This is a genomic window from Pseudomonas hygromyciniae (assembly GCF_016925675.1).
Lineage (GTDB): Bacteria > Pseudomonadota > Gammaproteobacteria > Pseudomonadales > Pseudomonadaceae > Aquipseudomonas > Aquipseudomonas hygromyciniae.
This window is the reverse complement of record NZ_CP070506.1, coordinates 5,842,439-5,954,528: the sequence shown is the minus strand read 5'-3', so window position 1 is coordinate 5,954,528 and position 112,090 is coordinate 5,842,439. Positions and strand designations below refer to the sequence as shown.

The window sequence follows — 112,090 nt, the reverse complement described above, 5'->3', positions numbered from 1 at the left end:
CATTTGTTCGATAAACGGCTACCTGACATTTTGGCGAGGTGCTTTTCTGTGGCGAGGGGGCTTGTCCCCCGTTGGGCTGCGAAGCAGCCCTAAACCCAGTCACCTCGGTCTGTCTGACAGTGGGCAGTGAGTTGCATTGGGGCTGCTTCGCAGCCCAACGGGGGTGTAGAACCGTAGACATCCTTTACATCTGAAACCGGGGACATCGTTTACACATTTGAAGCTTGGATGCGGCTCTTGCCGCGTCCAAGTCTGCCTAAGGGATAGTCACATAGGTACAGATCCCAAACATCCTCTTCAGCCTCTTTAAGCCCTATCCGTTCTCCAGATAAAGCCTCGCTGACAAATATCAGCTTGTTCTTCCACAAGATAGAGCCGTCCTGTCTGACACTTCGAACCTGCATGTCTGCCGGATATTCCACGGCGGGTAAGCATCCGGGGTAAGGCCGAGTAGATGGCACATACAACTCTCCCGGACGTTTCATGCCGAGCGCTTCGTGTGGTCGTATATAATTGAATTCATTCCTGAAATGCTCCAGCAACAGCTGTTGCTCAAGCAAGTCGCGTCCTAAAGGCAACTCGAATTTCAAGCTGCGGTGCATTCGCTCGTGGCGACCGTTCTGCGCGGGTCTTCCAGGCATGATTCGCTCGGGGTAGATGCCCAGACGGATCCACCAAACCGCCAATGTAGACATTCTTGCCAGACCAGGAGAGGCAAATGGAACACCGTTGTCAGAACGAATGACTTGCGGCATGCCGTATTCCTGAAAAAAGCCTCTCAAATGCCTGTTTTACAGGCTGTGTCATGATCTTGGGGTGGGCCCTGCACGCCAGAATCAGGCGCGATGCGTGGTCAGTCACGGTCAAAGGAAAGCACATCTGCCCGTTAAGCATCTTGAACTGCCCTTTGTAGTCAGCACACCACGTCTTGTTGGGCTCGTTGGCTTCTCGCATTGGGGCGTGGGAAGTGCCGTGTCGACGCTTGAAGCGCCGTTTGCTGACCAATCCAAGCCGATCAAGCCATTGCCCTGCCGTGCTGGGGGCAGGCCAGGTGATGGTTGGATCCTCGATTCGCAATAGCTCGAGAAGCTTCTTCGGCCCCCATTTATCGTGGGCTTCCTTCATGGCCACCACGCGGGCCAAGATCTCATCGTCGGTTTTGTTTGGACTGTTATGAGGTCGTCGGGAGAGCTCGGACAACGACTTCAAATCGCCGTCATGCCGGGCAATCCATTTATCGACGGTAGGCCGACTCACATTGAATCGGTGTGCCAACTGGGTTTTCGTGTAGTTGCCAGAAAGCCAGTCAGCGACCAGTTTGATTCGTTGGTTCATGGGGGACTCTTGGTTCCAGGGCATGATCAGATACCTCCTGACCATGCGTATTAACCTGTAAACCATGTCCCCGGTTAGAAATGTAAACGATGTCCCCGGTTTGTACCGGGACAAGCCCCCTCGCCACAACAAGTCATCACAACGAGCCTGTAGGCTAGAGGTCGAGTACCAGACGTTGGCTCTTGCAGCCCGAAACACACACCATCATCGACTTGTTCGCCGCACGCTCAGCCTTGGTCAGCACCCCATCGCGATGGTCGATCTCACCTTCCACCACCCGCGTTTCACAGGAACCACACACCCCTTCACGGCAGCTGTGGTCAATGTCGCAGCCGGCTTCAAGCAGCACATCCAGCAAACTCAAGCCCGGCTCAACCGACAAGGTCTTGCCGGATTTTTTCAGCTCCACGCTGTAGCGGTTCTGGGCATCTGCGCTGGGCGGCAGTTCGGCGGCGGTGAACCGCTCGATGTGCGCATGGGGATAACCCAGGCGCTCACAGGTACCTTCGAAGGCATCCAGCATCGGCGTTGGGCCGCAGCAGTAGAAGTGCGTATCCGCAGGCTGGCCGGCGAGGTAGGTGGCGAGGTCCGGTGGCACGCCTTTTTCGTCGTTGAAGTGGTACACCACCCGCGCATCCAGACCGTTCAAGGCTTCCACCAACGCCGCTTCCTGGCGCGAGCGCGCGCAGTAGATCAGCTCGGCGGATTTTCCCTGGGCCAGCAGTTGGCGGAACATGCAGTAGATCGGCGTAATGCCGATGCCACCGGCCACCAGCACGCTGTGGCTGGCGCTCAGGTCCAGTTCGAAGTTGTTGCGCGGTGCCGAGATCGACAGCGGCATGCCGACCCGCAGTTGACTGTGCACATATTCCGAGCCGCCGCGGCTGTTGCGGTCACGCAGGATGCCCACGGTGTAGCGTCCCCGATCGCTGGGGGAGTTGAGCAGCGAATAACTGCGCACCAAGCCGTTGGCCAGGTGCAGGTCGATGTGCGAGCCGGCCTCGAACGGCGGGAACACGGTATCGCCCAACGGCCGCAGTTCCACGCTGATGATGCCTTCGGCTTCATAGCGCAGGGTGTGCACGCGGGCGTTGAGCAGGGAGGGCTTAGACATCATTCACCTCTGTGACGGTACGCAGGTCGATATCGAGCCGGGCGCTGGCCTCGATCTCGACCCGTAGTTCAGGAAACACCAGCGCGCTGACGGCCACCAGGGTCGACGTGGGAAACACTGCCTGGCCGGCGAAAAAATCCCGCCGGGCGCGGCCCACCTGGTCCTTGTCGGCGATATCGGTGAGGTACACCGTCAGCCGGTAGATATTGCCGATATGCCCGCCGGCCGCGGTCACCAGCGCCTGGATCTTGCCCAGCACCACCAGGGTCTGGGCGTAGCAATCCAGGGTCGCCTCGCGGCTGGCGGGGTGCGCGGTCATCCCCGACATCACCACCTCGCGGCCGATCAGCAGCGCATTCGACCAACTGGCCCCGGCGGGCGCCACCACGACCGGATTCATGGCAGTTGCTTCGCTTCAATCAGTTCGAGCTGGGCCTTGGCCGCGTTCTTCAGGTAACGGCGCATGCGCACCACACCCAGGTCGTGCTGGTAGAGGTTTTCGCGCTGGTTGGCGTCCGGTTCCATGAACTCCAGCAGCACCCGATCCTGCTCCAGCACTGCCCAGTGCCGCGCTTCCAGGCGGTTCTTGTAGAGGAAGCGCCAGGTGTCGCGCTGCCAGCCGGTCAGCGGCCGGCAACGCCAGTGGAACACCGCTGACAACGCGCGGCTGCTCGGCGTATAGCTGCCGATAATGGTGAAGTTGCCGCCCGGGCCGCCGGTTTTCGGGTAGGGGATTTCCAGGCGCAGCCAGTGGCAGCCGTTGTCCATGAACTCGGTCCAGTCGAAGTTCACCCCGCGCTGGCCTTCCTTCTCGAAAAAGAACCCGTTGTCGGTATCGCGGGTGACGAACTTGGCGGTGGCTTCGCCTTCGCTCATCGAGTGCGACATCTTGTGCAGGTAGGTGCCGTGCATCGGGTCCATGACGTTGTCGATCACGTAGCGATAGTCACCTTTCCACTCGGTGTAGCAGACGAAGCTGCTCCACTCGGGCGAGGTCAACTGCTCGGGCAGCACCAACTCCGGCGGCGTCTCCAGGTGCGGGTCGGCGGCGTTGAACAAAAAGATCGCCCCCGCCGCTTCGCGGGTATGGAACATGCGGGTCGGGCGGCTGCCTTCAAGTTTGCAGCCGGGGCTGCCGGGCACCTTGGTCACGGTGCCGTCACAGCGCACTTCGATGCCGTGATACGGGCATTGCAGGCGATCACCCAGGATCGGGCCCTGGGACAGCGGCGCACCGCGATGGGGGCAATGGTCTTCCAGGGCATGCACGCGGCCATCGTTATCGCGCCACAGGGCGATCTTGTAGCCGAGGCGGCGCACCGACACCGGCTTTTCGCCGAGCAGGTCCGAGGGTAATACCGGGAACCAGAGGTCTTTAAGGCCATTGGCCAGATGGTTTTCAACAGGGTCGACGGTCAATTGCATAGTCATTTTTTATTCCTTCTGCCGGGTCATTCGCCCAGCCGGGCCATCAGGGTTTGATAGGCATCTGCCGTCCACTCGCCGCTGGTCAGCGGGCAGGGCGGGCCGGCCAGGTTGAGGTGGGCGAGCAGCGCTGGCAGTTCGGTCACGCCGTTGCCGAAAGCACGCTCGATGGAGTCGCCCAGCAGTTCTTCAAACTGGGTATTGGGCCGTTTGCGCGCCTGATGGGGCTCGAGGAATCGTTCGGTAGTGCTCATGTCATTGACCTCCGTTGCGTACCCGTTCGCGGATCGTTTCGCGTACCGGGATAAAGTCGTATGTCGGGAAAACTTCAGTGCTGAACACGCCCCACGCCGAGCGTTCCAGCTCCACGTTGAGGGCGGGCAGCAGGCTCGGCGGCAAGCGCAGGGTGACGATCTGGCCCAGGCCCATGGCCACGGTCCAGCTCACCAGCTCCACGCCTTGGGGCGGAAAACGCTCCCACCATTCCTGCTGCTTCATATGGCGCTGAATGTCTTCGAGGTTCTTCGATTGGTCGTGCTTGAGCAGCACCGTCACCAGCAAGGTTTCGTTCATGTTCAGGCCGCGCTTTGTGTGGGCACGGTCCAGGCGTCGTAGCCATAGACCCAGTCGGCATTACCGCCGTCCTTGAGCCATTGGTTGCCGCGCGAGCCGATCTGGATCTGGCTGGTACGTTCCAGGCGCGCCTGCTGGTACGCCTGCAATGCCTGCGCGACCTGGGCCGGGCTGTGGAGGTCTTGCAGGTAGCGACCGAGTACCACCGCATCCTCGATGGCCTGGCCGGCACCCTGGGCCATGAACGGCATCATCGGGTGACAGGCATCGCCCAGCAGGGTGATCGCGCCCTTGGACCAGAACGGCAGCGGGTCACGCTCATACAACGCGGTCTTGAGTACATCGCTGCACGCATCCAGCAGCGCGCGGGCGTCGGGATGGAATGCCTGATAGTGGCTGCGCAGCTCGTCGGCATCGCCAGCGCTGGTCCACGACTCTTCGTGCCAGCTGTCCTGGGCGGTGGTGGCGAAGATAAAAATGTCTTTACCTTGGTTGAGCGGGAACGTGACGATCTGGCTCTGCGGGTTGGGGCCCCACCACTTGGTGAACGCCTGGATATTCGGCACATGGGCCACCAACTCGGCCGGCACTACGGCGCGGTACGCCACCACCCCGGTAAAGCGCGGATGCTCTTCGCCGAACAGCGCGTTGCGCACCACCGAATGAATGCCATCGGCGCCGATCAGCACATCACAGCGGTGCTGACTGCCATCCTTGAAATGCAAGTAGATGCCGTCGTCAGTCTGCTCGACCCGTTCGGCGCGCTTGGCAAACTGCACCTGCTCCAGCGGGAACACCTCGGCCAGGGCCGCCAGCAGATCGGCGCGGTGGATGGTCAATTGCGGGGCGCCGTATTTCTGCTCGGCGGCGTCGGACATTTCCAGGCGCGACGTCTCTTCGCCGCTGTCCCACGTCCGGCTGATACGGTGGGTCGGCCGCGCAGCCGGGATGCGCACGGCGGCGCCTACGCCCAGGCCATCCAGCGCACGTACCGCGTTGGGGGTGAGGTTGATATCGGCACCGACCCGCAAAAAGGCTTTGGACTGTTCGAACACGGTGACCTGGTGACCGGCGCGATGCAGGGCGATGGCGGCGGTCAGGCCGCCGATACCGGCACCGGCGATAGCAATATTCAGGGAAGGCATGGGCGACTCCTGCTCAGGATTTGGGTTTGTCGGTGAGGAACTTGCCTTGCGGCGCCTCGACGTGTTGCTGGCGTCGGGTATTGCCGTCGATGCCACCGGCAATCGCCCATTCGGCGAACACCGTGGGCCCCGGCTCAAAGGTGCGCGGCTGCCATTCGCCGGTCAGTTGGTCTTCGTCGGCGTAGTACTCCACCAGCGCGCCGGCGGGGTTCTTGAAGTACCAGAAGAACGCCGAAGACACCGGGTGGCGCCCCGGGCCGATTTCGGTCGGCCAGCCGCTGCGCGACACATGCATGCCACCGCCAAACACCTCGTGTACGTCGCGCACGGTAAAGGCCACATGGTTCAGTCCGGCCCGTGGCGCCGGCAGTTGCAGCATGAACAGGTCGTGATGGCCGCCTTCTTCGGCGGTGCGCAAGAACGCCCCGCGATCCGGGTAGCGGTCCGAGGCCTGGAAGCCGAAACGCTCGTGGTAGAAGGCTTCGCAGGCGTTCACATCCTTGACGAAAAACACCACATGGCCGACTTCAATCGGCGTGGCGCGCTCGTAGATCGGCGCGGCCTTGTTGATCCGGCCCTTGGTCTGCCAGGTGTTGTGGCCGCTGCACTCGATCTGCAGCTCGCGCTTGCGCGTCACTTGCAGGCGGATCGCCAGGCCGTTGGGGTCGGTGCAGCCGATGCGCCCGTTACCTTCGATAAAATCCGGATCGTTGGCGATGCGTTCGGCGTACAGCGCAAGGTCCGCTGCGTCGGCCACGCCCCATACCACTTCGCGCACAGTGGAGCCGGCTTCGATGGCGGGCGGCAGGCCCGGTTTGTTCAGGTCGGCGAGTACTACGCGGCAGCCGTTGAGGGTCTCGAAGATCACCTCATCGGGTTGCGCGCTGACCTGGGTCAGGCCCCAGTCGCTGAAAAAACGCACGCAGGTGTCGAGGTCCTCGACGCCATAGGTGACTTCATCAATACCTAAAACGCTCATCACGCTACCTCATGTGGCACACCGGCCCAGGCCAGTGGCTGCTCGTTCATGCCCCAGTAGAGGCTCTTCTGTTCCATGTATTGCAGGATCCCCAAGCGGCCTTTTTCGCGGCCCAGGCCACTGTCGCGCCAACCGCCGAACGGCGTGGAGATCGAGAACTGCTTGTAGGTGTTGATCCATACCGTGCCGGCCTGCAAGCGCCGGCCCAGGGCCCAGGCGCGCTTGTAGTCACGGCTCCAGATGCCGGCGGCGAGGGCGTACAGGCTGTCGTTGGCCTGCTCCAGCAGTTGCTCTTCATCGTCGAACGGCATGGCCACCAGCACCGGGCCGAAGATTTCTTCCTGGCACACCTGTTGTTGGTTATGCAGGCCTTCGAGGATGGTTGGCGGGTAGAAGTAACCCTGGTCATACAGGCCACCGCTGGGGCGCTGCCCGCCCAGGCGCAGGCGCCCACCTTCGGCCAGGCCGAGGGCGACATAACGCTCTACCGATTCACGATGGCTGGCGCTGATCAGGGGGCCCATCTGCGTGTTTTCGTCGGCCGGGTCGCCCATGCGCAGGTTGGCGGCGGCGGCCACCAGGCGCTGCATAAAGGGTTCGTACAGGGGGCGCGCAACAAACAGCCGCGAGCCAGCGATACACGCCTCGCCCGAGGAGCTGAAAATGCCGTACAGCACACCGGCCACTGCGTGGTCGAGGTCGGCGTCATCCAGGACGATGGTTGGCGACTTGCCGCCCAACTCCAAAGACACCGGCATCATCTTGTCGGCGGCGATATGGGCGATGTGCTTGCCGGTGCGGGTGCCGCCGGTGAACGACACGCGCTTGACCAGTGGGTGGCGGGTCAGCGCATCACCGAGCAATGAACCTTTGCCCGGCAGCACGCTGATCAGGCCCTTGGGCAGGCCGGCCTCTTCACACAGGCGCGCCAGACGCAGGGCCAGTAGCGGGGTGATTTCTGCCGGCTTGATTACCACCGCATTGCCCGCCGCCAGGGCCGGGGCGACCTTTTGTGCCTCGCTGGCAATCGGCGAGTTCCATGGGGTGATCGCGGCGACCACGCCCATCGGCTCGTACACGCTCATGCTGACGAAATCACCGCGTGACGGGGTGATGGTTTCTTCCAGGGTTTCGCAGGCGGCGGCGAAGAACTGGAAGGTGCCGGCAGCACTCGCTACCAGCGCCCGGGTTTCATTGATCGGCTTGCCGTTGTCCTGGCGTTGCAACTGCGCCAGCTCTTCACTGTGCAGGCGGATCAACTCGGCGATGCGGTACAGCACGCCGGCCCGTTCGTGAGGTTTGCGCTGGGCCCAGCCGCTGTGCAGGAACGCCTGGTGCGCGCCCTGGATGGCGTCTTCCACATCCTGCAGATCGGCGGCATTGAGCCAGGCCACGGCTTCGCCGGTGGCCGGGTAGTGGCTGGCATAGCGCTCGCCACGGCCCTGGCGCCAGTGGCCGGCGATGCAGATCGGTAATGTCTGTTCGAGGGTCATCGACGGGCTCCTAAATTGAGATGGCATGGGCGTGGTTGCCCAAGGCGCGGACCACGCTGTACACGGTCAGCGCCGAGGTCTTGGGGTTGGCCAGCAGCGGCTTGCCGCGCAGGCTCAACTCGAAACGGCCAAAGGCGCCACGGGCTTCGAAGTGGTGGACGTTTTCGTCGCTGTGGGGGTCGGCGATCAACGTCACATGGGTGCGATCCAGGCCAAGCCCGGCCAGGGACAGGGTGGCGGCGACGTTGGCGTTTTTCGGGTACAGCCGCGCCGCTTCGCGGGCGCTGCCCTGGAAGATCACCGTGGCTTCGCTGATGGAATCCAGATCGCAGGCCTGCTCGCCGGGGGTGTTCTTCCAGGCGCGGGCCGGCTTGCGCCCGGTGTAGTTGACCGAATCCAGGCCGCCGACCTTGGCCGCCGACAACGCATCAATGCCGCCAATCGCGCCGGGCAGCAGTTCGATGCGGGTCTTGCCCCGTTCGGCGGCGGCCTCCAGGCGTTCCACCAGGCCCACTTCGGACAAGGCGCCGACCGAGACAATCAGGCAGGCAATGCCGCGCTCCAGGGCCGGCAGCACATGTTCCTCGATGGCCCGGTGGCCGGCGCACTCCACCAGCAAATCCGGGCGGGCGTCGGCGGGCAAGGCCGTGAGCACCTGCGGCGGCTGTTTGAAACTGGCCAGGCGCTGGCGCACCAGGGCTTCGGAGCCCCGGGACGCGATGACGTAATCCACGCACAGCTGCGGATCGTTCTCCAGCAGCTCCAGCACGCCGACGCCAATGGCGCCGCAGCCGATCATGGTGATATGCAACATGCGACGATCCTCAGGCGGTGGCCTTCTGGGCTTTGGTTTCGCTGTTGGGCGGGCCGGCGAACTGGGTGGCGAAGTTGCCCACGCTGAGCATGTCCACTTCCAGCAGGAACGGGCCGGGCTGGCTCAGGGCGCTGTCGACCACCTTGCCGAAGTCCTTGAGGTCGGTGACCAGGCCATGGCGCAGGCCCATGGATTCGGCGAGCTTGTTGTAGTCCGGGGTGTGCAGGTCGACATAGCAATGCCGGCTGCCGTAGACCGCGTCCTGAATATTGCGGATCACCCCGTAGCGCTGGTCGTTCATCAGCAGAATCACCAGGTTGGCGCGCTCCTGCACCAGGGTCGCCAGCTCACCGAGGTTGAGGATGAACCCGCCGTCGCCCGCCAAGGCAAACACCTTGCGCTCGGGCGCGGTTTCCGCCGCTGCCACGGCCGCACCGATGCCCATCGCCAGGCCCTGGCCGATACCGCCGCCGAGGGCGTGCACCCCGGCGCGCGGGTGGTACAGGTTGAGCAGGCGATTGCCCCAGATGCTGTTGGACAGGGTCACATCGCGCACCCAGGAGAAGTTACGCCCGGTGCTGGCCTGCAATTGCTCGACCATCGCCGAGTACGGCCCCAGGTCTGCTACCAGTTGGCTGCGCGATTGCTCGCGCACGGCCTTGAGTTCGCTGAGAAACTGCGGGTCGGTGTGCAGGCGGCCTTCCAGACGATCAGCCAAGCCGGCCAGGGCCAGGGCTGCATCGCCGCAGATAAACAGCTCGCTGGCATAGCTGCGGCCTTCGATGGCCGGGTTGGCGTCGATGCGCAACGTGTTCTGCGGCAGCTTGAGCGCGTACTTGAAGGTCTCATTGCTGCGCAGGCGCGACCCGGCGATCAGCAATGCGTCGCAGGTTTGCAGGAACTGCTCGACCCGCTTGTTTTGCGAAAAGGCCCCCAGGCAACGCTCGTCGTCTTCATTGACCACGCCACGGCCCTGGGTCGAAGTGATCACCCCTACACCCATCGCCAGCAGGCGCTTGACCTGCGGCCCGGCATGCCGTGCGCCGCCACCGAGCCAGAGCATCGGGCGCTTGGCGCTGGCCAGGCGTGCGGCCACCAGGTCGAGGGCTTCCGGCGGCGGCACGGCGACCGGGATCGGCAGCGGCGACAGGTCGGTGGGCATCGGGATAAAGGTCGACTGGATGTCGATCGGGATCTCGACGCTGACCGGGCCGGTGGGCGCGGTGAGGGCGGTCTGCACCGCGAGCTTCAGGGTGCTGATGGCGGTCTCGACGCTGCGCACGCGAAAGGCGGCCTTGGACACGGCCTTGAGCATGTTCAACTGGTCGCGGGCTTCGTGGATATAGGCCAGTTCCTGGTCCAGGTACGGCGTCTCGATCTGCCCGGTAATGTGCAGCAGCGGCGTGCCGGCGGTCTGTGCTTCAACCATGGCGCCAGCGGCATTGCCGGCGGCGGTGCCGGTGGACGTCAGGCACACGCCCAGGCCACCGGTGGTGCGGGCATAGGCATCGGCCATGTTGGCGGCGCCGGCTTCACCCCGGGCCATGACAAAGCGGATATTGCCGCGCACGGCAAAGGCATCGAGGATCGGCATGTTGTGGATCGAGATCACGCCAAACGCGGCCTTGACGTCGCATTGTTCGAGGAAGGCGGTGATGGCAGCGCCCACGGTGACAGTGTTTTCATTACGCATGGCGGGACAGGCCTCCGGATACATCGATATGGCTGCCTGTGGTGTAAGCCGACAGAGGCGAGGCCAGAAACAGGATCGCGCGGGCCGCTTCAAGCGGCAGGCCCAGGCGCCCCAGGGGAATATGTTTTTGTTGGGCCAGGCGGGCGGTCCATTGCGCCCAGTCGAGGTCGCGTTCTTCGCGGGCTTCGAAGCGGCGGCGCCATTGCCCGGATTCCACCAGGCCAATCAGGATGCCGTTGACGCGGATGCCCTGGGGGGCGAATTCGGTAGCCATCGAGCGCACCAGGTTCTTGATCCCGGCGCGGGCGGCCGAGGTGGCGACCATGTGCGGCTCCGGCTGGCTGGCCAGCAGCGAGTTGACGCAGACAATGGCGGCATCGGCCTGGCTTTGCAGTTGCGCCTTGAAGGCGCGCACCGGGTTGATCACCGAAAAAAACTTCAGGTGCAGCTCTTCGGTCCAGGCGCTGTCGGTGGTGTCGGCAAAGGTCGACACCCGGCCTTGCCCGGCGTTGTTGATCAGCACGCTGGCGTCGCCCAGCGTGGCCCGGCTGATGCTGGCAAAGGCGTTGACCGCTTCGCCATCGAGTACATCGCAAACCTGGGCCAGTAATCGTGCCCGGGGGAAGCGTTGGCGCAGGTCGGCTTCGGCACGGCCCAGGCGATCGGCGTCGCGCCCGCAGAAGGCCACGGCGGCGCCGGCCTCCAGCAGCAATTCGACGCACGCCAGGCCAATGCCCGAAGAACCACCGGTGACAATCGCGGTGCGGCCCTGCAATGGATAAAGGCTCATCTCAATCTCTCATCAAGGCAGTGACGCGGGGCTGGCCGCTGTGGGCGCCGCCGTTGTAGTTGAGCAGGCGCGACAACTCGTCGGCGCTGCGCCGGACCTGGGTCAACAGCTCTTCAAAATTCACATGACCGATTTGCGTGGTGGGGATGGTCACGCCAAGGGCCGCAACGATGTCGCCGCTCTGGTCGCGTACGGGCGCGGCGACTGTGGAAATCGCCGATTCAAAGAACCCTTCGCCGCTGACAAAGCCGCGCTGGCGGTCGGCCTGGAGCAAGTCGAACAGCTCCATCACGGTTTTGGGCGTGCAGTGAGAGTGCTGTTCCAGATGCTCCTCGGGGTACAGCTCGCGCAGTTCGGCCAGGGACAGGTCTTCGAGAAGGATGCGCCCCAGCACCGTGGCATGGGCCGGCAACCGGGTGCCGACGTTGACCGCGTTGGAGAACACCGAAGGCGGCGAGACCTTGGCCACGTACACGATGGAACGTCCGTCGCGCACTACCAGGTTGCTGGGGTAGTTCACCCGGTCGCACAACCGCGCCAACAGTGGCTGCCCCAGCTCGGTCAGCTCCAGCGACGCGAGGTACTCGAAGCCCAGGCGCAGCACCGACATGCCCAGGCGGTATTCGTTGCCGCTGCGGGTGACGAAGCCCATGGTTTCCAGGGTGGTCAGCAGGCGGAAGATGGTCGAGCGCGGCAGCGCCAGGCGCCGTGCCAGCTCTGGTGCCGTCAGGGTGCGGTTGCGCCGGCTGAACTCGCAGAGCAGCAGCAAGCCGCGCTCCAGGCCCGGCACGATGTATTTGTCCTGGGCATCCTTCAGCAGATCTGAGTCATTCATAAGGTTCTACCTGTCAGGGATTGTTTGAGGGCGTAGGCCAGGCGACCGGCAACCACCAGCGGTTGTTCGATGGGGCTGGCATGGCCTGCGTCGGCGATCAGGTTGAAGCTGGCACCCAGGGCCTTGGCCACGCCCAGGCAGGTGTCGGGGGTGGTGATGGCGTCGGCTTCGCCGCAGTGCACGTCGCAGGGCATCGCCGGTTGGCCGTGGCGCAGCAGGTCGTCGCCGCACAGCAATTCGATGGCCTGGCGATAACCCAGCGGGTTCAGGCGCGCCATGTTCCAGTGGACCCAGGCCAATGCTTCGGGCTGGGCACGGGGCGACAGCATGTGCGCGCTGCGTTGTGCGGCCAGCCCGGCGATGCCCAGGCGTTGCAGGTTGTCCAGGCGTTGCTGGCGTACTTGCTGGCGCTGGGCGCTACGTTCGGGCGCGCCATAGCCGCGGGCGGGGCTGATCAGCACCAGGCGGCTCACGCGTTTGGCCTGGGCACTGCGGGCCAATGCCAGGGCGGTCAGCGCGCCCAGGGAATGGCCGACCAGCACGCACTCATCCACCTGCAGCGCGTCGAGCATCTGCACCAGGCGCGCGGCGTATTGCTCGGCCTTGGGTACTTGCGACTCCAGGGGGCTGGAGTCGCCATAGCCGGGTGCGTCCCAGGCGATGACCCGCGCCTGGGCCGCCAGATGCTGTGCCACCTGCAGCCAGGACGCCGCGCCGGAACCGATGCCGTGCAGCAACACCACCGCAGGCCCCGTGCCGCATTCGCGCAGGGCCTGTTGGCCACCTGCTGAGGCGACCCGTTGCTGGGGGAAATCGCGCAGCAGTTGGGCTTGCAGATTGGCCGTCGGCGCGGCTTGAGTGAGTCCTGGCAACATGGGCTTACCCGCGCTTGATCGAGGCCAGAGGGTGCTCTGGCGGATAGGTCGGGGTGATCGGCTTTTTCGCGCCGAGCATCACGCACATCAGCGCGTCTTCGTCGCCGATGTTGATCTCTTCGCGGTACACGCCAGGCGGCACGGAAATCACGTCGCGGTCGGTGAGGATGGTTTCGAAGCGCTCGCCGTCCTTTTCCAGCACCACTTTGAGTTTGCCGCGCAGTACGAAGAACACTTCTTCGACGTCAATGTGCAGGTGCGGCGGGCCCTCGTGGCCGGCCGGGATGACCATGGTGGAAAAGGTGAAGTGCTCCGACGGGATGGTGTTCATGTCGGTGCTGATACCGGTACCGCCGGTGCCGATGTAGCGCATTTGCGCACGGCGGAACTTGGGGTCGTAGTCGGCCTGGAACTTCAGTGCATCCCAGTCGTACTTGCGCGTTTCGTAGCGGGCGATGCGCGTGTTCATCCAGCTTTCCAGGCTGGCGCCGGCAGGGCGGTCCCAGCTTTTGGGGGTGTCGTTTTGGGCAGATAGATCAGTCATGACAGTCTCCAGATCAAGGCATGACGAACCCGCCGTTGACCGGCAGGGTTTGTCCAGTGATAAAGCGGGCAAGGTCGGACAGCGCGAACAGCACGGCGCCGCTGACGTCTTCGGGCAATTGCGGGCGTTGCAGGGCCCGTTGGTCGTTGTACAAACGGTGGCGCGCTTCGGGCACGTAGGCGGTGGCCTCCACCAGCACCAGGCCGGGGGCGATGGCGTTGACGGTGATGTTGTCGCTGCCCAGCTCCCGCGCCAGGCTGCGGGTCATGGCGATGATTGCGCCTTTGCTGGCGACATACGCCAACAGGTTCGGCGCGCCCCACAGCGGGGTGTCCGAGGCCAGGTTGACGATGGCGCCCTGACCGCTGTCGCGCAGGGCTGGCAGGCAGGCGATGGTCATCAGCCAGGTGCCGCGCACGTTGACTTGCATCACCTGGTCCCAGGTGTCGATGCTCAGCTCCTCGCAGCTCTTGCCGCCGGAGTTAGTGATCGAGGCGTTGTTGACCAGGCCGTCGAGGCCGCCGAGCAGGCTGATCGTCGCGTCGACACAGGCCTGGATCGATGGGGGTTGCGCCAGGTCCACCGTCACGGCCTGTACGTCCAGGCCCAGCGCCCGTAATTCACAGGCGGCCTGCTGCACCCGTTCGTGCAGCACATCGGCGATCACCACCCGGGCGCCGGCCTGGCCGATGGCCTGGGCAAAGGCATAGCCCAGGCCACGGGCACCACCGGTGACCAGCACGCGGCGGCCTGCAAGCAAAAGGTCATGGCCGCTCATCATTGAGTGCTCAACATGGCTTTGGGCATGTAGTGCAGGACGCGTTTTTCCGCCCACACCACCGCGCCGTAGGCGATCACCCCAATCAGGGTCAACGCGACAATGGCGACGAACACCCCGGCGGTGTTGCCCTGGCCCTCGGCGTCCACCAGCAAGAAGCCCAGGCCCTGGTTGCCGCCCACCAATTCACCGACGGTGACGCCAATCACCGCCAGGGTCGAGGCGATACGCAGGCCGGAAAACAGCGCGGCCATGGCCGACGGGAACTCCACCAGGCGGAAGATCTGCCAGCGGCTGGCGTTCATGGTGCGCACCAGGTTGATCATGTCCGGGTCGACGGTGCGGATCGCCGAGAGCACGTTGATCATCACCGGGAAAAACACAATCAGGATCGCGATCAGGATCTTCGGGTAGATGGTGTAGCCCAGCCACATCACGAACAGCGGTGCGAAGGCGACTTTGGGGGCGATCTGCAACGCCAGGATGTACGGCGACAACATGGCTTCGGCCGCCGGCGACAGGCCCAGTGATACGCCGATCATCACCCCCAGCAGGGCGCCGAGGGCGAAGCCGACGACGATCTCCAGGGCGGTGATCAGGGTGTGTTGCAGCAGGCCGCCGGTCTGCCACATCACCAGGCTTTCCTGGGCCACGCGGCTGAGTTTGGGCATGACGAACTCGGGCATGCCGAGCAGGCCGGGGCCCCATTGCCACAGCACCAGGAACAGGATCAGCAGCGCGACGCTACCGAGCACGGAGTTGTTGTTTTTCATCGTGTGCGTACCTCAATGTCCCGGTGCTTCACTGTGCGGCGACCGGGCTGTCGACGAATTGGTTGGTGAACAGATCCTCAAGCGGGGTCGCCTGGGTGACGATGCCTTCGCTGACATAGAACTGGCGCACCTTGTCCAGATGCTCCGGATCGATGTGCCCGAGCACGGCCTGCTTGGCGTAGACGTGTTCGACGTAGAGCTTGAAGATCTTCTCCAGCGAGTCTTCCTTGCCGGCGTAGGCCGGTACCGCCTTGGCGAAGGTCACGGCGGCGGCGCGCGGGTCCTGGATGATGTCGCGCATGCCTTGCAGGGTGCCCTGGACCACGCCGCGCACAATCTGTGGCTGGTTCTTGATCGCGTCGTCCGAGGCGAGAATCGCCTGGGCCATGCTTTCGAAGATCTGGTCCTGGGGGATCAGCTTGATCTGCACCCCGGCTTCCTGGGCATTGATCACCCAGTCCGGCACGCCCGCCATGGCCTGGGCCTTGTTGGCGGAGAACAACTGCCAGACTCCGGCGGGGCCGGCGGCCTGGATGTCCACGTCGTTCTTGCCCAGCCCGGCTTTGCGCAGCGAGGCGAGCAGGGCGTAGTAAGTGGTGTCGGAGTACGACATCACCGTCATGGTCTTGCCCTTGAGGTCGCTGATGCTGTTGATGTTGTCCTTGGCGTTGGTGGCAATCATCGTCACCCCGCCGTCGCCCAGCACCGCCACGGCGCGCACCGGGATGCCATTGGCCCGCACCACAATCGGCGTGTCACCGATGGCCCCGCCGATCAGCGCGTTACCGGCGCCGATCTGTTTGGCCACGTCCACGCCACCTTTGGCGGCGATAAAGGTCAGGTCCAGGTTCTGGGCCGTGTAGTAGCCCTTTTCCTTGGCGATGATCCACGGTGCGAACGCAGGCGAGTTGGGCGGCGCCGGCAGCAGGTAAGTGACCTTGGTCGGCTGTGCCTGGGCGGCGCAGGCGATACCGAGGCCCAGGCTGAGGGCGCAAAGACGTTGAAACAGAGACTTGAGCATGGGGACTCCTGAATCGGTTGGGGGCCGCGAGGGCGGTGATCAGTGCAGTTCGGTGTCGGCGCCGACCTGGAGCAACTCCATCAGGCGGCCTACCAGCGGGCCGATTTCCGGCAGCTTGCGGCGCTCCAGGGGGTTGTCGCGAAACGGCAGGTCGATGCTGATTTCTTCGATGATCGTGCCGGGGCGGGCGCTCATGACCAGCAAGCGGTCGGACATGGCGATGCCTTCGATCAGGTCATGGGTGATGAACAGGGCGGTCTTCTTTTCGTCGAACAGCATCCGTGCCATGTCCTGTTGCAGGATCATCTTGGTCTGGGCATCGAGGGCCGAGAACGGCTCGTCGAGGAACAGCACCTGTGGGTCGATGGCCAGGGTGCGGGCCAGGGCGGCGCGCTGGCGCATGCCGCCGGAGAGCTGGAACGGGTAGTGATCGGCGTAACCGTTGAGGTGGCAGCGCTCGAGCAGATCCATGGCCACCTTCTGCCGGGTGGCGGCGGGCACGCCCTGGATCTCCAGGCCCAGCTCAACGTTGCGACGGATGCTGCGCCAAGGCATCAGCAAATCCTTTTGCAGCATGAACGCGACCTGCGGCACGGGCCCGGTGACTGGCTCGCCACCGACGAACACTTCACCTTCGCTGGGCCGGTATAGGCCCGAGCCCATATTCAAAATGGTGCTCTTGCCACAACCGGATGGGCCGATGATCGACACCACTTCACCCCGGCGAATCTTGAAGTTCACCTCGCGAATGGCGAAGGGCGCGTCCGCTTTACCCTTGGCCGGGAAACATTTACCGACATTGCGAAATTCAATTTCTGTCGGCTCCAGCTCTTCCTTGAGAGCGGGGTTATTCCATTGGGGCGTCACGGCGTACATCTCTTTCACAGCCATCAGGTAGGTTCTCTGGTCTGTTTTATAGGTGATACGCCGTTTAGTGCATGAACAATGCCAGGGGTTTATTTCCTACAGGTTTTTAGTAAATGTCCTTTGATATCAGGTGTTTGGATATAAATAGTTGAAGGCTTAATGTTTCATATATGAAACGTTGGTTCTTATATGGCACGAAATTGCACACTGCCCGGGCATGTTTTGGGAAGTTGCGAGAACTCGGTGCTTTTTCAGGTAACGCGGGGAAGTTACGAAGGGGCTTATTTGTTTTATATATAAAACGCAGTTGTGCGTTTCTATATAGGTATTTGTAGGAGCGAGCTTGCTCGCGAAGAACGTTAACGAAAACGCGGGCTTGCTGGATGAGCGCGGCGGTCTCGGGTTTTTCGTCGGAGCGCCGCCCGGAGTTCAAGCTCGCTCCTACAGGGGGCAGGCGTTAAAAAAAGGCAAAAAAAAGGGCCTGAAGAGCAAGTCTTCAAGCCCTCAAAAGGGTGAGAGGTGTCTAGTCCCTCAACCTGGTGAGCGGTGCTACATGCGTTCAGGCCTTCAAAGGCACCAGACGCGGGGCAATCATGTTTTCCGGGCGCAGGATGTCGTCGAGCATGGCGTCGTCGAGCAAGCCTTCTTCGCGCACCAGTTCCAGCACGCCGCGGCCGCTTTCAAGGGCGATACGTGCGATGCGGGTGGCGTTTTCATAGCCGATGTACGGGTTCAGCGCGGTGACCAGGCCGATGGAGTGCTCCACCAGTTCGCGGCAGCGTGCTTCGTTGGCGGTGATGCCGACGATGCAGTGTTCGCGCAGCATGTCCATGGCGCGTTGCAGCAGGCGGATCGAGTCGAAGATCTTGAAAGCGATCAACGGCTCCATCACGTTCAGCTGCAGTTGGCCGCCTTCGGCCGCCATGGTCAGGGCCAGGTCGTTACCGATGACCTGGAACGCTACCTGGTTCACGGCTTCCGGGATCACCGGGTTGACCTTGCCGGGCATGATCGAGCTGCCTGGCTGACGCGCAGGCAGGTTGATCTCGTTGATCCCGGTACGTGGGCCGCTGGACAGCAGGCGCAGGTCGTTGCAGATCTTCGACAGCTTCACCGCCGTACGCTTGAGCATGCCGGAGAACAGCACGAAAGCGCCCATGTCGGAGGTGGCTTCGATCAGGTCGGCCGCCGGTACCAGCGGCTGGCCGCTGATGGTGGCCAGGCGTTGTACAGCCAGGGCCTGGTAGCGCGGGTCGGCGTTGATGCCGGTACCGATGGCGGTGCCGCCCAGGTTGACTTCGGTCAGCAGCTCCGGAGCCAGGGTTTTCAGGCGTGCCAGGTCTTCACCCAGGGTGGTGGCGAAGGCGCGGAATTCCTGGCCGAGGGTCATCGGCACGGCGTCTTGCAGTTGGGTGCGGCCCATTTTCAGGACGTGGCCGAACTCGACACCTTTGGCGGCGAACGCCTGGATCAGGCTGTCGAGGCTGGCCAGCAGCGCGTCATGGCCCAACAGCAGACCCAGGCGGATCGCGGTCGGGTAGGCGTCGTTGGTCGACTGCGCCATGTTCACGTCGTTGTTGGGGTGCAGGTATTGGTATTCGCCCTTGTTGTGGCCCATGGCCTCCAACGCGATGTTGGCGATGACTTCGTTGGCATTCATGTTGGTTGAAGTGCCAGCGCCGCCTTGAATCATGTCCACCACGAACTCTTCGTGGAAGTCACCGCGGATCAGGCGGGCGCAGGCTTCGCTGATGGCGGCGTGCTTGGCTTCGCTGAGCTGGCCCAACTCGCGGTTGGCATCAGCGGCGGCTTGCTTGACCATTGCCAGACCGACCACCAATTTCGGGTAATGCGAAATCGGAACGCCGGAGAGACGGAAGTTATTCACGGCTCGCAGGGTCTGGATGCCGTAATACGCTTGGGCAGGTACTTCGAGTACGCCAAGCAGGTCTTTTTCTGTGCGGAATGATGCAGCGGAGGACATGACGGAAATCATCTCGATATGGACCCGGGCTAGGCCGGAACGCTGTGAATGCTAGGCTTGTGGAAGTTTTTGGGCCAATGCTATTAAGCACTGGCCTATGCACAAACGGCATAATGTAGGTGTGACCCGGTTATCATGGCGGGCGTGTGTGCCAAAATGGTGCGTGCCCTGGAGAATCAGATGAACCTTGAAAGCAAATGGCTGGAAGACTTTAGCGCCCTGGCGGCCACGCGCAGTTTTTCCCAGGCGGCGGAACGGCGTTTTGTCACCCAGCCGGCCTTCAGTCGACGTATCCGCAGCCTTGAAGCCGCTTTGGGGCTGACATTGGTCAACCGCTCGCGCACGCCCGTGGAGTTGACGGCGGCAGGGCAGTTGTTTCTGGTGACGGCGCGCACGGTGGTCGAGCAATTGGGTGAAGTGCTTCGCCATCTGCATCATTTGGAAGGTGGCCAGGGCGAAGTCATGCAGGTCGCGGCGGCGCACTCCCTGGCGTTGGGCTTTTTCCCACGCTGGATCGCACAATTGCGCAATGAGGGACTGAACATCGCCACGCGACTGGTGGCCACCAACGTCGGCGATGCCGTACACGCTTTGCGTGAGGGGGGCTGCGACCTGATGCTGGCGTTCTACGACCCGGATGCCGCGATGCAGATGGACCCGGACATTTTCCCGTCGCTGCACCTGGGCAACACCGAAATGCTTCCGGTGTGCGCCGCCGATGCCGATGGCAAACCCTTGTTCGACCTGGAGGGCGAGGGCAGCGTGCCGCTTCTGGCCTACAGCGCGGGGGCGTTCCTTGGGCGTTCGGTCAATCTGCTATTGCGCCAGCGTGCCCTGCGCTTCACCACGATTTACGAAACCGCGATGGCCGACAGCCTCAAAAGCATGGCCCTGGAAGGGTTGGGGATTGCCTGGGTGCCGCAGTTGAGTGTGCGCGCCGAATTGGCCAGGGGTGAACTGGTGGTGTGTGGCGGGGCGCAGTGGCATGTGCCACTGGAGATCCGGTTGTATCGCTGTGCGTTGGTGCGTAAGGCGAACGTGCGCTTGTTGTGGCGCAAGTTGGAAGGCGGCGCGGCGCAGTCCCCGGCGGCTGAGCGCGGTTAAATGTGGGAGCTGGCTTGCCTGCGATAGCGGTGTATCAGCTGACATTTCAGGCACTGACCCTCCGCCATCGCAGGCAAGCCAGCTCCCACAGTATTTTGTGGGGTTTTCGCTGACCTGGAAGTCAATAAAACCGCCTGGTTGAGGTGTAAGACAGATGGTCACCCAAGGGGCTGTTTATCTACGTTATTACGGTATACTGCGCGGCCTTCGGCCGGTCCAACCGGCCTTAATTCGTACAACAAGCCACGCCGGATTTCCCGCGTGGCTTGTTGTTTTTTGACGCGCCTGCGGGCGCCCAGAGAGAAGAGGCACGACGATGAGTGCATTGGTTGGCGTGATCATGGGCTCCAAGTCCGATTGGTCCACCCTTAGCCACACCGCCGATATGCTGGAAAAACTCGGCATTGCGTTTGAAGTGAAGGTGGTTTCGGCCCACCGCACGCCGGACTTGCTGTTCCAGTATGCCGATGAAGCAGAATCCCGTGGCATCGAGGTGATTATCGCCGGTGCCGGTGGCGCAGCCCACCTGCCGGGCATGTGTGCGGCCAAGACCCACTTGCCGGTACTCGGCGTGCCGGTGCAGTCGTCGATGCTCTCTGGCGTGGATTCGCTGCTGTCCATCGTGCAGATGCCTGCCGGGATTCCGGTGGCGACTCTGGCGATCGGCAAGGCTGGCGCGATCAACGCCGCGTTGCTGGCCGCCAGTATTCTGGGCGCCAAGCATCCACAGTTCCACGCGGCCCTGAAGAAATTCCGCGCCGAGCAGACTGACAGCGTCCTGGACAATCCAGACCCACGCATCGCCTGAGGTTGTTGATTGATGAAAATCGGTGTAATCGGTGGCGGCCAACTGGGTCGCATGCTGGCCTTGGCGGGTACTCCGCTGGGGATGAACTTCGCGTTTCTTGATCCGGCGCCGGACGCCTGTGCGGCGGCCCTGGGTGAACACCTGCGGGCTGACTACAGCGACCCGGACCACTTGCGCCAACTGGCCGATGAAGTCGACCTGGTGACCTTCGAGTTCGAAAGCGTGCCGGCTGAGACCGTGGCGTTCCTGTCGCAATTCGTGCCGGTGTACCCGAGCGCCGAAGCGCTGCGCATCGCCCGCGACCGCTGGTTCGAAAAGAGCATGTTCAAGGACCTGGGCATTCCGACCCCGGCGTTCGCCGATATCCAGTCCCAGGCAGACCTGGACGCCGCCGTCGCCAGCATCGGCCTGCCGGCAGTGCTGAAAACCCGCACCCTGGGTTATGACGGCAAGGGCCAGAAAGTGCTGCGTACCGAAGCCGATGTGGTCGGTACGTTCGCCGAGCTGGGCAGCGTCGCCTGCCTGTTGGAAGGCTTCGTGCCGTTCACCGGTGAAGTCTCGCTGGTGGCCGTACGTGCCCGTGATGGCGAAACCCGCTTCTATCCGTTGGTGCACAACACCCACGACAGCGGCATCCTCAAGCTGTCCGTGGCCAGCACCGATCACCCGTTGCAGGCCTTGGCCGAAGACTATTCCAGCCGAGTGCTCAAGCAACTGGATTATGTCGGCGTGATGGCATTCGAGTTCTTTGAAGTCGACGGTGGCCTCAAGGCCAACGAAATCGCCCCGCGCGTGCACAACTCCGGGCACTGGACCACCGAAGGCGCCGAGTGCAGCCAGTTCGAAAACCACCTGCGGGCGGTAGCGGGCTTGCCACTGGGTTCCACGGCCAAGGTCGGCGAGAGCGCGATGCTCAACTTCATTGGCGTGGTGCCGCCGGTGGAACAGGTCATTGCGATTGATGACTGCCATCTGCATCACTATGGCAAGGCCTTCAAGGCCGGGCGCAAAGTCGGTCACGCCAACTTGCGTTGCAAGGACCGCGCGACACTCGACGCGCAGATTGCCAAAGTGCAGGCGCTGATCGCAGCGCAATAACCCACGGGCTGGCGGGAACCATTGGTGACCGCCATCCTCTGATTGCAGGATGCCAAAGTCTGACTAGGCTTCAGCTAACTTTCATTCAGAGGGAAATGCCATGGGTATCATTGGGACCATCTTTATCGGTTTGATCGTCGGCCTGCTGGCGCGTTTCCTGAAACCAGGCGACGACAGCATGGGCTGGATCATGACCATCCTGCTGGGTATCGCCGGCTCCCTGGCGGCGACCTATGGCGGCCAGGCGCTGGGTATCTACCAGGCAGGCCAGGGCGCGGGTTTCATTGGCGCGTTGGTCGGTGCCATTGTGTTGCTGGTGATCTACGGTCTGCTGAAAAAGAAATGATTTAGCGACAAGCCCTCTGCGCTGCGCAGGCGCAGAGGGCTAGAATGCCGGCACTGTATTTATTTGCCGAGCCCCTTCATGCGCCGCCTCCTGTTGATTGTCCTTTTGCTGGGTTCAAGTCTGGCCCACGCCGCTGAGCTGCCGGAAACCGATTGGCTGGAACTGATGCCCAAGTCGGATCAGAAGGCCCTCGAACAAATGCCGGATATCGACCACAACTCCCCTGAAGCCCTGGGCACCTTTACCGAAAAAGGTGGCTTGAAGCAGAGCAAGGGCTTGCCGGCCGTGATGTATTCGACCAAGACCGTGGCCGCCATGAATGGCAAACACATCCGCCTGGGTGGCTACCCGGTGCCATTGGAAACCGACGCCAAGGGTCGCAGCACCCTGTTTTTCCTGGTGCCTTACCCGGGGGCCTGCATTCACGTGCCGCCGCCACCGCCAAACCAGTTGGTGTTGGTGCGTTATCCCAAGGGCTTGAAGCTCGATGATATCTACACACCGCTGTGGGTCACCGGCACGTTGAAGGTGGAGACGGTCAACAACGACCTGGCGGATGCGGCGTATGCGCTGGATGCGGGGGTGGTGCGGGTGGTGAAGGAGTCGGATCTGTAACCAGCGCCACAAAACCCCTTGTGGGAGCGGGCGTGCTCCCACATTTCGATTGGGTTACAGGGGCAGGCTGGTGATGCTCACGCCCATGGTGTGGCTCGCACCCGGTGCCAGCATCACCACATCGTCCAGCACATTGGCCGTCTCGATGCACAGCATGCCCTGCCAGCCGTCGTCGGCCATATCATCGAAAGCCTTGGCCCGCTCGGTCCATGGGTTCCAGATCACGGTCGATTTTGACCCCTCGCTGGTGAGCTGGATCTGACGCTGCCAGTCTTTATCGATAATGTTCAGCTGTGCAGGCGTATCGAGGTAGATACGGTCGGTCTCGGCGCGAAAGTGCAGCGGCCCAGCCTGTTGCCTGGTCACCCAGCCGTCGGCGGTATCGATATAGTCCAGCCCATCCAGGCCTTCGACCTGCACCTTGCGCACGTCGCTGACGGCGAAGTAGCTGTGCAGCGCCTGGCTGATGGTCACAGTGTCGGTGCCGCGGTTGTGGCTGGTCAGGTGGATATGCAACTGGTCGTCGAGCAGCAGGCTCATTTTCAGATCGACCTGATGCGGCCAGCCAGGGAAGCCGCCAGCCGGCGCAATGAGTGCCAGCTCAACCCGATTGTCTTCGACGCCGACCAGGGTCCAGTTAGCCGTTCGCGCAAAACCATGGGCGCCGGCCGGCTGATCGCTCTGGCGCATCGCCTTGACACTTTGTGGATTGCGCTCGAACACACCAAACCACGGCCAGCACACCGGCACGCCCGTACGGATGCCTTTGCCTTGCTTGAAGACCGCCTTGTCGTTGGGCCAGATCACCGGTTTTGCAGCGGCCGGCTGGTAACTGAAGACGTGCGCGCCCTGTTGGGCCACCAGCACTTCGGCGCCGTTGTGGCGGATGCGCCAGCAGTCCAGCTCATCCATTTTCACGGTTTCAAGGTGGGGCGTAGGCATACAAGGCTCTCTTAATGACAGGCAATGGGCAATGGACCGCCAAACCGCCGCGTGGTTTAACGCGCCCGCGACGGAACCGAGCGGGTGCGGCCGCTGCCATCAATGGCGACGAACACAAACACCGCCTCGGTGACTTTGCGCCATTCGCTGGACAGCGGGTCATCGCTCCACACTTCGACCATCATCTGGATCGAGCTGCGGCCGATTTCCAGGGCCTGGGTGTAGAAGGACAACTGCGCGCCCACCGCCACTGGAACCAGGAAAGCCATGCGATCGATCGCCACGGTAGCCACACGGCCGCCGGCGACCTTGCTGGCCATTGCCGTGCCGGCCAGGTCCATCTGCGCTACCAGCCAGCCGCCGAAAATATCGCCGAAACCGTTGGTTTCACGGGGGAGTGCGGTGATTTGCAGGGCGAGATCGCCTTGCGGGATAGGATCTTCTTGTTCGAGTTCGATCATGCCGGGGGTGCCTCTGACCCGTGACTCTTGGACTATGTAATCGGTGAATAGCCGTCTTGGAAAAACGATTCAGCCCCGAACATACTACGTTCGTCACGTTTTTCGAAAGGCGCCTTAAGGGAAACTCTGCGAAATCGGCTGGCCGGTGCCAACGACGTTTTCGCGCAACTTCCACTGATATGCCGGTGCAAGGCAGGCAGTATATCGGTCGATAGCCTGCACGACGACCACCGGGTCTGCATTTTGTACATCTATCTACATGGCTTTACATGCGTCAAAAAAATGGCCAAAACAGTCATGCAACTTGAGGGGTTTGACCATTGTTTCTTTTGAATCCTGCACCCCAGTATTTGCTGGAGTTTTCGGTCCCCGACAATAATTCGAAGAGGGAACAGGCGGGCCTCGCAAGGGGGTGACTTTGCGAGTCGGCGCCAACCGCACTGCAGGTGTTTGGACTGTGCTTTTCCGGGCAATTTGTTATCTTGCCGGACCTGCCAGGCGCAAACCCACGCTGTTGCGGATTCCTGATCTGACCTAATAAGAGAAGCCTTGCCATGACCACAGTGCCTTCAAGCATTGCGCCGCCCGCACGACCGCTGAACCGCAACGATTACAAGACCCTGTCGCTGTCCGCCCTGGGCGGCGCGTTGGAGTTCTACGACTTCATCATCTTCGTGTTCTTCGCCACTGTGGTCGGGAAGCTGTTCTTCCCTGCCGACATGCCCGAATGGCTGCGCCTGATGCAGACCTTCGGCATCTTTGCTGCCGGCTACCTGGCGCGTCCGCTGGGCGGGATCATCATGGCGCACTTCGGCGACCTGCTGGGGCGCAAGAAGATGTTCACCTTGAGCATCTTCATGATGGCCGTACCGACCCTGATCATGGGCCTGTTGCCGACGTACGCGCAGATTGGCCTGTGGGCACCGATCCTGTTGCTGCTGATGCGCGTGATTCAGGGCGCAGCGATTGGTGGCGAAGTGCCGGGGGCGTGGGTGTTTGTGTCCGAGCACGTACCACCACGGCATATCGGCTACGCCTGCGGCACCCTGACCAGCGGCCTGACCGCCGGGATCCTCCTGGGTTCGCTGGTGGCCACCGCGATCAACACGCTGTACACCCCGGAGCAGGTGTCGGATTACGCCTGGCGGATCCCGTTCCTGTTGGGCGGTGTGTTCGGCCTGTTTTCGGTGTACCTGCGCCGCTGGTTGCACGAAACCCCGATCTTCGCCGAGATGCAGCAGCGCAAGACCCTGGCCGCCGAGCTGCCATTGCGCGCGGTCCTGCGTGACCACCGTGGCGCCATCGTGCTGTCGATGCTGCTGACCTGGCTGCTGTCGGCGGGCATCGTTGTCGTGATCCTGATGACCCCGACCGTGCTGCAGACTATCTATCACTTCAGCCCGACGGTCTCGTTGCAGGCCAACAGCCTGGCGATCGTCACCCTGAGCCTGGGCTGCATCCTCTCCGGCGCACTGGCTGACCGTTTCGGCGCCGGGCGCGTACTGATCGCCGGTTGCGCGTTGCTGTTCGCGACCTCATGGACGCTGTATCACAGCCTGCTGGACCACCCGGACTGGCTGTTCCCGCTGTACACCCTCACCGGCCTGTTCGTCGGCGTGGTCGGCGTAGTGCCCTACGTGATGGTCAAGGCGTTCCCGCCGGTGGTGCGCTTCAGCGGCCTGTCGTTTTCCTACAACGTCGCCTACGCCGTGTTCGGTGGTCTGACGCCGCTGGTGGTATCCCTGCTGATGAAAGAAAGCCCCATGGGCCCGGCGTATTACGTGGCGGTGATCTGCACCATGGGGATGCTGGTGGGTGCATACCTGTGGAAACGCGGGCGCTGAACCTGGCAAGTCCCCTGTAGGAGCCGGCTTGCCGGCGATGGCGTCCAAGACCCCATTGCCGCCAGGCCGGTGCTTGCAACGATTACGGTGTGTTTCTGAATCAACGCAATTGCTCGCTTCGTCCCCGCATTTACTCAGCTTCCCTCCCGCATCTGCTTTTCCTGCCAATACTGGCCTTTCATCTAACTGTCATATTCCAGACATAGAGTGTTCACACGGCCTACCGATACTTGGCCCCGATCCAACTATCCCTATCTGCTAGGAGTAAGGCATGAAACTGAAGCGTTTGATGGCGGCAATGACTTTTGTCGCTGCTGGCGTAGCCACTGCCAACGCGGTCGCCGCTGTTGACCCTGCGATCAAGCCCTACACCAAGACCTCTGGTGTGTCGGGCAACCTGTCCAGTGTCGGCTCCGATACTCTGGCCAACCTGATGACTCTGTGGGCCGAGAACTACAAAAAAGAATACCCGAACGTCAACATCCAGATTCAAGCCGCCGGTTCTTCCACCGCGCCGCCTGCACTCACCGAAGGCACCGCTAACCTGGGCCCGATGAGCCGCAAAATGAAGGACAACGAACTGCAGGCTTTCGAGCAGAAGTACGGCTACAAGCCGACTGCTATCCCGGTGGCCGTGGACGCCCTGGCTGTATTCGTACACAAAGACAACCCGATCAAGCACCTGACCATGGCTCAAGTGGATGCCGTGTTCTCGTCGACGCGTCTTTGCGGTGCCAAGGCGGACGTCAAGACCTGGGGCGACCTGGGTGTGACCGGTGACCTGGCCAACAAGCCGGTGCAACTGTTCGGTCGTAACTCGGTATCCGGCACCTACGGCTACTTCAAGGAAGAAGCCCTGTGCAAAGGTGACTACAAGCCGAACGTCAACGAACAGCCAGGCTCGGCTTCGGTCGTGCAGTCCATCAGCTCTTCGCTCAACGGTATCGGTTACTCGGGCATCGGCTACAAGACTGCCAGCGTGAAAACCGTGGCCCTGGCCAAGAAAGAAGGCGGCGAGTTCGTCGAAGACACCGAAGAGAACGCCCTGAACGGCAAGTACCCGCTGTCGCGCTTCCTCTACGTGTACATCAACAAAGCCCCGAACAAGCCTCTGGCCCCGCTGGAAGCCGAGTTCGTGAAACTGGTTCTGTCCAAACAGGGCCAGGAAGTTGTAGTGAAAGACGGCTACATCCCACTGCCAGCTAAAGTGGTCGAAAAGACCCTGGCTGATCTGGGTCTGAAAGAAGGCAAATAAGCTACGGGGCCGGGCAAAACCGGCCTTTTCTGTAGGAGCGAGCTTGCTCGCGAAAGGCGTTAACGATAACGCGCCGTTCTGGATCAACGCGGTGCCTTGACGTTTTTCGCGAGCAAGCTCGCTCCTACAGAAATCCCTAATTTTTCGGTCCGCTGCTAGCGCTGCTACGCGGCGGATTTTTTGCGTCACTGCATTGTCATCTTTCTGTCATACAGGATCGCTAGGGTGTGCGCATGAATGATCTGGCCAATTCCACCATGACGACGACTTCTCCCCCCAAGCGCATTGACTTCAATACGCCTGAGCTGCAACGCAAGCGCCGCATCCGCGCGCTCAAGGATCGCCTGACCCGTTGGTACGTGCTGGTCGGCGGTCTTGCCGTCCTCGCCGCTATCACCCTGATTTTCTTCTTCCTGGCCTATGTGGTCGCGCCGCTGTTCCAGGGTGCCAGCCTGACCAAGGATGAGGCCCTGACTCCTGCCTGGATGCAGGATGCCGGCAAGCCGTTGCTGATCTCGATGGAAGAACAGAACCAGGTCGCCATGCGGGTTTCCGACAAGGGCCAGGCATTGTTCTTCAGTGTCGATACCGGGGCTGAACTCAAGCGTGTCGACCTGGCCCTGCCAGCCGGCGCCAGCGTGGTGTCCCTTGGTGAAGACCAGCCCGGCAGCCCGCTGGTGATCCTCGGCCTGTCCAATGGCCAGTCCCTGGTGTTCCGTCACTCCTATAAAGTGACCTACCCGGACGGCAAGAAGACCATTTCGCCCGAGATCGAATACCCCTACGGTGAAACGCCGATGGTGCTCGACGAGGCCGGTCGACCGCTGGAGCATGTGGCCCTGAATGCCACTGACAGCTCGCTGGTTGTTGCCGGTTCTGCCGGTTCGCACCTGAACGTGCTGTCGGTGAGCCGCGAAGAAAACATGATGACCGGCGAAGTCGTCAGCGAGCAGAAGCGTATCGAACTGCCGCAAATGACTGAGCCTGTGAAAGCGATCTTCGTCGATCCGCGCCAGCAATGGCTGTATGTGATCAACGGTCGCGCCCTGGCCGATGTGTTCAGCCTGCGGGACAACAGCCTCAACGGTCGCTACAAATTGTTGGAAGATGGCAACGCCGAAATCACCGCCAGCACCCAGCTGGTGGGCGGCATCTCGTTGATCGTCGGTAGCTCCAAGGGCGGCCTGGCCCAGTGGTTCATGGCCCGCGACCCGGATGGCGAGCAACGTTTCAAGCAGATCCGCACCTTCCAGATGGGCACCACGCCTATCGTTGAAATCACCGCCGAAGAGCGTCGCAAAGGCTTCGTCGCCCTGGATGCCTCCGGCAAGTTCGGGGTGTTCCACAGCACCGCGCACCGTACCTTGCTGGTCGACCCGGTGGTCGAAGGCCAGGGCATCTTCGGCATGTCGCCACGGGCCAACCGTGTGATCGTCGAAGCCGGCGGCAAGCTGCAGCCGCTGGGGCTCGACAACCCGCACCCGGAAGTGTCCTGGAGCGCGTTGTGGAGCAAGGTCTGGTACGAAAACTACGACGAGCCTAAATACGTCTGGCAATCGACCGCCGCCAACAGCGACTTCGAACCCAAGATGAGCCTGGCGCCACTGACTTTCGGTACGCTCAAGGCCGCGTTCTACGCCATGCTGCTGGCTGCCCCACTGGCCATCGCCGCGGCTATCTATACCGCTTACTTCATGGCCCCGAGCCTGCGCCGCAAGGTCAAGCCGGTGATCGAACTGATGGAAGCGATGCCCACGGTGATCCTCGGCTTCTTCGCCGGCCTGTTCCTGGCGCCGTATGTCGAAGGGCACTTGCCGGGGATTTTCAGCCTGCTGATGTTGTTGCCCATTGGCATCCTGCTGGCTGGTTTCATCTTCAGCCGCCTGCCTGAGTCGATCCGCCTGCGGGTTCCGGATGGTTGGGAAAGCGCGATCCTGATCCCGGTGATCCTGTTTGTGGGCTGGCTCTCGCTGTACATGAGCCCGTACCTGGAAACCTGGTTCTTCGGTGGCGACATGCGCATGTGGATTTCCCACGACCTTGGCATCACTTACGACCAGCGCAACGCCCTGGTGGTCGGCCTGGCCATGGGTTTTGCGGTGATCCCGAACATCTACTCCATCGCCGAAGACGCCGTGTTCAGCGTGCCGCGTGGCCTGACCCTGGGTTCCCTGGCCCTGGGCGCTACGCCATGGCAGACCATGACCCGCGTGGTATTGCTGACTGCCAGCCCGGGGATTTTCTCGGCGCTGATGATCGGCATGGGCCGTGCGGTGGGTGAAACCATGATCGTGTTGATGGCCACGGGCAACACCCCGGTCATGGAAATGAACCTGTTCGAAGGCCTGCGAACGCTCGCAGCCAACGTCGCTGTGGAAATGCCCGAGTCGGAAGTGGGCGGCAGTCACTACCGTGTGCTGTTCCTCTCGGCGCTGGTGCTGCTGCTGTTCACTTTCATCATGAACACCCTCGCCGAGCTGATCCGTCAGCGTCTGCGCAAGAAATACTCGTCGCTTTAAGAAAGGTAGAAGTCTGTGAAACAGAACTCCCTGAATGGATGGTTCAAGAGCGGCGCCCCAGGCGTCTGGATCAGCGGTGGTGCGGTGGCCATCGCGGTCATCATGACCATTGGTTTGCTGGCTGTGATTGCCGTGCGCGGCTTGGGTCACTTCTGGCCGGCTGACCTGATCCAGGCCAACTACAACGTGCCGGGCCAGGCCAACCACATCGTCATCGGCGAAGTGGTACAGAAAGAACAAGTGCCGCGCGAGCGCCTGAAAAGTGCCGGCCTGCCGGTGCCGGACGAAGGTCCGGAGTTCATGACTCGTGAGCTGATCAAGGTCGGCAACCGTGACTTGAACGGCAACGACTTCACGTGGATCGTTGGCGAGTGGCTGACCGACCAGACTACGCCTGTGGAGTTGATGGCCATCGAGCGTCGTGAGTGGGGCAACTTCTACGGCACCCTGGTCAACGTCAAGCAGGATGGCAAAGTCGTCGCCGAAGGCGAGGCTGCGTGGCCAGAGCTGCAGGCGCGGGTTGAGCGGGTGAACAAGCTGGCCGCCGACCTCAAGACCCTTGAAAAGAGCGATATTGGCGCGATCAACGCAGGTCTTGAACGTATCCGTCTGCACGGTCGCAAACTGGAGCTCAGCGGCAAGCTCGACGCCGCCGCCCAGGCCGACATGGATGCTGACCGCGCCGAGCTGAATGCGCGTTACCAGGCCATCGAGGCACGCCTGACGGACCTGCACGCCCAGTTCAACCGCGACAGCCTCACGGCCCGCGACGCCAACGGCAAAGAGCTTGAAATCAACATCGGCCACGTGGTGCACGCCTACCAGCCGAACGCCATGGGCACCCTGACCAAGATAGGGTTCTATTTCAGCAAGGTCTGGGAATTCCTCAGCGATGACCCACGGGAAGCCAACACCGAAGGCGGGATTTTCCCGGCGATCTTCGGCACCGTGATGATGACCCTGATCATGGCGATGATCGTGACCCCGTTCGGCGTACTGGCGGCGGTCTACCTGCGTGAATACGCCAAGCAGAACACCTTGACCCGCATCATCCGTATCGCGGTGAACAACCTGGCGGGTGTCCCGGCGATTGTCTACGGCGTGTTCGGCCTGGGTTTCTTCGTCTACGTGCTGGGTGGTTCGGTGGACCGGTTGTTCTTCCCCGAAGCCCTACCGGCACCGACCTTCGGTACGCCGGGCCTGTTGTGGGCCTCGCTGACCCTGGCGCTGCTGGCGGTGCCGGTGGTGATCGTGGCCACCGAAGAAGGCCTGGCACGCATCCCGCGTACTGTGCGCGAAGGCTCCCTGGCACTGGGCGCGACCAAGGCGGAAACGCTGTGGAAAATCGTCCTGCCCATGGCCAGCCCGGCGATGATGACCGGCATGATCCTCGCCGTGGCCCGTGCCGCCGGTGAAGTGGCGCCGCTGATGTTGGTGGGTGTGGTGAAGCTGGCGCCGTCGCTGCCGCTGGACGGCAACTACCCGTACCTGCACCTGGACCAGAAGATCATGCACTTGGGCTTCCATATCTACGACGTCGGCTTCCAGAGCCCCAACGTCGAGGCGGCACGTCCGCTGGTGTACGCCACCGCGTTCCTGCTGGTGCTGGTGATCGCCACGCTGAACCTGTCGGCGGTATGGATTCGTAACCACCTGCGCGAGAAGTACAAGGCGCTGGATAGCTAATTGAAATGAACGCGGACCCAGTGTGGGAGCGGGCTTGCTCGCGAATGCGGTGTCTCAGTAACAGATAGGTTGACTGACCTGACGCTTTCGCGAGCAAGCCCGCTCCCACAGGGAACCGAGTTGGAAACAGATTTGAGGTAAACCGCAAGGCCGACTATGAAGCCGCGGTTCAACGAAACGAATTGGTAGCACAGGGAGCATCCCATGCAACATGAAACCCATTCCCACGGCATCAACATGTCAGCCCTGGGTCGCGACAAGCAGAGCCTGAGCCTGGCCGAAGAAACCGTGGCCATCGAAGTCCCGGGCCTGAGCCTGTATTACGGTGAGAAGCAGGCACTGTTCGACGTCAGCATGAACATCCCCAAGCAGCGCGTGACCGCCTTTATCGGCCCGTCGGGCTGCGGCAAGTCCACGCTGCTGCGCACCTTCAACCGCATGAACGACCTGGTGGACGGTTGCCGTGTGGAAGGCGCGATCAACCTCTACGGCAGCAACATCTACCGCAAGGGCGAAGATGTGGCCGAGCTGCGTCGTCGGGTGGGCATGGTGTTCCAGAAGCCCAACCCTTTCCCCAAGACCATCTACGAAAACGTGGTCTACGGCCTGCGCATCCAGGGCATCAACAAAAAGCGCATCCTCGACGAAGCGGTCGAGTGGGCCCTTAAAGGCGCGGCGCTGTGGGACGAGGTCAAGGACCGCCTGCACGAATCGGCCCTCGGCCTGTCCGGCGGTCAGCAGCAGCGTCTGGTGATTGCCCGTACCATCGCCGTGGAGCCGGAAGTGCTGCTGCTCGACGAACCATGCTCGGCACTCGACCCGATCTCGACGCTGAAAGTCGAAGAGCTGATCTACGAGCTCAAGTCCAAGTTCACCATCGTCATCGTGACCCACAACATGCAACAGGCGGCGCGGGTTTCCGACTACACCGCGTTCATGTACATGGGCAAGCTGGTGGAATTCGGCGATACCGATACCCTGTTCACTAATCCGGCGAAGAAGCAGACCGAAGACTACATCACCGGTCGCTACGGCTAGGAAGCTGTGGTTCTGATTGCACTGACGCTGCGGTTCTCCGCACCTTACCGGACGCTCCAAGGACGCCAACATGATTAGCAAAGAAGGCCTTACCCACCACATCTCCGCGCAGTTCAACGCCGAGCTTGAGGAAGTGCGCAGCCACCTCCTGGCCATGGGCGGGCTGGTGGAGAAGCAAGTCAACGATGCGGTGACCGCGCTGATCGAGGCCGACTCGGGCCTTGCCCAGCAAGTGCGCGAGATCGACGACCAGATCAACCAGATGGAGCGCAACATCGACGAGGAATGCCTGCGCATCCTCGCCCGTCGCCAGCCGGCGGCGTCCGACCTGCGTTTGATCATCAGCATTTCCAAGTCGGTGATCGATTTGGAGCGTATCGGCGACGAAGCCACCAAAATCGCCCGTCGCGCCATCCAGTTGTGCGAAGAAGGCGAAGCGCCGCGCGGTTACGTCGAAGTGCGCCACATCGGCGACCAGGTGCGCAACATGGTCCGCGATGCGCTGGATGCCTTTGCCCGTTTCGACGCCGACCTGGCGTTGTCGGTGGCCCAGTACGACAAGATCATCGACCGCGAGTACAAGACCGCCCTGCGTGAACTGGCGACCTACATGATGGAAGACCCGCGCTCTATCTCGCGGGTGTTGAGCATCATCTGGGTGCTGCGCTCCCTGGAACGGATCGGCGACCACGCGCGCAATATCTCGGAATTGGTCATTTATCTGGTACGCGGCACCGACGTGCGGCACATGGGCCTCAAGCGCATGAAAGCCGAAGTTGAAGGCACGGCCGATCAAATCCCTAATGTTCCGGCAGAATCTGACGATAAGTAAGATTGCCCGAGAAATAAACGCCTGGCCTCTGGTCGGGCGTTTGCGTTTGTGGCGTATGAGTTTTGCGCTGCGGGCAGCCATAAAGTCCCGGCGTGACTGACGAGTTTTTGGCAAAATGCCATCAGTTAAGCGTTTTGCTTGCCGGGGTTTTGAGAGGATGAAGGGTCGATGAGTAAAGTCAGTGTATTGGTGGTGGATGACGCCTCGTTTATTCGCGACCTGGTGAAGAAGTGCCTGCGTAACTACTTCCCCGGTATCAAGATTGAAGATGCGGTAAACGGCAAAAAGGCCCAGGCCATCCTGATGCGCGAAACCTTCGACATGGTGTTGTGCGACTGGGAAATGCCGGAAATGTCGGGCCTGGAATTGTTGACCTGGTGCCGCGAGCAGCCGCAGCTCAAGTCCATGCCGTTTGTCATGGTCACTAGCCGTGGCGACAAGGAAAACGTGGTCCAGGCCATCCAGGCCGGCGTCTCCGGCTACGTCAGCAAGCCGTTCACCAACGAGCAGTTGCTGAACAAGGTCAAGCAGGCCCTGAACAAGATCGGGCGCCTCGATGCTTTGCTGGCCAGCGCACCGACCAAGATGAACTCGGCTTTTGGCAACGACTCCCTCAGCGCCCTGACCGGTGGCAAGCCCGAAGCGGTCAAGCCCGCTCCGGTGGCCGCGCCGAGCAAAGGCCTGCTCAACAGCCCGCCCGTGCAGGCTGCCGCCGCGCCGTCGGCGGCCAGCGGTCGTGGCCAGGGCCAGTTGCGCCTGTCCAGTGGTACCCAGCAATGCGTGATCAAGGGGCTGAGCATCAAGGAGGCGTTGCTGGTCGTGCGCCGTGGCGACGTCCTGCCCCAAGTGCTGGAAAGCGCGGTACTCGACCTTGAACAAGGCGAGAACGCCGAAACCGCCCGCCTCAATGGCTACCTGCATGCCATCGTCGCCTACGAGCCGCGTCCCGACAGCGACTGGTTGCAACTGACCTTCCGCTTTATCGACCAGGACGCGCAGAAACTCGACTACATCTCCCGGCTGATCGCCCGAGGCACAGCGCAGAAGCATTTTGTGCCGGGTGCCTGAACCAACCCCCTGACCCCTGTAGGAGCTGGCAAGCCGGCTCCTACAGGGGAGCCGGTCCACACAACATTGTCATGAACCCTTGCTAGCCTGCCGGTCAGTCATACCTGGCAGGTTTATCCGATGCTTGTGCGTTTTTTGCTGTTTTGTGGGCTGTGTGCAGTCGCGTCATCGACCCTGGCCATGACCCTCTATCGTTCCACCGATGCCCGTGGCGTGGTGTTCTTCAGTGACCAGAAGACCCCAGGCGCCCAGGCGTTTGTGTTCCAGGAGCGCCGTGCCGTGCCGGTCAAGCGCCAGGTGCTTGATCCCCAGCCGCTGCGTAATCTTCGGCCAGCGCAGTTGCAGCGCTACCCGTTGCCCTGGCGCGGCGGGCCCTTCCGCCTGACCCAAGGCCCTGGAGGGACGTTCAGTCACTCCGATGTGAAGAGCCGCTACGCCATGGACATCGCCATGCCCGAAGGCACGCCGATCATCGCAGCGCGGGGCGGGGTGGTAGTGAAGACAGAGAACAGCCAATCGGGGCGGGGCAGTGATCCCTCGGGCAACTTCGTGCGTGTATTGCACGATGACGGCACTCAGGGCGTGTATCTGCACCTCAAGCAAGGGTCGGTCAGCGTCAGGGATGGGCAGCGGGTGGCGGTGGGCAGCCCGCTGGCGCTGTCGGGCAATACCGGCAACAGCAGCGGGCCACACCTGCATTTTGTGGTGCAGCGCGATACGGGGGCGGGGTGGGTGTCGATCCCGTATGAGTTCACGCAGCCGGTACAGGCGTTGCCCAACTTTGCGTTGGGCACGCGGTAAGGCTTTTGTAGGAGCGAGCTTGCTCGCGAAAAACCTGAGGGCGCTGCCGGATGTCAGGATCCCAGCGTTATCGTTAACGCCCTTCGCGAGCAAGCTCGCTCCTACAGGGGGTGTGCCCTAGTCGAGCATCAGCACCTTGGCCAGCACGATTTTCGGGCCTTTCATCTTCTTGATGATGATCCGCAGGCCCTCCACCTCCAGCACTTCTTCCTCTTCCGGCACCCGGTTCAGGGTGTCGTAGATCAAGCCGGCGAGGGTTTCGGCCTCGATGTGGTCCAGGTCGATGCCCAGCAGGCGCTCAATCTTGAACAATGGTGTGTCACCACGTACCAGCAGCTTGCCCGGCTGGTAGGCGAGGATGCCGCGCTCGGCCTTGCGGTGTTCGTCCTGGATATCGCCCACCAGTACTTCCAGCACGTCTTCCATGGTCAGGTAGCCGATGATATTGCCGTCGGCTTCTTCAACCAGGGCAAAGTGGGCGCCGCCTTTGCGAAACTGCTCCAGCAACTGCGACAGCGGCATGTGCCGCGACACGCGCTCCAATGGGCGGGTCAGCTCGGCCAGGTTGAACGACTCGGGAATATGATCCAGGGCCGCCAGTTCCAGCAGTAGATCCTTGATGTGCAGCAGGCCGACAAACTCACCCCGCACGGGGTCGTACACCGGGTAGCGGCTGAATTTGTGGCGGCGGAACAGCGCGAGGATTTCCTTGAGCGGCGCGTTGAAGTCCAGGGTCACCAGGTCTTCCCGGGAGTTGGCCCAGTCCACCACTTCCAGTTCGCCCATTTCCACGGCCGAGGCCAACACGCGCATGCCTTGGTCGCTCGGGTCCTGGCCACGGCTGGAGTGCAGGATCAGCTTGAGCTCTTCGCGGCTGTAATGGTGCTCGTGATGGGGCCCGGGCTCGCCCTGGCCGGCGATGCGCAGGATCGCGTTGGCGCTGGCGTTGAGCAGGTAGATGGCCGGGTACATCGCCCAGTAGAACAGGTACAGCGGCACTGCGGTCCACAGCGACAGCAACTCGGGCTTGCGAATGGCCCAGGATTTGGGCGCCAGCTCACCGACCACGATGTGCAGGTACGAAATCACGAAGAAGGCGGCGAAGAACGACACGCCCTTGATGACTTCAGGCGACTCGACGCCCATGGCCCCCAGCAACGGCTCCAGGATGTGCGCAAAAGCCGGCTCGCCGACCCAGCCCAGGCCCAGGGAGGCGAGGGTGATACCCAGCTGGCAAGCCGACAGATAGGCGTCGAGCTGGCTGTGTACGGTGCGCAGAATCTGCCCGCGCCAGCCGTTGGTGTGGGCGATGGCCTCGACCCGAGTGGAGCGCAGTTTGACCATGGCAAATTCCGCCGCAACGAAGAAACCGTTGAGCAGTACCAGGATCAGTGCAAAAAGAATCATGCCGAAGTCGGCGAAGAGTGTCGCGAGGGTGATACCAGGGGAAGGGTCCATGATGGGGTTTTGCGGGTTCCGTGTATTCAAAAAAGGGTGATGGCTGTGCCTCAAGGGCGGGCACAAGTCACGCAATGTAGCGGCTGACGGGGCGCTTGCCTAGTGGCGCCTGCCGGGTGGGGCCGTGAATGCATGCTGCATGGGGCTTATGTAGGAGCGGGCTTGCCTGCGATAAAACCAAGCAGATAGGGCTGTTGTGGCGAGCGGGCTTGCCACAGGGGAGTTCGTCAGGTTCTGACAGTAGCTCCTACAGGGAATGGGGATAACGTCAGATTATTCCTCCGCCGCGATTGCCTGCGAGCGGCTGACCTGGGTCGGCGCAAAGTGGCAGGTAAAGGTGCTGCCATGGCCCAGTACGCTGCTGATTTCCAGGCGGGCCCGATGGCGCAACAGCACATGCTTGACGATCGCCAGGCCCAACCCAGTACCGCCGGTGTTGGAGTTGCGGCTGGAGTCGACGCGGTAGAAACGCTCGGTCAGGCGTGGCAAGTGCTTGCTGTCGATACCAATCCCCGAATCCTGCACGCTCAGGTGCGCACCCTGGTGATCGGCCCACCAACGGATGCGGATCGTGCCTTTGTCCTGGGTGTACTTCACTGCGTTGAACACCAGGTTGGAAAAAGCACTGCGCAACTCGCCCTCGCTGCCCTTGAGCAGCACCGACGGATCGGCTTCCAGGGTGATGTGCTGGCCGCGTTCGCCGGACAGCGCCTGGGCATCGTTCTTGATGGTCTGCAGCAGGCTCTGTACGGCCACGGGATGGTTGTCCGAGGGGTAGTCGGTGGCTTCCAGCTTGGCCAGCAGTAACAGGTCGTTGAGCAGGGTCTGCATGCGTGAGCCTTGTTGCTGCATTTGCTGCAAGGCACGGCTCCAGCGCGGGTTGACCTCTTCGACGTTGTCCAGCAGCGTCTCCAGGTAGCCGCAGATCACTGTCAGGGGCGTACGCAATTCGTGGGAGACGTTGGCGACGAAATCCTTGCGCATCTGCTCCAACTGATGGATGCGGGTGACGTCGCGCACCAGCATCAAATGCTCGTTGTTGCCGTAGCGCGTGAGGTACAACTGGATGCGCACCCGGTCGTTGGTGGGCGACGGGATTTCCAGGGCCTCTTCGAAATTGTCCTGCTCGAAGTACTCCTTGAAACGCGGATGGCGCACCAAGTTGGTCACCGGTTGGCCGCTGTCCTGGGGCGTCTTCAGGCCCAGCAGGGTTTCGGCGGCGCGGTTCCACCATTCCAGGTTGCCGTCGCTGTCGAGCATGATCACCGCGTCCTTGAGCGCGGCGGTCGACTCCTGGACGCGGTCGATCACTGCTTGCAGGCGGCCGCGTACCCGTTGGTCGCGGCGTTGCAGGTGGTAGATGCTGTCGAACACCTCGCCCCACAGGCCATAGCCGTCGGGTGGCGCTTCATCGGGCGTGTGCTGGCGCAGCCACTCGTGCAGGCGCAGCAATTGCTTGAGGGTCCAGCCCAGATAGAGGCCCAGGCCGATGGCCAGGCTCCAGCCGTAGTAGCCGCTGATCAGGCCGACCAACAGGCAGCCGGTGACCAGCAGGAGCATGTGGCGGATCAGGGTGCCATGCCAGTTTTGATTCACTTGAACATGCGTCCTTGTCGGCTGTTAAGTCTGGTTAGGGCTGGCTCAGCCTTTGGTGGAAAACCGATAACCGGTACCGCGCACGGTTTGTACCAGATTCTCGTAGGCATCGCCCAAGGCTTTGCGCAGGCGGCGGATATGCACGTCCACGGTGCGCTCCTCGACATACACGTTGCCGCCCCACACCTGGTCCAGCAGTTGGCCGCGGGTGTAGGCGCGTTCCTGGTGGGTCATGAAGAACTGCAACAGGCGGTATTCAGTCGGGCCCATCTCGGCCGGCTTGCCGTCGATGGTCACGCGGTGGCTGATGGGGTCCAGCAGCAGGCCGCCGACTTCAATCGGTGCCTCGCCATCGGTCGGCCCGGCGCGGCGCAGTACGGCCTTCAGACGTGCGACCAACTCCCGTGGGGAAAATGGCTTGGTGATGTAGTCATCGGCGCCCACTTCCAGGCCCTGGATCTTGTTGTCCTCTTCGCCCTTGGCGGTGAGCATGATGATCGGGATATCGCCGGTCAGCTCATCGCGCTTGAGACGCCGGGCCAACTCGATGCCGGAGGTGCCGGGCAGCATCCAGTCCAGCAGGATCAGGTCCGGTTTGCGGTCGACGATAATGGCGTGGGCCTGCTGGGAGTTCTCCGCCTCCAAGCAGTCATAGCCGGCCATTTCCAACGCAACGGCGATCATTTCGCGAATGGGCGCTTCGTCGTCAACGATCAGAATGCTCCTGCCAACCATGCTAAGTCCTCTTGTCATTTAACTGTCTTGCGCCGCATTAGATAACGGAATTATTGCAGTCGTGTGACAGTATTTTACTGGCCTGCGCAATCGGCCGAGTCCTGAACTACGCTTTGAGTCCGAATCCTGACAACCGCAAAAGGAAGGTTCTGATGAATCAACGTATTTTTTCCTGGAAAGCCCTGCTGGTCACGGCGGCGTTGACGCTGCCGACACTGGCTGTTGCGGCGGATCCAGCCATGACTAAAGACGGGATGTTGGTGGATCACAAGGGGATGGCGCTCTATACCTTCGCCAAGGATGCTGATGGCAAGTCTGCCTGCAATGACAAGTGCGCTACCAACTGGCCACCGTTGAAGGCCGAGTCCACCGATAAGCCAATGGGCAAGTGGACCGTCATCACCCGTGACGACAACACCAGCCAGTGGGCCTATGACGGCAAGCCGTTGTATACCTTCATTGCCGACAAGAAGGCCGGCGACGCGACCGGTGACGGCAAAATGGATGGCGCCTGGAAGATCGCCAAACCCTAAGCCATTACTGTGACATGCGGGCTCCTTGCGAGGGGCTGCTGTGGCAAGCGGGCTTGCCCCGCTCGCCACGGTTATCGGAAGGCGTAATCGGCCACAATCCCGAGAAAAATCGCCAACCCGGCCCAATGGTTGTGCAAAAACGCCTTGAAGCATTTCATCCGGTCGCGATCCCGGGTGTACCAGAACTCCCAGGCAAAACACCCTGCCGCCGCCACTAGCCCCAGATGGAACCAGCCACCCAGTTCGAAGCGCGAGCCCGCCAGCAGCAGGCAGAGCAGCGCCAACCCCTGCAGGGTGAGGATGATGATCCGGTCGGCATCGCCAAACAGGATCGCGGTGGATTTGACGCCGATTTTCAGATCGTCATCGCGGTCGGTCATCGCGTAATAGGTGTCGTAGGCCACCGTCCACAGCAGGTTGGCGATATACAGCAGCCACGCAATGGCCGGCAGGCTGCCGGTCTCGGCGGTAAACGCCATGGGCATGCCCCAGGAAAACGCTGCGCCCAGCACCACCTGCGGGTAATAGGTGTAGCGCTTCATGAAGGGATAACTGACAGCCAGCGCCAGGCCGCCCAGGGATAGCCAGATGGTGGCGGCGTTGGTCAGCAGCACCAGCAGGAAACTGATGGACATCAGCACCGCAAAGAACACCAAAGCTTCTTTGGAACTGATCTTGCCGCTCGCCAGCGGGCGCTGCGCGGTGCGCTTCACATGGCCGTCGACCTTGCGGTCAGCCCAGTCATTGATCACACAGCCCGCTGCCCGGGTCAGTGTCACGCCCAAGACAAAAATCACGATATTGCTCAACGACGGCGAGCCCTTGCCGGCGATCCACAGCGCCCACAGGGTGGGCCACAGCAGCAGATAGATGCCGATGGGCTTGTCCATCCGGGTCAATTGAACGAAGTCCCAGGCCCGTGGGTTCAGATGGTCCAGGGATTTGAGCAGGCGCTGATACATCAGCAATTCTCCACAGATTGGTGCACTGCTTGCCACAGGCTCGGCAGGAACACTTCCGCCACCAAGACACTTAACGCGCCGCGATCAAAGCGCGAGCGCCGCGCCCACAAGCCATTGGCCTGATCCGCCGTCGGCAGCCAGGCGCGTGGGTAGTGGCAGACCTCGATGGCCTGGCGGGTGAATGCCTGGTCACAAAACAGCAACTCACCCAGGGAACGACTGCCCAATTCATCCATATGCAAGCCGTCGCCCTGCAAGGCACTGCGCGCCGCCACGCTGCGGGCGAACACCCAGGCCTGGCCGTGACCGCGCAAATACACCTCGCGGACCCAGCCGATACTGGCGGCTGGCAGGTCGAGGGCGGCGCATTCGTCGTCTCGCAGGGGCTGCCAGCCTTCGAACAGTGGCGTAACACTGAAACCATCGTTGGACAGGTGCGTCAGGCGGCGGGTCAGCGAGCCCTCATCGAACAGCCAGTCGAGGGCAGGAGGTGCGGGCAGAGGGTGCAGAAGGCTCTGGTTCAACCATTGGCAAGCATCGGGAACGGCAATCGAATGCGGCACGGGGAGTCATTATTGGCAGTTAATGAGGCGCCGAGCTTACCATGGTCACCCGAATTTTTGCCGGGCTGCGCCGGGACATTGGGCCGAACGTGCTTGCATCTGGGCGCCCCGATCAGTACAAAACGCCCTGAGCCGGACGGCAATGCTGGATCTATCGACTGTCGGCCAGTAAGCCTGGACCCTGAGGAAGCAAGTAATGAAGAAGTGGCAATGTGTAGTTTGCGGCCTGATCTATGACGAGAAGGACGGTTGGCCGGATGATGGGATCGCCCCAGGCACCCTGTGGCAAGACGTCCCGGAAGACTGGCTGTGCCCGGACTGTGGCGTCGGCAAAATGGATTTCGAAATGATCGAAATCGGTTGATTCGCTGAATTTAAGAAACGTACTACAAGGAGAATGGAATGAGCGCACCTGTCGTGATCATCGGTACGGGCTTGGCCGGTTACAACCTGGCTCGGGAGTTTCGCAAGCTCGACAGCGAAACCCCGCTGTTGCTGATCACCGCAGATGACGGGCGCTCCTACTCCAAGCCCATGCTCTCCACCGGCTTTGGCAAAAACAAGGATGCCGATGGCCTGAGCATGGCGACCCCTGGCGCCATGGCCGAGCAACTCAAGGCTGAAGTGCGCACCCATACCCGTATCAGCGGCATCGATCCTGGTCATAAGCGCCTGTGGATTGGCGAGGAGGCGGTGGCCTACCGCGACCTGATCCTGGCCTGGGGCGCCCAGACGGTACAGGTACCGGTCGAGGGCGATGCCGCTGAACTGATTTTTCCGATCAACGACCTGGAAGACTACGCGCGCTTTCGCCACGCCGCCGCCGGCAAGCGCCGCGTGCTGCTATTGGGCGCTGGCCTGATCGGCTGTGAGTTTGCCAACGACCTGATCCTCGGCGGCTACACCATCGACCTGGTGGCGCCGTGCGAGCAAGTCATGCCGACCCTGCTGCACCCGGCAGCGGCTGCAGCGGTGCAGGCCGGGCTCGAAGGCCTCGGTGCGCGCTTCCACCTGGGGCCGGTGCTCAACCGCCTTCAGCGCACGGCTGACGGCCTGGAAGCCCACCTCTCCGATGGCACGGTAATCGAATGCGACCTGGTGGTCTCCGCCATTGGCTTGCGTCCACGGGTGGACCTGGCGGCTGCGGCCGGCCTGCAAATCAACCGTGGGATCATGGTCGACCGCCACCTCAAGACCTCCCACGCCAATATCTACGCCCTGGGCGACTGCGCCGAGGTCGATGGCCTGAACCTGCTGTACGTCATGCCCCTGATGAGCTGCGCCCGCGCCCTGGCCCAGACCCTGGCGGGCAACGCCACGGCCGTCAACTACGGGCCGATGCCGGTCACGGTGAAAACCCCGGCGTGCCCGCTGGTGGTCTCGCCACCGCCACGGGGCACTGAAGGCGTGTGGAGCGTCGAAGGGCAGGGCGGCGACATCAAAGCCTTGTGCCGCGACGCCAGCGGCCGTCTGCTGGGCTACGCGCTTACCGGCACGGCAGTCATGGAAAAACTGGCCCTGAATAAAGAACTTCCGCCACTGCTGGCGTAAATGCTGGTCGTTCTGTCGGAATAACCACCTTTTTCCCCCTAGAAAGGTCGCTGCGAGACTGGCGCAGGCACCAATGGCATGCCATCCTCACTCCCGTCTGCCGCAGAGTAGAGCCTGCGGCGCCTTGGCGCTGCTCCAGCAGAGAGCAGCACGGACATAACAACAAAAAACCGTCAAAGAGGCTTCACCTATGCGTAAACCAGAACTCGCAGCCGCCATTGCAGAAAAAGCAGACCTGACCAAAGAACAGGCCAACCGCGTCCTCAACGCCGTTCTTGAAGAAATTACTGGCGCATTGCACCGCAAAGACAGCGTCACCCTGGTTGGCTTCGGCACCTTCTTGCAACGCCACCGCGGCGCCCGCACCGGCAAAAACCCGCAAACCGGCGAGCCAGTGAAAATCAAGGCCAGCAACACCGTAGCGTTCAAACCGGGCAAGTCGCTCAAAGACAGCGTCAACCCGTAAGCGCAGCACCGTCTCGAAGGGAGGCGGGGAGGTATGAAAAATGGGCACGCCGACTGGGTCGGGTGCCCATTTTTGTTGGGGCGTGCTCTTGGGGGGTGAAGTGGGAGCATTGGCGCAACAGCGGGTTTTTGCAGCGGGCCAATGACCTGACTATGACGGGCCGACTGGGCGCCGGTACCTTGCCCTAACGTTTAAGCCAAGTTGTTGCTATAAGCGGTAAACGCCAGCCGATCTCCTGCTAACGCGGGAGATCGGTAGCGTTCCGCGCACAAATCGTTAAACTGCTGCGGCCACCCAATAATTACACTGAGGCCGTGTGCATGAAATTTCGTTTTCTCCTGTGGGTGCTGGGCCTGATGATGGCCAAAGCCAGCCGCAACAACCCCGCGTTCCAACAGCAGTTGGGTGACAAGGACCTGGCGTTCCAGTTGCAGACCCTCGACGGCAAGGTTGCCCGTCACTTCATCGTCAAACACCAGCGCATCACCAGCCGCTCGGGTGTCCACCCTGAGCCTGCGTTCGCCATTGCCTTTAAAGACGCCGCCTACGGCTTCGCCACGATGCAGGCGAAGAACAAGCAACTGGCGTTCATGACGGGGATTCAGGACAAGTCGATCCAGATCAAGGGCAACCCGGCGCTGGTGATGTGGTTCCAGGGGTTGACCAAGTATTTGAAGCCGAAGAAAAAGAAGTAGGGCTTCAGTCAGACCGAGGTGAGCTCTTCGCGAGCAAGCCCGCTCCCACATTTGACCGGGTTCCACCTTTGGAATGCAGTCGAATGTGGGAGCGGGCTTGCTCGCGATAGCGATACAACAGACGCCAGATTTACCCCTGGCTGAACTGCGACGCCAACTCCCGCAGCAACACCTCAGCATCCAGCACCCTGCTCACCACATCCTCCGCTTTGGTCCGGTCCAGGCCCAGGCGCTCCAGCAGCTCGTCTGGAATCTCGGCTTCAGGCCCGGAGCCAATCCCGCGCCCGCGCAGCAAGCGCACGGCCAGGCACACCAGGTTCGGGTATTCGGCGTACTGGCCGTCGTAGCTTGGGTCGTGCTGAAAGCGCAGGGCCGTGGACAGCTCTTGCGGCATATCCCAGTAACGCATCAGCCAGGCGCCGATCTGCTCGCGGCTGATCCCCAGCAAGTGCTGCTCGACATAGCTGTGGCACAGGTGCGGGTTGACCTCCAGGTGCCGGCAGATCAGCGAGAAGTGCGGCGGGAAGACGTGGGCCAGCAACAGATAGCCAAAGTTGTGCAGCAGGCCCGCCAGGTAGGTCAGGCCGGCTTCCGGGCGCTGGGCGCGGGGCATGGCGCGGGTCAGGCCTTCGATCACTGCCGCGGTGTAGATCGACTGGTGCCAGTAAGGCGTGGCCTGTTGCGGATGGTCCTTGGGCAGGCTCAGGGTCTTGCCCAGCGCCAGGCCCAGGGCCAGGTTGATCACCAGGTCGAAGCCCAGCACGCGCACAATGGCGTCCTCTACCGAGCGGATCTTGCCCGGCGAGGCGTAGTACGGCGATGCCGCCCAGCTCACTACTTGCGCGGCCAGGGCCGGGTCGGTTTCCACGACGCCAGTGATGTCATCGATGGTCGCGTTGGGATCGACCCGCAGCTTGATGATCTTCTGCGCGGTGTCGGCCAGCGGCGGGATCTCGATGGTGGCTTCCAGGCGTTGCTGGATGCGCCGGGCGGTAAACGCCTGCATCGCCTGGGAGATCTCGTCGCGGTCGTCGTTGGGGCGGTCGAAGTTGGGCCGGATGCTGCTCAAGGGCTCGCCGAATTTGGCCGCACTGGCTTTGTTCAGCATGCGCTTGAAGTCTTCGCTGGCGATTTCCAGCAGCACCGTGGCTTCGCCCGAGTGCACCAGTAAAGTCGGCTCGCGCAGCAGGCTTTCTTCGTACAGGCACGGTGAGCTGGTCAGCGGTGGCAGGCCAGGCAGCAGGCTCAGGCTGTGTTTGCCGAGCATACGCTCCAGGCGTTCCGGAGCCACGGCGGTGAGGTTGCGGCCGGTCAGTTCGGTCAGGCGATTGAGATCCAGCAGCTGGCTCTGGGGGAACAGCACCATCAGGGCGCCCACGGCGTCATCGAGCAGTACCGCTTGAACCTTGCGCGCTGGGTTCAGGCCTGGGTGTTCGGCGACTTCCTTGTAGCTGACGGCGAGTTTTGCGAGCAGGTCCCGAATGACCGTGGGTGCGGTCGGCGGGGCTGTGGCGTGGGCAAGTTCTGACATGGCCGGATCCAATTTCCTACATTTGCTTGGAGTATAACCAGCTTGGTCCGGCGCAGGGGTGTCTAACTGTGGTTTGTGATGGTGTTGGCGGTCCCGTTACTTTAGGAGCGCGCTTGCTCGCGAGGAACCTTAACGATTAAGCGGGGCACCGGCATATACGTGGCGCCTGTGAGTTCTTCGCGAGCAAGCTCGCTCCTACAGGGGCGCGGGGTCAGACCTGGCCATATTGTTGGCCGTGGCGCAGCCAGCGATCCAGCAGCGGGCTGACGTGGTGCGGCCAGCGCTCCAGCAGGGCCTGGGCGGCGTCGCGTACGGCGGGCAACAGGTCGGCGTCGCGCATCAGGTCGGCCACCTTGAATTGCAGCAGCCCGGTCTGGCGGGTGCCGAGCATCTCGCCGGGGCCGCGCAGTTCCAGGTCCTTTTCGGCGATCACGAAGCCGTCGTTGGTCTCGCGCATGATCCCCAGGCGCTGGCGGCCAATCTGCGACAGCGGCGGATGGTAGAGCAACACACAGTGGCTGGCGGCACTGCCCCGGCCGACACGGCCGCGTAGTTGGTGCAGTTGCGCCAGGCCCAGGCGCTCGGGGTTTTCGATGATCATCAGGCTGGCGTTGGGTACATCCACGCCGACTTCAATCACGGTAGTCGCCACCAGCAGTTGCAGGTTGCCGGCCTTGAACTCGGCCATCACCGCGGCTTTTTCCGCAGGCTTCATGCGCCCATGGATCAGCCCGACCTTGAGCTCGCCCAAGGCGCTAGTGAGGTCTTCGTAGGTGGTTTCGGCGGCCTGGCAGGTCAGCTCTTCGGACTCTTCGATCAGCGTGCAAACCCAATAGGCCTGGCGCCCTTCGGCGCAGGCACCGCGCACGCGCTCGATCACTTCGACGCGGCGGGTGTCGGTGACCAGCACCGTGTTGACGGGCGTTCGGCCCGGCGGCAGTTCGTCGAGGATCGAGGTGTCGAGGTCAGCGTAGGCACTCATGGCCAGCGTGCGCGGGATCGGCGTGGCGGTCATGATCAACTGGTGCGGGTTCATCCGCCCGCCCACGCCTTTTTCGCGCAGGGCCAGGCGTTGCTGCACGCCGAAACGGTGCTGCTCGTCGATGATCACCAGGGCCAGGTTCTTGAATTTAACCTCATCCTGGAACAGCGCGTGGGTGCCGACCACCATCGGCGCGCCGGCGGCGATCTGCTCCAGGGCGGCCGTGCGGTTCTTGCCCTTGAGCTTGCCCGCCAGCCACGCCACTTCCAGGCCCAGGGGTTCGAGCCAGCGTTTGAAGGTGATGAAGTGCTGCTCGGCGAGGATCTCGGTCGGCGCCATCAGCGCCACCTGGTAACCGGCCTCCAGGGCCTGCAGTGCGGCCAGGGCGGCGACCACGGTCTTGCCGGCGCCAACATCGCCCTGGATCAGGCGCAGCATGGGTTCTTTCTGGCTCAAGTCGTAGGCGATTTCATTGCCTACGCGCTGCTGCGCGCCGGTCGGCGCAAAACCGAGGTTGGCCAAGTACTGCGCGGGCAGGCGCGTGGCCTTGGGCATCGCCGGGGCACGTAGGGAGCGCATGCTTTCGCGCAGGCGTTGCTGGGACAGTTGGTGGGTCAGCAACTCTTCGAAGGCCAGGCGATGCTGGGCCCAGTGATGCCCCAGGGCCAGCTCATCCACATCGGCATCGGCCGGAGGATGATGCAGATAGCGAATCGCGTCAGCCAGGGGGGCCAATTGGTAGTCGCGGGCCAGCTCTTGCGGCAGCCAGTCGGGCAGGCTCTGCGGGCCGAGCAGGGTCAGGGTCTGCATGCACAACTGGCGCAGGCGCTGTTGCGTCAGGCCTTCGGTGAGTGGGTAGATGGGGGTGAGGGTGGTGTCTACCGGAGGCGGTTCGTCGCCGGTAATGGCACGGTATTCCGGATGGTAGATTTCCAGGCCCGACGCGCCCGGCCGGGCTTCGCCGTAGCAACGCACACGGGTACCACGCTTGAGGCCTTCCTTTTGCGCGTTACTGAAATGGTAGAAGCGCAGGCTCAGGCCGCCGGTGCCGTCCTGCAGGCGCACCACCAGGCTGCGGCGCTTGCCCATCACCACATCGGCACCGCTGACGGTGCCTTCGACCACGGCATCCTGCCCAGGGCGCAGATGGCCGATGGGCACTACGCGGGTGCGGTCCTGATAGCGCAGGGGCAGGTGAAACAGCACGTCCTGGAGGTTTTCCAGGCCAACCTTGGCCAGTTTCTCGGCCATGGCTTCACCGACACCCTTGAGTGCCGTCACCGACACCTGCGAAAGCTCAGTCATACGCTTGCTTAGCTCGCAGCAGGCGGCTTGGCCACCGAGCACAGGCGGATTGAGTCGGCGAGGATGTCGATCGCTTTGGGGCGCGGGAAGCTGGCGCGCCAGGCAATCGCCACGGTGCGGAACGGCACGGGCGGGGTGAGTGGACGCACTTCAATCACGCCGGCGGCGTAGTGATGGCTGTCCACGGCCGACAACGGCAGGATCGAAATACCCAGGCCGGACGCCACCATATGGCGAATGGTCTCCAGGGAGCTGGATTCGACGGTGGTGTGCTTGGCGCCATCGTTGCCCTTGGTCAGGGTCGGGCAGGCTTCCAGGACCTGGTCGCGGAAGCAATGACCCTCACCGAGCAGCAGCAGGCTCTTGTCGTTGAGCAGGCTGGCGTCGATCGTGTCTTTCTGGGTCCACGGGTGGGAGGCGGGCATCAGCACGTAGAACGGCTCGTCGTAGAGCGGCAATGTCAGCACGTCGGCTTCATTGAACGGCAGGGCGATGATGATCGCGTCCAACTCACCGTTACGCAGTTTGTCGCGCAGTACGTGGGTGAAGTTTTCTTCGATATACAGCGGCATCTGCGGCGCGACGCGGTGCAGTTGCGGAATCAGGTGCGGGAACAGGTACGGGCCGACGGTGTAGATCGCGCCGACTTTGAGCGGGGCAGTCAGCTGGTTCTTGCCGGCCTGGGCCAGTTCACGAATGCTCTGGGCCTGCTCCAGCACCTTTTGGGCCTGGGCCACAATGCCTTCGCCTACCGGGGTGAGGCGCACGGCGCTTTTGCTGCGCTCGAAAATCAGCACACCGAGTTCGTCTTCAAGCTTCTTCACGCCCACCGACAGCGTCGGCTGGCTGACATGGCAACGTTCGGCGGCATGGCCGAAGTGTTGCTCTTGGGCGAGGGTCACGATGTAGCGCAATTCTGTAAGAGTCATAGCGGGCGTCCATGAGGTTGCGGGCCAAGCATACCGGCTGCAATCGATAGGCGCACGTTATCAGAACTAGATGGGGGATTGAGCGGTTTGTGCGGGGGATTTTGCTTAACGCTGAAGCGGGTCCTGAATGTGGGAGGGGGCTTGTCGGATCGCCGCACCGCCGCGATCCGATAAGTCCGCTCCCACTGGGTCAGCGGCGGCGTTTCTCGATGTTGTAGACAAACGGCGCAACGATTTCGATGCTGCCGTTTTTCAACATGTCGGCCGGTGGCTTGGGCAGCGGCTGGGCGCGACGGATCATCTCCAGGGTAGCGCGGTCCAGATCGGCGTTGCCGGAGCGGCCCACCAGTTCATAGGACAGCACCTTACCTTCGGCATCCACCACGAACCGCAAGCGGTTCAAGCCTTCCTTGCCACGGGCCTGGGCGCCTGGCGGGTACTTCTTGTACTTCGCCAAATGACCGAGCAGCGTACTTTCCCACGTTGCCTTGGCCGCGATCTGCGCCGGCGAAGGGCCGGGTTGCGGCTGCGCCGACTTTTCCGAAGGCGCATTATTCGCCGGGCTTTCGCTTGGCGGATCCTCGGAAGGTTTCTCCTTGGGCGGCTCGATCTTCTTCTCAGGCTTGGGCGGCTGTGGCTTAGGCTTGGGTTTGACCGGCTTGGGCACGGAAATCGTCGGCTTGGGGGCCTCTGCCAGTTTCGGCAAGGGCAGCTCTTCCACCGGTGCTGGTGGTTGCGGAGGCGTCACCACCTTCGGCGGGGCCGGAGGCGGTGGTGCCGGCAGCGGCGCCAGGTCGATGACCATGGCCGCTGGTGGCAACTGCACCATATGTGGCGCCGACCACTGGTACGCGAGGATGATCGCGACGGCGTGGACGCCCAGCACGACGGCGAGGCTGGTGCCATAACGCGTCAGTTTGTGGCGCGTCGTGATCATTTTTTGGCTGCCGTCTCAAGTCCGACCAGACCGACCTTGAGGTAGCCGGCGGCCCGCAGGGCATCCATCACGCTCATCAGGTCGCCGTAGTCCACGCCCTTGTCGGCCTGGAAGAAGATCGTCGTGTCTTTCTTGCCCTGGGTGCGCGCATCGAGCACCGCGCCGAGGGTTTCGGATTTGACTTCTTCTTCGCCCAGGAACAGGCGCTGGTCAGCCTTGACGCTGAGGAACACCGGTTTCTCCGGCCGGGGCGCGGGTTTCGCGCTGGAGGCGGGGAGGTCGACCTTGATGTCCACCGTAGCCAAGGGTGCTGCCACCATGAAGATGATCAGCAGCACCAGCATCACGTCGATAAACGGCGTGACGTTGATTTCGTGGTTCTCGACGAGCTCGTCGTCACCTTGATTCAAATGCAGGCCCATGGCCGATTACCCCACTTTCACCATGTGCGGTTGCGAGCTGCGCTCGGTAGGCAAGTGATCGAGGTCACGGCTGACCAGCAGCAGGACTTCTGCCGAAGCATCCGACACCTGGGCCTTGTAGCCGGCGATCGAGCGGGCGAATACGTTGTAGATCACCACTGCAGGAATCGCGGCGACCAGGCCCAGCGCAGTTGCCAGCAGGGCTTCGGCGATGCCGGGGGCGACGACGGCGAGGTTGGTGGTCTGGGTCTTGGCGATGCCGATGAAGCTGTTCATGATGCCCCATACGGTACCGAACAGACCGACGAACGGCGCGGTAGAACCGATGGTTGCCAGCACGCCAGTGCCGTTGCTCATGTTACGACCGCAGGCCGCTACCAGGCGCTCGAGGCGGAAGCTCACGCGCTCCTTGATGCCTTCTTTTTCGCGGGTGTTGGCCGACAGGCGCATTTCTTCCAGCGCGTCGTGCACCAGCAGGTGCGCCAGGGTGCCCTTGATGGCCGCGCTTTCGCTGGCTTCTTTAAGGGTGGTGGCTTTTTTCAGGTTGGCGATTTCAGTGCGCAGGCGGCGTTTGGCGCCCAGCAGCTCGAAGCCTTTGGCGATCCAGATGGTCCAGGTGATGATCGAAGCGATGGCCAGGCCGATCATAACGATCTTCACGATGATGTCAGCGTTCTGGTACATGCCCCACGGCGACAGGTCGTGGGCCATGCCCAGAGTGTTGTCTTCTTCCAGGACCACGCCGGTTTCATCTTGCGGGGTCACACCCTCGGTGGCGACAGGGTCGGTGGCAGCAGGTGAGGCAGCCGGGGCACCTGGTACGGCGGCATTTTGCTCAGGTGCGGCGGCCGCAGCCGGGGCTGGTGCGGTAGCGGCAGGTGGGGTCGCCGGCGCAGTGGCATCGGCGAACGCGGCGGTCGGAGCCAGCAGGGCGCTGAACAGCACCGCAGCAATCGCACGCCAGGCGCGGGATGGACTGTGAGGCTTGGTTGGCGAAGCGGGGAGGTTATTGCGTGTCATGCTGGCCGGACCTAAGAGTTGAAAATAAGTAGTTGTCCTGCCAGACCGGAGGACGGCCGAGGACGAATGGGGGTTTATTATTGCAAGTAATTCTTGTTAACAGAAGTAATACAGTAACTTTATTTGTGCTTTTTCTGGCCGCTGGTCACCTGGGAGGGCTAATCTAGACCTTTGGGAACGGAGTTTTGTGATGTCTGCGCCTTCTGTGGTGATTGCCGGTTGTGGTGATGTAGGTAGTCGGCTGGCGAGTCAATTGCTGGCTGCGGGTTGGGAGGTGCATGGTCTGCGGCGTAATATCTCGCGCCTGCCGGAAGGGGTGATCGGGATTGCCGGCGACCTGTTCAAAAAGGATTGTCCTGACACCTGGCCGATCGGTGGTGTGGACTACCTGGTGTACTGCGCAGCCGCCACCGACCATGACGAGGCGGGCTATCGCAAGGCCTACGTCGAGGGTTTGCAGCATGTGCTGGAGTGGCTTGGCGACTATGGCCAGCAGCCCAAGCAGCTGTTGTTTGTGTCCAGCAGCAGCGTTTATGGGCAGCAAAATGGTGAATGGGTCGATGAGACCTCGCCCACTCAGGCCGTCGGCTATTCCGGGCAGGTGATGCTGGAAGCCGAGCAAGTGGCATTCAACAGTGGTATCCCGGCCACGGCCGTGCGTTTGACCGGTATCTACGGGCCTGGGCGTGAATGGTTGTTGAGCCAGGTGCGCCAGGGCTATCGCGTGGCGGTTGAGCCACCTTTATATGGCAACCGGATACATGTCGATGATGCGGCAGGGTTGTTGGCTTTTCTGCTGCGACATGTAGAGCAGGGCGGTTCGTTGGACAAGGTCTATATCGGCGTCGATGACGCGCCTGCGCCGCTGGCTGAAGTCGTGGGCTGGCTGCGTGAGTACCTTGGCGTGACCGAATGGGCCGAAGACGCCAGTGTGCGGCGCGCGGGCAGCAAGCAGTGCAGCAATACGCGGGCCAAGGCCCTGGGTTGGACGCCAATCTATCCCAGTTATCGCGAAGGCTACGCCGCTATTCTCAAAGGCTGAAACGCGGTCAAAAATGTGTGAGCGGGCTTGCTCGCTCACACATCTAGGTTACTGTTTTTCCAGCAACCACTGGCGCGGCCCGGGGGTAAACGAAGGCACTTCATCGGCCTGGGACGTATTGATCGCCTGGAAAATCTCCAGTTGCTTGTCATTGCGGCTGAAGATCCACGGGTTGCCCTGGCCGCTCTTTTGCAGCCAGATGCTGTCGTAGCCACCGCTCATAGAGGCGCAATCGCCGGCCAGGCACAGTGAGTATTGGTCCGCGCCGGGCAGGCCGGTGACTTGGCCGTTGGCCTGGAACTGTACGGTCTCGCCCAGGCCGCTGCCGCTGGTGATTTTCCAGCTACCGCCCATATAGGCCGAGTACAGCGCCCGTTCGAAGTTGGCGCCTAGGGGCGCGCCTTCGGGGGCAGGGTCTTTAGGGCGATCAAACAACTGCTCGGGCTCATTGTCGTTCGCCACTTGCAGCAACTGCTTGCCATCACGCTTGAGTTCGGTGGTTGAGCTGCCGTAGAAATCGACATTCCAGGTGCCGGCTTTTTCGCCTTCAAGCTTGCCTTCAGGGCGTTCAAAGCCGTTGAAGTAGCGTGCCTGGTTGGCCCGGGTATTGACCTCCCATTCGAGGTTCGGACCATAGGCCTGCAGAGCTTCACGCAAAGGGCCGCCCTTGGACGCCGCATCGATGGCGACCTGGTTGATCCAGGTGCCGCTCACATCCCGGGCGGCAGGATTGCTGGCGCAGCCGCCAAGGAACAGGGTGAGCAGCGTGGAGGCAACGAGCGCTTTGCGCATTACGAAATCCTTTTAAAACGAAGTCGGCGCAACCCCTGGGGTTGCGCCGAATGTATTACTCGATGACCAGAATCGCGTCCATCTCAACCTGCGAACCCTTGGGCAGGGCGGCAACGCCAATGGCGGCGCGGGCTGGGTAAGGTTGTTCGAAGTACTTGCCCATGATCTCGTTGACCTTGGCGAAGTGGCTCAGGTCGGTGAGGAAGATGTTCAATTTGACGATGTCCTTGAACGAACCGCCCGCTGCTTCGGCTACCGACTTGAGGTTCTCGAAGACTTGTACGGTCTGGGCTTCGAAGCCTTCAACCAGCTCCATGGTCTTTGGATCCAGTGGGATCTGGCCGGACATGTAGACGGTGTTGCCGGCCTTGATCGCCTGGGAGTAAGTACCGATGGCGGCAGGTGCCTTGTCGCTGGTGATAACAGTCTTGGTCATGAATGACTCCTTGTAATGTCCGGGCTATAGGGGGGCGTTATGCGCGCATGCGAGTGATGCGGATAACCCCGGTCAGGGCACGCAGTTTCTTGATCACGCGGGCCAGGTGCACACGGTCGTGCACGCTGACCACCAGTTGGACCACGCTGATGCGACCATCGCGTTCGTCCATGCTGATTTTTTCGATATTGCCGTCGGCGGCGTTGACACTGCTGGCCAGCAGGGCGATCAGCCCGCGCTGGTGCTCCAGCTCCACTCGCAGTTCGACGTTGAATTCGCCGGTCACATCCTTGGCCCATGACAGCTGGATGCATTTTTCCGGGTTGTGGCGGATTTCGCTGATATTGCGGCAGTTATCCAGGTGCACCACCATGCCTTTGCCGGCGGACAGGTGCCCGACAATCGGGTCGCCCGGGATCGGCGTGCAGCACTTGGCGTAGCTCAGTACCAGACCTTCGGTGCCGCGAATGGCCAGCGGGCCTTCGGGGCTTGGCAACTGCTCGCCTTCGCCCAGCAGGCGACGGGCGACGACGTAAGCCATGCGGTTGCCCAGGCCGATATCTTCGAGCAGGTCTTCGATGGTTTCCTGGCGGTACTCGTGGAGGATCGCCTGCACGCGCTCGGCGGGGATCTTTTCCAGGGAGCTGTCAAAGCCGTTGAGTACCTTGTTCAGCAGGCGTTCACCCAGGCTGATGGACTCGGACCGGCGTTGCAGCTTCAGCGCATGGCGGATGTGGGTACGCGCCTTGCCGGTGACTACGAAGTTGAGCCACGCCGGGTTCGGACGGGCCCCCGGTGCGCTGACGATCTCCACGGTGGAGCCGCTTTGCAGCGGCTCCGACAGCGGGGCCAGGCGACGATTGATCCGACAGGCGATGCAGCTGTTGCCGACGTCGGTGTGTACCGCGTAGGCAAAGTCGACCGCCGTGGAGCCCTTGGGCAGCTCCATGATTCGGCCTTTGGGCGTGAACACATAGACCTCGTCCGGGAACAGGTCTATCTTCACGCTTTCGATAAATTCCAGGGAGTTGCCGGCACGTTGCTGCATTTCCAGCACGCCCTTGACCCACTGGCGGGCGCGGGCATGGGTGCCTTTGGGCTGCTCGTCGCCGCTGGATTTGTACAGCCAATGGGCAGCGATGCCGTTGTTGGCCATCTCTTCCATTTCCCGGGTGCGGATCTGGATCTCGATCGGCACCCCATGCATACCGAACAGCGTGGTATGCAGCGACTGATAGCCGTTGGCCTTGGGAATGGCGATGTAGTCCTTGAAACGTCCCGGCAGGGGTTTGTACAAATTATGTACAGCGCCCAGTACGCGGTAACAGGTATCGACCTTGTCGACGATGATCCGGAACGCATACACGTCCATGATCTCGTTGAACGCCCGACGCTTGCCGCGCATCTTCTTGTAGATGCCGTAGATATGTTTCTGCCGCCCGCTGACTTCGCCTTCAATCTCGTCGATTGCCAGGCAATGACTCAGGGACTCTTCGATCTTGTTGACGATTTCCTTGCGATTGCCCCGGGCGCGCTTGACCGCCTGATAGATGCGCGCCGAGCGCATCGGGTGCATGGCCTTGAAGCCAAGGTCTTCGAATTCGATACGAATGGCATGCATGCCCAGCCGGTTGGCGATGGGCGCGTAGATTTCCAGGGTTTCCTTGGCGATGCGCCGGCGTTTTTCACCGGACAGCACTTCCAGCGTGCGCATGTTGTGCAGCCGGTCGGCCAGCTTGACCAGGATCACCCGGATATCCCGGGCCATGGCCATGGCCATTTTCTGGAAGTTCTCGGCCTGGGCCTCGGCCTTGGTCTCGAAGTTCATCTGGGTCAGCTTGCTGACCCCGTCGACCAGGTCGGCCACGGTTTCGCCAAATTGCGCACTGAGCGCTTCCTTGGCGATGCCGGTGTCTTCGATCACGTCATGCAGCATCGCGGCCATCAGGCTCTGATGGTCCATGTGCATGTCGGCAAGAATATTGGCCACCGCAAGAGGATGGGTGACATACGCCTCGCCGCTGCGGCGGCGTTGGCCGTCGTGGGCTTGTTCGGCGTAGAAATACGCTCGGCGGACCAGGTTGACCTGGTCGGTACCGAGGTAGGTCGATAAGCGATCGGCGAGGGCGTCTATACTCGGCAAAGTGTTAACTCCTGCCGAAGGCTGTGACCCCGCGCCGTGCTACGTCGACCAGGCATAGGCTTAGACGGCCTCGTTGGACTCGTCCTCGAACGCTGCAAACAGCGGTTCGTCTTCAACGATTTCAGCGCTGGCGATGTACTCATAGCTCATCACGCCGGCAGCGATTTCGCGCAGGGCCATTACGGTAGGCTTGTCATTTTCCCAATTGAGCAACGGCTCTTTGCCGCCAGTGGCCAATTGACGGGCACGCTTGGTAGAGAGCATGACCAGCTCAAAGCGGTTATCCACGTGTTCTAGGCAGTCTTCAACGGTTACGCGGGCCATGGTATTCCTCGGAGCGAATGCAAGATGCGCGCTGCCCGGTTGGGCGAGCGGACTCAACAGTTTAAAAAATCACCAGCGTTTAGGGAAGCGCTGATTTTCCGCAGGCCCCGGCAAACGCGCTACAAGTGCCAATGTAAGGCCCTCGCAGCGGTTTTGGGAAGAGCCATTCAACCGAGCAGTTCGGCCAACAATTTGCCAAAACGCTGCTGTTGGCGTTTTTGCTGGAGCTGATTGGCGCGGAAAATCGCCTTCAGGTCGTCCAGGGCGTGGGCAAAATCGTCGTTGATGATCAGGTAGTCGTAGTCCACATAGTGGCTCATTTCGCTGACAGCTTCGCGCATGCGCCCGGCGATGACCTCGTCGCTGTCCTGGCCGCGATTGTTCAGGCGCTGGTGCAAGGCCTCCAGGGACGGCGGCAGGATAAAGATCGAGCGTGCCTTGGGCATCAATTGGCGGACCTGTTCGGCGCCCTGCCAATCGATTTCCAGGATCAGGTCGTGGCCTTCGTCCAGGGTCTGCTGCAAGTGGCTCTGGGACGTGCCATAGAGGTTGCCAAACACTTCGGCGCGCTCCAGGAAATCACCGTGCTCGATCATCTTCACGAACTCGCTGCGTTCGACGAAGTGATAGTTCACACCGTTCACCTCACCCGGGCGCATGGCGCGGGTAGTGTGGGAGACCGATACGCGGATCTCCGGGTTAGTGTCGGTCAGGGCTTTGACCAGGCTGCTTTTGCCCGCGCCCGAGGGCGCAGAAATAATGTAAAGGGTGCCGGTGCTATGGGTCATGGGAGTTGCCTTACTCAATATTCTGTACTTGTTCGCGCATCTGCTCGATCAACACTTTGAGGTTGACCGCAGCCTGGGTGCTGCGCGGATCGAAGGCTTTGGAGCCCAGTGTATTGGCTTCGCGGTTGAGTTCCTGCATCAGGAAGTCCAGGCGCCGACCAGCGGCACCGGCCGACTTGAGCACGCGGCGCACTTCCAGGATATGGGTGCTCAGGCGATCGAGTTCTTCGGCGACGTCGCTTTTTTGTGCGAGCAGAACCATTTCCTGTTCCAGGCGTACCGGATCGAGGTCGGCCTTCATGTCGGTGAAGCGGTCGAGGACTTTCTGGCGCTGGGTGGCCAGCATTTGTGGCACCAGCTCGCGCAGGGTCACGACGTCGTCTTCGATGGCGGTCAGGCGCTCATTGATCAGCCGGGCCAGTTCGGCGCCTTCGCGCTCACGGCCGGCCTTGAGCTCCTTGAGGCCCTGGTTGAACAGGGCCAGGGCCTCGGCGTTCAGGGCCTGTGGGTCAGTGGCGTCGGCCACCAGTACGCCTGGCCAGGCCAGGACTTCCAGTGGGTTCAGTGCCGCCGGCTGCTTGATCAGGCTGGCAATCGTTTCAGCGGCAGCGACCAATTGTGCAGCGCGCTCGCGATCAACCTGCAGCGGCTTGCCGGTGGTTTCCTCGGTAAAGCGCAGGGTGCACTCCAGCTTGCCGCGGGAGATGCCGGCGCGCAGCGCTTCGCGCACTGCGCCTTCAAGGTCGCGAAAGGACTCGGGCAGGCGCAGGTGCGGCTCCAGGTAGCGGCTGTTGACCGAGCGCAATTCCCAGCTCAGCGTGCCTTGGGCGCCGGCTTTTTCGACGCGGGCGAAGGCGGTCATGCTATGCACCATGGAGGTACCTCGCGATACAGTCCCGCCAATGGGCGGGCTGGTGGGTAGATTGAAGCCGACTGGCTGCGAAGGCGCAGGATTGTAGCGCAACGGGGCAAGCGCCCCCAAATGCTGGCTGTGACAAGGGGTGCCAGGGCAGCCCTTTAGTAACCGAATTTATTAGCAGTGCCGCGAAGCGGCCTGCGGCTCTATAATGCTCGGCAGTTTTTCGTCCTTAGTACAGGTATCCCCTATGAAACGTCCAAGTGGTCGCGCTGCCGATCAGCTCCGCTCGATCCGCATCACCCGCAACTACACCAAACACGCCGAGGGATCTGTACTGGTCGAGTTTGGCGATACCAAGGTCATCTGCACCGTCAGCGTTGAAAACGGCGTGCCGCGTTTCCTCAAAGGCCAGGGCCAGGGTTGGTTGACCGCCGAATACGGCATGTTGCCGCGCGCCACCGGCGAACGTAACCAGCGTGAAGCCAGCCGTGGCAAGCAGGGCGGTCGCACTCTGGAAATCCAGCGCTTGATCGGCCGTTCCCTGCGCGCTGCGCTGGACATGTCCAAGCTGGGCGATGTGACCCTGTACGTCGACTGCGACGTGATCCAGGCCGACGGCGGCACCCGCACCGCGTCCATCACTGGCGCCATGGTGGCCCTGGTCGATGCGCTGAAAGTGATCAAGAAGCGCGGCGGCCTGAAAGGCGGCGACCCGCTCAAGCAGATGATTGCGGCCGTATCGGTGGGCATGTACCAGGGCGAGCCTGTGCTGGACCTGGACTACCTGGAAGACTCGGCGGCCGAGACCGACCTGAACGTGGTCATGACCAGCACCGGCGGGTTCATCGAAGTGCAGGGCACCGCCGAAGGCGCGCCGTTCCAGCCGGCAGACCTGAACGCCATGCTGGCCCTGGCCCAGAAAGGCATGAGCGAAATCTTCGAACTGCAGAACGCCGCACTGGCTGACTGAAACCGGCCTCAAGGAGTAACGCCATGAGTGACAACCAGCTTCCCGTGTCAGCCCAGAACAAGGAAGTGCGCCAGTGGGCGATGCTCTGTCACTTCGCGGCGTTCCTTGGCCTGGTGTTCCCTTTTGGCAGTGTGCTGGGCCCTTTGATCCTGTGGCAGGTGAAGAAGGACATGGATCCGTTGATCGATGATCAGGGCAAGGAAGCGCTGAACTTCCAACTGACCGTGGCTATTGCATGGCTGGTCTGCTTTGTCCTGGGGTTCGTGGTGATCGGCTTCCTGCTGATGGTGGTGTTGGTGATCGCCGCGCTGGTGTTGACCATCATCGGCGGGGTCAAGGCCAATAAAGGCATTGCCTACCGTTACCCGCTCACATGGCGATTGATCAAATAATGATCACCCACAAAAAAACCGACAGCGATGTCGGTTTTTTTGTGCCTGGATATTGACCTTAGATGGTCAAGGTCCAGTCGTAGTCCACGATCAACGGCGCGTGTTGCGAGAAGCGCGGTTGACGAGGCAGACGTGCGCTGCGGACAAACCGGCGCAGGCCGGGGGTCAGCAGTTGGTAGTCAAAACGCCAGCCCAGGTTGAGCATCTCGGCCTGTTCGTTGTCCGGCCACCAGCTGTACTGGTCGCCTTCACGGCTGACTTCGCGCAGGGCATCTACATAGCCCATGTTGCCGACAATCTCGTCCATCCAGGCCCGTTCCGGCGCCAGGAAACCCGGGGATTGCTGGCTGTCGCGCCAGTTCTTGATATCCAGCTTCTGTTGCGCCACGTACAACGAGCCACAATAAATGTACTCGCGACGTTTGCGTCGCTGTTTATCCAGATAACGGGCGAAATCGTCCATTAGCTTGAACTTCTGGTTCAAGTCTTCATCGCCGTTCATCCCCGAAGGGAGCAGCAAGGTAGCAATACTGACTTTGTCGAAATCGGCTTGCAGGTAGCGCCCGTAGCGATCGGCTGTCTCGAAGCCGAGGCCGCTGATGACCGCCTTGGGTTGCAACCGTGAATACAGAGCCACGCCACCTTGGGCAGGGACTTCGGCATCACAGGCATAAAGGAAGTAGCCATCCAGTTGGAAGGCTGGGTCGTCCAGTTCAAAGGCGGAGGCGCGGGTGTCCTGCAGGCAGATGACGTCGGCATTCTGGGCTTGCAGCCAACTGAGCAAACCACGCTCGACTGCAGCCTGAATACCATTAACGTTCACACTGATGATCCGCATAAATGGCCCCAAAAATCGCGTGCGTGTATGATACACGCCGTCTACCTATTTAGCTAAATCCGTGGTATCTGAGGCTTTTTTCATGCAGGCGTATCAACGCGATTTCATTCGTTTTGCCATCGATCGCGGGGTTTTGCGCTTCGGTGAGTTCACCCTCAAGTCCGGGCGCACCAGCCCATACTTCTTCAATGCCGGCCTGTTCAACTCGGGTTCTGCCCTGGCGCAACTGGGGCGTTTCTACGCTGCTGCCATCGTTGAAAGCGGTATTTCCTTCGATGTGCTATTCGGCCCGGCCTACAAAGGTATTCCGCTGGCCGCCGCGACCGCAGTGGCCCTGGCAGAACATCACGACCGGGACCTGCCGTGGTGCTTCAACCGCAAGGAAGCCAAGGCCCACGGCGAAGGCGGAAGCCTGGTCGGCGCTCCGTTGACCGGTGATGTACTGATCATCGACGATGTGATCACCGCTGGCACCGCGATTCGCGAAGTGATGCAGATCATTGCGTCCCAGGACGGCGCCAAGGCTGCTGGCGTGCTGATTGCCCTGAACCGCCAGGAGCGTGGCAACGGTGAGTTGTCGGCGATCCAGGAAGTGGAGCGTGACTTCGCAATCCCGGTGGTGAGCATTGTCTCGCTGAACCAGGTATTGCAGTTCCTCGAAGACGACTCACAGCTCAAGCAGCATTTGCCGGCTGTTCGTGCATACCGAGAGCAATTCGGCGTCTGATACCGAACCCTGTGGGAGCGGGCTTGCTCGCGAACACGGTAGGTCAGAAACATATTCAGTGACTGACACTCCGCTTTCGCGAGCAAGCCCGCTCCCACATTTGGATCGCGTGCAAACAAAAGGCCCCGCTCAATTTGATTGAGCGGGGCCTTTTGTTTTCTGGTGCTTAAGGACGCTTGCGATTGCTGATCAGCGTGCCCATGCCGGTATCGGTAAAGATCTCCAGCAACACAGCGTTCGGCACCCGTCCATCAATGATCAGCGAGCTGCCTACGCCACCTTGTACGGCTTCGAGTGCGCAGCGGATCTTCGGCAGCATGCCGCCGTAGATGGTGCCGTCGGCGATCAGGTCGTCGACTTGCTGGGTGGTCAGGCCGGTCAATACCTTGCCTTCCTTGTCCATCAAGCCGGCGATGTTGGTCAGCAACATCAGCTTCTCGGCCTTCAGGGCCTCGGCCACCTTGCCAGCCACCAGGTCGGCGTTGATGTTGTAGGACTCACCGTTGGCACCCACGCCGATCGGTGCGATCACCGGAATGAAGTCACCCTTGACCAGCAGGTTCAGCAAGTCGGTGTTGATGCCGATCACTTCGCCTACCTGGCCAATGTCGATAATTTCCGGCTGGGTCATCTCCGGGGTCTTGCGGGTCACGGTGAGCTTCTTCGCGCGGATCAGTTCGGCGTCCTTGCCGGTCAGGCCGATAGCGCTGCCGCCATGACGGTTGATCAGGTTGACGATGTCTTTGTTCACCTGGCCGCCAAGGACCATCTCCACCACGTCCATGGTCTGCGCATCGGTGACGCGCATGCCGTCGATGAAATGACTCTCGATGGACAAGCGCTTGAGCAGGTCACCGATCTGCGGGCCGCCGCCGTGGACCACCACTGGGTTGATCCCGACGGCTTTCATCAGCACGATATCGCGGGCAAAGCCGGTTTTCAGCTCGTCGCTTTCCATGGCATTGCCGCCGTACTTGATCACCAGCGTCTTGCCGACGTAGCGTCGAATGTAAGGCAGCGCTTCGGAAAGGACCTTGGCGGTGTTGGCGGCGGCTTCGCGTTCGAGGGTCATTCAGGGCTCCGGGGCAAATAATCAGAACGGTAGTTGGAGATCAGGGGCAACACGTTTCAACTGGGCGTGGAACACGTCCTTGATGCGCTGCAACTCGGCCTCGGTATCCGCCTCGAAACGCAGGACCAGCACCGGAGTGGTGTTGGACGCACGAACCAGGCCCCAGCCTTCGGCATAATCGACTCGCACACCATCAATGGTGGTCAGGTTGGCACCTTCGCCCCATTGCGCATCATGCAGTGCGTCAATGATGCTGAATTTGCTCTCTTCGGTCACATGGATATTGATTTCCGGCGTAGAAATATCGTTCGGGAAGGTCTCGAACAGATCCTCGGCGCTGGATTTTTCCTTGCTGAGGATCTCCAGCAAGCGGGCGGCGCTATAGATACCGTCGTCAAAACCGAACCAGCGCTCCTTGAAGAACACATGGCCGCTCATCTCGCCAGCCAGCAGGGCGCCGGTTTCCTTCATTTTCTTTTTGATCAGCGAGTGACCGGTCTTCCACATCAGTGGGCGGCCACCGTATTCCTTGATCAGCGGTGTCAGGCGCCGGGTGCATTTGACGTCGAAGATGATCTCGGCACCGGGGTTGCGCGCGACCACGTCGCGGGCGAACAGCATCAGCAGGCGGTCGGGGAACACGATGCTACCGGTGTTGGTCACCACGCCCACGCGGTCGCCGTCGCCATCGAAGGCCAGGCCGACATCGGCGCCCACTTCTTCGACCTTGGCGATCAGGTCCACCAGGTTCTCAGGCTTGCCCGGGTCCGGGTGATGGTTGGGGAAGTTGCCATCGACCTCGCAGAACAGCGGGATTACTTCACAGTTCAGGGCTTCGAGCAGTTGTGGGGCGATCACGCCGGCGGCGCCGTTGCCGCAGTCCACCACGACCTTCAGGCGACGCTCAAGCTTGATGTCACGGGTGATTTCATCGGAGTAGCGCTGGAGGATATCGACCTTGGTGATGCTGCCCTTGCCGCTGGTCAGGTCATTGGTCTTCAGGCGAGTATGCAGGGCCTGGATCTGTTCGTTGGCCAGGGTGTCGCCGGCGATCACGATCTTGAAGCCGTTGTAGTCCGATGGGTTGTGGCTGCCGGTGAGCATCACGCCCGACTTGCCGGCCAGCACGTTGGCGGCGTAGTACAGCGCCGGCGTCGGCACCAGGCCTACGTCACTGACATGGCAGCCGCTGTCGGCCAGGCCCTGGATCAGGCGTTCCACCAGCTCGGGGCCGGACAAGCGGCCGTCACGCCCCACAGAGACGTTAGGCTCGCCCTGGGCCAGGCTTTGGGAGCCAATGGCGCGGCCGATCCAGTAGGCGGTTTCGGCGGTCAGGGTTTTCGGGACGACGCCACGGATGTCGTAGGCGCGGAAAATGCTGTCGGGAAACGTCGGTGCGACTGGGGCTGCGTTGCTCATCACTGGGGAAACTCCATCGATACGGGGCGGACAGGCCTGAATATGGCGACCGGCAGGCTCAAACTGAAGGGTAAGACGGCGTTTTTGGCCTAGAGTTCGTGGTGCGAAAATGCCATCGGGGCATGCCGGACGCGGAGCACGGCATGCCTGAGCGTAGTCAGTGGCTGCCGGAATGCCCGAAACCGCCTGCGCCACGCTGGGTTTCGTCGAACTCGGTCACCAGCTCGAAATGCGCCTGCACCACCGGTACCAGCACCAGTTGGGCGATACGCTCGCCGACGGCGATGTTGAAGGCGGTCTGGCCACGGTTCCAGCACGAGACCATCAGTTCGCCCTGGTAGTCGGAGTCGATCAGGCCTACCAGGTTGCCCAGGACGATACCGTGTTTGTGGCCCAGGCCCGAGCGCGGCAGGATCAGCGCGGCCAGGCCGGGATCGCCGACGTAGATCGACAGGCCAGTGGGGATCAGCAGGGTCTGGCCCGGCTCAAGGACGGTGTCTTGCTTGAGCATGGCGCGCAGGTCCAGGCCGGCGGAGCCCGGTGTGGCGTAGGCCGGCAGTGGGAATTCGCTGCCGATGCGGGGGTCGAGGATCTTGGCTTGCAAAGCGTGCATGGAAATTAAACCTGGTTCAGCCGTTGGGCGATAAAAGAGATCAGTTGGCGGGCAATCTTGCCCTTGCTGGTCTGGGCGAAAAGGGTCGCGTGCAGTTCGCGGTCGATCACGCTGCAGGCGTTTTCCTCGCTGTTGAAACCGATGCTCGGGTTGGCGACATCATTGGCAACGATCAGGTCGAGGTTTTTGTCTTTGAGTTTGCGTGCGGCGTAGTCCAGCAGGTTTTCAGTCTCGGCGGCGAAACCGACGCTGAACGGCCGATCTGCGCGGGTGGCGATGGTGGCCAAAATGTCCGGGTTACGGACCATTTGCAGGAGCAGGCCGTCGCCGCTTGTAGGGTCTTTCTTGAGTTTTTGCGGCGCAACTACTTCCGGGCGGTAGTCTGCGACCGCTGCCGAAGCGATAAACACATCGCAGGGAATCGCTGCCTCACAGGCCGCGAGCATGTCACGGGCGCTGACTACGTCGATGCGGGTGACCCGGTCCGGGGTCGGCAGGTGCACCGGGCCGGTGATCAGGGTCACGCGCGCGCCTGCCTCAACCGCCGCTTCAGCCAGGGCGAAGCCCATTTTGCCTGAGCTATGGTTGGTGATGTAGCGCACGGGGTCGATGTTTTCCTGGGTCGGGCCGGCGGTAATCAGTACGTGCTTGCCGGTCAGGGCCAGGTGCTGGAAACACTCGGCGGCGCACAGCGCCAGGTCAGTGGCTTCGAGCATGCGGCCCAGGCCGACGTCGCCACAGGCCTGGCTGCCGGAGGCCGGGCCGAAGACTTTGAGGCCACGGCTTTGCAGCAATTGGGTGTTGGCCTGGGTGGCTGGGTCGCGCCACATGGCCTGGTTCATCGCCGGGGCGATGGCGACGGTAGCGTCGGTGGCCAGTACCAGCGTGGTCAGCAGGTCGTCGGCAATACCCTGGGCGAGGCGTGCGATGAGGTCGGCGGTGGCGGGTGCGATCAGCACCAGGTCGGCCCATTTGGCCAGTTCGATATGGCCCATGGCAGCTTCGGCCGCCGGGTCCAGCAGGTCCAGGTGAACCGGGTGGCCAGACAGGGCTTGCATGGTCAGCGGGGTAATGAACTCACTGCCGCCACGGGTCATGACCACGCGCACTTCAGCGCCCTGGTCCAGGAGCCTGCGAACCAACTCTGCGCTCTTGTAGGCGGCAATGCCGCCGCCGACGCCGAGAACGATGCGTTTCCGATACAGACGCTGCATTGGTTTGCCTTTCCAGTTCAGTGATGGCGTTGCGATCCCCCCTCCCCAGGAGAAATCGCGCGCAAAAAAGAGGGGCTAAGATAACACAGCGTCCGCCATGCAACAGCGGCGCACATGCACAGGGAGGTGCCATGAGTATTCGCAATTGGCCTGCGGCGGAGCGTCCGCGGGAGAGGCTTTTGGAGTTGGGGGCGGCGAGCCTCTCGGATGCCGAGTTGCTGGCGATATTCCTGCGCACCGGCGTCTCGGGTAAAAGCGCAGTGGATCTGGCGCGCCATCTGCTGGAGCAGTTTGGCAGCCTGCGCGCACTGCTGGAGGCCCGGCAGGCCATATTCGTCCAGCATCTGGGGCTGGGGCCGGCTAAATTTGCCCAGTTGCAGGCGGTGCTGGAAATGGGCCGGCGCCATCTGGCCGAGCATGTGCGTAATGAGTCGGTACTGGAAAGCCCGGTCGCCGTGCGTGATTACCTCAAGGCGCTGTTGCGCCATCAGCCCCACGAGATATTTGGCTGCCTGTTTCTCGATTCAAGGCACCGGGTGCTGGGCTTCGAAGCGTTGTTCCAGGGCACCATCGACAACGCCACGGTTTATCCACGACAAGTGGTCAAGCGCGCCCTGGACTACAACGCGGCGGCTTTGATCCTATGCCACAACCACCCCTCCGGGAATGCCGAGCCGAGCATCGCTGATCGAAAATTGACCAGGGTGCTGCAAAAAGCCCTGGATCTGGTGGACGTGCGGGTGTTGGATCACATCATCGTCGGCGAGGGTGATCCGCTGTCGATGGCTGAGTACGGCTGGATATAGCGCAATCCCTCGTAGGAGCCGGCAAGCCGGCTCCTACATAGGAAGGGTCAGGGGGTGACGCTGACTTTGGAGAAATCCTGGCGCCCAAACGGGCTGACCTGATACCCCTCGACATTCTTGCGCGTCAGGGCAAAGGCTGTCGGATGGGCCAGTGGCAACCACAGCGCCTGCTGCTGGATCTGCGCCTGCGCTTGTTGGTACAGCTTGCTGCGCACGCCTTGCTCGTTGGTGGTCTTGCCGGCGCTGATCAGCTTGTCCAACGCAGGGTCGCAGTAACGGGCGAAGTTGGTGCCGGATTTGACCGCAGCACAGGAAAATTGCGGGGTCAGGAAGTTATCCGGGTCGCCGTTGTCGCCGGCCCAGCCCATGAACAGCAGATCGTGCTCGCCGGCCTTGGCGCGGCGAATCAGCTCGCCCCATTCAATCACGCGAATCTCTGCCTGGATGCCGACCTTGGCCAGGTCCGCCTGTAACAACTGGGCGCCCAGGCTCGGGTTGGGGTTGAGCAGGCTGCCCGATGGTCGCGTCCAGATCGTAGTCTTGAAGCCGTCACTCAGGCCGGCTCGGGCCAGCAGTGCCTTGGCCTTGGCGATGTCTTGTGGATAACCCGGCAACTCCTTGGCATAGCTCCAGGTATTGGCTGGGTAAGGCCCATTGGCGGCTTCGGCGGTGCCTTCAAACACGGCCTTGAGGTAGCTGGCCTTGTCGAAGGCCAGGTTGATTGCCTGGCGCACCTCGGGTTTGTCCAGTGGCGGGTGCTGGCTGTTGATGGCGACGAAGGCGGTCATGAACGCTGCGGTTTTTTCTACCTTGAGCGCTGCATCCTTTTGCGCCTCGCCAATATCCAGGGGTTTGGGTGACAAGGCGATCTGGCATTCGTCCCGGCGCAGTTTCTGCAGGCGCACATTGGCATCCGGGGTGATAGCAAAGATCAAGTTATCCACAGCAGGCTTGCCGGCAAAGTAATCCGGGTTGGCCTTGTAGCGAATGACCGCATCTTTCTGGAAGCGCCCGAAAACGAAGGGCCCGGTGCCGATGGGTTGGCTATTGAGTTTTTCCGGGGTGCCGGCCTTGAGCAGCTTGTCGGCGTATTCTGCGGGGTAGATCGAGGCAAAGCCCATGCTCAGCGCGGCGAGGAAGGTGGAGTCGGCGTGATCCAGGGTAAAGCGCACGGTCAGCGGGTCAAGGGCGTCGATCTTCTTGATCAGCGCTGGCAGTTGCAGCGACTGGGCGTGGGGGAAGCCGCTTTGGGCGATCTGGTGCCAGGGGTTGGCCGGATCGAGCATGCGCTCGAAGCTGAAACGCACGTCTTCGGCGGTGAGGCTGCGGCTTGGGTTGAAATACGCGGTGCGGTGGAATTTGACGTCCGGGTGCAATTTAAAGGTATAGGTCAGGCCGTCCGGCGAGACTTCCCAGCTATCGGCCAGGCTTGGCACCAGCTTGCCACTCGCGGCGTCGAAGTCCACCAGGCGGTTCATCAGCACATCCGCCGAGGCGTTGGTGGTGGTCAGCGAGTTGTATTGCACCACGTCGAACCCTTCGGGGCTGGCCTCGGTGCAGACGCTCAACGTGCCGGCCGCCTGGGCCTGTGGGACGAGGAAGAGCGGGGCGAGCAGGAGTGGCAGGGCAGCGAGGCGCATGGTCGGTTTCCTTTGCAGATCGGAGGCCCATCTGCGAGTGCAGTCTGGAAAAGTCCTACCGTAGTGGGCTGATTCGTAAATGACTAGCCCATTTTTGCCTGTGCATTTACGGCAAATACTGTTTTGATGGCACTTCAGGTCATTTTGCCCAGGGCCTTGGCCTACAAATAGCGGCGATAAATCATTCGGTGCGACGAGCGGTTCGGCAGCACGGCGGCCCACCCTGGCAGCGCTTGAGACCTGTTCGGGCGAGATTTACAGCGGGAAAAACACACCGGCTGTTGTTGCATTGGGGTCTTTCTGGTATAAAGCAGCGCTCTTTTCTAGGGGCCCGGTTCCTTCACTGTAGGTGTAGCCGGTAAGACCCTTAAAGAAACGCGGCGCCTGGCGCCAAATGACTGAGAGATTAAGCGGCCAACCCATGCCGGGTTGGGCATGTGGTTTTAGAGGGCTGAGGCATGTCGAGAGTCTGTCAAGTTACCGGTAAGGGTCCGGTGACTGGGAATAACATTTCCCACGCAAACAACAAAACCCGTCGTCGTTTCCTGCCAAACCTGCAGCATCACCGCTTCTGGGTTGAAGAAGAGAAACGTTTTGTCCGTCTGCGCGTATCTGCCAAAGGCATGCGCATCATCGACAAGCGTGGCATCACTGTCGTGCTCGCTGAACTGCGCCGCGACGGCAAAATCTAAGGAGCTATATCATGCGTGAATTGATTCGAATGATCTCTAGCGCCGGTACTGGTCACTTCTACACTACCGACAAGAACAAGCGTACTACCCCGGACAAGCTCGAAAAGAAAATGTTCGACCCGCGCGTTCGCAAGCACGTGATCTACAAAGAAGGCAAAATCAAGTAATTGGTTTTCTTTCTTGTGAAAAAAACCCGCATCTCACGATGCGGGTTTTTTTTCGTCTTTGAAAAGTCGCAATCGACCGATCAGGCCTTTTCTTCGAACACCACGTAGATCTTGCGGCACGGCTCCAGCACTTCCCAGGTGCCGCTGAAGCCGGCCGGGATCACGAAGCGATCGCCGGCGCGCAAGGTCTTGGCGTTGCCAGCGGCATCGCGTAGCACCGAAACCCCCTGCACGATCTCGCAGTACTCGTGTTCGGTGTAGTTCACCGTCCATTGCCCGACTTCACCCTCCCAGACCCCGGCGTTCATCTGGCCGCACGGGCTGTTGTAGTGGTTGTAGAGCGTCTGCTCGGGGTCGCCCTTGAGGATTTTTTCTGCGGCGGGGCGGTAGCGTTCGGCGGCGGTGTTCGCCTGGCTGAAATCGACGACATCCTGAATGTTCATGCACGTATCCCGTCTAGGCCTGGGGTTGGAGAGCCAAAGTCTATGTTTATTAAAATGAACATCGCAAGGGCGTTTGCCGCCGTTATGTCAAATATATTGAAACATCCCTGGCGGCTGGTTTAGGGTGGCGGGTGCCTCGGACCGAATAGCTGGCTGGCCGGGCAAGCATTTGGAAGGGAACTGGTGATAACGCCGGGCCCTTATATTTAATAAGAGGAGGACACTCGCATGACCACCCTGACCCGTGCCGACTGGGAACAACGCGCCAAGGACCTGAAGATCGAAGGCCGCGCGTACATTAATGGCGAATATACCGCCGCCGTTTCTGGCGACACGTTCGAATGCCTCAGCCCGGTCGATGGCCGCCTGCTGACCACGGTTGCCAGCTGTGACGTCGCCGACGCCCAGCGCGCTGTGGAAAACGCCCGCGCCACCTTCAACTCGGGTGCCTGGTCACGCCTGGCCCCGGCCAAGCGCAAAGCCACCATGATCCGTTTCGCCGCGCTGCTCAAGGCCAATGCCGAAGAGCTGGCGCTGCTCGAAACCTTGGACATGGGCAAGCCAATCGGTGATTCCCTGGGCATCGACATTCCAGGCGCGGCGCAAGCCCTGAGCTGGAGCGGCGAGGCCATCGACAAGATTTACGACGAAGTCGCCGCCACCCCCCATGACCAACTGGGCCTGGTGACCCGCGAGCCCGTCGGCGTAGTGGCGGCCATCGTGCCGTGGAACTTCCCGCTGATGATGGCCTGCTGGAAACTGGGGCCGGCGCTGTCTACCGGTAACTCGGTCGTTCTCAAACCGTCGGAAAAATCGCCGCTGACCGCCATCCGCATCGCCGCCCTGGCCGTTGAAGCCGGTATCCCCAAAGGCGTGCTCAACGTGCTGCCGGGCTATGGCCACACCGTGGGCAAGGCGTTGGCACTGCATATGGACGTCGACACCCTGGTGTTCACCGGTTCGACCAAGATCGCCAAGCAACTGATGATCTACTCCGGCGAATCGAACATGAAGCGCGTCTGGCTGGAAGCCGGCGGCAAGAGTCCGAACATCGTGTTTGCCGATGCCCCGGACCTGCAAGCCGCTGCCGAATCCGCCGCGGGCGCCATCGCCTTCAACCAGGGCGAAGTCTGCACCGCCGGCTCGCGCCTGCTGGTGGAGCGTTCGATCAAGGACAAATTCCTGCCGATGGTGATCGAGGCCCTCAAGGGCTGGAAGCCGGGCAACCCGCTGGACCCGGCCACCAACGTCGGTGCGCTGGTGGACACCCAGCAGATGAACACCGTGTTGTCGTATATCGAAGCCGGGCACGCCGATGGCGCCAAATTGGTCGCCGGCGGCAAGCGCACCCTGCAGGAAACCGGCGGTACTTACGTCGAGCCGACGATTTTCGACGGTGTGACCAACGCCATGAAGATTGCCCAGGAAGAGATCTTTGGTCCGGTCCTGTCGGTGATTACCTTCGACAGCGCTGAAGAAGCCGTAGCCATTGCCAACGACACGCCTTATGGCCTGGCCGCTGCGGTCTGGACCTCGGATATCTCCAAGGCGCACCTGACCGCCAAGGCGTTGCGTGCCGGTAGCGTGTGGGTCAACCAGTACGATGGCGGCGACATGACGGCGCCGTTTGGCGGGTTCAAGCAGTCGGGCAACGGTCGCGACAAGTCGCTGCACGCGTTCGACAAGTACACCGAACTGAAGGCGACCTGGATCAAGCTGTAAGCAACCACGCTGATCCCTTGTAGGAGCGAGCTTGCTCGCGAAAAACGTCAACGATAACGCGTTCTGTCTGGTTGAACGCGGTGTCCTTGAGTTCTTCGCGAGCAAGCTCGCTCCTACAGTTCGTTTTACCGTCCACAAATGAGTTATCCACAGGAGCGTGGCAATGCGTTGGGCGACTTACTTTGCCGTCCTGGCTTCAGTACTCAGCGTCGGCCTTGCCCTGGGCGTCAGCATGCCGCTGGTGTCTCTGCGCCTGGAAAGCTGGGGCTATGGCAACTTTGCCATCGGCATCATGGCGGCGATGCCGGCGTTCGGTGTGTTGTTGGGCGCCAAGGTGTCGAGCCGCCTGGCTTCCTGGCTGGGTACGGCAAACCTGATGCGCCTGTGCCTGTGGGCCGGGGCGGTTTCCATCGGGTTGCTGGCGGTATTGCCCAGCTATCCGGTGTGGCTGGTGCTGCGGTTGATGATTGGGGTGATCCTGACCATTGTGTTTATCCTCGGCGAAAGCTGGATCAACCAACTGGTGGTGGAGCAGTGGCGTGGCCGGCTGGTGGCGCTGTATGGCTGTACCTACGCCTTGAGCCAGCTGTCGGGACCGTTGTTGCTCGGCGTGCTGGGCACCGATCACGACTATGGCTTCTGGGTTGGCGTCGGACTGTTGATCGTTGCGCCCTTCCTGCTGCTGGGGCGTAGCGGGGCGCCGACGGCAGAGGCCTTCAGCGTGACCTTTGGCGACTTATGGGGATTTTGCCGGGGCTTGCCGGCGATCGCCTGGGCGGTGGCATTGTTTGCCGCGTTCGAGGCGATGATTCTGACGCTGTTGCCGGTGTATTGCCTGCAACAGGGCTTCACTGCCGAAGTGGCGTTGGCGATGGTCAGCACCGTGGTAGTAGGCGATGCCCTGCTGCAATTGCCGATTGGTGCGCTGGCCGACTACCTGCCCAGGCGCACCCTGTTTCTCGGCTGTGCGGTGCTGTTGCTGCTGTCGAGCCTGGCCATTGCGCCGTTGCTGGATACCTGGCTGATCTGGCCGATCTGGGTCCTGTTCGGTGCCAGTGCGGGGGGCTTGTTCACCTTGTCGTTGATTCTGATCGGCGAGCGCTACCGTGACGATGCGCTGGTGCGAGCCAATGCCCATATTGCCCAGTTGTGGGGGATTGGTTGCCTGATCGGGCCGCTGGTGGCGGGGGCTGGCAGCCAGTGGATCAGCGGGCACGCGTTGCCGTGGTTGATGGCTGCGGGGGCCTTGGGGTTGGTGATTCTGTTGTTGCGCCAAGGCGCGTTTGGCGCAGAGCATCCGGCCTGACCTGGAAATGCGATCAAAACTGTGGGAGCTGGCTTGCCTGCGATAGCGGTGTATCAGTAGCAAATGGGCCAACTGACCCACCGCTATCGCAGGCAAGCCAGCTCCCACAATGGATATTCGTGGTTCTTAGAGCATGCGCTCCAGGCCCACGGTGGTAGCAAACCAGGCATTGAACCGGCGCCACCAACTGCCCGGCTCGCGGGTCAGGGTGTGCATCTGGCCGTTGTCTTCCGTTACCCATACCACCTGGCCATCCTTAAGTTTTGCCTCATAACTCAAGGCTGGCGCCATCCCTTGCAGGGCCAGGTTGCGCACATGCTCGGCCAGTTCGGGACTGTCCACCAGCACGCCGACCTCGGTGTTCCACAGCACCGAACGCGGGTCGAAATTGAACGAGCCGATAAACGACTTCTGCCGATCAAAAATCATCGCCTTGCTGTGCAGGCTGGAGTCCGAACCATGCAGCGAGCGGCTGCCCAGCAGGTGCGGGCCACTGCCGCCACCGTCGCCCGGTTGGCGACGCAGTTCGTACAACTTCACCCCGTGCTCCAGCAGCGCCTTGCGATAGGGCGCATAACCGCCATGCACCGCCGGCACGTCGGTGGCTTCCAGGGCGTTGGTCAGCAAGCGCACGTCGACGCCTGCGTCCGCGCGGCCGGTGAGGTACACCAGGCCCGGCTGGCCGGGCACGAAGTAGGCCGAAATCATCATCAGCTCACTGTGCACGCCTTCCAGCTCTGGCCCCAGTTGGGTCGTGAGCAGCAGTTGTGGGTCCGGATCGGCCTTGGCCAGGACCTTGCTCGGCGCATCCCACAGTGCCTGGTTCCAGGCCCAGATCAGCTCCCGGCGCCAGATATCCATGCGCGGCTGGGTCTGGTAGGTGCGCAGGCGGTTATACAGGGCATGGTTTTGCTGGCGCGATTCGGCCAGGGACTTCTCCAGAAGCCCGCGCGCCGTGGCCAGGTCGCGGGAGGACGGGGCGCTGGAGATAAAGTCGGCGATGGGCTTGCTCAGCGCACTGTTCCAGTACTGATCAAAGCTGTGGCCCAACTGCTCGGCCACGGGCCCCACACTGAGCATGTCGATATCGGTGAAGTTCAGGTTGGGCTCGGCATCGAAATACTCATCCCCCAGGTTGCGCCCGCCAACAATCGCCACGCTGTTGTCGGCCAGCCACAGCTTGTTGTGCATGCGCCGGTGTTGCAGCGACAGGTTGAACAACCGGCCCATGGCCCGTGTCACGCCGGTGCTGCGCCCCAGGTGCAAGGGGTTGAACAAGCGGATCTGGATCTGCGGATGTGCAGCCAGTGTGGCGATGATCTGGTCCAGGCCGTCGCTGGTGGTGTCGTCCAGGAGGATGCGCACCCGCACGCCACGGTCGGCCGCGGTCAGCAGTTCGTCCACCAGCATGCGCGTGCTGATGCCGTCATGGACGATGTAGTACTGCAAGTCGAGGCTGCTCTGGGCATTGCGGATCAATTCGGCGCGGGCCATGAACGCTTCGCTGCTGTTGGGCAGCAGGCGAAACCCGGAGCGGCCCTGATAGGGCGTGGCCTGGGCCTGGATCGAGCGCCCAAAGGCGGACTGCGTCGCCGGCAGTGCCTCGCTGGGCACCCGGGGCACGTCCAGGGTGGCGCAACCGCCCAGGGCCAGGAACCCCAGCAAAAAAAACGCTAACAGCCGTTGGCTCATCAAGAAGACAGGTTCCGAATCAGGGCGGTGACAGGCATATGACGGTGATTGCTGGCAAAAGGTCAGTCCTGCTGCCGTTCAGCTTCAGCGAGCATCTTGATCGCCGTTGCCCCGACCTTGCGCACCGCCTCTTCAATCTGGGGTGTTGGTTTGGCAGCGTAGTTCATCCGCAGGCAATTACGGTATTTGCCCGAGGCGGAAAAGATACTGCCTACGGCAATCTGTACCCCTTGCTCGACCAGGGCACGGTTGAGCCTGAGCGTGTCGAACCCCTCGGGCAGTTCCACCCACAGCATAAAGCTGCCCTGGGGCCGGCTGGCGCGGGTGCCGACGGGGAAATAGCGGCTGACCCAATCGAGCATCAGGTCGCGATTACGCTGGTATTGGGTACGCATCCGCCGCAAATGCGGTTCGAAGTGCCCGTTCTTGAGGAATTCGGCAATGGCGATCTGTGGTTGGGTGGCAGTGGAGCCGGTGCTGATGTATTTCATGTGCAGCACCCGCTCCAGATAACGTCCAGGTGCTACCCAGCCGATCCGCAGGCCGGGGGCCAGGGTCTTGGAGAACGAGCTGCAGAGTAGGACGCGGCCATCTTCGTCGAAGGATTTGATGGTGCGCGGTCGCGGGTAGCTGTAGGCCAGTTCGCCATACACATCGTCTTCGATGATCGCCACGTCAAAGCGCTGGGCCAGGGTCAGCAGCGCCCGCTTGCGCGCCTCGGGCATGATGTAGCCCAGGGGGTTGTTGCAGTTGGGCGTCAGTTGGATGACCTTGATCGGCCATTGCTCCAGGGCCAGTTCCAGGGCTTCTAGGCTGATGCCGGTGAGCGGGTCGGTGGGGATTTCCAGGGCTTTCATGCCCAGGCCCTTGAGGGTCTGCATGGCGCCGTGGAAGCTCGGCGAGTCGACGGCGACGATATCGCCGGGCTCGCAAATCGCACGGATGCTGGAGGACAACGCTTCGTGGCAGCCGGTGGTGATCACGATGTCCTGGGCGTCGAGCTGGCAGCCGGAATCCAATGACAGACGGGCTATTTGCTCGCGTAGCTCCATACAGCCGTAGATGTTGTCGTAATACAGACCCGGCAGGTCCTGGCGTCGGCTGACCCGGGCCAGGCTGCGCAGCAGGGGCTTGATGGTCGGCGACATTACATCGGGCATGCCGCGGCCCATCTGTATGACGTCTTTGCGCGGCACCGCGCGGACCAACTCCAGCACTTGGTCCCACTGGGAAATCTCCACCGGGCGCTGAGCTGGCCGGCCTACTGCGGGCAGCGCCGGCAGCTCGCGCCCAACGGGCACGAAGTAGCCGGATTTTGGCTTGGGCGTCGCCAGGCCGTTATCTTCCAGTAACCGGTAAGCCTGTTGCACGGTGCTCAGGCTGACCCCATGTTCCACGCTCAGGGCGCGCACCGAGGGCAGGCGATCGCCGGGGCGATAGAAGCCCTGTTCGATGCGGGTGCCCAGCAGTTCGGCGAGGTTGACGTAGAGGGTCATGGCGGTCGCTCCCAAGAGACCAGTACAGATGGGCGCAAAATACAGGATTCAGCCCGTGGTTGGCAGTATCTGTATGTATTTAATAAAAGTTGGTTGAATCTGTAATGGTTTTGCCGCGCCATCCATTCTAGTCACTCATGGCAACAGGCAAATGAGGGGCAGGACAATGAATGGCTTGAGCGATGTGCGGCTGGCGTTACACAGTCAGGAACTGGAAGCAGGGCAGGAGCGCGGGCTGACCGGGCTGGCGCCTGGCAATCCGAGCCGTTGGGAACTGTTCTGGCGCCGTCGCCACACGCGCCAGGCCCTGCTGGAGCTGACCCCGGAGCAACTGCGCGATATTGGCCTGAGCACCGAGCAGGCGCGCCAGGAAGGCTTGAAGCCGTTCTGGCGCGGGTGAGTCAGAGCACTTCTTTCAAGCGGTGCCAGAGCATGCCCAGGGCCAGCAGCGGTGAGCGCAAGTGCTTGCCGCCAGGGAAGGTGATGTGGGGCACCTGGGCAAACAGATCGAAGCGCCCACACTGCTGGCCGCTGATGGCTTCGGCCAGCAGCTTGCCCGCCAGGTGGGTGGCGTTCAGGCCATGGCCGGCATAGGCCTGGGCAAAGTACACGTTGGGTTGGTCGGCCAACCGGCCAATCTGCGGCAGGCGGTTGGCGCCGATGCCGATCATGCCGCCCCATTGGTAGTCGATCTTCGTCTCGGCCAATTGCGGGAAGACCTTGAGCATCTTGGGCCGCATATAGGCTGCGATGTCTTGAGGGTCGCGTCCGGAATAGTGGCAAGCACCGCCAAACAGCAGGCGCCGGTCGGCGGATAACCGGAAGTAGTCCACCGTGACCCGCTGATCACACACCGCCATGTTTTGCGGCAGCAGCTCGGCTGCCTGGGCCGGGCTCAAGGGTTCGGTGGCGATGATATAGCTGCCGGCGGGCAGCACCTTACCGCTCAGGTGGGGGTTGAGGCCGTTGAGGTAGGCATTGCAGCCCAGCACCAGGGTCTTGGAGCGCACGCTGCCGTGGGCCGTGTGGACTTTGACTTCAGGGCCGTAGTCGATGCGCACGGCTTCGGACTGCTCGAATAGCCTGACCCCCAGTTGCTGCGCGGCGGCGGCTTCGCCGAGGGCCAGGTTCAGCGGATGCAGGTGGCCGGAGCCCATGTCGATCATGCCGCCCACGTAACGGTCGGAACCGATCACGCTGCCCATCTCCGAGGCTTGCAGCAGGCGCAGTTCATGACCATAGCCAAGTTTGTGCAGTTCTTCGGCATCGGCGGCCAGGCCCTGCAGGTCGCGAGGCTTGTTGGCCAGGTCGCAGTAACCCCAGGTCAGGTCGCAATCAATCTGGAAGCGCTCGACCCGTTGGCGCACGATTTCCACGGCTTCCAGGCCCATCAATTTCATCTGCCGCACGCCTTCGGTGCCGACCACATTGGCAAACTGATCAAGGCCGTGGCCGACGCCACGAATGAGCTGCCCGCCATTGCGCCCGCTGGCGCCCCAGGCGATCTTGCGGGCCTCCAGCAGCACGACGCTAAAGCCCCGCTCAGCCAGCTCCAGCGCGGTGTTCAGCCCGGAAAACCCGCCGCCCACCACGCACACATCGGCGACGACCTCACCCGCCAGCGCCGGGTAATCGGGTTGCGGCAGGCTGCTGGCGGCGTAGTAGGAAGCGGTGTGCCGGGCGCTGGCGGTCATGGGGAGCATCCGTGTTTGGAAAATTTGACGCAGGATACAGCGGTCGGGTGAAGCTGTCTCACTCGGGGCTTTTAGGGCAAAATCCACGCCTATTCGCCGTTCGGTATGGGTTTCGATGAGTTGCAACAGCCAGAAAGTCAACGCGCTGCGCCGGCAGATCCCCTCGTTCGAGTGTGTGCCGGGTTGCCATGATTGCTGTGGGCCGGTGACGACATCCACCGAGGAAATGTCGCGCCTGCCGCGCAAGACCGCGGCCGAGCAGGAAGCGGCCATGGATGAGCTGAACTGTGTACACCTGGGGCCCAACGGTTGCACGGTGTACGACGAGCGCCCATTGATCTGTAGGTTGTTTGGTACCACGCCCAGCCTGCCATGCCCCAACAACCGTGGGCCGGTGGAACTGATTCACCCTCGGGTCGAGAAGCAGATCCACGAGTACATGGCGACGACGCGGCAGGTGCTTGTTTAGCTGATCTACTCGGTCAAAAAGTGGGAGCTGGATCAATCCGGGATCGGCAGGTTCAGGCTCTCTTTCACCTCTTCCATCACGATATAGCTCTTGGACTCGCGCACATGGGGCAGCTTGAGCAGGATGTCGCCCAGCAGTTTGCGGTACGAAGCCATTTCGGAAATCCGCGCCTTCACTAGATAGTCGAAATCCCCCGAGACCAGGTGGCACTCCAGCACATGGGGCAGTTTCAGCACGGCACGTCGGAATTCTTCGAAGGTATCGCCGGATTTGTAGTCGAGGCTGATCTCGACAAACACCAGCAGGCTACCCTTCAAGTGCTGCGGATTGAGGCGGGCGTTGTAGCCCATGATGATCCCCTCGCGCTCCAGGCGCCGGACCCGTTCAGTGCAGGGCGTGGTCGACAACCCTACCTTCTCCCCTAGCTCGGTAAATGAGATCCGCCCGTCTGCCTGCAGGATGCGCAGGATGTTGCGGTCGATCTTGTCCAGCTCCCGCTTGGTCTGGGTATTGGTCCGCATAGGGGATGCTCCTCCGTGAAAAGGGTTTTTGCCGAGAATTGTCGCCAAATATAGGCACTTATATAGTGAAATGCACTGGTCATTGCTTTTTATACTGCCCACATCTTTGTGCTGAACAACAAACGTCAGCGGTCAAGCCGTGATGAGGATATAAAAATGCGCGTTTTGGTCTTGGGTAGCGGTGTCATTGGTGTGGCCAGTGCCTACTATTTGGCGCGTGCCGGTTTTGAAGTGGTCGTGGTCGACCGTCAGCCGGCCGTTGCAATGGAGACCAGCTTCGCCAACGCAGGCCAAGTCTCGCCCGGCTATGCATCGCCATGGGCTGCGCCGGGTGTGCCGCTCAAGGCCATCAAGTGGCTGTTGCAGCGTCATGCGCCGCTGGCGATCAAGGCCACGGCCGATATCGACCAATACCTGTGGATGGCGCAGATGCTGCGTAACTGCACGGCCAACCGTTATGCGGTGAACAAGGAGCGCATGGTGCGCTTGTCCGAGTACAGCCGCGACTGCCTCGATGAACTGCGCGCCGAGACCGGCATTGCCTACGAAGGTCGCAGCCTGGGTACTACGCAATTGTTCCGCACCCAGGCGCAACTCGATGGCGCGGCCAAGGATATCGCCGTGTTGAAAGAGTCCGGCGTACCGTTCGAGCTGCTCGACCGCGCCGGCATCGCCCGCGTCGAGCCGGCCCTGGCCAGCGTCACGGATATCCTGGCCGGTGCCTTGCGCCTGCCCAATGACCAGACCGGCGACTGCCAGATGTTCACCACCCGCCTGGCCGATATGTGCAAACAGTTGGGTGTGGAGTTCCGTTTCGAGCAGGACATTCAGCGCCTGGACCACGCCGGTGATCGTATCAACGGTGTGTGGATCGACGGCAAGCTGGAAACCGCCGATCGCTACGTGCTGGCCCTGGGCAGCTACTCGCCGCAGTTGCTCAAGCCGCTGGGGATCAAGGCGCCGGTGTATCCGCTCAAGGGTTACTCCCTGACTGTGCCGATCACCAACCCGGCGATGGCCCCGACTTCGACCATTCTCGACGAAACCTACAAGGTTGCGATCACCCGGTTCGACAACCGCATCCGGGTCGGTGGCATGGCTGAAATCGCCGGTTTTGACCTGTCGCTGAACCCGCGCCGGCGCGAAACCCTGGAGATGATCGTCAACGACCTTTATCCTCAGGGCGGTGATTTGAGCGAGGCCACGTTCTGGACCGGCCTGCGCCCGACCACCCCGGACGGTACGCCAATTGTCGGCGCCACCCCGTTCAAGAATCTGTTCTTGAACACCGGCCACGGCACCCTAGGCTGGACCATGGCTTGCGGCTCCGGTCGCTTGCTGGCGGACCTGATGGCCAAGAAAACCCCGCAGATCAGCGCCGCTGGCCTTGATATTTCCCGTTACGGCAACCCTCAGGAGTCCACAAAACATGTCAATCCAGCGCCAGCTCACCAATGAGCGCATGAGCCAGATCGTTGTCCACAGCGGTACCGTGTATCTGGCAGGGCAAGTCGGCGACGACATGAGTGCCGGAATTGAACAGCAGACCCGTGAGACCCTGGCCAATATCGAGCGTTTGCTGGATCTGGCCGGTACCGACAAAACCAGGTTGCTGTCGGTGACGATCTACCTCAAAGACATCGACGCCGACTTTGCCGGCATGAACGCGGTATGGGACAAATGGCTGCCAAAAGGCGTCGCCCCGGCCCGCGCTACGGTCGAGTCGAAACTGTGTGAGCCAGAAATCCTGGTCGAGCTGTCTGTCGTGGCCGCTCTTCCTTAAACGATCCCTCTTCCGGTGCCGGCGTTATTGGCCGGTACCGGTTTTTTCTTCCCATCGCCGCCTAGAAGCCTGCCGCCATGCGTCCTGCCCGTGCCCTGATCGACCTACAAGCCCTGCGCCACAACTACCAATTGGCCCGCGAACTGACCGGGGCCAAGGCCCTCGCCGTGGTCAAGGCTGACGCCTACGGCCATGGAGCCGTGCGCGTGGCCCAGGCCCTGGAAGACCAGGCCGACGGTTTTGCCGTGGCCTGTATCGAGGAGGCGTTGGAGTTACGTGCTGCCGGGATTGGTGGGCCGGTGTTGTTGCTCGAAGGGTTCTTCGAGGCCGACGAACTGCCGCTGATCATCGAGCATGACTTCTGGTGTGTGGTGCATTCGTTGTGGCAGCTGGAAGCGATTGAACAGGCGCGCCTGAGCAAGCCGCTGACGGTGTGGTTGAAGCTGGACTCGGGCATGCACCGGGTCGGCTTGCATCCCAAGGATTATCACGACGCCTATCAGCGCCTGCTGGCCAGCGGCAAGGTGGCCAAGATCGTGTTGATGAGCCACTTCGCCCGCGCCGATGAACTGGACTGCACAAGCAGCGATGAACAGGTCGCGGTATTCGACGCGGCGCGCCAGGGCTTGGCGGCCCAGGTCAGCCTGCGCAATTCGCCGTCGGTGATGGGTTGGCCGAGCGTTTCCAGTGATTGGGTACGGCCGGGCATCATGCTTTATGGCGCGACCCCCTTTGGTGAAGACCAGGCGGTTGCCGCGCGTTTGCAGCCGGTGATGACCCTGGAGTCGAAAGTCATCTGCGTACGCGAGCTGCCTGCGGGCGAGCCAGTGGGTTATGGCGCGCGGTTTGTAACGCCCAAGCCGATGCGTATCGGTGTGGTTGCCATGGGTTATGCCGACGGTTATCCACGGCATGCGCCGACCGGTACGCCGGTGTTGGTCGCCGGCCAGCGCAGCCAATTGCTGGGGCGGGTGTCGATGGACATGCTGTGTATCGACCTGACCGATGTGCCCCAGGCCGGCCTGGGCTCTACTGTCGAGTTGTGGGGCAAAAACATCCTCGCCAGCGACGTGGCGACTGCCGCCGATACCATCCCTTATCAGATTTTCTGCAACCTGCGCCGTGTGCCACGGCTCTATTCCGGCGCTTAGCCGCCAGTTGTAGATGACGCCCACCGGGATTCAGACCAAAGTGTTGTAAATACTGAACGCTGTCGCCATGATAACGCTCAATTACAACAAAGCCTGAATCCTAGGAGGCTCCTGCATTGGACGTCGGCGAACGACTGCAATCCATCCGTAAACTGAAAGGTCTTTCCCAGCGTGAACTCGCCAAGCGTGCGGGCGTCACCAACAGCACCATTTCGATGATCGAGAAAAACAGTGTCAGCCCATCCATCAGCTCCTTGCGCAAGGTGCTGGGCGGCATCCCCATGTCCATGGTCGAGTTCTTTTCCGAGGAGATCCTCCAGGAAAAACCGACGCAGATAGTCTATAAAGCCAATGAGCTGATCGACATCTCCGATGGCGCGGTGACCATGAAGCTGGTGGGCCGGGCACATCCGAGCCGGGCGATTGCGTTTCTCAACGAAATCTACCCACCGGGCGCCGATACGGGTGAGGAAATGCTGACCCATGACGGCGAGGAAACCGGGATCCTGCTGGAAGGTCGTCTGGAACTGGTGGTAGGCGTTGAAACTTTTGTGCTCGAAGCCGGCGATAGCTACTACTTTGAAAGCACCAAGCCACACCGTTTTCGCAATCCGTTCGATGTGCCGGCGCGACTAATCAGCGCAGCCACACCCGCGAACTTTTAACAGAAGAGGCGCCCTGCCTACCTTGCAGAGGTGCCCGTAGTTGTATTTCGTCATGCTCAATCTCCCCTTGGATAATAGGGTTGTTTCAGTGAGGCGGCCTAACCGTTATACTTTCGCCGCCTGCGAAACCGTGGCCGCAGGCGTGAATAGCCACCATGAGGGTGAACGCGTGAACCTAATTATGAAAATGCTGGCTGTACCAGCAACCGTACTGGCCCTTTGGGCTGCCAGCGCTCAAGCTGCGACCAATGATGATATTGCCAAGCGCCTTGAACCCGTGGGGAAGGTTTGTATTCAAGGTGAGGAATGCAAGGGCATGGAAGTCGCTGTGACAGCGGGCGGCGGCGGCGCAAAAACGCCGGACGAGATCATCGCCAAACACTGTAATGCTTGCCACGGCACTGGCCTGTTGGGCGCACCGAAAATCGGTGACACCGCAGCCTGGAAAGAGCGCGCCGACCACCAGGGCGGCCTCGACGGCATCCTGGCCAAGGCCATCACCGGCATCAACGCCATGCCGCCTAAAGGCACCTGCTCCGATTGCTCGGATGACGACCTCAAGGCTGCAATCGAGAAGATGTCTGGTTTGAAATAAACCGATCTTCGCCAAAAAGCCGCTGACCAGCGGCTTTTTTGTGCCCGCAATTTGGCGCTCAAGGCTGTTCATTGCAGCAAAGACCCGGCAAGCTCGGTCCAACCCCTAATCACGGAACGTAAGGAGGGTCGGATGGTGCAGTTGTGTTCAATCGAGCAAGCGGTCGATGACGTCCTGGAGCGCCTGCCTGCGCATATCCACATGGGTATGCCGCTGGGCCTGGGTAAGCCGAATCTGTTTGCCAACGCCTTGTACCGGCGCATCGCCAAGCTGCCCGAGCGGGCGCTGACGATCTACACCGCGTTGAGCCTGGGCCGCCCGCCGTTGGGTGATGGTTTGCAGAAGCGCTTTCTGGAGCCGTTTGTCGAGCGGGTGTTCGGTGATTACCCCGAGCTGGATTTCCTCGACGCCCTGCGCAAGGACAGCCTGCCGGCCAACATCCACGTGCAGCAGTTCTTTATGCAGCCCGGCAGCCTGCTGCATAGCACCTCGGCCCAGCAGGATTACGTCAGCAGCAACTACAGCCATGCCGCCCGCGATATCAACGCCGCCGGCCTGAACCTGGTCGCGCAATTGGTGGCCAGTAGCAGTGAGCACCCGGATCGCCTGAGCCTGAGCTGCAACCCGGATATCACCCTCGACCTGTTGCCCATGATCGCCAAGCGCCGCGCGGCCGGCGAGACCATCCTGGTGGTCGGCCAGGTGCATGAAGATTTGCCCTACATGCCCGGTGATGCCGAACTGGGCATGGATCAGTTCGACTTTCTGATCGACGAAAAAGACCGCACCACGCTGTTCTCTACGCCCAACATGCCAGTGGGTTTGCAGGACCACTTCATCGGTTTGCACGCCAGTACCTTGGTGCGCGATGGCGGCACCTTACAGATTGGCATCGGTTCGATGGGCGACGCCTTGACCGCCGCGTTGCTGGCGCGTCAGGCCGATAACGAGGGCTATCGGCAATTGCTCACCGACCTGGATGTGTACCAATGGGCGCCGCTGATCAGCCGTGAGGGCGGGGTCGAGCCGTTTGCCCGGGGCCTTTATGGTTGCAGCGAAATGTTCGTCAACGGCCTGCTGGTACTGGCCGATGCGGGGATTGTGCGGCGCAAGGTGTACCCGGATGTGGCGACGCAGGAGCAGGCCAACGCGGGACTGCTGGACGATGCAGCACAGCCCGATGGCATATCGATCCACGGTGGTTTCTTCCTCGGCCCCCGCAGTTTTTACCAGCGCCTGCAGGAAATGACCCACGCCAAGCGCCTGGAATTCAACATGACTCGCATCAGCTATATCAACGAGCTGTACGGGCAGGAAGAACTCAAGCGTTTGCAGCGTGTGGATGCGCGGTTTATCAACAGTGCGATCATGGTCACGTTGCTGGGTGCAGGCGTTGCCGACCAACTGGAAGACGGCCGCGTGCTCAGCGGGGTGGGTGGGCAATACAACTTTGTTGCCCAGGGCCATGCGCTGGAGGGCGCGCGCTCGATCCTGATCCTGCGCAGTTGGCGTGAATCGGCCGGCGAGGTCAGCTCCAATATTGTCTGGGAATACGGCCATTGCACGATTCCCCGGCACCTGCGCGATATCGTGATCACCGAATACGGCATCGCTGACCTGCGCGGCCAGACCGACGCCCAGGTGATCGAGGCGTTGCTCAATATCACCGACTCACGGTTCCAGGCCGACTTGATCGAACAGGCGCAAAAAGCCGGCAAGTTGCCCAAGGACTTCCAGCTCGACCCGCGCTTTGCCGACAACACCCCCGAGCGTTTGCAGGCGGTGCAGGCGCGGCATACAAGGCTGTTCCCGGAGTATCCGCTGGGCAGTGACTTCACCGATGAAGAGCGGGATTTGTTGCGCGCGCTGAACTGGCTCAAGAGCAAATTCAAGCTGACCGAGATTCTGGAGTTGGGCAAGGCGGCGTTGGATGCACCGGAGCCTGAGGCGTTTCCCGAGCATCTAGTGCGCATGCGCCTGGATAAGCCTGAGGGGTTTAAAGAGGATCTGTATCAGCGCCTATTGCTTGCTGGCCTACAGGCCACCGCACACTGACAGGTAACACAAGGCAAATGTGGGAGCTGGCTTGCCTGCGATGAGCATAGGTATCTACACAACTCTCAGAAACTGACGAACTCCCCCGTGGCGAGCGGGCTTGTCCCGCGCTGGGCTGCGTAGCAGCCCCAAAAGGCCCGCCGCGTTTCTTCAGATAAACCGCGATGGCCGGGTTTAGGGCTGCTACGCAGCCCAGCGCGGGGCAAGCCCGCTCGCCACAACTGCGCTATCTACCTGGATCTAGGCGTTACGGTAAAGTTGTGTAGATACCTATGCTGCGATGAGGGCCTGCCAGTCGACATCTCTGTCGCCTGACACTGCGCTATCGCAGGCAAGCCCGCTCCCACATTTTTAACTGTGCTCGTTCACCTTCAGTCGATGAAGGTCACAACCCCACCCGCCAGGGACTTGACCCGCGCCAGCGACTCAACCCGGTAGCCCTGGGCGTCCAGTTCTGCACGGCCGCCCTGGAACGACTTCTCGATCACAATCCCCAGGCCCGCCACGGTGGCGCCGGCCTGTTTGATGATCGAAATCAGCGCCTGGGACGCCTTGCCGTTGGCCAGGAAGTCATCGATCACCAGCACGCGGTCGCTGCTGGTCAGGTGCCGAGGGGAGATCGCCACGGTACTTTCGACTTTCTTGGTGAAGGAATACACCGTCGCCGACAGCAGGTTTTCCGTCAGGGTCAGGGACTGTTGCTTACGGGCGAAAATCACCGGCACACCCAGGTTCAAGCCGGTCATGATCGCCGGCGCGATGCCCGAGGCTTCGATGGTGACGATCTTGGTGATCCCCGAATCCTTGAACAGTGCGGCGAATTCGTCGCCGATCAGCTTCATCAGCGCCGGGTCGATCTGATGGTTCAGAAAGGCGTCGACCTTGAGTACCTGGTCGGAAAGCACGATGCCTTCTTCGCGAATTTTCTTGTGCAGTGCTTCCACAAAAGCTTCCTCTGGTGGCGCAAGGGGCGCCGAAAGTAGATTAAAAAGTAGTCGATTCTAGCGCTTTAGCATCGCGCGTATATCCGCCAGGGCGGTGTTACCACGTACCGCCTTGACTTCAGTTGGGGTGTCGTCGTTGCCTTCCCAGGCCAGATCGTCCGGTGGCAGCTCATCAAGGAACCGGCTCGGGGCGCAGTCGATGATCTCGCCGTACTGCTTGCGCTTGGCCGCAAAGGTGAAGGCCAGGGTCTGACGCGCGCGGGTAATGCCCACGTAGGCCAGGCGCCGTTCTTCTTCAATGGTGTCGGCTTCGATACTGGAGCGGTGTGGGAGGATTTCCTCTTCCATGCCCATGATGAACACGTAGGGGAATTCCAGGCCCTTGGATGCATGCAAGGTCATCATCTGCACGCCTTCGGCGCCATCTTCTTCTTCCTGCTGGCGCTCGAGCATGTCGCGCAGCACCAGCTTGCCGATGGCGTCCTCGACGGTCATTTCACCGTCTTCGTCTTTTTCCAGGGTGTTCTTCAGCGCTTCGATCAGGAACCAGACGTTGCCCATGCGGTAATCCGCGGCCTTGTCGCTGGAGCTGTTGGTGCGCAGCCAGTTTTCATAGTCGATGTCCATGACCATGCTGCGCAGGGCGCTGATCGGGTCTTCGCCGGCACACTGCTCGCGCACCTTGTCCATAAAGCGCTTGAAGCGCGACAGGCGATCGGTGAAACGCGTATCCAGGTGTTCGCCCAGGCCGATTTCGTCGGTGGCGGCGTACATCGAGATCTTGCGTTCGGTGGCGTAGTTGCCGAGTTTTTCCAGGGTGGTGGAGCCGATCTCCCGACGCGGCACGTTGATCACGCGCAGGAACGCGTTGTCGTCATCCGGGTTCACGATCAACCGGAAGTAGGCCATCAGATCCTTTACTTCCTGGCGTCCGAAAAAGCTGTTGCCCCCAGACAGGCGATACGGCACCTGGTGGTGCTGCAACTTCAGCTCGATCAGCTTGGCCTGGTAGTTGCCGCGATACAGGATCGCAAAATCGCTGTAGGGCCGGTCGGTGCGCAGGTGCAGGCTGAGGATCTCGACGGCCACGCGCTCGGCTTCGGCGTCTTCGTTGCGGCAGCGGATCACGCGGATCTCATCGCCATGGCCCATCTCGCTCCACAACTGCTTTTCAAACTCGTGGGGGTTGTTGGAGATCAGCACGTTGGCGCAACGCAGGATGCGGCTGGTGGAGCGATAGTTCTGCTCCAGCATCACCACTTTCAGCGACGGGTAGTCGACCTTGAGCAGCATCAGGTTTTCCGGGCGCGCACCGCGCCAAGCGTAGATCGACTGGTCATCGTCGCCGACCACGGTGAACTGGTTGCGCGTACCGATCAGCAACTTCACCAGCAAATACTGGCTGGCGTTGGTGTCCTGGTATTCGTCCACCAGCAGGTAGCGCACCTTGTTCTGCCACTTTTCGAGGATGTCGGCGTGTTCCTGGAACAGCTTGACCGGCTGCAGGATCAGGTCGTCGAAGTCCACCGCATTGAACGCCTTGAGCGTGCGCTGGTAGTGGGTGTAGACGATGGCGGCGGTCTGTTCCTTGGGGTTGCGTGCGTTTTCCAGGGCTTCGGGGGGCAGGATCAGGTCGTTTTTCCAGGCGCCGATCATGTTCTTGATCTCATCGACGCCGTCGTCGCCCGCGTATTCCTTCTGCATGATGTCGGTCATCAGGGCCTTGACGTCGGTCTCGTCAAAGATCGAGAAGCCCGGCTTGTAGCCCAGCCGCGCATGCTCCTTGCGGATGATGTTCAGCCCCAGGTTGTGGAAGGTACACACGGTGAGGCCGCGGCCTTCGCCACCCTTGAGCAGGGTGCCGACGCGCTCTTTCATCTCGCGCGCGGCCTTGTTGGTAAAGGTCATGGCGACGATGTACTGGGCACGGATGCCACAGTTCTGGATCAAGTGCGCGATCTTGCGGGTGATCACGCTGGTCTTGCCGGAGCCAGCACCGGCGAGCACCAATAGAGGGCCGCCGACGTAGTTCACGGCTTCTTGCTGCCGGGGATTGAGTCGGGACATACAGGGTTTTGGGAGTCTTTGAGCGAAAAGGGCGGGCATTTTAACAGGCTGGCAAGATTCTGCTGCCTCTGAACGACAGTGTGACGTACCACTCGATCTAAATTTGCCGCTTTTGTTACTTTGCCGCAGGATGTGCGGGGTTTTTGGGTCTATTGTTCGATCTAGAGCCGCACTGCGCGTATTTGATAACCAATATCATTGGTCATTATCAGGCTGCACGTCATAATGCCCGCCGCCAACGAAATCTTGCACAGTCTAGGGAGCTAGCTTGTCTACGCCTGTCGAACCCTTGCGTTTGCTGCTATTGGCCGATACGCCTACGTGGGCAGCATTGTTGCGCGAGTGCCTGGTGCCGATGGGTGATGGTGCCGTGCTGATCAGTGCACCAAGCTGGGAGTCGGTGAGCAGCCTGTTCGACGATGATCGCTCGGCCGTATTGCTCACTACCCCGAGCCTGCAACCCGGCCCTGGCCGTTGCAGCCTGCCCACCGTATTGCTACTGGAGCAGGAACCGCTGGTTGCACCGCTGGGCGCCAGTGACTGGTTGATTCACGGTGGGTTTGATGTGGACACGGTGCGCCGCTGCCTGCGCCACGTGCGCGAGCGGGGCTTGCTGGAAAACACCCTGCAACGCCTGGCCGAACAGGACCCGCTGACCGGCATCGCCAACCGCCAGGGCTTCCAGACCCTGCTGGCCGCGCGCCTGGCGGAAAACGACGGGCGTGGCCTGGCACTCGGTCACCTGGACCTGGACAACTTCCGTCATGCTAACGATGCCCTCGGCCACCAGGCGGGCGACCGGTTGATCTTGCAAGTGGTCTCGCGGCTCAAGAGCCAACTCGAAGTCGGCGACCAATTGGCGCGCCTGGGCAGTGACGAATTCGCCTTGCTGATCGACACCCGCCGTGCGCCGCAACGCGCCGAGTGGATGGCTGAGCGCATCATCGAGGCCATGGCCGAGCCCTATTGGGTCGATGGCGAGAGCCTGCTGATCGGCTGCAGCCTCGGTGTGGCCCATGCCCGCGCCAAGGCCGGTGCTGACCCGTTGATGTGGCACGCGCATATCGCCATGCAACAGGCCAAGAGCACCCAGGGCTGCACCTTTCATATCTTCAATGAACGCATCAACCGTAACGCCCGCAGCCTCGCCGACCTGGAAAGCGAACTGCGCCGGGCGCTGCGCCGTGATGAACTGGAGCTGCATTACCAGCCGCGGTTGGACCTGGACGATGGGCATATCGTCGGCCTCGAAGCTCTGGTGCGCTGGCGCCATGGCGAGCGCGGCCTGTTGCCGCCAAGCGAGTTCGTGCCCTTGGCCGAGCAGAGCGGCCTGATCGTGCCGTTGGGCTACTGGGTGATTTCCCGTGCCCTGCGCGACATGCAGGACCTGCGCGAACGTGGCCTGCCGCCGCTGCACATGGCGGTCAACCTGTCGTTTCGCCAGTTCCAGGACACCCAATTGCTGTCGACCCTGAGCCGGCTGATTGCCGAGCGTGGGGTGGAGGCGCAGTGGCTGGAATTCGAACTGACGGAAACCGCCGTGATGCGCCGCAGCGACCTGGTCAAGCAGACCATGGACGCCTTGGGTCGCCTGGGTGTGCGCTTTTCCCTGGATGACTTTGGTACCGGGTTTTCGTCCTTCGTCCACCTCAACAGCTTGCCGATTGCCCTGCTCAAGATCGACAAGAGCTTTGTCGGCGGCATGGAAGAGCGCGAGGAAAACCGCAAGCTGGTGCACGCCATGATCAACCTGGCCCATAACCTCAACCTGGAAGTGGTGGCCGAAGGTGTGGAGACGCCCGAGCAACTGGCGTTGTTGCGTCTGTTTGGCTGCGACCAGGCCCAGGGTTACCTGATCAGCAAGCCGCTGCCGCTGGCGGAACTGGTGGAGTACCTGACATTTGGCAGCAGCCAGCAGGCGCTGTTGGGTGAAGTGATCTGACTTTGTAAGCCCAATCAAAAATGTGGGAGCTGGCTTGCCTGCGATAGCGGTGGGTCAGCCAGCCTCACCGCCAACTGACACAGCGCTATCGCAGGCAAGCCAGCTCCCACATTGACCGAGTACATGCTTCAGTTCGGCTGTGGGGCCGTGTCGATTTGCGGTTCCTGGGCAATCATCCGCTTCATCTTTCTTTCAAACGCCCACGTCAGGGTAATCGCCGCACAGGCCAGGCCCAGTGCCAAGCCCCACCACACGCCCGTCGGGCCCCAGTCCAGGGTAAACGCCATCAACCAGGCCGCCGGCGCGCCAATCAACCAGTAGCAACCTAGGCCGACAAGGAAGGTGGTCTTGGCATCCTTGAGCCCGCGAATACAGCCCATGGCGATGGTTTGCACGCCGTCGAACAACTCGAACCACGCCGCCACCGCCAACAGGCTGACCGCCAGGCTGATCACCTGGGCGAAGGCCGGGTCGTCATGGTCGAGGAACAGGCCGATCAGCGGGTCTGAAAACAACCAGAACACCATGGCAAACCCCAGCATCACCGTTGCGCCGAAGGCGATCCCGACCCGCCCGGCCAACCGCGCGCCAAGCAAATGCCCGCCGCCGTAGTGCAAGCCGATGCGCATGGTGACCGCGTAAGACATGCCCGCCGGCACCATGAACGCCACCGAGACGATTTGCAGGGCAATCTGATGGGCCGCCAATTGCGTACTGCCCATGGTGCCCATGCACAGCGCCGCAAAGGCGAACAAGCCGACTTCCACCGCGTAGGTGCCGCCAATCGGCAGGCCCAGGCGCCACAGCTCGCGCAGGTAGTGCAGGTTGGGCCGCAACAGGCCCTTGCCCAGCGGATACGCCGCGTAGGCGCGGTTGTATTTGATGTACCACAACAGCGCCAGGGCCATGCAGTTGGCGACAATCGCGGTGACCAGGCCAATGCCCATCAGGCCCAGCTTGGGCAGGCCGAACATGCCTTCGATCAACGCATGGTTGAGCAGGTAGTTGATCACCGTGCCGCACAGGCTGATCACCATCACCGGCGTGGCTTTGCCGATGGCGCTGGTGAAGCCGCGCAGGGCCATGAACGTCAGGTAACCGGGCAGGGCGAACGGCAGGATCATCAGGAACTGGCCGGCCGACTGCACGTTGGTTTCGGTCTGGCCGAACATCAGCAGCACCGGCTTGAGGTTCCACAGCAGCAGGCCCGCCACCAGGGCCATCAGCCAGGCCAGCCAGAGCCCGGCCTGGGTCAGGCGGGTCGCGCCTTCGATATCACCGGCGCCCTGGCGGATAGCGACCAGGGTGCCCACGGCGGCTATCACGCCGATGCAAAAGATCGACACAAACGAGTAGCTCGCCGCCCCCAGCCCGCCGCCGGCCAAGGCTTCGGGGCTCAGGCGGGCCATCATCAGGGTGTCGGTGAGCACCATCAGCATGTGCGCCAACTGGGAGGCAATCAACGGCCCTGACAGCCGCAGAATGGCCCAGAGTTCGGTACGCGCCGGATGCTGCATGATCATCACGCTCAATATTTGCACAAAGGGTAGAGGGGTTGATTCTCGGCGCTCGCAGCGCTTTGCACAAAGGGATAAATGCGATCAGTCACATGATTAAAACTCATGCCAGGACGATTCTGGTAGGGTTTGCGGATCAAGCCGTCGGAGTTTTCCTCATGTCTCGTCGCCTTCCTCCGCTGTATGCCCTGCGCGCGTTTGAAGCAGCGTCCCGGCACAACTCGTTCACCCGTGCCGCCGAAGAGCTGTCCATCACCCAAAGTGCGGTCAGCCGACATATCCGCACCCTGGAGGAGCACTTCGCCTGCCGCCTGTTCCAGCGCAGCGGGCGCACCTTGCAGCTCACCGAGTCGGCGCGTCTGCTGTTGCCCGGCGTGCGCGAGGGGTTTGCCGCCCTGGAGCGTGCTTGTCATACCTTGAATGCCGAGGACGACATCTTGCGCATGAAGGCCCCGTCGACCCTGACCATGCGCTGGTTACTGGCGCGGCTGAGTCGGTTCCGGCATCTGCAGCCGGGCAATGAGGTGCAGTTGACCAGCGCGTGGATGAGCATCGATGAAGTGGACTTCAACCAGGAACCGTTCGACTGCGCGGTACTGCTGAGCGATGGGCACTTTCCTGCGGACTGGGAAGCCAGTTACCTGTTTCCTGAATTGCTGATCCCGGTTGGCGCTCCGAACTTGCTCAACGATGGCCCCTGGGATGTGGAACGCCTGGCCGGCGCGGAACTGCTGCACCCGACGCCGGACCGGCGTGATTGGCGGCGCTGGTTGCAGCGAACGGGGTTGGCCTCCCGCGTCGCCATCAAGGGCGGGCAGGTGTTCGATACGCTGGAGCTGGGCATGATTGCTGCCGCCCGGGGCTACGGCGTGTCCATGGGCGACCTGTTGATGGTCGCCGAGGATGTGGCCCAAGGCCGTTTGAGTCTGCCTTGGCCTACTGCGGTGGCCAGCGGCGAAAGCTACTACCTGGTCTGGCCCAAGACCCGCCCCGGCGGTGAGCGCCTGCGCAGGCTGTCGGACTTCCTGCAAAGTGAAGTGCGGGCCATGGCACTGCCGGCAGTGGAACAGCTCGACTGAATCGATGCAGCGCCCGCCAACAATGCGTTGGAGTGATACCCCTGTGATTTGCTCAAGTATTGACCCCGGCCGCCGAAGTAGGTGTGTCGCAGCTGCCATTAGTTGCGGCTCAGCGTGCCCCCAATTCAAGAAATTCGCCGATTAGCGCTATGAGATCAGGAAGATCCGGGCCGCGGCCAGGAGCAGTCATGTCTCAACCCCGCGCCCGCATAGCTTCGCAGCTGGGCATCGCCTTGGCGGTCATATTGGCTGTCGTGATCAGCGGCAGCACCGTGTTTGCCCTACGCTCCCTTGATTCGGCCAACCTGCAGACCCGTGAAGAACACCTGGCCAGCGAAGCGCGTTTGCTCGCCGACCAACTCAATACCTTCCACAGCACCTTGCGCGAGAGCACCCAGCGTTTGAGCGGGTTGTTTGAAAAGCGCTTTGGCGCCGGGCTGAGTGTGCATGCCGAGCAGACGGTGAATGTGGCCGGGGTACCGACCCCGAGTCTCTACCTGGGCGATGCGGTGCTGAACAACAACTTCGACGAGGTCGATGAGTTCAAACAGATGTCCGGCGGCGTGGCCACGGTGTTTGTGCGCAGCGGCGAAGACTTTATCCGCATCAGTACCTCCCTGACCAAGCAGGACGGCAACCGCGCCATCGGCACTGTGCTGGATCGCCAGAGCCCAGCCTACCAGCGCCTGCTCGCCGGGCAGAGCTACATTGGTCGCGCGGTGCTGTTCGAGCGCTCCTACATGACCCAATACAGCCCAGTGAGCGACGCCAGCGGCAAGGTGATTGCGGTGTTGTTTATCGGTTTTGACTACACCGATGCGCAGAACGCCCAGTTCGCCAACCTCAAGCGTTTTCGCATTGGCCAGACGGGCTCGCTGGCGCTACTGGACGAGCAAAAGCACTGGCTGGTGCCGCCTGCCGGCGTGCAAGCGTTGGAGCAGGCGGTTCCGGTGATCCTGGAGTTGGCGCAAAAGCCCGGCCAGGGGCGGTTCTGGAGCGACCGGGGCGAAGACTTCTACAGCGTTGCCGTGCCGTTTGACGGCGGCCCGTGGTCGGTGGTGGCGAGCATGCCCAAGGCTGAGATCCGTGCTGTGACCTGGGCCGTGGGTATCCGCCTGGTGATTGGCAGTGTGCTGGCGATGCTGCTGGCCGTGGGGGCGGCGGTCTGGTTGCTGCGCAGTAAATTGCAGCCTTTGGGCGACCTGGTGCGCCAGGCGCAAGCCCTGGGCGCCGGTGATTTGAGTGCGCGGCTGAATGTCTCCAGCCAGGACGAAATCGGTCAATTGGCGCGCAGCTTCAACCAGATGGGCGAGGCCCTGTCGACCATGGTCTCGCATATCCGCGAGGCGGCCGAGGAGGTCAACAGCCGCGCCCAGGCGCTGTCGGGCTTGTCGGGTGGGGCCTATGAAGGCATGGAGCAGCAGTCCGGCGAGATCACCAGCATGGCTGGCGCGGTGGAAGAGTTCAGTGCCACCTCGTTGAACATTGCCGACAACATGGGCAATACCGAACGCCTGGCCCAGGAAAATGCCCAGCAGACCCGCATTGGCCGCAACTCGATGCAGGAGGCGTCCGCGTCCCTGGAACATATCGCCACGGCGCTCAACAGCACGGCCACGGTGATCAACACCCTAGGCCAGCGTTCCCAGGAAATCGGTGGCATCGTCGGCGTGATCACCTCGATTGCCGACCAGACCAACCTGTTGGCCCTCAACGCGGCCATCGAAGCGGCACGGGCTGGGGAGCAGGGGCGTGGGTTTGCCGTGGTTGCCGATGAGGTGCGCAACCTGGCCTCACGCACCCGCCAGGCCACCGATGAGATCTCCGGGATGATCCAGAGCATCCAGCAAGAAACCGGCAATGCCATCAGCACCATGGAGCAGGGCAATGTGCTGATGCAGGAAGGCTTGTCGCGCAATGCCGACGTTGCCTCGGCCCTGGCGCGCATTGACGAGCAAAGCCGCTCGGCGGGGCAGCAATTTGCCGCAATCACCACCGCCACCCAGGAGCAAAGCAGCACGGCGACCTTGCTCAGCAGCAACCTGCAGAGCATTGCACTGGCCAATAGTGAACAGCGTGAAGTGGTCTCGAACCTGGCGATTACCGCCAGGGAGCTGGAGACGTTGGCGGCGGGGTTGCGGCATGAGGTGGATCGGTTTCGTTGAAACACCCTCGATCAATTGTGGGAGCGGGCTTGCCCGCGATGGCGGTGTATCAGTCGCCGCATATGTCGGATGACCCGGCGCAATCGCGGGCAAGCCCGCTCCTACAGGGGATCTGAGCTCGGCTCAAGTCATCGCAGCCGGGCGATATTGCAGGGCCTCCGCCAGATGGTGACGAGCGATGGCATCTGCTTGCTCCAGATCCGCCAAGGTCCGTGCCACCTTGAGCAACCGATGCGCAGCCCGCAGCGATAGCGTCAGGCGTTCGCAGGCGCTCTCCAGCCAGCCTTCATCGACTTTCTCCAGCTGGCAGTGCTCACGCAACCCTGGCAGGTCGAGAAACGCATTGGCACAACCTTGGCGCCGTTGCTGATAGTCACGCGCTTGGGCGACACGTCGGGAAGCGCTGGCGGTGTCATCGCCGGCCTGTTTATCAGGATTCAGGGCGGTAGTTTCCCGGGCGACGGTCAAGTGCAGGTCGATGCGGTCCAGCAGCGGCCCGGACAGTTTGTTGCGGTAGCGCTGGATCTGCTCCGGCGTGCAGCGACAGCGCCCGCTGGGCTCGCCCATATAGCCGCAGGGGCAGGGGTTCATCGCCGCTACCAGTTGAAACCGCGCCGGGAAACTCACCCGGTCGCGGGCGCGGGAAATCACGATATGTCCGGACTCAAAGGGGTAGTCTTTTCTCACACATTATTGAAGCGTGTTTACCGGTTGTTAAACGCCCGGAAAACGGCATGTTTTTCTGATCGAGGTGGTTTTGAGTGCCGGGACTTGTACCGGTATGAAAAATCGCCGGATAACGCGGTGTGTGCGTCGGCTTTTCAGGCGTGACGGAAACGGTCAATCTGCTGCTATATTCTTGCCCAATACCACGCGGGATAGAGCACCATGATTAAGGAATCAAAGGAAGAAATTTTCATAAAAAGGGTGTTCCATCACTTCGGATTTGACCTTGAAAAAATTGGAGAAAGCGACGCAAAAAGCCCTGATTTCCTCACATCGGATGGTCAATATAAAATTCTGTTGGAATTGAAGACAAAAAATGAAAGCCAAGAAGTTCTTGATGAAAGAGACACGGTTTTAAAGACCGGCGAAATTTATTCAAAAACCACGCCACTACACCGAAATAATAGAATTTCCAAATTGTTTGACAAAGCCGCCAAGCAGTTTCACTCAAAGAAAGAAACCGTTGAAGCTGATTTTTGCTTTCTTATTCTGCATGCAAGCGGGCCTGCTACCTCTTATCATTTGAGCCAGTTTGAAGCATCGGCATATGGATCAGTGAAATTGATAACTTATGGGATTGCTAATGAGCCGTTGAAAGATTGTTACTATTTTCAAAATAGTGATTTTTACAAGCATCAATCCATAATTGATGGAGCAATATTTGTAGGAGAAAATAATCTGCAATTCTGTATTAACGATCTGTCTCCACGATATGATGCGGTGAAAAATTGCAGGTTTGTGAAAGCGTTCACTACTGGCGTAGTCGATCCGACTGCCAAAGAAGCCGCAGGCAAGGCGTATTCTGTACGAACCAATGTTGATAGAAATGATGAGTACGAACTCATAGAACATATCAAACAAAAATATTCGATGGACAAAGTAACCCCGTTTAATTTTATGCATCAAATGCTTATCACAAGAGTTGCCGCTAGTGAGGAAGAATAAAATGGCGGATATTAGGGAGCTAACAAAACGTCAGCACTACCATATGCGAGCAATTCTGAAAAATTTCTCGTTAGGTGAAGATCTAAGTATTTTTTACAAAGACGGAAGCACTGGAAGCCTGACCTACGAAGACAAAGCATTTTATGGGCATATTGCATGGTCGGATGAAACAGAAACACGTTATGGAGCCACCATCGAGAAAAAAGGATTGGGGCAAATACGTCACATCCTAAATACTCGTGGAGTGTCCGCACACCAAGACATATCGACATATCATATATTTTGGCGTTTGCGGCACATGTATGCGGTGACGCCTGAGCCAGTGACCAAAATTTATGAAGGTTTTGATTTCGGTACGTTGGAAGAAGTCAAAGACTGGGCCAATAGGCATGGGAAAATCTACGTCAATGGGGATGGCACCATTGATGGCATGTTTGCGGCAACTCTCAGGATTCAAGAAGGGCTTGATCGATACCGTAAAGACTATGAAGGCATATTTTGGTCAGTTGGAATTGCAGAACATGGCGGATTGATTTCGGCAGATAACTACCAAAGGTCTTTAATGTTTCCTTTATCGCCTCATATTTTGCTATGTGGCAAGCGTAAGAAAAATAAGAAGCCTTGGATTATGACTGACGAAGAAATCACGCAGGCAAACCAAATAGCGAAAAATGAATGCCATAGGTTTTGTTTTGGAAAGCCTAACAGCGATGATGCTACCGCATCATAATCTGGTGATCGCTTCGCTTTAAAATCACAAGCTTTTAAAGTCCAGAAAAAGGGCCTAAGCACAACAAACCATATATGGACGAAAACGGAAAATTGACAATATAAGAATACTGCCCACCCATAGGGTGGCGGTATGATTAACGGATTATTGACATTAAAAAAGCCCTTTCGGGCTGGTTTATATTCTCATCATATCGACTAGGCTTTTATAGTGTTTGTTCGTGTCGTTAAACGTCACCATTACATCAACGTCATCAATTGTGTAAACCGGGTTTAATAATGATGGTCTTGTGGCTTTTATCTCTTCGCTTTCTGTCTCTTGATAGTCGAATGGCTTCAACGTTTGTATTAACGTTAAATGGCCCAAATTACATTTTAACGTTTTCACTACCTTGCGATTTTTTACGAGCCTGATCGTAATTCTGTATTCATATTTCAATTCTTTGAAAAAGAAAAAATCTCGCGGCGTCATAGCTTCGTGGAACGCCTCTCTGTGAATTGGATCAATTTTTACCTTATTGACCGCCACTAATTCATCGGCATAAATCAACCTCGCATAATTTTCACAAGTTGAAATTTTCGAAATCGCTTTGTATTTTTTAGTCTTGCTTATCTTGATTACTGAATAATCATAGTCGAACTGATCTAAATCGAATAGGTGAATTTTTTTCTGTGTGGCGTCTTCGTATTCTTCTGACTTGAAATAGTCATGAAGCACATAATTGGCAACGCCAATTGATGACGCTGACTTGCTAACTAATAAAAATCTTGTAGGGTTTATTTCTCTGTTTTTTGAAAGTTGTATCGACGCTGAATACGGCACATGAGTGAAACGCTTCTTCTGCTAAATCGACTAGATTAAATTTCTTTTTGATATTTTTTCATAAATCTCCTTTTGTGTGTTGTTACTTAAATGAAAGCACGAAAAAAAGAAGAAGTCAACAGAAAGGGCCTAAACAATTTAGTGTATAGGGCTTATTGTCTAACCCTATTTTTTTAATAATGTTCAACCTTAAATATATTTTCAATCTGCTATTGACACGTAATTTATGGCTTACGCAAGCCATAAAACGACCATCGCAAAAATGGTAAAACTGAATAATTTGCAAGATTTTCTAAAATAAAATTGCCGAAATTTTATTGAAAAATAATTTGTCAAAAGAAAGGGCCTAAACCCAACAGGCACAAAAAAGCCCCAATCAAGGGGCTTTAATTTCTCGCGAAAAAATGTCAGGCAGTGACAGGAACGCCGCCCAGCTTTTTGATCAGTGCATCAAAGTCAGCGACTTTGTTTTTCTTCATCAGGTCGGCCAGATAATCAGCATAGGTCGTGAAGCCTAGTGCTTCAATTGTCTTACCAACGGCCCCAGCCTTTTTGCTTTGCAAGATCGTTTCAACACCATTGATCATGACTTTAAACTTCGGGGCTTTCGTCTTCGTGGTCTTCACGCTCACGCTTTTAGGTGTTTTAGCGGCTGTTTTAACGCCGTGAAGGGAATGCACCACATCGACAAAATCGGGCACCTTATAGCCGTATTTATTGCGAAGGGCTTCAAGCTCTTCGACAAATTTCATGACCTTTGCTTCTTCTTCATTTGATTGAAGTGTTTTGATTTGTTCAGCAATGGCATTTTGTTGCTCAGCAATTGCGTGTTGTTGTGCGAGTAGATCAAGCAATTTTGACATTTTTAAACGACCTTATGCAGTTCATGCAGGAAAGTGGAAAAGCCTTTTTCAATTTTAATGTAGAACTCAGGCCAATGATCATCGACGATCTTTGAAATGGTTTCTTTTACGTTATCAAGGTTTTCTTGGCTTTCGATTTCAGACTGTCGAAGCCCTAGTGTGTAGAGGATCACATAAAGGGCGTAGGTTTTTAAAGCCGATTTCAATGCGGTTTCAGCATTAAACAAGCCAAGATCAATCTTGGTTTTTAGATCCAGCACTTCAATACAATACTCGTCGTAATGAAGGCAATCTAAGGCTTTACCGTCCCTTGGATCTCTTGACCATTGGCTGTGCAGGGTTTCTAAAATGATCTCTTTATTTACGACTAGCTTTTCAATTATCAATCTTTTAGCCCATTCCATTGATCAAAAAATGGATTTTAAAATCACTCCTTGAAAAAGTCAAAATAAAGGGCCTAGGCTCTAACCAGAAAGATTTTAAGATCTTAGATCCACCAGATGAGCTTTTGACGTTCTGCCCTCATATTTTATATATACATTTACGAAGTAAATATCTTTTACCCTCCTGAAACTATCGAAAAAGCCCGCAAAAATCAGAGAAATCGCAAATGGCCGGTTATAGTTAACTGTAATCAACCCATCAAAAATGGTGGTTGTGGTTATAGTTAACTGTAAGATCGAAAATCAATTGTGCCGTTTTTTTCATTAAACAAAGGATAAAACAAATAGCATTAAAATACGGTGTGACATTTGTGTAAATATTTTCCCGTTATCTATTGAAAAAGGAAAAAATTATGGTTTGATATATATATGAATTAAGGATTTTAAAACCATGGAATACATCATCACAACCAAAGAAAAGAAAGTGGCAACATTGGAAAGATACATTTCGGTGCCTAAGCTTTTTCTTGCTTTGCCGTTTTTCACTCCAAAAAATTCAGCTTCAACTGAAAAATATACCGAAGTTGCAAAGTTCGGTGATCTTAGAAAGATTAGATTGAGGTCAGTCAACCTTTCCGTAATACGTGATTTTGAAGTGTTCTTGTTTCTAATGAAGAAAGCATATCTAAAAAAATCTAACACCTTTGAATTCGACAATACAGAGATTTTCGAGCTATTAAAAATAAAGCCCAATCATCGCGACAGCTTCATGAAAGAAGTTTACATAAACTTGATTGAAGAAAAACTTTCATCAATTGACGTTTCTTATACTAAAAGAGAAGATCTGTTAAATCAGAGAATTGGATTTAAGTTTATTGAATACAGACAGGTCAACAAAAAGACTACAAAAATAAGATTGAGCAAAGAATTTATTGAGTTCTTCAACGAGCTTGAATATCTCTATGACATACCATTAGATTTTTTAGACTTACTAAAAAATGAATACCAAAGAATTTTATACATTCTCTATGTGTGTAATCGAAAGAACGAAACAAATTTTTTCTCGCTTGAAGATTTAAGAAAGCGTTTCAACGTTTCTGAAACGACCTTGGACAAAACTGTTTCAATGAATATACGTAAAGCAAATGATGCATTGCTTGAATTGGGAATAATTACAAAATACGAAGAAGTCAAAGAAACGGTTACAGTGAAGGGTAAAACTATAACGAAGAAAAACGGTAAAACGGTGACTTTCAAAGTCGATTATACCTATAAGACTTTATATACCGAATTAGCCAAGAAAAGGGCGGCTGCTGCTAAGAATTTAGATGCTTTCAAAAAACCGATAAAGGTCAAAAAGACTAAGGTTGCAGAAGAAACGGAACAACCAAAATCAACAGACAATGGAGACGAAGAATGGGTATGAAAAAAGAAGAACAAAAGCCGCAATCGCGTGGCTTCATAGTAGAAGCGTTGATAATGAGAATTGAGGCACTTTTACACTTGATAAAAAGCGACGTGATAAGAGCGGCTATCTCCGCAAAATTAAGCGAAGTAAAAGACATTAAAGCTTTATATCAATTGTTATCGCTTGCACAAGCATCTATTGAAAGTAGTGAACTGATTGAAAATAAGATTAAGGGCGGTTTGGTTTTCCACCCGATTACGGGCGAGTTATTAAGTGAACTTGATTACACGGAAATATTGGATTATTTCATCGAAATGGGGAAAAAAGATTTGAATACCGTTAAACAAAAAAACAACCAAAAACCTAGTGTTTAACATCGATCAGGAGATCCATGAATGTAAGAAATTTAATCACTTTTTTAACGCTGCTTTTCCTTCCTGCCGTTGCGTTCGCATTCGGCAATGACGCCGCTGTTAAGGCTCAGGCTGAATTAATCTCTGCTATACAAAAATTGATCTACATAGGCTCATTTTTAATCGGTCTAATCCTGCTGGTTTCGGGTGGATACAAGATCAAAGCCATGTCAGACAATAACGAAAAAACCAAAATTTTCAGTGCTCCTATTATGGCGATTTTAGTAGGGGTCATCATGATGAATAGCTCCAACTCTTTGAGTGTCTTTGGTGCAACTCTATTCAGTGCTGAAAAGTTTTGCTTAGTTGTTGACGATGGCAGGATAAATGATAGCTGCATGAGCACTGAATTATCTGGCCTCACGGGTGAATTAAAAAGCCGTATAGAGAAGCTTTCAAGCGGTAACACCGCTGAAATATTCATGGATAAAATACAAATTATCATTGGGATTTTTCAAATCATAGGGCTGATTTATTTTCTAGTGGGTGCATACGGATTGGTGCAAGTAGCTAACGGTTCATCAAAAGATAGCGGCTACGGTAAACCCATCATAACCATGTTTGCATCGGCGTTGATTGTCGATATACCGCACACTGCACAAATGGCAATCAACACGCTCGAAAGCATAGGAATTAACTTTTAAAAAACCATGGGGAAATTATGAAAAATACGATGTTGCTTTTAACGCTTTTATTCTCAGTCAATGCTTTTGCTGATGACCCTGCATGGTGGAGCGATAGCAAATGCAGAGGGCAAAGAAACAAGGATTACGCTTCGCTAATGTTGCACGGCTTTAAATCTCACGATGCTATTAAAAAGATAGATGAGGGCGGTTGCAGGATCTGAGTGCAACACGGTTATTGAATTGAAGCGGGAGCATCATGCCGCATCACCACGGCTTCTTGCATCACTTCGCCCATCACCTCGATCGGGCATTTGAAGTCGAAGCGTTTGCGCGGTCGCATATTCAGTTGCAAAGCGATGGCGTCCAGGGCTTCCTGACTATGCACCGACAAGTCCGTGCCCTTGGGCAGGTACTGGCGGATCAGTCCATTGATGTTCTCATTGCTGCCGCGTTGCCAGGGGCTGTGCGGGTCGCAGAAGTAGATCGCCACCCCGGTCCGCTGGGTGATCTCGGCGTGCCGCGCCATCTCCCGGCCCTGGTCGTAGGTCATGCTCTTGCGCACCGCCAGCGGCATGCCATTGAGCGCCGCACTGAAGCCCTCCAGCGCCGAGGTCGCCGTCGCGTCGGCCATCTTGATCAGCATCAGGTAGCCGCTGGTACGCTCCACCAAGGTGCCCACCGCCGAGGCATTGGCCTTGCCCTTGATCAGGTCGCCCTCCCAATGGCCTGGCATCAGCCGGTCTTCGACCTCCGGCGGGCGCACGTGGATGCTGAGCATTTCAGGGATCTGGCCGCGCCGATCGACGCCGCCAGAGCGCGGCCTGCGACTCGTCTTGCCCTGGCGCAGGCAGATGATCAGCTCCTTGCGCAGGCCACCGACCGGCAGGGCGTAGATCGCGTTATAGATCGTCTCGCGGCAGACGTAGGCCTCTCTGAGGCTGGGTATGTTCATGCTGCGCAGCTTGCCGGCAATCTGCTCGGGAGACAAACCCTCACGCAGCATATGGACGACCAGCTCGAAGCGCTCACTGCCCGGCAGCAGCTTGCACTGAGGCCTGCAGACCTGGCGGCGGACCTGCATCTGCTGCTGGGCAGCACAGGCCTGGTAGCGGGTGCCAGGGGCCCGGTTGCGGCGCAGCTCCCGGCTGATGGTCGAGGGGGAGCGGCCGAGCATCCGGGCAATTCGCCGCTGGCTGAAACCTTGGGCAAGGCCGAGTTGAAGGGTCGCACGTTCGGGGATACTGAGTTCGTGATAGGACATAGTGGCAGCACCGTACCGGAAAGGTCAGGTGTTGCACTCAGTTTTTGCGGCCGCCGAGCAATTCAAAATTTGTGTTTGTTCGTCGGGCGATGAAACGAGGATTGCGGTTCAGGCACTTGCGGATAGTCATGAAATTGAAATGATGAGTAACGATGGAGTTATAACCGTCCCTATTAAGTATGGTCGAGATTTCGGAATGATGTCCTATAAAGGCCAATGTTATCTCAATATTGGAAAGCCGGAACTATGCAAAAACTCGGCGTTTATGGGTGAAGCAAAACAGTCATTTAATGTATATGAAACATACGACGAAAAAAACAATGTATGTTCTTTTGATTTCGACAAACAAAATAAATCAACAGGTGGATAATATGAACGAAGAAAATTGCCAAGCGATACTTGAACATTTCAGCATTAGAATTTACTCATTACAAAAGAATTCGACGCTTACAAGAATGACCAGATGATCCCAAGCGATGAAAGAAAAGCCGCAATGTTCGACCACTATCACCGTATTAGAGCGTTAAAATTAGAGTTGCTTTACTTGAAATTGATTTGAAATAAAGAAGCCCAAAAGAGGGCTTTTTGTTCGCATTTGATTTTTTTAATATTATTATATATAATAATATTAACAACATCTTTTAATGAAATGAAAACATCGCAAATAGTAATTTTAGTTTTATGTATAGCAGTAGCCGCAATTTTTACTTCGATTTATTTTGCAGTAGCCGCAAATTTCTACAACATTCAATTTTTCTTATTGATCGCCATTCAGAGCCTTGGTATTTACGCATTGCTAGGTTTGAAGGGTGAAGCACAAAGGAGAGAAAACAAAACAAACAATAATAACGGGGTATCTCAATGATCAAGCTTTCAATCTTAACAATTGCATTATTTGCTTCAATGTCAGCTAATGCGTCTTATACTTACATGACAACAATTGACGCGAATATCGTTTTCGTCAAACCACAAACTGATGAAAGCATGTGCCAAGCTTCATCAAGATACATCAAAGATTATGCCCAAGGATTGGGCGTGAGTATTGATGTTGGTGCGGGAGTTTCTGGCGGTGTGTGTAATGTTGATATTTACAACATTGGTTCTTTTGCAAACGTTGGTCAGCTAGCGAGTGTTGGAAACTACGTTAAATCTTTAAAAGCTGAAAACTACACTATGTCGAGCGTTGTCTATGGTCTTAATGATGGAACCGGCCAACCGCTTTTGTGGAATGACAAAGTCTACGCAGATACGCTATGGACTTTGAGATAAAAGAAAACGCCATTAAGGCGTTTTTTTAATGCGGGCTAGGTTTTTGAAGTCGGCTTCTTTTATTTTGATGATGCTCACTTTCAGCATTTTGTTTTTTACTTTCTGCTTGGGCTGCAAGCACTCGCATTTCTGAAAGCATTTCACTTTGAAGGCCAACGGTGTCTTTCGAAGTTAACACATCAACAGCAGCTTTTACTAAGCCATCGAGCAGGCCGACTGCCGCGTCCATGGTTGTTGATGCGACTTCTTTCGCACTGCCTTTAACACTAGAAACAGCATCATTTGTTGACGTGAAGTCTGTTGATGAACCTGTGATATTGTTTTCTTGTGTAGGCTTCTTAAAAGCCGGATTTTCAAGCTTCAATTTTTCAAGCTCTGCTTTATCGTTTGCGGTTGGTGTGAAACCTTTGAGCGAGTAACCTTTTTGATCCAGTTGCATCATGTGAAATTCGAGCCATGCGTTACGCTTAAAATCGTCATTGCCATCAAGGTGCAGGGTTTGGGGTTTGCCTTTCTCAGTGAGCTTTTGAAAGCCCGCTTTAATCGCCATTCGGCTGTTAGTGTTGAAAGTAGCTTTGCCGTTGCTGTATTCAAAAGCTTTCTTATTCGTCCCTTTATAAAAGAAATCGTGACCGTTAGGGGTATCGAACCGGGTATCTAGGACACGGTTAGATTTCTTGATCCTCTTTTCGGTGATGCTTGATTGCTCATCATGAAAGTCGCCGCCAATGCTGCCCATTTCACGTATAGGGGCCGTTTTCACTCCAAGACGTGCAAGCGTGTCACCAAACTGGGGATCGTCGCCAAAACGGGCTTTAAGAGCTTTGTAAGAAGCTCCAACCTCAGAGGCTTTGAAGGTCACGCCGTCTTTCTCCAGGGAATAGGCATTGTTCCCGTTGGTGATCAACGTGAAGCCGTCATTATCAAGAAATTCAAGGAACTCGCCAGCGGTCATAGCTTTGTCAGTTGCTGAGGTTACTGCTTCTTTAAATTTGGTCTTCTCGGACTTTATCCCACGGTTTTCAAGCCTGTATTCGTTCGGGCCTTGTGGATTTGTAGGCATGTTGGGTTTTAGGTATTTTCTGTTTTTGACTTCTTCAAGGCCGTGTTTCAACTCGGCTTGATGACAAAGCTTTTCAAATAGCTGGTAGTCGTTCTTTTGTTCGTATGGTTCACCTTTGTTATCTCGCTTATTCCAGATCAAATGGACGTGGGTTTTTCCGTTGTCGTCTTTGTCGTGAACAGCTACACGGTATTTTCTATTGTCTAAATCAAGGGCTTCTTTCCAAACCGACATAGCAATTTCTAATGCCTGTTCATTAGTTATCATGTCTTTTGCTGAAAAACTGATTACTTCGTGAATAGCTTGGACTTCTTGTTTTCTACCGGTCTTAGGCTCAAACTTATTATTGACCTGATCGAATTTCTTAACGCCCAGCTTGATATAGTCTTTAACACTGGTACCATCAAATTTGGCTTCACTGCCATCGACAAGCTCAGCTTTATCTAATGCATAACTCATGGTGTCTTTAACGGCGGCACTATCGGGTAATTTACTAAGAACCTTTCTGATCATTTTGAACCTCTCTTTTTGATTACTGTTTTTTTGGTTCTTGTAGAAATCAAATCAGAAAGAGTTTCAAAACGGGATGATGCTTGTTCAAGGATTTTCAAATCGCTCGCAAGGATTTTTCTATCTTGATCGGTAAATTTTTCGTTAGAGTTTATTTTTCTAGCGATTTGGTTGACGTTATCGCCCAACGGCTTTAATTGCTTTTCGATACTTTCAAGCATTGCTTGAATTTTTTCGAAATTGTCAAGAAGTGTAGGGTTTGTGATTTCGGCTGTTTGAGCAAAGCCATCGTTAACGATTTTTTTGATTACTGCTGTTTTAGTCATTGAAAGACTAGAAGCGAGGGTGTTGAATTTTTCCATGTCTTCTTTTGAAATTCTTATTGATACTTTATCTTGTGCCATGTTTCTCCTGATCTAAATTTAATTTGGTGAACAAAGGCCGGGGCCTGTTGTTCGTTTTGTTTCAACTATTTTTTTCGATTTCCTCATTGATCAATTGGTCGAGGTCTTCAAACTCTTCTTCAACCAATTCAACAAGAAGACTAACCATTGATTTTTTTAAAGCGTTGAAGAAGTATTTTTTCCCGTTTGCTTCTAGTCTCTTGCTTTCTACAACTACCTTAATAATATCAGCTATGAAGTCCATTCTTGCCTCAAATTCACCTTCTACAAATCTAATTCTAATTAACTGATCATTGAGTAAGCTTTTTCTTTTTGTCTGATCTCTAATGGTTAGAGCCAAACAAACGAAATGTTTTTCAGCTTCATTGAGGGAGGTGCAATCAATTTTTCGTATCATTGTTGGTTTTGTTGAAGTGATACCGAAATCATAATCAGGGAAGTCGTCTTCTTCATGATCTTTGATTTCTTTCTCGGTGATAGTGTTTTGTCTCTTGATGACGTTTTCACCTACTGGCCTAACGACTTCATCACCAAAATCAAAATCATCATTCAAATGCTTTGGATCAACTAGCTCGTCTTCTTTGTTAAAATCCTTGCTTAATATTTCATCATCAAAGTCAAAATCATTGCTATCTTCAAAATCGAAATCTTTCGGGTCTTTTTTATTTGTCATAATTTTCCTCATGTTTATGGTTTATTTTTGTAGCTGGACGAATGTCCGTTGTTCTTTTTCTTTGCTAAGGCTGCATAACAGTCTTCGCATAGCCAAGCCTCTATATATGCACGGCTATTTTTTACTGCTTTAAGTTGGCAGCATTTAATGCAGGTTCTAAATTTGTCATATTTACTCATAAGTCCTCATGGTTGGTTTTTTGTTTTTCTGTAATGTCGAAGCATTACAGGGGCTTGCTCTTGCTTCTAAATTTCAAACGAAGTGCGTAAATTTCAAGTAGGAAACGGAACAAAAAAGACCGAAGGTTTTTTTGTGCCCGACAAATTTAACGAAGTTAAATGTCGGACGTTTCCATTGCTTGCCTGTTCTTTAAAGACTTCATATAAAAGTTGTATCATATATTTTAATGTTTTCAAGAGTGTCCGACATATCTGTATGACAAAAAAGTGTCCGACAAATATTAAAAGCGTCCGACATAAAACGTTTGATGATCAGACCTTTTATGTACTCTTTTACCGTTTGATTTTTAGATCACATAAAAAAGGCCATCTATAAATAGACAGCCTCAATTTAATACGTTTGATGGTTAGATTTTTACAACGGCGTTCATATGTTCGTTTAGATTATCAATGCCGAATTCTTTCAATGGATTGTGAAGCGTGAATTTTTTGCCTACCCGATAAATCTCTGCATCTTTTTTATCCCGAACGACCATGAATACTGTGCGGGTTTTGGCTTCATAGTTAAAAACAAATTTGAGGCCGTTCGATTTAAAGAAGTGATTAAGCTTCAAGCGGCCTTCATCAGTGCTGTATAGCTCGATAATATCGCGATACGAATAGATTTCTAAACTGCTTTCTGCGTTGTCTATTTGAGCACTTAACGCGTCTATATTGGCCTTTGCATTCTCGTATGCTAGTTCTGCATCTGCCATCTGTTGAATGAAGAACGAAGGAATGCGACCATCTTTATACTGTGAAAATGAGGCGGTCATATTTTCATATAGCGATTTAGATTTAGCGAGTTCATTTTCTGCTTCATAGAACTCGGTTTTAATCGCTTCTGTTGCAGTTGATTTGCTAAATAATGACAAAAATTGATTTTCAAAGCTTTCGATATCAATTTCATCACCGTCCATGGTGCTATCGTAATCGGCTGGCATTTCATTCGCCCATGGGTGAACGTCAAAATCGTCATCTTCACAAGTTAATTGCCTGACTAATTGCAGTAGAGTGCCGAAAGCAAAATCAAACCGAAAACGTGGAACATCGCAATGGCTCAATGTTTCTTTTCGTGTGTAGCAATGAAAATAGCCGTATTTGACACCTTTTTGGTTTATTGATTTTTCAAACATAAGGCTTTGACCACATGCGGCACATTTAACGCAATGCTTGAAGATGTTCAAGTAGCCTTCGGTATTTCGTCCGTAGTCCTTTACTTTTCCGCGTAGCTTCATCGCTTGCAATGCGTCTTGAAATTCCTTGTGTGACAGGATCGCGGGATAGTAGTTTTCGATATAGCGTTCAAAAACCTTCTTTTTCCCGTCTCTTTTTTGTGACATTAGAGTGCCGATGGGATAGCGACTAGTAAGCATTAAATGGACGGTTTTACGTGACCATTTACGTTTTGAAGTTAGATTTACCTTTTTAAGAGTGTTCGACACGCCTTCATATTTCAAGCCTTCAAAAATTTTCTTAATTTCTTGGGCTTCTTCTTCTACGATTTCAAAGCTATTTGTTTCGAGGTTATGACGTAGACCATAAGGGAGGTTATGAGCATTGAAAGGCACGCCATCCGTTGCCTTAGTCTTTGCTTTACTCCAAGCAGAACGCCGACGCTTTGACTTTATTTCGCTTTCTTCGTTTGCACGTTTAGCGATCAGACTGATCATCAAAAGATTTTCAAAGTCTTTGTCAGGGTCTTCATACGAATAAATTTTGTTGTCGGTGGTGGTGTAGAGCTTCACACCTTTTTTCAAGATCCCGTCTTGTATCAGTGCGACGCCATCAAGCACACGCATTCGGGTAATCCGGTCGATACTTTCAACGACCAAAAAATCTCCCTTCCTGATTTCCCCGGACTCAATACGGTCAAGAATGCCTTTGAGTTTCCCTTTCTTCGAGTTTTCCCCGGTGAACGCTGACTGACCGGGGTCGATGATGGTTTCAACGACGGGGACACCTGTGGACGATGTGAAGAACTCCAACGGGCTTGTCTGTCGGTCATAGCTGTCTTTGTCGTCACCACCCTGCACGGTGCTAGACCAACGGACGTAGGCGATTGCCAGAGGTTTAGATCGGTCGATTTTCAGGGTTTCCATGTGTCCTAGTCCTGATTTTCAAAAGTGCATGATACGTCTATCCGCTCTCCAGCGGCTCGCGCAGCACCTCAAGCACTTTGCGATCAAACTCTGGCAACTCATCGAGAAACAGCACTCCATGATGGGCCAGGGTGATTTCCCCAGGTTGCGGTTTCGAGCCGCCACCTACCAGCGCCGGTCCTGACGCTGAGTGGTGCGGCTGGCGAAATGGTCGGTGGGGCCAGTGGCTCAACGGAGCGAGGCTGACCACCGACTGGATCGCCGCCACTTCCAGGGCTTCCTGTTCACTCAGCGGCGGCAGCAAACCGGGCAGGCGGCTGGCGAGCAGGGTTTTGCCGGTGCCCGGCGGGCCGCTGAACAGCAGGTTGTGGGCGCCAGCTGCGGCAATCAACAGCGCCCGCTTGGCCGCCAGTTGGCCTTGCACTTCACTCAGGTCGGGGTAGGGCTTGTTCAGGTACAGCAAACCGTCTGACTTGAACGGCTCAATCGGCACCTGCCCATTAAGGTGCGCCACCACCTGCAGCAGATGATCCACCGCAATCACTGTCAGCCCGGACGCCAGGCAGGCTTCCTCGGCATTGGCCCGAGGCACGATCACCGTGCGCCCGGCCTTGCGTGCCGCCAGGGCGGCCGGCAACACGCCTTTCACCGCTCGCACCTCGCCGGACAACGCCAATTCCCCGAGACACTCCACCTCATCCAGCTTCAGCGCTGGCACCTGCACACTGGCCGCGAGAATCCCCAGGGCAATCGCCAGGTCAAAACGCCCGCCGTCCTTGGGCAGGTCGGCGGGCGCCAGGTTGAGGGTGATACGGCGTGCGGGGTATTGCAGCGCACTGTTGAGAATGGCACTGCGCACGCGGTCTTTGCTTTCCTTGACCGCAGTCTCGGGCAGGCCCACCAGCGTCAGCGACGGCAAGCCATTGGCCATATGCACTTCGACCGTGACGGCGGGGGCTTCGACGCCGATCTGGGCGCGGCTGTGGACGATGGCGAGGGACATGCTCGTTCCTTGAAAGAGAGGCCGCTTCCTGCGGGTTTTTCAAGGGTAGACGAGGTGGGGAAGAGCGAGGCGGGGGAGGTTTTACAGAACGTATCCGGAGTCGTTCGCAGCGCTTTATGTGGGAGCTGGCTTGCCTGCGATGCAGACGCCTCGGTGTATCAGAAAGACTGAGGCGATGCTATCGCAGGCAAGCCAGCTCCCACACTGACCGCGTTTATTCAGCAGGGGGTGGCGTCAGCTTGGCTTCCAACTCCGCCACCTTCGCCTCCAGGCTCTCCAGCCGCGCACGGGTGCGGGCCAGGACCACCATTTGGCTGTCGAATTCCTCGCGGCTCACCAAGTCCAGTTTGCTGAACCCGCTTTGCAGCAGCGCCTTGAACTGGCTTTCGATTTCGTTGCGAGGCAGCGGGGTTTCACCGCTGAACAGGCGAGAGGCGTGGCCGCTCAGGGCGTCGAGGAGGTCTTTGGGCGCGAGCATGGGAAACATTCCGGAAAACAGTTGGCCGGCAGTGTATCACGCAGCGGCTACAGTCTTTTCCAAGTGCTCGGCGCACGCTTTTCGCGCATTAGCCCGAATGTGCATGCACTGTTTTTGTGCGTATCCAGGCTGCCGCACAGGCCCATAGGTGTGCGTAAGCGGGCAACGGATTGATTTCAGTGATTTTTATGGAGCTGGCAAGGTTTCTGCTTAGACGATCATGACCCATGCACTGATGCAGTCGCTGTGACGAATGCAGTGCGCTGACGGACCAGGGTACTTGTTTCGTCACCAACGGTTAGCTGGCGTCGCAAAGGCAATTGCCGAGGCGACGATGCGTTACAAAGCCAGGCACTGCGCTTAGACTTGAGACGGGTTTGTTTTCCTGGGGCAAGTCCACCAATTCGGGAGAGAGTTTTCATGAAGCTAGTCACTGCCATCATCAAGCCGTTCAAGTTGGACGATGTACGCGAGTCACTGTCCGAGATCGGCGTGCAGGGCATTACCGTCACTGAGGTCAAAGGCTTCGGTCGGCAGAAGGGTCATACCGAGCTGTATCGCGGCGCGGAATACGTAGTCGATTTCCTGCCGAAGGTGAAGATTGATGTCGCCATTGACGACAAGGATCTTGATCGGGTTATCGAGGCGATAACCAAGGCGGCCAACACCGGCAAGATCGGTGACGGCAAGATCTTCGTGGTCAATCTGGAACAGGCTATTCGCATCCGTACCGGCGAAACCGATACCGACGCAATCTAAGCCGCCAAACCCCAACGCCCCAGGAGAAAACAATATGACTCTGCGTAAATTCGCAGGGCTAGGAGCCCTGTTGTCGATCGTAATGCCCAGCCTGGCCATGGCGGCAGACGAAGTGGCGGCTCCAGTCCTCAATTCCGGCGACACCGCCTGGATGCTGACAGCCACCGCGCTGGTGCTGTTCATGACCATCCCTGGCCTCGCGCTGTTCTATGGCGGCATGGTCCGCTCCAAAAACATTCTTTCCGTGATGATGCAGTGCTTCGCCATTACCGGTCTGATCAGCATCCTGTGGGTCGTCTACGGCTACAGCATTGCGTTCGACACCACTGGCATGGAGCAGGGCGTCGTCAACTTCAACTCCTTCTTCGGCGGTATGGGCAAGGCGTTCCTGGCGGGTGTCACACCGTCCAGCATCACTGGCCCGGCGGCGCTGTTCCCGGAAGCGGTATTCATCACCTTCCAGATGACCTTCGCGATCATCACCCCGGCGCTGATCGTCGGTGCATTCGCCGAGCGTATGAAGTTCTCCGCCATGCTGCTGTTCATGGCCATCTGGTTCACCCTGGTCTATGCGCCGATCGCGCACATGGTCTGGAGCGGCAACGGCGGCCTGATGTGGGACTGGGGCGTGCTGGACTTCGCTGGCGGAACCGTGGTGCACATCAACGCTGGTGTGGCTGGCCTGGTGGCGTGCATCGTGCTCGGCAAGCGTAAAGGCTACCCGACTACGCCGATGGCCCCGCATAACCTGGGCTACACCCTGATCGGTGCGGCAATGCTGTGGATCGGCTGGTTCGGCTTCAACGCCGGCTCCGCTGCAGCGGCCAACGGCACGGCTGGTATGGCGATGCTGGTAACCCAGATTGCTACCGCTGCAGCAGCACTGGGCTGGATGTTTGCCGAGTGGATCACCCATGGCAAGCCAAGCGCCCTGGGTATCGCCTCGGGTGTGGTTGCCGGCCTGGTGGCTGTTACTCCGGCCGCCGGTACCGTGGGCCCGATGGGTGCCCTGGTGATCGGCCTGGCGTCTGGCGTGATCTGCTTCTTCTGCGCCACCAGCCTCAAGCGCAAGCTGGGCTACGATGACTCCCTGGATGCCTTCGGTGTACACGGTGTAGGCGGGATTGTCGGGGCGATTCTCACCGGCGTATTCGCGGCGCCAATCCTGGGTGGCTTCGGCACAGTGACCGATATTGCTGCACAGGTCTGGATCCAGGCCAAAGGCGTAGGCTTTACCGTGATCTACACCGGTATCGTGACCTTTGTGATTCTCAAGGTGCTGGACTTGACCATCGGCCTGCGTGTAACTGAAGAGGAAGAGGCCGTTGGCCTGGACCTGGCGGAACACAATGAGCGCGGTTACAACTTGTAATAACGGATGAAAAAACATGCCCGGCTTGCCGGGCATTTTTTTGTCTGGTATTTGCCTATGGTGAAGGCTTGTGAGGTTTTTTGTGCCGAGTTTGTGATCGGATCCACACGGTACTTTTCAGTGTGCGAATGTCTTACAGGCATGTAGGCGTATTCGGCACTTTGTTTTTTCCCAGAGCGCGCTAGAATGCGCGCCGATGGGCGCAGAACTGTATATGGCGACAGACCCTGATCACCCTGCGGGCCAAGGCCCGGGTCATTTCAAGGGCTGCCTATCGGTCGCCAACTGAGTTTGCCGGTCAAGGCCGGCCACTTGGCAATGGGCACATGGCAAAGCGTTTATCTGGGCGAGCATCCTGATCATGGCGGTGCTCGTAAAGCCCTCGCCACCTCGCACGGTGACGGGGCATAAGCCACTGGTTATCCGGTGGACGTTGATTTTTTTCCGGCAGCCTTCGACAGATGGTGAAGCTGGGCTATAACTAATCTGCTTTTCGCAAGTCATGAGGTAGAACATGAGCGACGATGATCTGGAAAACGACGACCTCGAAGTAGGTGATGACGAAACCGAAGAAGGTCTTGAGGCGGCTGCCGAAGACGTGGCTGACGACGACGGTGGCGATGACGCACCGGCCCCGACCGCCAAGGGCAAGGCCAAGGCTGCTGTGTCGGTTGACGAGTTG

Annotated in this window: 109 protein-coding genes and 5 pseudogenes (1 of these 114 only partly in view); 50 read left to right on the top strand and 64 right to left on the bottom strand. The window is 59.0% G+C overall.

Annotated elements, in window-relative coordinates; all coding sequences use genetic code 11:
- Nucleotides 1-209: 209 nt before the first annotated feature.
- From JTY93_RS30205 to aspA, 20 genes and pseudogenes are all read right to left on the bottom strand, one after another.
- Nucleotides 210-1,359 (bottom strand): annotated as a pseudogene (locus JTY93_RS30205) (integrase core domain-containing protein).
- 130 nt (nt 1,360-1,489) lie between these two features.
- Nucleotides 1,490-2,449 carry a PDR/VanB family oxidoreductase gene (locus JTY93_RS27040; protein ID WP_205478170.1) on the bottom strand — a complete coding sequence of 320 codons (960 nt, stop codon included), beginning with the start codon at nt 2,447-2,449 and terminating at the stop codon, nt 1,490-1,492.
- Entirely contained in the window at nt 2,442-2,849 is a 408-nt protein-coding gene (locus JTY93_RS27035; protein WP_205478171.1) for a Rid family hydrolase, read from the bottom strand. Before JTY93_RS27035 ends, JTY93_RS27040 begins: the two co-directional genes overlap by 8 nt.
- Complete coding sequence (locus tag JTY93_RS27030) at nt 2,846-3,880, bottom strand: Rieske 2Fe-2S domain-containing protein (RefSeq protein ID WP_205478172.1); 1,035 nt, start codon at nt 3,878-3,880, stop codon at nt 2,846-2,848. The genes JTY93_RS27035 and JTY93_RS27030 overlap by 4 nt, the downstream gene beginning before the upstream one ends.
- A 20-nt stretch (nt 3,881-3,900) precedes the next feature.
- Nucleotides 3,901-4,128 (bottom strand): recombinase-like helix-turn-helix domain-containing protein, encoded by a 228-nt coding sequence (locus tag JTY93_RS27025; RefSeq protein WP_034116488.1) that lies wholly within the window; start codon nt 4,126-4,128, stop codon nt 3,901-3,903.
- A 1-nt stretch (nt 4,129) separates the two neighbouring features.
- Entirely contained in the window at nt 4,130-4,447 is a 318-nt protein-coding gene (locus tag JTY93_RS27020; protein WP_029289988.1) for a hypothetical protein, read from the bottom strand.
- Nucleotides 4,448-4,449: 2 nt separating this feature from the next.
- Nucleotides 4,450-5,592, bottom strand: a complete 1,143-nt coding sequence (locus JTY93_RS27015) for an FAD-dependent monooxygenase (protein ID WP_205478173.1) — start codon at nt 5,590-5,592, stop codon at nt 4,450-4,452.
- 13 nt (nt 5,593-5,605) lie between these two features.
- The gene (locus JTY93_RS27010; RefSeq protein WP_205478174.1) at nt 5,606-6,571 is read right to left on the bottom strand and encodes a VOC family protein; all 966 of its coding nucleotides are present in this window, start codon (nt 6,569-6,571) and stop codon (nt 5,606-5,608) included.
- On the bottom strand, nt 6,571-8,064 hold the full coding sequence (locus tag JTY93_RS27005; protein WP_205478175.1) for an aldehyde dehydrogenase: 1,494 nt from the start codon (nt 8,062-8,064) through the stop codon (nt 6,571-6,573). Before JTY93_RS27005 ends, JTY93_RS27010 begins: the two co-directional genes overlap by 1 nt.
- Before the next feature lie 10 nt (nt 8,065-8,074).
- Nucleotides 8,075-8,878, bottom strand: coding sequence for an aspartate dehydrogenase (locus JTY93_RS27000; RefSeq protein WP_205478176.1), 804 nt, complete (start codon nt 8,876-8,878; stop codon nt 8,075-8,077).
- Between the two features lie 10 nt (nt 8,879-8,888).
- A complete protein-coding gene (locus JTY93_RS26995) occupies nt 8,889-10,571 on the bottom strand; it encodes a thiamine pyrophosphate-binding protein (protein WP_205478177.1) in 1,683 nt (560 codons plus the stop codon).
- Nucleotides 10,564-11,361, bottom strand: coding sequence for an SDR family oxidoreductase (locus JTY93_RS26990; RefSeq protein WP_205478178.1), 798 nt, complete (start codon nt 11,359-11,361; stop codon nt 10,564-10,566). The genes JTY93_RS26995 and JTY93_RS26990 overlap by 8 nt, the downstream gene beginning before the upstream one ends.
- A 1-nt stretch (nt 11,362) precedes the next feature.
- Entirely contained in the window at nt 11,363-12,196 is an 834-nt protein-coding gene (locus JTY93_RS26985; protein WP_029289973.1) for an IclR family transcriptional regulator, read from the bottom strand.
- Nucleotides 12,193-13,071: an alpha/beta fold hydrolase gene (locus JTY93_RS26980; protein WP_205478179.1), complete on the bottom strand. Its 879-nt coding sequence runs from the start codon at nt 13,069-13,071 to the stop codon at nt 12,193-12,195. The genes JTY93_RS26985 and JTY93_RS26980 overlap by 4 nt, the downstream gene beginning before the upstream one ends.
- 4 nt (nt 13,072-13,075) lie before the next feature.
- The gene (locus JTY93_RS26975) at nt 13,076-13,615 is read right to left on the bottom strand and encodes a cupin domain-containing protein (RefSeq protein ID WP_014720525.1); all 540 of its coding nucleotides are present in this window, start codon (nt 13,613-13,615) and stop codon (nt 13,076-13,078) included.
- Between the two features lie 13 nt (nt 13,616-13,628).
- The gene (locus JTY93_RS26970; RefSeq protein WP_375373161.1) at nt 13,629-14,393 is read right to left on the bottom strand and encodes an SDR family oxidoreductase; all 765 of its coding nucleotides are present in this window, start codon (nt 14,391-14,393) and stop codon (nt 13,629-13,631) included.
- Nucleotides 14,393-15,166 (bottom strand): ABC transporter permease, encoded by a 774-nt coding sequence (locus JTY93_RS26965; RefSeq protein WP_029289965.1) that lies wholly within the window; start codon nt 15,164-15,166, stop codon nt 14,393-14,395. Before JTY93_RS26965 ends, JTY93_RS26970 begins: the two co-directional genes overlap by 1 nt.
- 28 nt (nt 15,167-15,194) lie before the next feature.
- Nucleotides 15,195-16,187 carry an ABC transporter substrate-binding protein gene (locus tag JTY93_RS26960; RefSeq protein ID WP_205478181.1) on the bottom strand — a complete coding sequence of 331 codons (993 nt, stop codon included), beginning with the start codon at nt 16,185-16,187 and terminating at the stop codon, nt 15,195-15,197.
- 39 nt (nt 16,188-16,226) lie between these two features.
- On the bottom strand, nt 16,227-17,063 hold the full coding sequence (locus JTY93_RS26955; RefSeq protein WP_240344484.1) for an ABC transporter ATP-binding protein: 837 nt from the start codon (nt 17,061-17,063) through the stop codon (nt 16,227-16,229).
- A gap of 550 nt (nt 17,064-17,613) precedes the next feature.
- Nucleotides 17,614-19,038 (bottom strand): aspartate ammonia-lyase, encoded by a 1,425-nt coding sequence (gene aspA / locus JTY93_RS26950; RefSeq protein ID WP_038444539.1) that lies wholly within the window; start codon nt 19,036-19,038, stop codon nt 17,614-17,616.
- Nucleotides 19,039-19,218: 180 nt separating this feature from the next.
- Here aspA and JTY93_RS26945 point away from each other — a divergent pair, with 180 nt between their 5' ends.
- The 5 genes from JTY93_RS26945 (at nt 19,219) to JTY93_RS26925 (ending at nt 23,009) form a co-directional block, all read left to right on the top strand.
- Entirely contained in the window at nt 19,219-20,142 is a 924-nt protein-coding gene (locus tag JTY93_RS26945) for a LysR substrate-binding domain-containing protein (protein WP_029289957.1), read from the top strand.
- A 316-nt stretch (nt 20,143-20,458) separates the two neighbouring features.
- The gene (gene purE / locus JTY93_RS26940) at nt 20,459-20,950 is read left to right on the top strand and encodes a 5-(carboxyamino)imidazole ribonucleotide mutase (RefSeq protein ID WP_029289954.1); all 492 of its coding nucleotides are present in this window, start codon (nt 20,459-20,461) and stop codon (nt 20,948-20,950) included.
- Between the two features lie 12 nt (nt 20,951-20,962).
- Nucleotides 20,963-22,048 carry a 5-(carboxyamino)imidazole ribonucleotide synthase gene (locus JTY93_RS26935; RefSeq protein ID WP_057444228.1) on the top strand — a complete coding sequence of 362 codons (1,086 nt, stop codon included), beginning with the start codon at nt 20,963-20,965 and terminating at the stop codon, nt 22,046-22,048.
- 100 nt (nt 22,049-22,148) lie between these two features.
- Nucleotides 22,149-22,394, top strand: a complete 246-nt coding sequence (locus tag JTY93_RS26930; protein WP_029289950.1) for a GlsB/YeaQ/YmgE family stress response membrane protein — start codon at nt 22,149-22,151, stop codon at nt 22,392-22,394.
- Nucleotides 22,395-22,472: 78 nt separating this feature from the next.
- Nucleotides 22,473-23,009, top strand: a complete 537-nt coding sequence (locus JTY93_RS26925) for a DUF3299 domain-containing protein (RefSeq protein WP_169990934.1) — start codon at nt 22,473-22,475, stop codon at nt 23,007-23,009.
- 54 nt (nt 23,010-23,063) lie between these two features.
- Here the strand turns inward: JTY93_RS26925 and JTY93_RS26920 are convergent, their stop codons facing one another.
- On the bottom strand, nt 23,064-23,951 hold the full coding sequence (locus tag JTY93_RS26920) for a D-hexose-6-phosphate mutarotase (RefSeq protein WP_205478183.1): 888 nt from the start codon (nt 23,949-23,951) through the stop codon (nt 23,064-23,066).
- A 56-nt stretch (nt 23,952-24,007) separates the two neighbouring features.
- On the bottom strand, nt 24,008-24,412 hold the full coding sequence (locus JTY93_RS26915; RefSeq protein ID WP_003176975.1) for an acyl-CoA thioesterase: 405 nt from the start codon (nt 24,410-24,412) through the stop codon (nt 24,008-24,010).
- Nucleotides 24,413-24,975: 563 nt separating this feature from the next.
- Between JTY93_RS26915 and JTY93_RS26910 the strand changes: the two genes are divergently transcribed.
- The 8 genes from JTY93_RS26910 (at nt 24,976) to JTY93_RS26875 (ending at nt 35,455) form a co-directional block, all read left to right on the top strand.
- A complete protein-coding gene (locus JTY93_RS26910) occupies nt 24,976-26,256 on the top strand; it encodes an MFS transporter (protein WP_169991578.1) in 1,281 nt (426 codons plus the stop codon).
- Nucleotides 26,257-26,527: 271 nt separating this feature from the next.
- Complete coding sequence (locus JTY93_RS26905) at nt 26,528-27,511, top strand: phosphate ABC transporter substrate-binding protein PstS (RefSeq protein WP_029289939.1); 984 nt, start codon at nt 26,528-26,530, stop codon at nt 27,509-27,511.
- Between the two features lie 485 nt (nt 27,512-27,996).
- A complete protein-coding gene (locus JTY93_RS26900; protein ID WP_205478184.1) occupies nt 27,997-30,030 on the top strand; it encodes an ABC transporter permease subunit in 2,034 nt (677 codons plus the stop codon).
- A gap of 15 nt (nt 30,031-30,045) precedes the next feature.
- Nucleotides 30,046-31,716 (top strand): phosphate ABC transporter permease PstA, encoded by a 1,671-nt coding sequence (pstA, locus tag JTY93_RS26895; RefSeq protein WP_169990940.1) that lies wholly within the window; start codon nt 30,046-30,048, stop codon nt 31,714-31,716.
- A gap of 204 nt (nt 31,717-31,920) precedes the next feature.
- Nucleotides 31,921-32,754, top strand: a complete 834-nt coding sequence (gene pstB, locus JTY93_RS26890) for a phosphate ABC transporter ATP-binding protein PstB (RefSeq protein WP_029289934.1) — start codon at nt 31,921-31,923, stop codon at nt 32,752-32,754.
- A gap of 70 nt (nt 32,755-32,824) precedes the next feature.
- Complete coding sequence (gene phoU, locus JTY93_RS26885; RefSeq protein WP_057961181.1) at nt 32,825-33,586, top strand: phosphate signaling complex protein PhoU; 762 nt, start codon at nt 32,825-32,827, stop codon at nt 33,584-33,586.
- A 168-nt stretch (nt 33,587-33,754) separates the two neighbouring features.
- Nucleotides 33,755-34,654 (top strand): response regulator, encoded by a 900-nt coding sequence (locus JTY93_RS26880; RefSeq protein WP_070996696.1) that lies wholly within the window; start codon nt 33,755-33,757, stop codon nt 34,652-34,654.
- A gap of 120 nt (nt 34,655-34,774) precedes the next feature.
- Nucleotides 34,775-35,455 (top strand): M23 family metallopeptidase, encoded by a 681-nt coding sequence (locus tag JTY93_RS26875; protein WP_169990942.1) that lies wholly within the window; start codon nt 34,775-34,777, stop codon nt 35,453-35,455.
- Nucleotides 35,456-35,572: 117 nt separating this feature from the next.
- Here JTY93_RS26875 and JTY93_RS26870 read toward each other — a convergent pair whose 3' ends face one another.
- The 3 genes from JTY93_RS26870 to phoB all read right to left on the bottom strand — a co-directional run bounded on the left by JTY93_RS26870 (nt 35,573) and on the right by phoB (nt 39,244).
- A complete protein-coding gene (locus tag JTY93_RS26870) occupies nt 35,573-36,913 on the bottom strand; it encodes a hemolysin family protein (protein ID WP_029289929.1) in 1,341 nt (446 codons plus the stop codon).
- Nucleotides 36,914-37,186: 273 nt separating this feature from the next.
- Nucleotides 37,187-38,473 carry a phosphate regulon sensor histidine kinase PhoR gene (phoR, locus tag JTY93_RS26865; RefSeq protein ID WP_240344308.1) on the bottom strand — a complete coding sequence of 429 codons (1,287 nt, stop codon included), beginning with the start codon at nt 38,471-38,473 and terminating at the stop codon, nt 37,187-37,189.
- Nucleotides 38,474-38,554: 81 nt separating this feature from the next.
- A complete protein-coding gene (gene phoB / locus JTY93_RS26860) occupies nt 38,555-39,244 on the bottom strand; it encodes a phosphate regulon transcriptional regulator PhoB (RefSeq protein WP_003176964.1) in 690 nt (229 codons plus the stop codon).
- A gap of 152 nt (nt 39,245-39,396) precedes the next feature.
- Here phoB and JTY93_RS26855 point away from each other — a divergent pair, with 152 nt between their 5' ends.
- Nucleotides 39,397-39,777, top strand: coding sequence for a COG4315 family predicted lipoprotein (locus JTY93_RS26855; RefSeq protein WP_205476799.1), 381 nt, complete (start codon nt 39,397-39,399; stop codon nt 39,775-39,777).
- Nucleotides 39,778-39,848: 71 nt separating this feature from the next.
- Here the strand turns inward: JTY93_RS26855 and ubiA are convergent, their stop codons facing one another.
- Nucleotides 39,849-40,739 carry a 4-hydroxybenzoate octaprenyltransferase gene (gene ubiA / locus JTY93_RS26850; RefSeq protein ID WP_205476800.1) on the bottom strand — a complete coding sequence of 297 codons (891 nt, stop codon included), beginning with the start codon at nt 40,737-40,739 and terminating at the stop codon, nt 39,849-39,851.
- On the bottom strand, nt 40,739-41,302 hold the full coding sequence (locus JTY93_RS26845) for a chorismate--pyruvate lyase family protein (RefSeq protein WP_169990953.1): 564 nt from the start codon (nt 41,300-41,302) through the stop codon (nt 40,739-40,741). The genes ubiA and JTY93_RS26845 overlap by 1 nt, the downstream gene beginning before the upstream one ends.
- 196 nt (nt 41,303-41,498) lie before the next feature.
- Between JTY93_RS26845 and JTY93_RS26840 the strand changes: the two genes are divergently transcribed.
- From JTY93_RS26840 to JTY93_RS26825, 4 genes are all read left to right on the top strand, one after another.
- A complete protein-coding gene (locus JTY93_RS26840; RefSeq protein ID WP_003213373.1) occupies nt 41,499-41,666 on the top strand; it encodes a rubredoxin in 168 nt (55 codons plus the stop codon).
- A 38-nt stretch (nt 41,667-41,704) separates the two neighbouring features.
- A complete protein-coding gene (locus JTY93_RS26835; protein ID WP_092232176.1) occupies nt 41,705-42,853 on the top strand; it encodes an NAD(P)/FAD-dependent oxidoreductase in 1,149 nt (382 codons plus the stop codon).
- A 190-nt stretch (nt 42,854-43,043) separates the two neighbouring features.
- Nucleotides 43,044-43,319, top strand: coding sequence for an HU family DNA-binding protein (locus JTY93_RS26830; RefSeq protein WP_003213368.1), 276 nt, complete (start codon nt 43,044-43,046; stop codon nt 43,317-43,319).
- Between the two features lie 320 nt (nt 43,320-43,639).
- Nucleotides 43,640-44,014, top strand: coding sequence for a helicase (locus tag JTY93_RS26825; RefSeq protein ID WP_205476801.1), 375 nt, complete (start codon nt 43,640-43,642; stop codon nt 44,012-44,014).
- Between the two features lie 130 nt (nt 44,015-44,144).
- On the opposite strand, the gene JTY93_RS26820 is transcribed toward JTY93_RS26825, so the two are convergent.
- The 6 genes from JTY93_RS26820 to exbB form a co-directional block, all read right to left on the bottom strand.
- Nucleotides 44,145-45,545 (bottom strand): aminoacyl-tRNA deacylase and HDOD domain-containing protein, encoded by a 1,401-nt coding sequence (locus tag JTY93_RS26820; RefSeq protein ID WP_205476802.1) that lies wholly within the window; start codon nt 45,543-45,545, stop codon nt 44,145-44,147.
- A gap of 211 nt (nt 45,546-45,756) precedes the next feature.
- A complete protein-coding gene (recG, locus tag JTY93_RS26815) occupies nt 45,757-47,832 on the bottom strand; it encodes an ATP-dependent DNA helicase RecG (protein ID WP_057961010.1) in 2,076 nt (691 codons plus the stop codon).
- Between the two features lie 8 nt (nt 47,833-47,840).
- The gene (locus tag JTY93_RS26810) at nt 47,841-48,761 is read right to left on the bottom strand and encodes a hydrogen peroxide-inducible genes activator (RefSeq protein ID WP_057444217.1); all 921 of its coding nucleotides are present in this window, start codon (nt 48,759-48,761) and stop codon (nt 47,841-47,843) included.
- Between the two features lie 190 nt (nt 48,762-48,951).
- Nucleotides 48,952-49,698: a TonB family protein gene (locus tag JTY93_RS26805; RefSeq protein WP_029289840.1), complete on the bottom strand. Its 747-nt coding sequence runs from the start codon at nt 49,696-49,698 to the stop codon at nt 48,952-48,954.
- Nucleotides 49,695-50,120, bottom strand: a complete 426-nt coding sequence (gene exbD, locus JTY93_RS26800; RefSeq protein ID WP_029289838.1) for a TonB system transport protein ExbD — start codon at nt 50,118-50,120, stop codon at nt 49,695-49,697. Before exbD ends, JTY93_RS26805 begins: the two co-directional genes overlap by 4 nt.
- Nucleotides 50,121-50,126: 6 nt before the next feature.
- Complete coding sequence (gene exbB, locus JTY93_RS26795; RefSeq protein ID WP_205476803.1) at nt 50,127-51,140, bottom strand: tonB-system energizer ExbB; 1,014 nt, start codon at nt 51,138-51,140, stop codon at nt 50,127-50,129.
- A 190-nt stretch (nt 51,141-51,330) separates the two neighbouring features.
- Between exbB and JTY93_RS26790 the strand changes: the two genes are divergently transcribed.
- Nucleotides 51,331-52,182, top strand: coding sequence for an SDR family oxidoreductase (locus JTY93_RS26790; protein WP_205476804.1), 852 nt, complete (start codon nt 51,331-51,333; stop codon nt 52,180-52,182).
- Nucleotides 52,183-52,230: 48 nt separating this feature from the next.
- Here JTY93_RS26790 and JTY93_RS26785 read toward each other — a convergent pair whose 3' ends face one another.
- The 6 genes from JTY93_RS26785 to JTY93_RS26760 form a co-directional block, all read right to left on the bottom strand.
- Nucleotides 52,231-52,974 carry a hypothetical protein gene (locus JTY93_RS26785; RefSeq protein WP_169991066.1) on the bottom strand — a complete coding sequence of 248 codons (744 nt, stop codon included), beginning with the start codon at nt 52,972-52,974 and terminating at the stop codon, nt 52,231-52,233.
- A gap of 55 nt (nt 52,975-53,029) precedes the next feature.
- Nucleotides 53,030-53,410: a deaminase RidA gene (gene ridA, locus JTY93_RS26780; protein ID WP_025130815.1), complete on the bottom strand. Its 381-nt coding sequence runs from the start codon at nt 53,408-53,410 to the stop codon at nt 53,030-53,032.
- A 37-nt stretch (nt 53,411-53,447) separates the two neighbouring features.
- Nucleotides 53,448-55,553: a bifunctional GTP diphosphokinase/guanosine-3',5'-bis pyrophosphate 3'-pyrophosphohydrolase gene (gene spoT / locus JTY93_RS26775; RefSeq protein WP_032856810.1), complete on the bottom strand. Its 2,106-nt coding sequence runs from the start codon at nt 55,551-55,553 to the stop codon at nt 53,448-53,450.
- Nucleotides 55,554-55,613: 60 nt separating this feature from the next.
- The gene (gene rpoZ, locus JTY93_RS26770) at nt 55,614-55,877 is read right to left on the bottom strand and encodes a DNA-directed RNA polymerase subunit omega (RefSeq protein ID WP_057440512.1); all 264 of its coding nucleotides are present in this window, start codon (nt 55,875-55,877) and stop codon (nt 55,614-55,616) included.
- A 167-nt stretch (nt 55,878-56,044) separates the two neighbouring features.
- Nucleotides 56,045-56,665 carry a guanylate kinase gene (gene gmk / locus JTY93_RS26765; RefSeq protein WP_029289824.1) on the bottom strand — a complete coding sequence of 207 codons (621 nt, stop codon included), beginning with the start codon at nt 56,663-56,665 and terminating at the stop codon, nt 56,045-56,047.
- A gap of 10 nt (nt 56,666-56,675) precedes the next feature.
- Nucleotides 56,676-57,539 (bottom strand): YicC/YloC family endoribonuclease, encoded by an 864-nt coding sequence (locus JTY93_RS26760; protein WP_169991070.1) that lies wholly within the window; start codon nt 57,537-57,539, stop codon nt 56,676-56,678.
- A 232-nt stretch (nt 57,540-57,771) separates the two neighbouring features.
- Between JTY93_RS26760 and rph the strand changes: the two genes are divergently transcribed.
- Both rph and JTY93_RS26750 read left to right on the top strand, forming a co-directional pair.
- Nucleotides 57,772-58,494 (top strand): ribonuclease PH, encoded by a 723-nt coding sequence (gene rph, locus JTY93_RS26755; RefSeq protein ID WP_057961002.1) that lies wholly within the window; start codon nt 57,772-57,774, stop codon nt 58,492-58,494.
- A gap of 23 nt (nt 58,495-58,517) precedes the next feature.
- Complete coding sequence (locus JTY93_RS26750) at nt 58,518-58,886, top strand: DUF4870 domain-containing protein (RefSeq protein WP_169955413.1); 369 nt, start codon at nt 58,518-58,520, stop codon at nt 58,884-58,886.
- Nucleotides 58,887-58,944: 58 nt separating this feature from the next.
- Here JTY93_RS26750 and crc read toward each other — a convergent pair whose 3' ends face one another.
- Nucleotides 58,945-59,724 carry a catabolite repression control protein Crc gene (gene crc, locus JTY93_RS26745; RefSeq protein WP_029289816.1) on the bottom strand — a complete coding sequence of 260 codons (780 nt, stop codon included), beginning with the start codon at nt 59,722-59,724 and terminating at the stop codon, nt 58,945-58,947.
- 82 nt (nt 59,725-59,806) lie between these two features.
- Here crc and pyrE point away from each other — a divergent pair, with 82 nt between their 5' ends.
- On the top strand, nt 59,807-60,451 hold the full coding sequence (pyrE, locus tag JTY93_RS26740; RefSeq protein WP_205476806.1) for an orotate phosphoribosyltransferase: 645 nt from the start codon (nt 59,807-59,809) through the stop codon (nt 60,449-60,451).
- A gap of 166 nt (nt 60,452-60,617) precedes the next feature.
- Here pyrE and argB read toward each other — a convergent pair whose 3' ends face one another.
- From argB to coaBC, 4 genes and pseudogenes are all read right to left on the bottom strand, one after another.
- Nucleotides 60,618-61,523 carry an acetylglutamate kinase gene (gene argB / locus JTY93_RS26735; RefSeq protein WP_029289812.1) on the bottom strand — a complete coding sequence of 302 codons (906 nt, stop codon included), beginning with the start codon at nt 61,521-61,523 and terminating at the stop codon, nt 60,618-60,620.
- A gap of 21 nt (nt 61,524-61,544) precedes the next feature.
- Nucleotides 61,545-62,951: pseudogene (locus tag JTY93_RS26730) on the bottom strand (phosphomannomutase/phosphoglucomutase); the annotation flags it as partial.
- Nucleotides 62,952-63,099: 148 nt separating this feature from the next.
- Complete coding sequence (gene dut / locus JTY93_RS26725; RefSeq protein ID WP_029289808.1) at nt 63,100-63,555, bottom strand: dUTP diphosphatase; 456 nt, start codon at nt 63,553-63,555, stop codon at nt 63,100-63,102.
- 5 nt (nt 63,556-63,560) lie between these two features.
- Nucleotides 63,561-64,769: a bifunctional phosphopantothenoylcysteine decarboxylase/phosphopantothenate--cysteine ligase CoaBC gene (coaBC, locus tag JTY93_RS26720; protein WP_029289805.1), complete on the bottom strand. Its 1,209-nt coding sequence runs from the start codon at nt 64,767-64,769 to the stop codon at nt 63,561-63,563.
- Nucleotides 64,770-64,900: 131 nt separating this feature from the next.
- On the opposite strand from coaBC, the gene radC reads away from it, so the two are divergent.
- Nucleotides 64,901-65,575, top strand: a complete 675-nt coding sequence (radC, locus tag JTY93_RS26715) for a RadC family protein (protein WP_205476808.1) — start codon at nt 64,901-64,903, stop codon at nt 65,573-65,575.
- A 47-nt stretch (nt 65,576-65,622) separates the two neighbouring features.
- Here the strand turns inward: radC and JTY93_RS26710 are convergent, their stop codons facing one another.
- On the bottom strand, nt 65,623-67,215 hold the full coding sequence (locus JTY93_RS26710; protein WP_205476809.1) for an ABC transporter substrate-binding protein: 1,593 nt from the start codon (nt 67,213-67,215) through the stop codon (nt 65,623-65,625).
- Nucleotides 67,216-67,673: 458 nt separating this feature from the next.
- Between JTY93_RS26710 and rpmB the strand changes: the two genes are divergently transcribed.
- Nucleotides 67,674-67,907: a 50S ribosomal protein L28 gene (rpmB, locus tag JTY93_RS26705; protein WP_007920377.1), complete on the top strand. Its 234-nt coding sequence runs from the start codon at nt 67,674-67,676 to the stop codon at nt 67,905-67,907.
- Between the two features lie 11 nt (nt 67,908-67,918).
- Complete coding sequence (gene rpmG / locus JTY93_RS26700) at nt 67,919-68,074, top strand: 50S ribosomal protein L33 (protein ID WP_003176906.1); 156 nt, start codon at nt 67,919-67,921, stop codon at nt 68,072-68,074.
- A gap of 80 nt (nt 68,075-68,154) precedes the next feature.
- On the opposite strand, the gene JTY93_RS26695 is transcribed toward rpmG, so the two are convergent.
- On the bottom strand, nt 68,155-68,517 hold the full coding sequence (locus tag JTY93_RS26695; RefSeq protein WP_169991081.1) for a cupin domain-containing protein: 363 nt from the start codon (nt 68,515-68,517) through the stop codon (nt 68,155-68,157).
- A 228-nt stretch (nt 68,518-68,745) separates the two neighbouring features.
- Between JTY93_RS26695 and JTY93_RS26690 the strand changes: the two genes are divergently transcribed.
- Complete coding sequence (locus JTY93_RS26690) at nt 68,746-70,239, top strand: aldehyde dehydrogenase (protein ID WP_029289792.1); 1,494 nt, start codon at nt 68,746-68,748, stop codon at nt 70,237-70,239.
- A 163-nt stretch (nt 70,240-70,402) separates the two neighbouring features.
- Nucleotides 70,403-71,545 carry an MFS transporter gene (locus JTY93_RS26685; RefSeq protein ID WP_205476810.1) on the top strand — a complete coding sequence of 381 codons (1,143 nt, stop codon included), beginning with the start codon at nt 70,403-70,405 and terminating at the stop codon, nt 71,543-71,545.
- Between the two features lie 126 nt (nt 71,546-71,671).
- Here JTY93_RS26685 and JTY93_RS26680 read toward each other — a convergent pair whose 3' ends face one another.
- Both JTY93_RS26680 and JTY93_RS26675 read right to left on the bottom strand, forming a co-directional pair.
- A complete protein-coding gene (locus JTY93_RS26680; RefSeq protein ID WP_205476811.1) occupies nt 71,672-73,237 on the bottom strand; it encodes a phospholipase D family protein in 1,566 nt (521 codons plus the stop codon).
- A 62-nt stretch (nt 73,238-73,299) separates the two neighbouring features.
- Nucleotides 73,300-74,733 carry an aminotransferase-like domain-containing protein gene (locus JTY93_RS26675; protein ID WP_205476812.1) on the bottom strand — a complete coding sequence of 478 codons (1,434 nt, stop codon included), beginning with the start codon at nt 74,731-74,733 and terminating at the stop codon, nt 73,300-73,302.
- 166 nt (nt 74,734-74,899) lie between these two features.
- Between JTY93_RS26675 and JTY93_RS26670 the strand changes: the two genes are divergently transcribed.
- On the top strand, nt 74,900-75,133 hold the full coding sequence (locus tag JTY93_RS26670; RefSeq protein WP_205476813.1) for a DUF1127 domain-containing protein: 234 nt from the start codon (nt 74,900-74,902) through the stop codon (nt 75,131-75,133).
- Nucleotide 75,134: 1 nt separating this feature from the next.
- Here JTY93_RS26670 and JTY93_RS26665 read toward each other — a convergent pair whose 3' ends face one another.
- The gene (locus tag JTY93_RS26665) at nt 75,135-76,427 is read right to left on the bottom strand and encodes an NAD(P)/FAD-dependent oxidoreductase (RefSeq protein WP_205476814.1); all 1,293 of its coding nucleotides are present in this window, start codon (nt 76,425-76,427) and stop codon (nt 75,135-75,137) included.
- Nucleotides 76,428-76,542: 115 nt separating this feature from the next.
- On the opposite strand from JTY93_RS26665, the gene JTY93_RS26660 reads away from it, so the two are divergent.
- Nucleotides 76,543-76,896 carry a YkgJ family cysteine cluster protein gene (locus tag JTY93_RS26660; RefSeq protein ID WP_029289779.1) on the top strand — a complete coding sequence of 118 codons (354 nt, stop codon included), beginning with the start codon at nt 76,543-76,545 and terminating at the stop codon, nt 76,894-76,896.
- Nucleotides 76,897-76,928: 32 nt separating this feature from the next.
- Here the strand turns inward: JTY93_RS26660 and JTY93_RS26655 are convergent, their stop codons facing one another.
- Complete coding sequence (locus JTY93_RS26655; protein WP_003206849.1) at nt 76,929-77,417, bottom strand: Lrp/AsnC ligand binding domain-containing protein; 489 nt, start codon at nt 77,415-77,417, stop codon at nt 76,929-76,931.
- A gap of 156 nt (nt 77,418-77,573) precedes the next feature.
- On the opposite strand from JTY93_RS26655, the gene dadA reads away from it, so the two are divergent.
- The 6 genes from dadA to JTY93_RS26625 all read left to right on the top strand — a co-directional run bounded on the left by dadA (nt 77,574) and on the right by JTY93_RS26625 (nt 83,666).
- On the top strand, nt 77,574-78,875 hold the full coding sequence (gene dadA / locus JTY93_RS26650) for a D-amino acid dehydrogenase (RefSeq protein ID WP_029289774.1): 1,302 nt from the start codon (nt 77,574-77,576) through the stop codon (nt 78,873-78,875).
- On the top strand, nt 78,847-79,200 hold the full coding sequence (locus tag JTY93_RS26645) for a RidA family protein (RefSeq protein WP_029289772.1): 354 nt from the start codon (nt 78,847-78,849) through the stop codon (nt 79,198-79,200). Before dadA ends, JTY93_RS26645 begins: the two co-directional genes overlap by 29 nt.
- A gap of 77 nt (nt 79,201-79,277) precedes the next feature.
- On the top strand, nt 79,278-80,351 hold the full coding sequence (alr, locus tag JTY93_RS26640; RefSeq protein WP_205476815.1) for an alanine racemase: 1,074 nt from the start codon (nt 79,278-79,280) through the stop codon (nt 80,349-80,351).
- 116 nt (nt 80,352-80,467) lie between these two features.
- The gene (locus tag JTY93_RS26635) at nt 80,468-81,016 is read left to right on the top strand and encodes a cupin domain-containing protein (RefSeq protein ID WP_029289768.1); all 549 of its coding nucleotides are present in this window, start codon (nt 80,468-80,470) and stop codon (nt 81,014-81,016) included.
- Between the two features lie 181 nt (nt 81,017-81,197).
- Nucleotides 81,198-81,611, top strand: a complete 414-nt coding sequence (locus tag JTY93_RS26630) for a c-type cytochrome (protein ID WP_092232109.1) — start codon at nt 81,198-81,200, stop codon at nt 81,609-81,611.
- 132 nt (nt 81,612-81,743) lie between these two features.
- Nucleotides 81,744-83,666 (top strand): acetyl-CoA hydrolase/transferase C-terminal domain-containing protein, encoded by a 1,923-nt coding sequence (locus JTY93_RS26625; protein ID WP_205476816.1) that lies wholly within the window; start codon nt 81,744-81,746, stop codon nt 83,664-83,666.
- Between the two features lie 371 nt (nt 83,667-84,037).
- On the opposite strand, the gene JTY93_RS26620 is transcribed toward JTY93_RS26625, so the two are convergent.
- Together JTY93_RS26620 and rep are read right to left on the bottom strand one after the other, a co-directional pair.
- Nucleotides 84,038-84,610: a xanthine phosphoribosyltransferase gene (locus tag JTY93_RS26620; RefSeq protein WP_029289761.1), complete on the bottom strand. Its 573-nt coding sequence runs from the start codon at nt 84,608-84,610 to the stop codon at nt 84,038-84,040.
- Nucleotides 84,611-84,667: 57 nt separating this feature from the next.
- A complete protein-coding gene (rep, locus tag JTY93_RS26615) occupies nt 84,668-86,677 on the bottom strand; it encodes a DNA helicase Rep (RefSeq protein WP_029289758.1) in 2,010 nt (669 codons plus the stop codon).
- A 268-nt stretch (nt 86,678-86,945) separates the two neighbouring features.
- On the opposite strand from rep, the gene JTY93_RS26610 reads away from it, so the two are divergent.
- Complete coding sequence (locus JTY93_RS26610) at nt 86,946-88,619, top strand: putative bifunctional diguanylate cyclase/phosphodiesterase (protein ID WP_205476817.1); 1,674 nt, start codon at nt 86,946-86,948, stop codon at nt 88,617-88,619.
- A 128-nt stretch (nt 88,620-88,747) separates the two neighbouring features.
- Here JTY93_RS26610 and JTY93_RS26605 read toward each other — a convergent pair whose 3' ends face one another.
- Entirely contained in the window at nt 88,748-90,142 is a 1,395-nt protein-coding gene (locus JTY93_RS26605) for a NorM family multidrug efflux MATE transporter (protein ID WP_205476818.1), read from the bottom strand.
- Nucleotides 90,143-90,294: 152 nt separating this feature from the next.
- Between JTY93_RS26605 and JTY93_RS26600 the strand changes: the two genes are divergently transcribed.
- Together JTY93_RS26600 and JTY93_RS26595 are read left to right on the top strand one after the other, a co-directional pair.
- On the top strand, nt 90,295-91,215 hold the full coding sequence (locus JTY93_RS26600) for a LysR substrate-binding domain-containing protein (protein WP_029289752.1): 921 nt from the start codon (nt 90,295-90,297) through the stop codon (nt 91,213-91,215).
- 188 nt (nt 91,216-91,403) lie between these two features.
- Nucleotides 91,404-93,380 (top strand): methyl-accepting chemotaxis protein, encoded by a 1,977-nt coding sequence (locus tag JTY93_RS26595; RefSeq protein WP_205476819.1) that lies wholly within the window; start codon nt 91,404-91,406, stop codon nt 93,378-93,380.
- A gap of 123 nt (nt 93,381-93,503) precedes the next feature.
- On the opposite strand, the pseudogene JTY93_RS26590 reads toward JTY93_RS26595, so the two are convergent.
- Nucleotides 93,504-94,052 (bottom strand): annotated as a pseudogene (locus tag JTY93_RS26590) (ATP-binding protein); the annotation flags it as partial.
- A 216-nt stretch (nt 94,053-94,268) separates the two neighbouring features.
- Between JTY93_RS26590 and JTY93_RS26585 the strand changes: the two are divergent.
- Together JTY93_RS26585 and JTY93_RS26580 are read left to right on the top strand one after the other, a co-directional pair.
- A complete protein-coding gene (locus JTY93_RS26585) occupies nt 94,269-95,051 on the top strand; it encodes a hypothetical protein (RefSeq protein ID WP_205476820.1) in 783 nt (260 codons plus the stop codon).
- On the top strand, nt 95,038-95,781 hold the full coding sequence (locus JTY93_RS26580; RefSeq protein ID WP_205518963.1) for a hypothetical protein: 744 nt from the start codon (nt 95,038-95,040) through the stop codon (nt 95,779-95,781). Before JTY93_RS26585 ends, JTY93_RS26580 begins: the two co-directional genes overlap by 14 nt.
- 177 nt (nt 95,782-95,958) lie before the next feature.
- Here the strand turns inward: JTY93_RS26580 and JTY93_RS26575 are convergent, their stop codons facing one another.
- From JTY93_RS26575 to JTY93_RS26565, 3 genes are all read right to left on the bottom strand, one after another.
- Nucleotides 95,959-96,603: a hypothetical protein gene (locus JTY93_RS26575; RefSeq protein ID WP_240357261.1), complete on the bottom strand. Its 645-nt coding sequence runs from the start codon at nt 96,601-96,603 to the stop codon at nt 95,959-95,961.
- Nucleotides 96,604-97,010: 407 nt separating this feature from the next.
- Nucleotides 97,011-97,466, bottom strand: a complete 456-nt coding sequence (locus JTY93_RS26570) for a hypothetical protein (protein WP_060763827.1) — start codon at nt 97,464-97,466, stop codon at nt 97,011-97,013.
- 2 nt (nt 97,467-97,468) lie between these two features.
- Nucleotides 97,469-97,870, bottom strand: coding sequence for a hypothetical protein (locus JTY93_RS26565; RefSeq protein WP_060763828.1), 402 nt, complete (start codon nt 97,868-97,870; stop codon nt 97,469-97,471).
- A gap of 430 nt (nt 97,871-98,300) precedes the next feature.
- On the opposite strand from JTY93_RS26565, the gene JTY93_RS26560 reads away from it, so the two are divergent.
- The 3 genes from JTY93_RS26560 to JTY93_RS26550 are packed head-to-tail and all read left to right on the top strand — an operon-like array spanning nt 98,301 to nt 100,314.
- Nucleotides 98,301-99,275 (top strand): hypothetical protein, encoded by a 975-nt coding sequence (locus tag JTY93_RS26560; RefSeq protein ID WP_205476823.1) that lies wholly within the window; start codon nt 98,301-98,303, stop codon nt 99,273-99,275.
- Nucleotides 99,266-99,631: a hypothetical protein gene (locus JTY93_RS26555; protein ID WP_205476824.1), complete on the top strand. Its 366-nt coding sequence runs from the start codon at nt 99,266-99,268 to the stop codon at nt 99,629-99,631. Before JTY93_RS26560 ends, JTY93_RS26555 begins: the two co-directional genes overlap by 10 nt.
- A 17-nt stretch (nt 99,632-99,648) precedes the next feature.
- On the top strand, nt 99,649-100,314 hold the full coding sequence (locus JTY93_RS26550; protein WP_205476825.1) for a hypothetical protein: 666 nt from the start codon (nt 99,649-99,651) through the stop codon (nt 100,312-100,314).
- Nucleotides 100,315-100,528: 214 nt separating this feature from the next.
- On the opposite strand, the gene JTY93_RS26545 is transcribed toward JTY93_RS26550, so the two are convergent.
- Nucleotides 100,529-101,557 carry an IS30-like element ISShes10 family transposase gene (locus tag JTY93_RS26545; RefSeq protein ID WP_011711660.1) on the bottom strand — a complete coding sequence of 343 codons (1,029 nt, stop codon included), beginning with the start codon at nt 101,555-101,557 and terminating at the stop codon, nt 100,529-100,531.
- Nucleotide 101,558: 1 nt separating this feature from the next.
- On the opposite strand from JTY93_RS26545, the gene JTY93_RS26540 reads away from it, so the two are divergent.
- From JTY93_RS26540 to JTY93_RS26530, 3 genes are all read left to right on the top strand, one after another.
- The gene (locus JTY93_RS26540) at nt 101,559-101,927 is read left to right on the top strand and encodes a hypothetical protein (RefSeq protein ID WP_205479405.1); all 369 of its coding nucleotides are present in this window, start codon (nt 101,559-101,561) and stop codon (nt 101,925-101,927) included.
- Nucleotides 101,928-102,206: 279 nt separating this feature from the next.
- Nucleotides 102,207-102,422, top strand: coding sequence for a hypothetical protein (locus tag JTY93_RS26535; RefSeq protein WP_205518962.1), 216 nt, complete (start codon nt 102,207-102,209; stop codon nt 102,420-102,422).
- Entirely contained in the window at nt 102,419-102,826 is a 408-nt protein-coding gene (locus tag JTY93_RS26530) for a hypothetical protein (RefSeq protein ID WP_205479401.1), read from the top strand. The genes JTY93_RS26535 and JTY93_RS26530 overlap by 4 nt, the downstream gene beginning before the upstream one ends.
- Nucleotides 102,827-102,851: 25 nt before the next feature.
- Here JTY93_RS26530 and JTY93_RS26525 read toward each other — a convergent pair whose 3' ends face one another.
- The 6 genes and pseudogenes from JTY93_RS26525 to JTY93_RS26500 form a co-directional block, all read right to left on the bottom strand.
- The gene (locus JTY93_RS26525) at nt 102,852-104,402 is read right to left on the bottom strand and encodes a relaxase/mobilization nuclease domain-containing protein (protein WP_205479399.1); all 1,551 of its coding nucleotides are present in this window, start codon (nt 104,400-104,402) and stop codon (nt 102,852-102,854) included.
- Complete coding sequence (locus JTY93_RS26520) at nt 104,399-104,803, bottom strand: hypothetical protein (RefSeq protein ID WP_205479389.1); 405 nt, start codon at nt 104,801-104,803, stop codon at nt 104,399-104,401. Before JTY93_RS26520 ends, JTY93_RS26525 begins: the two co-directional genes overlap by 4 nt.
- Before the next feature lie 61 nt (nt 104,804-104,864).
- Nucleotides 104,865-105,476: a hypothetical protein gene (locus tag JTY93_RS26515; protein ID WP_205479386.1), complete on the bottom strand. Its 612-nt coding sequence runs from the start codon at nt 105,474-105,476 to the stop codon at nt 104,865-104,867.
- Nucleotides 105,477-106,062: 586 nt separating this feature from the next.
- On the bottom strand, nt 106,063-107,796 hold the full coding sequence (locus JTY93_RS26510; protein ID WP_205479383.1) for a recombinase family protein: 1,734 nt from the start codon (nt 107,794-107,796) through the stop codon (nt 106,063-106,065).
- A gap of 40 nt (nt 107,797-107,836) precedes the next feature.
- Nucleotides 107,837-108,799 (bottom strand): annotated as a pseudogene (locus JTY93_RS26505) (YifB family Mg chelatase-like AAA ATPase); the annotation flags it as partial.
- Between the two features lie 214 nt (nt 108,800-109,013).
- Complete coding sequence (locus JTY93_RS26500) at nt 109,014-109,277, bottom strand: accessory factor UbiK family protein (RefSeq protein WP_205479381.1); 264 nt, start codon at nt 109,275-109,277, stop codon at nt 109,014-109,016.
- A 420-nt stretch (nt 109,278-109,697) separates the two neighbouring features.
- On the opposite strand from JTY93_RS26500, the gene glnK reads away from it, so the two are divergent.
- The 4 genes and pseudogenes from glnK to sutA form a co-directional block, all read left to right on the top strand.
- Entirely contained in the window at nt 109,698-110,036 is a 339-nt protein-coding gene (glnK, locus tag JTY93_RS26495; RefSeq protein ID WP_002555808.1) for a P-II family nitrogen regulator, read from the top strand.
- Nucleotides 110,037-110,070: 34 nt separating this feature from the next.
- Nucleotides 110,071-111,408: an ammonium transporter gene (locus tag JTY93_RS26490; RefSeq protein ID WP_029289659.1), complete on the top strand. Its 1,338-nt coding sequence runs from the start codon at nt 110,071-110,073 to the stop codon at nt 111,406-111,408.
- A gap of 276 nt (nt 111,409-111,684) precedes the next feature.
- A pseudogene (locus JTY93_RS26485) lies at nt 111,685-111,819 on the top strand (YjbQ family protein); the annotation flags it as partial.
- A 103-nt stretch (nt 111,820-111,922) separates the two neighbouring features.
- Nucleotides 111,923-112,090 carry the 5' portion of a dormancy-specific transcriptional regulator SutA gene (gene sutA, locus JTY93_RS26480; RefSeq protein ID WP_169955390.1) on the top strand. 156 nt of this gene lie beyond the right edge of the window, so the window shows 168 of its 324 coding nt (coding positions 1-168); its start codon is at nt 111,923-111,925; the stop codon falls past the right edge of the window.

Coding starts and splice junctions, on each gene's coding strand:
- JTY93_RS27040 (WP_205478170.1), bottom strand. CDS start 2,449: ATGTCTAAGCCCTCCCTGCTCAACGCCCGCGTGCACACCCTGCGCTAT.
- JTY93_RS27035 (WP_205478171.1), bottom strand. CDS start 2,849: ATGAATCCGGTCGTGGTGGCGCCCGCCGGGGCCAGTTGGTCGAATGCG.
- JTY93_RS27030 (WP_205478172.1), bottom strand. CDS start 3,880: ATGACTATGCAATTGACCGTCGACCCTGTTGAAAACCATCTGGCCAAT.
- JTY93_RS27025 (WP_034116488.1), bottom strand. CDS start 4,128: ATGAGCACTACCGAACGATTCCTCGAGCCCCATCAGGCGCGCAAACGG.
- JTY93_RS27020 (WP_029289988.1), bottom strand. CDS start 4,447: ATGAACGAAACCTTGCTGGTGACGGTGCTGCTCAAGCACGACCAATCG.
- JTY93_RS27015 (WP_205478173.1), bottom strand. CDS start 5,592: ATGCCTTCCCTGAATATTGCTATCGCCGGTGCCGGTATCGGCGGCCTG.
- JTY93_RS27010 (WP_205478174.1), bottom strand. CDS start 6,571: ATGAGCGTTTTAGGTATTGATGAAGTCACCTATGGCGTCGAGGACCTC.
- JTY93_RS27005 (WP_205478175.1), bottom strand. CDS start 8,064: ATGACCCTCGAACAGACATTACCGATCTGCATCGCCGGCCACTGGCGC.
- JTY93_RS27000 (WP_205478176.1), bottom strand. CDS start 8,878: ATGTTGCATATCACCATGATCGGCTGCGGCGCCATTGGCGTCGGCGTG.
- JTY93_RS26995 (WP_205478177.1), bottom strand. CDS start 10,571: ATGCGTAATGAAAACACTGTCACCGTGGGCGCTGCCATCACCGCCTTC.
- JTY93_RS26990 (WP_205478178.1), bottom strand. CDS start 11,361: ATGAGCCTTTATCCATTGCAGGGCCGCACCGCGATTGTCACCGGTGGT.
- JTY93_RS26985 (WP_029289973.1), bottom strand. CDS start 12,196: ATGAATGACTCAGATCTGCTGAAGGATGCCCAGGACAAATACATCGTG.
- JTY93_RS26980 (WP_205478179.1), bottom strand. CDS start 13,071: ATGTTGCCAGGACTCACTCAAGCCGCGCCGACGGCCAATCTGCAAGCC.
- JTY93_RS26975 (WP_014720525.1), bottom strand. CDS start 13,615: ATGACTGATCTATCTGCCCAAAACGACACCCCCAAAAGCTGGGACCGC.
- JTY93_RS26970 (WP_375373161.1), bottom strand. CDS start 14,393: ATGAGCGGCCATGACCTTTTGCTTGCAGGCCGCCGCGTGCTGGTCACC.
- JTY93_RS26965 (WP_029289965.1), bottom strand. CDS start 15,166: ATGAAAAACAACAACTCCGTGCTCGGTAGCGTCGCGCTGCTGATCCTG.
- JTY93_RS26960 (WP_205478181.1), bottom strand. CDS start 16,187: ATGCTCAAGTCTCTGTTTCAACGTCTTTGCGCCCTCAGCCTGGGCCTC.
- JTY93_RS26955 (WP_240344484.1), bottom strand. CDS start 17,063: ATGTACGCCGTGACGCCCCAATGGAATAACCCCGCTCTCAAGGAAGAG.
- aspA (WP_038444539.1), bottom strand. CDS start 19,038: ATGTCCTCCGCTGCATCATTCCGCACAGAAAAAGACCTGCTTGGCGTA.
- JTY93_RS26945 (WP_029289957.1), top strand. CDS start 19,219: ATGAACCTTGAAAGCAAATGGCTGGAAGACTTTAGCGCCCTGGCGGCC.
- purE (WP_029289954.1), top strand. CDS start 20,459: ATGAGTGCATTGGTTGGCGTGATCATGGGCTCCAAGTCCGATTGGTCC.
- JTY93_RS26935 (WP_057444228.1), top strand. CDS start 20,963: ATGAAAATCGGTGTAATCGGTGGCGGCCAACTGGGTCGCATGCTGGCC.
- JTY93_RS26930 (WP_029289950.1), top strand. CDS start 22,149: ATGGGTATCATTGGGACCATCTTTATCGGTTTGATCGTCGGCCTGCTG.
- JTY93_RS26925 (WP_169990934.1), top strand. CDS start 22,473: ATGCGCCGCCTCCTGTTGATTGTCCTTTTGCTGGGTTCAAGTCTGGCC.
- JTY93_RS26920 (WP_205478183.1), bottom strand. CDS start 23,951: ATGCCTACGCCCCACCTTGAAACCGTGAAAATGGATGAGCTGGACTGC.
- JTY93_RS26915 (WP_003176975.1), bottom strand. CDS start 24,412: ATGATCGAACTCGAACAAGAAGATCCTATCCCGCAAGGCGATCTCGCC.
- JTY93_RS26905 (WP_029289939.1), top strand. CDS start 26,528: ATGAAACTGAAGCGTTTGATGGCGGCAATGACTTTTGTCGCTGCTGGC.
- JTY93_RS26900 (WP_205478184.1), top strand. CDS start 27,997: ATGCAGGATGCCGGCAAGCCGTTGCTGATCTCGATGGAAGAACAGAAC.
- pstB (WP_029289934.1), top strand. CDS start 31,921: ATGCAACATGAAACCCATTCCCACGGCATCAACATGTCAGCCCTGGGT.
- phoU (WP_057961181.1), top strand. CDS start 32,825: ATGATTAGCAAAGAAGGCCTTACCCACCACATCTCCGCGCAGTTCAAC.
- JTY93_RS26880 (WP_070996696.1), top strand. CDS start 33,755: ATGAGTAAAGTCAGTGTATTGGTGGTGGATGACGCCTCGTTTATTCGC.
- JTY93_RS26875 (WP_169990942.1), top strand. CDS start 34,775: ATGCTTGTGCGTTTTTTGCTGTTTTGTGGGCTGTGTGCAGTCGCGTCA.
- JTY93_RS26870 (WP_029289929.1), bottom strand. CDS start 36,913: ATGGACCCTTCCCCTGGTATCACCCTCGCGACACTCTTCGCCGACTTC.
- phoR (WP_240344308.1), bottom strand. CDS start 38,473: ATGCTCCTGCTGGTCACCGGCTGCCTGTTGGTCGGCCTGATCAGCGGC.
- phoB (WP_003176964.1), bottom strand. CDS start 39,244: ATGGTTGGCAGGAGCATTCTGATCGTTGACGACGAAGCGCCCATTCGC.
- JTY93_RS26855 (WP_205476799.1), top strand. CDS start 39,397: ATGAATCAACGTATTTTTTCCTGGAAAGCCCTGCTGGTCACGGCGGCG.
- ubiA (WP_205476800.1), bottom strand. CDS start 40,739: ATGTATCAGCGCCTGCTCAAATCCCTGGACCATCTGAACCCACGGGCC.
- JTY93_RS26840 (WP_003213373.1), top strand. CDS start 41,499: ATGAAGAAGTGGCAATGTGTAGTTTGCGGCCTGATCTATGACGAGAAG.
- JTY93_RS26835 (WP_092232176.1), top strand. CDS start 41,705: ATGAGCGCACCTGTCGTGATCATCGGTACGGGCTTGGCCGGTTACAAC.
- JTY93_RS26830 (WP_003213368.1), top strand. CDS start 43,044: ATGCGTAAACCAGAACTCGCAGCCGCCATTGCAGAAAAAGCAGACCTG.
- JTY93_RS26825 (WP_205476801.1), top strand. CDS start 43,640: ATGAAATTTCGTTTTCTCCTGTGGGTGCTGGGCCTGATGATGGCCAAA.
- JTY93_RS26820 (WP_205476802.1), bottom strand. CDS start 45,545: ATGTCAGAACTTGCCCACGCCACAGCCCCGCCGACCGCACCCACGGTC.
- recG (WP_057961010.1), bottom strand. CDS start 47,832: ATGACTGAGCTTTCGCAGGTGTCGGTGACGGCACTCAAGGGTGTCGGT.
- JTY93_RS26810 (WP_057444217.1), bottom strand. CDS start 48,761: ATGACTCTTACAGAATTGCGCTACATCGTGACCCTCGCCCAAGAGCAA.
- JTY93_RS26805 (WP_029289840.1), bottom strand. CDS start 49,698: ATGATCACGACGCGCCACAAACTGACGCGTTATGGCACCAGCCTCGCC.
- exbD (WP_029289838.1), bottom strand. CDS start 50,120: ATGGGCCTGCATTTGAATCAAGGTGACGACGAGCTCGTCGAGAACCAC.
- exbB (WP_205476803.1), bottom strand. CDS start 51,140: ATGACACGCAATAACCTCCCCGCTTCGCCAACCAAGCCTCACAGTCCA.
- JTY93_RS26790 (WP_205476804.1), top strand. CDS start 51,331: ATGTCTGCGCCTTCTGTGGTGATTGCCGGTTGTGGTGATGTAGGTAGT.
- JTY93_RS26785 (WP_169991066.1), bottom strand. CDS start 52,974: ATGCGCAAAGCGCTCGTTGCCTCCACGCTGCTCACCCTGTTCCTTGGC.
- ridA (WP_025130815.1), bottom strand. CDS start 53,410: ATGACCAAGACTGTTATCACCAGCGACAAGGCACCTGCCGCCATCGGT.
- rpoZ (WP_057440512.1), bottom strand. CDS start 55,877: ATGGCCCGCGTAACCGTTGAAGACTGCCTAGAACACGTGGATAACCGC.
- gmk (WP_029289824.1), bottom strand. CDS start 56,665: ATGACCCATAGCACCGGCACCCTTTACATTATTTCTGCGCCCTCGGGC.
- JTY93_RS26760 (WP_169991070.1), bottom strand. CDS start 57,539: ATGGTGCATAGCATGACCGCCTTCGCCCGCGTCGAAAAAGCCGGCGCC.
- rph (WP_057961002.1), top strand. CDS start 57,772: ATGAAACGTCCAAGTGGTCGCGCTGCCGATCAGCTCCGCTCGATCCGC.
- JTY93_RS26750 (WP_169955413.1), top strand. CDS start 58,518: ATGAGTGACAACCAGCTTCCCGTGTCAGCCCAGAACAAGGAAGTGCGC.
- crc (WP_029289816.1), bottom strand. CDS start 59,724: ATGCGGATCATCAGTGTGAACGTTAATGGTATTCAGGCTGCAGTCGAG.
- pyrE (WP_205476806.1), top strand. CDS start 59,807: ATGCAGGCGTATCAACGCGATTTCATTCGTTTTGCCATCGATCGCGGG.
- argB (WP_029289812.1), bottom strand. CDS start 61,523: ATGACCCTCGAACGCGAAGCCGCCGCCAACACCGCCAAGGTCCTTTCC.
- dut (WP_029289808.1), bottom strand. CDS start 63,555: ATGCACGCTTTGCAAGCCAAGATCCTCGACCCCCGCATCGGCAGCGAA.
- coaBC (WP_029289805.1), bottom strand. CDS start 64,769: ATGCAGCGTCTGTATCGGAAACGCATCGTTCTCGGCGTCGGCGGCGGC.
- radC (WP_205476808.1), top strand. CDS start 64,901: ATGAGTATTCGCAATTGGCCTGCGGCGGAGCGTCCGCGGGAGAGGCTT.
- JTY93_RS26710 (WP_205476809.1), bottom strand. CDS start 67,215: ATGCGCCTCGCTGCCCTGCCACTCCTGCTCGCCCCGCTCTTCCTCGTC.
- rpmB (WP_007920377.1), top strand. CDS start 67,674: ATGTCGAGAGTCTGTCAAGTTACCGGTAAGGGTCCGGTGACTGGGAAT.
- rpmG (WP_003176906.1), top strand. CDS start 67,919: ATGCGTGAATTGATTCGAATGATCTCTAGCGCCGGTACTGGTCACTTC.
- JTY93_RS26695 (WP_169991081.1), bottom strand. CDS start 68,517: ATGAACATTCAGGATGTCGTCGATTTCAGCCAGGCGAACACCGCCGCC.
- JTY93_RS26690 (WP_029289792.1), top strand. CDS start 68,746: ATGACCACCCTGACCCGTGCCGACTGGGAACAACGCGCCAAGGACCTG.
- JTY93_RS26685 (WP_205476810.1), top strand. CDS start 70,403: ATGCGTTGGGCGACTTACTTTGCCGTCCTGGCTTCAGTACTCAGCGTC.
- JTY93_RS26680 (WP_205476811.1), bottom strand. CDS start 73,237: ATGAGCCAACGGCTGTTAGCGTTTTTTTTGCTGGGGTTCCTGGCCCTG.
- JTY93_RS26675 (WP_205476812.1), bottom strand. CDS start 74,733: ATGACCCTCTACGTCAACCTCGCCGAACTGCTGGGCACCCGCATCGAA.
- JTY93_RS26670 (WP_205476813.1), top strand. CDS start 74,900: ATGAATGGCTTGAGCGATGTGCGGCTGGCGTTACACAGTCAGGAACTG.
- JTY93_RS26665 (WP_205476814.1), bottom strand. CDS start 76,427: ATGACCGCCAGCGCCCGGCACACCGCTTCCTACTACGCCGCCAGCAGC.
- JTY93_RS26660 (WP_029289779.1), top strand. CDS start 76,543: ATGAGTTGCAACAGCCAGAAAGTCAACGCGCTGCGCCGGCAGATCCCC.
- JTY93_RS26655 (WP_003206849.1), bottom strand. CDS start 77,417: ATGCGGACCAATACCCAGACCAAGCGGGAGCTGGACAAGATCGACCGC.
- dadA (WP_029289774.1), top strand. CDS start 77,574: ATGCGCGTTTTGGTCTTGGGTAGCGGTGTCATTGGTGTGGCCAGTGCC.
- JTY93_RS26645 (WP_029289772.1), top strand. CDS start 78,847: ATGTCAATCCAGCGCCAGCTCACCAATGAGCGCATGAGCCAGATCGTT.
- alr (WP_205476815.1), top strand. CDS start 79,278: ATGCGTCCTGCCCGTGCCCTGATCGACCTACAAGCCCTGCGCCACAAC.
- JTY93_RS26630 (WP_092232109.1), top strand. CDS start 81,198: ATGAAAATGCTGGCTGTACCAGCAACCGTACTGGCCCTTTGGGCTGCC.
- JTY93_RS26625 (WP_205476816.1), top strand. CDS start 81,744: ATGGTGCAGTTGTGTTCAATCGAGCAAGCGGTCGATGACGTCCTGGAG.
- rep (WP_029289758.1), bottom strand. CDS start 86,677: ATGTCCCGACTCAATCCCCGGCAGCAAGAAGCCGTGAACTACGTCGGC.
- JTY93_RS26605 (WP_205476818.1), bottom strand. CDS start 90,142: ATGATCATGCAGCATCCGGCGCGTACCGAACTCTGGGCCATTCTGCGG.
- JTY93_RS26600 (WP_029289752.1), top strand. CDS start 90,295: ATGTCTCGTCGCCTTCCTCCGCTGTATGCCCTGCGCGCGTTTGAAGCA.
- JTY93_RS26595 (WP_205476819.1), top strand. CDS start 91,404: ATGTCTCAACCCCGCGCCCGCATAGCTTCGCAGCTGGGCATCGCCTTG.
- JTY93_RS26585 (WP_205476820.1), top strand. CDS start 94,269: ATGATTAAGGAATCAAAGGAAGAAATTTTCATAAAAAGGGTGTTCCAT.
- JTY93_RS26570 (WP_060763827.1), bottom strand. CDS start 97,466: ATGTCAAAATTGCTTGATCTACTCGCACAACAACACGCAATTGCTGAG.
- JTY93_RS26565 (WP_060763828.1), bottom strand. CDS start 97,870: ATGGAATGGGCTAAAAGATTGATAATTGAAAAGCTAGTCGTAAATAAA.
- JTY93_RS26560 (WP_205476823.1), top strand. CDS start 98,301: ATGGAATACATCATCACAACCAAAGAAAAGAAAGTGGCAACATTGGAA.
- JTY93_RS26555 (WP_205476824.1), top strand. CDS start 99,266: ATGGGTATGAAAAAAGAAGAACAAAAGCCGCAATCGCGTGGCTTCATA.
- JTY93_RS26550 (WP_205476825.1), top strand. CDS start 99,649: ATGAATGTAAGAAATTTAATCACTTTTTTAACGCTGCTTTTCCTTCCT.
- JTY93_RS26545 (WP_011711660.1), bottom strand. CDS start 101,557: ATGTCCTATCACGAACTCAGTATCCCCGAACGTGCGACCCTTCAACTC.
- JTY93_RS26535 (WP_205518962.1), top strand. CDS start 102,207: ATGAAAACATCGCAAATAGTAATTTTAGTTTTATGTATAGCAGTAGCC.
- JTY93_RS26530 (WP_205479401.1), top strand. CDS start 102,419: ATGATCAAGCTTTCAATCTTAACAATTGCATTATTTGCTTCAATGTCA.
- JTY93_RS26525 (WP_205479399.1), bottom strand. CDS start 104,402: ATGATCAGAAAGGTTCTTAGTAAATTACCCGATAGTGCCGCCGTTAAA.
- JTY93_RS26520 (WP_205479389.1), bottom strand. CDS start 104,803: ATGGCACAAGATAAAGTATCAATAAGAATTTCAAAAGAAGACATGGAA.
- JTY93_RS26515 (WP_205479386.1), bottom strand. CDS start 105,476: ATGACAAATAAAAAAGACCCGAAAGATTTCGATTTTGAAGATAGCAAT.
- JTY93_RS26510 (WP_205479383.1), bottom strand. CDS start 107,796: ATGGAAACCCTGAAAATCGACCGATCTAAACCTCTGGCAATCGCCTAC.
- JTY93_RS26500 (WP_205479381.1), bottom strand. CDS start 109,277: ATGCTCGCGCCCAAAGACCTCCTCGACGCCCTGAGCGGCCACGCCTCT.
- glnK (WP_002555808.1), top strand. CDS start 109,698: ATGAAGCTAGTCACTGCCATCATCAAGCCGTTCAAGTTGGACGATGTA.
- JTY93_RS26490 (WP_029289659.1), top strand. CDS start 110,071: ATGACTCTGCGTAAATTCGCAGGGCTAGGAGCCCTGTTGTCGATCGTA.